The following is a 99,455-nucleotide window of genomic DNA, read 5'->3' as shown; positions in this document are numbered from 1 at the left end:
CTTTCAATGGCTTGTGGGGTTGGTGCCCCCTGTTCCCCGATCCTGCGTTGCGCCCCGAATCCATCAGAAACGGGCGGGTAGAACCACTACCCGCTACTCGACGCGCCTTGTCTCGGGAAACAGGGGGCACCAACGCGGACGTGCGATTCAATCAGCGTCTCCCTAGAAGCGATTGAGACTGGCAAGGGGGCCGACAGGATCGCGTACACGCATCCAGGAAGCGATGCTGGCGCGCCAGCGGCGAGTCGGGAGGACGGCGTGGGGTACGTCCTGGCTGAGGAACATCACCAGGGTGCCGGCGCAGGGCTGGATGCGCTGGATCTCGCGATCGTCCTGGTCGTAGATGGCCAGCTCCCCGCCATCGCGGGCGCGCCAGTGTCGGTTGAGATAGAGCACCAGCGACAGGCGACGGCAGTTGCTGGCCTGAAAGGCATCCACATGGCGGGCGTAATGAGCGCCCGGCGGATAGAGGGCAAAGTGGGACTCGGTCTCGAATAACCCCGGGATCAAGGTACGACTGACCTGCAGGCGCACCTGGTCCAGCGCCGCCACAAAGGCCTGCTGCGCCGGGCTCGCGCCATCCAGCCAGTGGATCCAGTCCCCGCGGGTGGCGAGATCCCGGCGGCGGCCGCTTGCGCGGCCAATCCTGGCGCGCTCGAGCCGACTACTATCGCGCAGGGCATAGAGCTCGTCGCGCAGGGCATCGACCAGCCCTTCCTCCAGGAACCCAGGCCAGACCACAGGCTCACTGGCAGCGAGCCGATCCAGCCAGTCAGGCACAGGAGCGGTGCCGAGCCCGCACTCTGCGGGCGTTACTGCAAGGGATACGCTACCGGGAGCCGCGATCGGCGGGGTGGGCACCACACCGACGGGCGCCGCTAATTGAGTTTTCAAACCCTTATAGCCTCGTTCAACGTTGCACGGGATGTGCGGTCAGTCAGGTCGGTCCCGGGCAGGCTCAGCACCCGCCAGAGCGGCCCAATCGGCCGACCGAAACGACCGATGCCCCGACAGACCCTCCACCCAGCACAACCATTGCTTATACACCAGAACGGACCGTGAGGCTGACAAACGTCGGCAGGGTTCGTTGTGGTTTCTCGAGGCCGATGCGAGGCCCAGCGGTTACTGTCCGTCAGATTTCAAGCCTTCGGAGTTTTCCAACCTCCTCGGCTTGGCGACCACCAGCGCGATACCACCCAGAACGGCTATGCCCGCGAGCACCAGGCGCAGCGTCAACGGTTCTGCCAGAAGACCGATTCCCGCGATCGCGGTGATCACGGGCACGCTTAGCTGGGCGACCGCGGCGGTAGAGGTCCGAATGAGCTTGAGCGCGGCGTACCAGACCGCGTATCCCAGTCCGGAGGCCAACGCGCCCGATGCAATGGCCAGCAGAACTCCCGGAAGGTCCAGAACGGCACCGGGAATGAATGCGAGCGCTACGACCAGGGCGGGTAAGCTCGCCAAGAGGAAATTCGCGGCCGTTACCCGGGTGGGGTCACCGCCTGCGCTCGCCCGCAGCGTGTAGACACCCCAAGCAACACCAGCCGCGATCATCAGTGCAGCAGGCATCGGCGGTGGCGCCGAGAGTCCGGGCGACAGCAACCAAATGAGCCCCGCGAGCGCCAGGGCAAACCCGGTCCACTGGCGTGACGTCAAACGTTCGCCGGTCGCCAGATACCAACTGACCATGGTCACCTGGACCGCGCCGAACAGCAGCAACGCCCCGGTCGCGGCCGTCAACGAGATATAGGCAAACGAAAACCCAATGGCGTATACGAATAGCGCCAGGGCCGAACCCCAATTGCCCCGTCCTTCGGGAAGGGCCGGCTGGGCGCGAACGATCAGCCATAGGATGATCGCACCGGAAACGAGCCGGATCGCGGTGAAGCTGACCGGATCGATGGAAGTCGACGTAAACGCGGCGCGCGTCAGAATGGAATTGGCAGCGAACGCAATGAGCGCCACTGACATCAATATGACAACGCGTACCGGCATCAGCGTCGGATTCCTTTTAAGTGAAGGGAGGATGCGATGCATCCACACCCAGCGGGATCGACAAAGGCCGAACAGCCCGGATGATAGCGTGACGAGCAAGGTATGGCGCCGAAAATGGCACCGCGAGTTCAGAGAGGCGTAGAACCCTGAATGGGTCCCTCGGCTTCACCGCTACGAATGCGACCCGCCAATCACGTATCAGGAACAAAAAAGCCATGACCGGACAGATCGGCCATGGCTTCCTAACACAAACGAGCGGGAAAACCCGCTAAGCAAAAAGATAAAACACTAGTAACGAAGGACGGCCAGCTCGACAGTGGAACCACCGTTCTCACTGGCATATTCCTCGGCGTCACCAGCCCGCATGAAGGCGACGTAGTCGTCGTCGGTTTCCACAAAAGAGGCGACATGGCCGAACAGCTTCAGGCCCGTACCGTGGTCGTACACATACGTCGCACGAACTTCATCGGAACCGGATTCCTCGACCTCTTCAACCGCGGCCAGCATCTCACCAATGGAGTCGTACTTGATGATGCCCTCTTCGGCAAACCAGACCTCGGCCGGCGGAAGCCCGCCTGCGCCCGGTTCGGAGCGGGTGATCTTGCCTAGTTGCTCCTCGTAGTCCTTACCCTGAGCCTCGTAAACCGCGCGGACAAAGCTGTCGTCCACCCAGCGATCAAAGTCTAGATCCGGGACCGAACGCTCCCGCTGCAACGTGGAGTGGTGATACTTGAGCGCATCGACCCACTCGGGCTTCAGGGTCGGATCGACCGAGGTAATGCCACCCTCGCTAAAGTACAGGTACAGGACCTCTTTCTCGATCGTGGTCCACTCTTCCAGCTTGGTCGCCGCCCGCTTGGGGTCTTCCATGATCCATTCCTGAGCCTCCATGGTCGCCGCGATGTACGCCTCGACCACACGCGGATGCTCTTCCGCGAAGTCATCCCGCACCACGGTCCCGTGGAAGGTCGGCTGGCCAACCTCGCTGCCATCGAAGACCTTGCGGCCAAAGCCGCGATACTCCATGACCTCGGACCAGGGCGTGAAATTCGCATGGGCATCGATGTTGCCAGTGCGGATATTCGCCACCCCGACCGGTGGCCCCTGATCCCGAAGTTGCACGTCATCCGCAATGCCGGCCTGGCTCAGGGCGTCCAGGGTCATACCCCAGGCGGCACTGCCGAACGGCGTCGAAAGCTGCTTGCCGGCAAGGTCTTCCAGCCGCTGCGCAGGGGAATCGACGGGGACGACGATACCGTTGCCCGTCCCACGGGCGTTGTAACCCGTCATAGCTACGAAAAGGGACTCGGCACGACCCGTGTTCTGGAAGGTCGCACCGTTCACGATGAGCGGGTAGTCACCCATGACCCCGAACTCGAGCTGCCCGGCGATCATTCGGTTGGTGATCGGCGGACCGGAGTCGAAATCCGCATACTGGACGACAAAATCGACGTCCTCGTACCGGCCATCCGTCGGCAAATGTTCCTCGAAAAGACGCAGGCGTTCGACGACGACCCCGCCCGATACCGTATTAGTGACCTGACTCTGGTGCCCGACCCGGATCTGGATCGTCTCGGCCACCGCGGCCCCGGAAAAGGCCGCGATTGCTACACCGGCAACAATTGGCTTCCAACGCATGGTTCTTCTCCCAAAAAAGTGTCCGCCAAAATGGCGCATCCAACGTTTGACCAGCCGACTGACCCCGGCGTGAGGACTTGCCTGTACTAACAGGCCATGACTGATCTACCGGATCCGCAGCAGGTTCCGTGCCGTAGCGAGCAATCGAGAGAAAAGAATCTTCAACTAATTGTTTTTACGAGTTTATATTTTTCGCCCCTTGGCGCATTGGAATCCGCCATCCGTCGCGATACCGCCCCAACCTGGGGAATCCCTGCGCCATTGAAGTGCCGTATCACCGGATTGAGCGTCGGCAAGCATGACAAGCAATACACCTTCCGCATGCAGCGCTCCCACCGTCGGCCTCACTACTCAGCCACTCCATCCGTTCCACTACCCATCTCACTCCTTCTATGACACGATATGATGAGTCGAACCGAGGAACGAGACCGCCCATGGAATCCAGCACTCCGGACCGCCAAACGCTTCAGGAATCTCCGCAACCGCTATATGTCCAGATCAAGGAAACGTTGCGTCAACGGATCCTCGACGGCACCTACCAGCCGCACCAGAAGCTTCCCTCCGAAAGCGAGCTCACCCGGCGATTCGGCGTCAGCCGCATTACCATTCGCCAGGCACTGCGTGACCTGCACAACGAAGGCCTGATTTTCAGCTCGCAGGGCAAGGGCAGTTTTGTCAGCAAGCCGAAGGCGGTGCAAAACGTACGACGCCTGGAAGGCTTCGGCGAGGCCATGGCGGCCCAGGGCTACGAAGCAACGGCACGGGTCGTTTCGATCGAGGAAATGGTCCCGCCCAAGAATGTGCGCGACGCACTCGACCTTGGGGGTGCAACAAGCGGCTCGGTGGTCGAAGTGAAGCGGGTGCGCTACCTGAACCGGGTGCCGGTTTCACTGGAGATCAGCTATTTCCCATTGGATGTGGGGCGCCCCTTGTTCAGTCAGGACCTCTCGGGCGATATCTTCCCGATCCTGGAGAACCTCTCGGGCATCCCGCTGGGTGCGGCCAACATCAGCATCGATGCCGGGCTGGCGAACAGCGAAGTACAGAAGGAATTGGGCCTGTCGGAAGCCGACCCGGTTCTACAGGTGGAACGTCTAACCCACGATCGCTCCGGACGGCCCATCGACTACGAGTTCCTGTTTTTCAGTGGCGACTCGTTCAAGTATCGATTCGAGATCGATCGATCCTGAATCGACTGGTCGCGGCAATATCCGGGCGTGCCCTTGCAACCACAGGGCCCCGGGTAGAAGAGGCCCGGTAACAACCATGGGCGCATGGCCTAGATGCTCACGCGGATCATGTTGAGCGCGACGAGCAGCAGGAAAAATCCGAAGACCTTCTTGAGTGGCCGGGGATCGAGTGCGTGAGCCAAACGCACTCCGATCGGCGCACTGAGATAGGCAATGCTGACGATGCAGGCAAACGCGATCAGGTTCACGGCGCCGATGGTCCCGGGTGGCTGGTGGGCCGGCTCGACGTTGACCAGCATAAAACCAAGCGCAGCCGGCCCCGCAATCAATATCCCCATACCTGAGGCCATCGCGACCGCACGGCGCATGGATGTCCCCAGGGCCGTCATCAGGGGAACCGAGAGCGTGCCACCCCCTATGCCCATGATCACGGACACCGATCCGATCACAGGGGGTGCCGTTCTAATAACGGCGCCTTCGGGAAGATGCGTGATGATCCGAAACCGCAGGTCGCCGACCAGCAGATGGATCGCAATCAACAGGGCCAGCACCCCGAAGATCACCTGCAGCACCTCGGACGACAGCTGCGCCGAGATCCAGACCCCGAGAATTGCCCCACCAATGATGCCGGGGCTCCAGCGCCGAAGGATGGCCCAGTCCACCGCCCCGCGCGCATGATGAAGAAAGGTGGATCGTGCCGAGGTGACCACGATGGTGGCCAACGACGTCCCCAGGCAGATCTGCATGAGCTGCTCGCTGGAATAACCCAGCAGCGAAAAGATATGAAACAGGCCGGGGACAAGGACGATTCCCCCGCCCACTCCCAGGAGCCCCGACAAGATGCCGGCGATGCCGGCCAGCACCACGAGCAACACCGCCATCCAGACGATCAGACCGGGATCAGGCACGGATCAGATTCCGGAACGACGGGGCACGTGGCCCCACCCGCTCAGGCATCCGACACAACCGCTCGGATTAATAGCCAAGGGCACACCCGTCCTTGCGGTGATCGGAGGCACCCACGAGCGTCCCGGCCGCATGATCAATCCAGATGGCCTGCGAACCGCCAATCGGACGTGGTGGGAATATCAACCGATGGCCACGATCCCTCAAACCCTCCAGCACTTCGGGACGGAAGGTGGACTCGATTTCGACCATCCCCTCTCCCAGAATCGGGAACAGACGTGGCAGGTCCATGGACTCCTGCAAATCGAGCCCGAAGCGCAGCAGGTTGGACAACATGTACGCGTGTCCAGCTGACTGGTAGTGCCCGCCCATCACTCCGAACGGCATCACCGGCCGGCCCTTTTGCGACACCATGCCCGGGATAATCGTGTTCAACGGACGCTTCCCGCCATCCAGTTGATTCGGGTGCCCCGCCTGCATGCTGAAGCCCTGGCCACGGTTGTTTAAAAGCACGCCATGCCGTGGCGTAAGGATGCCGCTACCAAAATTCAGGAACAGCGAGTTAATCAGGCTGACCGCATTGCCGTCACGGTCCACCACGGCGATACAAACCGTATTCCCCGCCACCGGAGACAAGGGCTGGACGGGCACGGAGGCGGCGGAATCGGGATCAAGGCTTTGACGCATCCGGTCCGTGTACGAGTGCGCGAGCAATTGCCCAAAACCGGCTTCCATGGCATCCGGTTCGGCGACCCACTCATCCCGCGCGGCATAGGCAATACGGGCAGCCTCGATAAAATAATGGAGGCGTTGAGGGTCCAGCGGATCACCGCAGCCTGCCTCCAGTGGCTCCAGCATCTGCAGCAACATGAGCGCGATAATGCCCTGCCCATTCGGCGGGCACTCGTGGACCTCGTATCCCTGGAATGTCGTGGAGATCGGGTCGACATACTCCCCGCGAGCGAGCGCGAAATCCTCGAGCGAATGGAACCCGCCCAGTTCGCTCAAGACCGCCACCATCTCCTCGGCCACGGGCCCGTCGTAAAAGCCGGATGGCCCCTGCTCCGCGATGCGCTCGAGGGTTCTGGCTAGTTCGGGTTGCCGATGAATGGCCCCCACTGCAGGAGGCTGGTCGTCGGTCAGGAAACGTGACCGGGTGGGTGCATGGGTGCGCAGCAACTCCTGATGGCGGCTCCAGTCCCAGTGAACGCGTGGCGAGACGGCGTACCCATCCCCCGCCAGACGGATCGCGGGGGCCAGGATTTCACGCATGGAAAGGCGCCCATGATCGGCCGTCAGCCGACACCAGGCCTCAACCGATCCCGGTATCGTCACGGCATGGGCAGAGGTCCGCTCGATGTCGGCCAGCCCCATGTGCGCAAGTCGCTCGAGACTCGCAGCCGCCGGCGCGCGCCCCGAGCCGTTATAGGCCACGGGACGTTCGGATCCCGCCGGCCAGATCATTGCAAAGCAGTCCCCGCCAATACCCGTTGACCCTGGCTCGACTACGCACTGCACAGCGCAGGCCGCCAGGGCCGCGTCCATCGCATTGCCGCCATCACGCAAAACCTGCAGCGCTTCGACACTGGCGAGCGAATGGGAGGTTGCCACCATGCCGCTGGTCGCATGCACCGTGGAGCGGCCGGGTTGCTCGAAGTTTCTCATCCTCTACCTCTTTACGATCTCAAGGAGTGAATGGCACTGGATTCGGTGCGGCCCCGAAGCACGCTACGCACACCCGCCACCACCGCCATGAGCAACAGCAAGACCGTCGCGGCCAGGAAAAACATGCTGATCCCACTGGAAACAAAGTATTCCGCCTCGCCACGGCCCAGCTGAATGGAACGGCGGAAGTACCGCTCCAGCATCGGCCCCAAAATGAAACCAATCAGCACAGGCGCCATCTCGAATCCATAGCTCCGCAGGAAGACGGCGATCACGCCCAGCATCAGCGCGAGTCCGACATCAAAGGGGCTGTTGTTGACGCTATAAACGCCAATGCAGAGCAACACGATGATCATGGGAAAGAGCATCTGATAGGGGATCTTGAGAATCCGCACCCACAGCCCGATCAAGGGGATGTTCAGAAGGATCAGCAGGAAACTGCCAATCCAGAAACTGGCGATCAGCGTCCAGAACATATCGCTGTTCTGGGTCACGAAATTCGGGCCCGGCGTAATGCCATGAATCATCAGGGCACCCAGCATTAGAGCCATGGTGGCACTGCCCGGTATGCCCATCGACAGCGTTGGAATGAAGGCGGTCAGCGCCGCGGCATTGTTGGCCGATTCCGGCGCACTAATGCCCTCGATCGCGCCCTTCCCAAAGCGTTCCCGGGTTCGTGAAACCCGTTTCTCCACCGCGTAAGCGACGAAGGACGCAATGGTCTGGCCGGCACCGGGGAGCGTCCCGAGGAACGAGCCAACGGCCGTGCCCCGAACCATGGGAAAACCCGAAGCCCGCAGATCCTCGCGTGTCGGGATCATCGACTTGAGACTAACCTTCGCGGTAGCGAGATGCCCGGAACGCATGACCATGGAACGCATAATCTCGGAGATCCCGAACAGACCCATCGCCAACACGATCAGGTCAATCCCGTCGAACAATTCGGGTATGCCAAACGTGAACCGGGCGACCGCCGAGTTCTGGTCCATCCCAATCAGTCCGAGCAGCACGCCAACGGCCACCATCGCCAGTGACTTCGCCGTACTGCCGTTAGTGATGGTCGATGTCGCCACCAGCCCGAACAGGATCACCGCAAAGTACTCGGCGGGCCCAAAATTCAGCACCAACCGCCCGAGCGCCGGAGCCGCAAAAGTCAGGAAGAAGATCGCAACCGAAGACCCCACCAGAGAAGCCACTGCCGTAATAAACAGGGCCACGCCCGCGCGCCCGGAGAGCGCCATCGGGTGCCCATCCAGGCAGGTCACCGCCGAGGAAGGCGTACCCGGGATGTTCAGCAGAATCGACGTGATGGAGCCACCATACTCGGCGCCGTAGTAGACACCAGCAAGAAGGATCAGGGCACTGGCCGGCGGCATGTAGAAGGTAATCGGCAGGAGCATGGCGATGGCCGCCATCGAACCGATACCGGGGAGTACGCCGATGAACGTCCCAAGCGTGACTCCGAGAAGAACATAGAGAAGATTCTGCAGCGTGAAGGCCGCTTCGAAACCACCGGCAAGGCCGATCAGAATATCCACGGCATGTTCCTGGGGAACGCGCGAAAGTGCAGATCAAGCAGGACGACGAACACGATCCAGACCGCCGCCGTATTGAAGGTGGCAAGCGCCACCGCCGACAGGGGACGGAAAGGTGGGCGCGCGATGGACGAGATCAGTGACGTCACGAAGGCCGCCATCACAAGACCCAGGCTCGGTAGCAAAGCCATGAAGGCCAGCACCCCACCCGATATCATCAAGATCCCGCGCAGCCCCTGCCAGTCCAGGTCTAACGCATCCAGCCGAGGCTTGATGCCGGGACCGAACATGCCCCATATCAACAGGCCGCCTGCAATAAGCAGTGCCACGGCCAGAACGAGGCCCGGGACCATTCCCGGACCTATCCGTTGCAACGTGCCAATCGGAAGCCTTTCCAGGCCGAGAATGAACGGTGCGCACACCAGCAGGAGCAAGAATCCGGAGCCGGTATGGGTATTGAACAACCAGCCCCAGCTCAGCCGGTTCCACAAACGCTCCGCCACGACGGCAACATCGATGTACGTACCCGCATAGGCCCGAGCCTGGAATTTCGGGCGCTCAGTAATCTCACTTCTCATGGCGTCATCGAACATGGCGTTTACCTGCGTGATCAATCAGGATCGATCTGTACAACCATTTCGGTCTCGATAGGGGCCTGGAAAGCCAGACCCGCCACCACCACGATGGCCCGGGCGTGCTGGCCGCGCTCCGGGCCCAGGACCTCGACCAGAAGATCGGAAGCCCCGTCCGCAACCCAGGGGCCTCGGTCAAATCCCTCGACCCCATTCACGTACCCATTGATCTTCACGATCCGCTGAATGCGGTCGAGATCACCGAGATATTCCTTGAGCCAGGCGAGGTGATTCAGGGCGCAGCGACGCGCCGATTGATAACCCTCTTCGTCACTGATCTCACGTCCCAGCTTTCCGGGGTTGGGGATCCTGTCGGCACCGCTTTCGTCCTTGACGGTGCCGAGCGTTCCAGAGACCCACACCAGGTCGCGTACCTGCACGCAGGGAATGAAGTTGGCGGGGACCGTTCGCGGTTCCGGCAGATCGATCCCCAATTCCTGCAAGCGCTTTTCGGTATGCATGGTGGTTTTTACCTGTGCTTTCCGTGTCACTGGGGAATGGGGCTACTGCGAACCTTTCAGTCCAGCGTCTTCGAGGACGATCGCCCACTTCGCGATTTCATCGGCAACATGGGTTTCAAACTCGCTCGCCGTCGAACCGATCGTTACAAAGCCCTGCGATTCAAGCGTCTCGACCACATCGTCGGACTTCATGGCCCACTGAAAAACCTCACTCAACCGCTCGACGATCGCATCCGGTGTATTGGCGGGCGCCTTGATTCCCCACCAGCCATAGGTCTCGAAATCGTCCAGACCCGATTCCATGGCGGTCGGCACGTCAGGCAACAGGGTGGAGCGCTCCTGGCTCGTGACCATGACGGCATGCAGGTCGCCACTTTCAACGAAGCCTTTACCCGAAGAGATGTTGTCGAACATGAAGTCGACGCGACCCGCAATCAGATCCTGCAGGGCCGGGGCGCTACTCTCGTAGGGGACGTGCTCCATCTCTACGCCCAGGGTGCTCGCGAAGAATTCAGCCGCCAGGTGCAGCGGACTGCCGATACCGGAGGAAGCGAAACGCAGGGTGTCGCCTTCAGCCGCTGCGATCAGGTCTTCGAGAGACTCGATACCGGAATCGGTGGGTACCAAAACCAGGTGAGCCTGGGAGGCCAGCAGGCTCACCGGCGCGAAGTCCTCGATCGGGTCGTAGGGCAGCGACGCAAACAGGGACGGCGTCACCGCGTGGGTGGCGAAGTTTGCAAACAGCAGGGTGTAGCCATCGGCCGATGCATTCGCCACGGTATTCGAAGCAACGGAACCACCCGCGCCCGGACGGTGTTCAATCGAAAAGCGCTGGCCAAGCTCTTCCGAGGCCTTATTGGTGGCGATTCGCGCCAGATTGTCAGTCGCTCCACCGGGACCCAGCGGAAGGTAGACAGAAATCGGGCTGTCGGGATAGTCGGCCGCCGCGGACGGAACTCCAGCCATGGCCCCAACCAATGCAAGGCTCAACACAACGCCTCGCAGGTTCAGTCGCGCAAACTCAGGGATCTTCATTGGTCAAGTCCTCTCATATGTAAAAACGGTCGCGATCGAAAATGCACGGCAGCAGAACCCTCAACCAACCGGAGGTGCGAGATGTCATGCGTTCTTGATGCGCAATAGAGTTATTGCAAGGGGTGTGCCATTCGAATTAAAACTTTCAAGTTACTGAATTTAATCAGTATTTAAATTATCTAATCGAAGCAAAGAATCCACAAAGGGGCATGCGGCGGGAAGATACAATTGCAACCCGGAGAGGGGTCGAAACAACAAACGTCAAGCACGGAATGGCAGCCGGACGAGTTTTGGTTGGGAAGAGACAAGCAAAAAGCTCTTTTGTCGAGTTCGGTCAAGTGAAGGCGTGCGTCCAATATGGTGCACAGCGCACCATTCGAGCGCAGCAACACAACCGGCCGAAGAAACAATCGGGGAACACTGAGCTTATGGCACTCAGGACTGGGAGGCAGATTACAGGCGGGCACCACCGCGGCGGTTCTTGATCCGCTTCAGGAGTGTCTGGCTCTCGACACTCGAGACATCCGGCTGCGTGGAAACCTGTGATTGAATCAGGCTGTAGAGATCGTCATAGGAATCCACGAGTACATGGACGTGCAGGCTGCGCATGTCGGTCATGATGTAGAGACTGACCACTTCGGGCTGCTCGGCCAGATGTCGGGCCACTTTCTCCAGACCCTGGGGGACTACCTTAATGTCCAGAAACGCGGAAACCGACTTGCCGAACTTTTCCGGGTCCACGATCGCGGCGAACTTCTCGATGACCCCTTCATCCTGAAGCTGCTGCACCCGGTGCTGCACATGCGCGCGACTCACACCCAGCTGGCGTGCGATCTCGGCGAATGACATGCGTCCATCCGCGACCAACAGGCGAACGATCTGTGCGTCCAGGGAATTCACGCTTGCCCCTCCGGCCATTCAGTCGACGTGGCCGACGACCTATTCATGAATGTACCTGATCTGGCGTCCAGTCGGGTCAGGGCACAGTCGGTTCGCGATCGCTTTGGGTCACGAGATACGCGAACGGCGTCGCCTGCAGGAAGGGCTTCGGTCAGAAGAGTCGCACCCAGCCGATGCGCCCGGCTGGCAGGCGTACAGGGACACCCACCCTCCGGGCTGGCCGGTACCGACATCAACCCTCGGCGAGTTCGGGCTTGGGCTCGCTTCGCAACTGCCGGATCTTCTCGTGAAACTCCGGCAGGATTTCGAACAGGTCGCCGACCAGGCCGTAGTCGGCCACGCCGAAGATCGGGGCATCCGGGTCCTTGTTGATGGCGACGATGACCTTGGACCCGGTCATGCCTGCGAGGTGCTGAATGGCGCCGGAGATACCCACCGCAATGTATAGCTCCGGTGCGACCACCTTGCCGGTCTGTCCCACCTGGCAGTCGTTGGGGGCATAACCGGCATCCACGGCTGCACGCGAGGCGCCCACGGCGGCGTTCAGATCCGCTGCCAGCTCCTCCAGCAGCCGGAATTTCTCCAGGCTGCCGAAGGCTCGCCCCCCGGATACGACGATCCCGGAGGATTCCAGTTGCGGCCGGTCCGACTGGTCGAGTTGGAGTTCGACCTCGCGGGACTGGGCCTGGGTCTCACCGACGTCAATGCGTTCAAGTTGGGCCTTACCGCCGCCCACCACCTCTTTGGCGAACGCAGTCGGGCGTATGGTCAGCAACTTGTGCGGCTCCAGCACCCGCAAGGTTTCGTTGGCATTGCCCGCGTAGATCGGGTGCACGAACGTCTCCGCGTCCTGGATCACGGTGACATCCGAAACCATCTGGATGTCGACCAGCGCCGCCACCCGGGGGAGCAGGTTTTTCCCGAACGTGGTGGCGGGCGCCAGCACATGACTGTAGTGCTCGACATGTCCGGCCACCAGCCCGGAAAGATCCTCAGCAAGGCCACCTGCCAGATGGGGCGCCTCGGCGACCAGCACACGGCGAACCCCGGCCATCGAGGCGAGGTTTTCGGCCGTCGCCGCGGGGCGTGCACCCGCTACCAGGACGTCGATGGGACCATCCAGTTCGCGGGCGGCCGTCAGGGTGGACAAGGTGCTGGCGGCCAGTGTCTCCCCTGCCGTCTCCGCTACAACCAGTATCGTGTTCGTCATCTCAGATCACCCCCGCTTCGTTGCGCAGCTTGTCCAGCAGTTCGTCCACGTCCGCGACCTTCACACCCGCCTCTCGGGGAACGGGCTCGGAAACCTTGACCCGCTCCACCCGCGGACGCATATCCACGCCCAGGGCCTCGGGCGTGCGCTCCTCGATGGGGCGTTTCTTGGCCTTCATCATCGCGGGCAGCTTCACGAACCGGGGCTCGTTAAGTCGCAGGTCCGCTGTCACCACGGCAGGCAGGTCCAGTTCAACGGTCTGCTGCCCGCCATCGATCTCGCGTGCTACCCGCGCCCGGCCCTCTGCGATGGTCAACTCGGACGCGAAGGTACCCTGGGGCCAGCCGAGCAATGCAGCGGTCATCTGCCCGGCCTGGTTGGCGTCATCGTCGATCGCCTGCTTGCCAAGAAGCACCAGGTCGACGGCTTCCTCGCGCGCGACCGCGGCCAGCAACGCGGCCACGTTCAGGGGCTGAGGCGATTCCGTCACATCGATCCGGATCGCGCGATCCGCGCCCATTGCCAGGGCGCTGCGCAGAACCTCCTGACTGGCCTCGTCACCCACCGTCACCGCCAGCAATTCGCTGCAGATGCCAGCCTCTTTCAGGCGTACGGCCTCCTCCAGCGCAATCTCGTCGAAGGGATTGGCGGACATCCGGACATTTTCCGTCTCGACACCGCTGCCATCCGACTTCACGCGGATGTTCACGTTGTAATCGATCACGCGTTTTACGCCGACCAGTACTTTCATCGCATTCACTCCCGTTGACTTTGCGGCCCGGCAATCGGCCTCGATGCGGCCTACATGCCCGAATAGATCGGGCCCTCGCCGCCTTGCGGTACCTGCCACTGGATATTCTGGGTGGGGTCCTTGATGTCACAGGTCTTGCAGTGCACGCAGTTGGCTGCGTTGATCTGCAGGCGCGGCCCCTGGTCGCCATCGACAATCTCGTACACCCCGGCTGGGCAGTAGCGTGTCTCCGGCGCCCCGAATTCGGCCAGGTTCACCTGGATCGGGACGTCGGGATCACGCAACCGAAGATGGCAGGGCTGATGCTCGTCATGGTTGGTGTTCGAAAGGTGCACCGACGACAACAACGGGAATGTAAGCTCCCCATCCGGCGCCGGATACTCGATGGGCGAGGCCTCCGACTGGCGCTGTAACTGCTCGTGATCCGCGTGCTGGGAGAACGTCCATGGCGCACGGCCACCGAACAAATAGGTGTCTGCGGCAGCATACGCCAGCCCGCCCCACAATCCCCAGCGGGCAAAGGCGGGGCGGATATTGCGCGCGCGCCTAAGCTCGGACCAGACCCAGGAATCCGCCAACGCCCGGTCCACGCCAGTAGCCGCCGCTGGCTCGGATGCGTTCGCCCAATGCTCGAACACCGCCTCCGCCGCCAGCATCCCGGACTTCATGGCGGTGTGGGTGCCCTTGATACGGGCTACGTTCAGCAGGCCCGCGGCATCCCCCACCAGCATCCCGCCCGGGAATTCCAGCTTGGGGCAGGACTGAACCCCACCCTCCACCAAGGCCCTCGCACCATAGGACAGGCGGCGACCGCCCTCGAGATGGCGGCGAATCTCCGGGTGGGTCTTGAACCGCTGCATCTCCTGGTAAGGCGAAAGGTTCGGGTTGGCGTAGTCGAGCCCGACCACGAATCCCACGGACACGCGGCGCTCGTCGAAGTGGTACAGGAAGCCGCCGCCGTAGGTTCGAGCGTCCAGGGGCCAGCCGACGGTATGCACCACGGTGCCCGGCCGGTGGACGGATTCATCCACTTCCCAGACCTCCTTGATGCCAATCCCGTAGGTCTGCGGATCGGCATCTTGATCCAGTTCGTAGGCGGCAATCACCTGCTGGCTCAACGATCCACGGCAGCCCTCGGCCAGCAGGGTTCGCCCGGCCACAATCTCCACACCCGGCTCGTGCTGCGGACCGGGCGTACCGTCCGGCTGCAAGCCGGTGTCCGCGGTCGCCACTCCACGCACGGCACCCTGTTCGTCATACAGCACCTCGGCCGCCGCGAAGCCCGGGTAAATGTCCACGCCCAGTGCCTCCGCCTGCTCGCCCAGCCAGCGGCACAGGTTGCCCAGCGAGCCCACATAGTGGCCCTCGTTGCGCAATGAAGCCGGGGTGGGCAGCCGCAGGCTTCCATGCTCGCGCAGCAACAGGAAGTGATCGTCGACGGCCGGCGTTTTCAATGGCGCCTTGAGATCGCGCCAGTCGGGGATCAGTTCGTCCAGCGAGCGCGGATCGATCACCGCACCGGAAAGGATATGCGCCCCGACCTCGGGCCCCTTTTCCAGTACACAGACCGAGAGGTCGTCCCGGCCCTGGTCCTGCGCCAACTGGCGCAGCCGGATCGCGGCCGCGAGACCCGCAGGCCCCGCACCGACGATGACCACATCCATCTCGATCTGCTCGCGTTCCATGGTGATCTCCCGCTCAGTCGGCGCCGCCGGACTACTGCTCGACAAAGGCCCGCTCGATCACGTACTCACCCGGTACACCCGTCTTGGGCGAGGCGGTGAAGCCCATCTGATCCAGCAGGTTCGACAGGTCCTCGAGCATCGCCGGGCTGCCACAGATCATGGCGCGGTCCTGTTCCGGGTCGAGCTGCGGCAGACCGAGGTCTTCGGCCATCTTGCCGTTCTCGATGAGGTCCGTGATGCGGCCCTGATGAACGAAGTCCTCGCGCGTGACCGTCGGGTAGTAGAGCAACTGCTCCTGCGCAAGCTCGCCGAGATATTCGTGGTTCGGGAGCTCCTCGGTCAGGTATTCCTGGTAGGCCAGCTCGCTCTTGAAGCGGACACCGTGGACCAGGATCACCTTCTCGAAGCGCTCGTAGGTCTCCGGGTCGCGAATGATGCTCATGTAGGGCGCAAGTCCGGTACCCGTACCGAACAGATACAGGTTCTTGCCCGGCAGCAGATCGTGGATCACCAACGTGCCAGTCGCCTTGCGGCTTACCAGGAGCTGGTCACCCTCGTTGATGTGCTGCAGGCGCGAGGTCAAGGGGCCGTCCGGAACCTTGATGCTCAGGAACTCGAGGTATTCCTCGTGGTTCGGGCTCACGATGCTGTAGGCCCGCAGCAAGGGCTTGCCCTCCACCTCGAGGCCGATCATTACGAAATGACCGTTCTCGAAGCGCAGGCCCGGATCGCGCGTGGTCTTGAAGCTGAACAACGTGTCATTCCAGTGGTGCACGCTCAGCACTTCTTGTGGGTCACAGGCTGCCATGGGGTCTACCTCCCAGATTCGAGTCGGGTTGTGCTTCCATCATTGATTGAATGGGCCGAGGCCCGGGCGCTGCTGATCTCCCACAGATAGCGCCACGGATAGATGCCCTGCTCGTGACCATCGGAGAACACGAAACGCACCCCGCTGACCCCGAACGGAACGATGTCGACCACGTCCACTTGAGTGGCATCCGTTACCGGCTCATCCCTGCGCCGCGCCACGGTGCAATGGGCACAGCGACAGGCCAGGCGCAATGCCTCGAAGCGTTTGCAGGTGACCTCGCCGGACGGCCAGCAAAACTGAACCTCGCCGGTCTGCCCCTGCAGACGGATCTCGTCGGGCGGTTGCATGCTCATTACGCGCTACCTCCGGCAGCCATCGGGCCGCCCTCCACAGGACAGGTTCGGGCGAGTTCCGCGAGCACGGTCTCCTCGATCACCAGGGTGGTGACCGGCGGCCACAACAGGGGGTTGTCCGGGTCGTCCACCGGACGCGCCCCGAGCAGGGTGGCCACGCCGGTCAGCCACGCCCCCAAAAAGGCGCCGCGCGTTACCCAGCTTGTAATGACAAGATGCAACATAATGACTCAGCGCTCCAGTTCGGCCAGCTTGCCCGTGCGCTCGATCCACTCTTCCGCGTCTGGTAGCGGGTCTTTCGCAGAAGTTATTACCGGCCAGATAGCCGCCAGCTCGGCATTCAAGTCGAGGAGGTGTTTTTGATCCTCGGTCAGCTCGCCTTCTGGCTGGATTGCCTCGGGCGGACATTCCGGCACACACAGGTCACAGTCGATGCACTCCACCGGGTCGATCACCAGCATGTTGGGACCCTCGTGGAAGCAGTCCGCCGGGCACACCTCGACACAATCGGTGTACTTGCACCGGATACAGTTTTCATTCACTACGTAGGTCACGGTCGTCTCCGTTCGGCTGCAGGGAACACTCGGGGAAACACGCGCGGCGAATCAGCTCGCCACGCGCAATTTCGACTGGGCCCACAGGGCGGTCTTGCGGACATCGGGGTCGGGGTCGTCCAGGGCGCTTTCCACATACGCGCTGGCCCGAGCGTCACCGATCTCGCCCAGCGCGCCGACCGCGGCCTTACGCAGATTCGACACCGGGTCATCGGTGCAAACACCCACCGCCTCGACCGCCTTCGGATCACCCAGGGTGCCCAGCGCCTCCACGGCCTTCTCGCGCACCTGCCAGAAGGCGTCGCGGGTCGCCTCGATCAGGCTCTGGAGTGCGGCTCGCATGCGCAGCTTGCCGATCATGGAGGCCGCCTCGGTTCGAACCTGCCAGTTGTCATCTCGCAGCCCCCCCAGCAACGCATCCACAACGGAGTCGGGATCGCCGTACGAAAGGGCACTCACCGCCACCCGCCGAACATCCGGGTCGGAATCCTCGCGGGCTCGCTCCATCAACACCGGAAGGTTGGCCGGCGACCGCAACCACCCGAGCACGGAGACCGCCTCACGGCGCACCCCAGCATCGGAATGTTGCAGCATGGCCAGGGCGGGTTCGCAGCTCTCGGCGAGCCGCATGGGCTTGAGTGCCCCGAGCACACCGATAATGACGAATGGGTCGTCACTGCCCTTCAGGGCATCCAGCAACGGCTGGGCCGCGTCGGTGTCTTTCAGGTCCGCCAGGGCGTGGGCGGCGGCATTACGTACCGCCTCATCGCTATCGCTGAGCGCCGCCAGCAGGGCATCGGCAATATCGGCCGACTCGAACTCGTCGACGACCTTGGCCGCCTCTCGGCGGACCGAGGGGTCGGGGTCTTTCAGGGCCTGGGTCAACAGGTCGGCCGCTTCGGGCTCTGCACTGTCCACCAGGGCCAGGACCCCGACGCGGCGCATCTCCACGTCGTCGGAGGCCAGCTTGTCGGCAATGTCCTGCAGTTCTGGATCGTCATATTCGCTCATCGGGTTCACCTTCAGCTCAGCAGATACGGAATGTTCACAGTGACTGCGTCGGTCGGGCAGTCCTTCTCGCAAGGCATGCAGTACCAGCACTCGTCGTAATGCATGTGGGCCTTGCCCGTGACCTCGTCGATCAGCAGGACATCCAGCGGGCAGACGTCGATGCAGACCCGGCACCCCTTGTCGGCGATGCACTTCTCTTCATCAACGACCACCGGGACGGTCGTCTTGTGGTTGGCTACAGGCATGTCACTTCCCCTTTATTCAGCCGGGACTTCATCGGTGTTTTCGATCCGCATGGACTGGTAGGCCGACAGCTCGTCGTCGTCCAGCGGGATGATGTAGGGGTCCACCGCACGCGTACCGGTGCACATAGATCCGTCCTCGCCCTTGTACAGGCGGCTGTGACAGAACCAGTTCTCGTCGTCGCGCTCGGGGTAGTCGATGGAGTAGTGGTACAGCCCCCAGCGGGATTCCTTGCGCGCCATCGAGGCACGCGCCGCCATCTCGGCGCAGTCGACAATCGCATGCACCTCGAGGGCACGCAGCAGTTCGTGGGGATCCCGGGCGTGGAGCTTGGCCAGGTCCTCGCGCACCTGCAGGATGCGGCTGAGCCCGATCTCCATCTTCTTGGTGACCTTGGGCGGCTGCAGGTAGTCGTTCACCAGACGGCGCACCTTGTATTCCATCTGCTCCGGAGGAATACCGTCCTCCGCATTCAGCGGTGCCATCACGCGTTCGAGTTCCGCCGCAATCAACGACTCGTCCAGTGGTGCGTCGGTCCAGTCGCTGACGTAACGCGTCGCGCTCTCGCCGCAGATCTGGCCGTACACGAATGCGCCCAGCATGTAACTGTGCGGCACCGAGCCCATGTCCCCGGCCGCATAAAGGCCCGGCACCGTGGTCTCGCCGTGTTCGTTGATCCACACCCCGGAAGCCGAGTGGCCGCTACAGAAACCAACCTCGGAGATGTGCATCTCCAGCATGTGCTCGCGATAGTTGGTACCGCGCCCGGCATGGAAGCGTTCTCGCGACGGGCGCTCGTTGGTATGCAGGACCGTCTCGATCTCCTGGATGGTCTCCTCGGCGAGGTGATCCACCTTCAGGTAAACCGGGCCCTTGCCCCCTTCCAGCTCGCGGTAGAACTCCAGCATCATCTGGCCCGACCAGTAGTCGCACTCGATGAAGCGCTCGCCCTGGGCATTCGCGGTGTAGCCGCCCAGCGGGCCGGTCACGTAGGCACAGGCCGGACCGTTGTAGTCCTTCAGCAACGGGTTGATCTGGTAACACTCCAGGTTCGCCAGGTCGGCGCCGGCGTGATAGGCCATCGCATGCCCCTCGCCCACATTGGTCGGGTTCTCGTAGGTGCCGTACAGATAACCGGAGGTCGGCAGGCCCAGGCGTCCCGCGGCGCCGGTCGCCATGATCACGGCCTTGGCGCGGATCAGCAGCGGCTCGGAGGTGCGAGTGTTCACCGCGAAGGCCCCGGCGATCTTGCCGTCGCGATCCTTCAACAGGCGGGTGGCCTGATAGCGATTTTCCACCTTGACCCGGTTACGGCGCAGGCGCCGATACAGGATCTTCTTGACGTTGTGGCCCTCGGGCATGGGCAGCACGTAGCTCCCCATGTGATGGACCTTCTTCACGTCGTAATCGCCAGTCTCGTCCTTCTGGAAGTGCACCCCCCAGGAGTCCAGCTTCTGGATCATGTCGTAGGAACGCTCGGCATAGGCCAGGACCGCCTTCTGATGGACGATGCCGTCATTCGCCGTGGTGATCTCCTTTACATACTGCTCGGGCGTGGCCCGGCCCGGGATGATGGCGTTGTTCAGGCCATCCATCCCCATGGAGATGGCGCCGGAGCGTTTCACGTTGGCCTTTTCCAGCAGCATCACGCTCAGGTCGGGGTTTTCCTCCTTGACCGTCACCGCCGCCAGCGGCCCGCCGGTCCCGCCGCCGATCACCAGGACATCCATCTCGACTGTTTTGATTTCGTTGACTTTCATAGGTACTCCTCATTGGGATCCGTACGGAACTTGCAGTTGAAGGTGTCTTCGCGGAACGACAGGCACTCCACGTCAAAGGCACGACCGCTGCGGTCGAGAAAGACACGGGTGAGTTTCAGGACAGGGGCCTCCACCGAAAGCGCCAGCGCTTTCTGGACCTCAGGCTCCGGGTGACAGGCCTCGATTTCGATACGGGCACTCCGCACCCCGAGACCCAGGCGATTCTTGAGAACGGACAAGGTGTCCACCGTCAGGTCCCGGCTAAATACCCGCCGACCGATGGCCAGGGGCAGAAAACTCTCGCTGACCATCACCGGCTGTGAGCGCAAATACTGCACCTGGCGAATGCGGGTAACCGAGTCGTTGGGCGCCAAGCCCAGCTCACGCGCCACCCGCGAAGGCGGGGTCATCTCCTGCATGGAAAGCAGGCGCACATCGGCCTCGCCGATCTGGCTGGTCACCGTCTCGCCGAAGGCCTCCATGCGCCGCAGCTCCTGGCTGACCCTCGGCCGGGCGACGAAGATTCCACGCCCCTGCGCCGTCACCACCAGGCCTTCGGCACACAACTCGCGAAGCGCTCGACGCACCGTGATTCGGCTGACCCCGAAGGCCTCAATCAACTCTTTTTCAGTGGCCAGGCGCTCGTTTGGCGCGCGCACACCCTGAAGGATCTCGCGGCGCAGGCTGTCGCGGACCCAGCCGTAGAGCGGTCTGGATCCGCCGGACCGGCTAACGGGACGCGGAGGTACCGTGCTTGCAAGCCCTATTTGGCGGTGTATATCCAGCATATGTACTATCCTATCATAACAAGTAATGAGGAGTAAACGGATCCGTGCCCATTTGGCTCTAGACCGACTGCCCCTGCTGTTCGAATGCCCGTGTCGTCTCGGCCCGAATCAGGTCCAGGCACTGTTTTTTCAGCTCGACGAATCGGGGCTCGGTCACCACCTCGTGGGTACGCGGGTGCGGGATGTCGACACGAATATCCTTGATTAACCGTCCCGGACTGGCGCTCATCACGATGATCCGGTCCGCCAGGAACACGGCCTCCTCGATGTCATGCGTAACGAACACGATGGTGGTGTGAAACTCCTGACGCAGATCCACCAGGTTTTGCTGCATCATCGCTCGGGTCTGGGCATCCAGCGCCCCAAACGGCTCATCCATCAGCAACACGTCGGGGTAGTTCGCCAGGGCGCGCGCGATGCCGACCCGCTGCTGCATACCCCCGGACAATTGCGCCGGAAAGTGGTTGCCATAGGCCGAAAGGCCCACCATCCCGAGAAAGGTGCGCGCGATACTGTCGGACTCGGTTCTGGAGTGCCCGGCCATCCGGGGGCCAAAGGCGACGTTCTTGCGGACACTTTTCCAAGGGAACAACGAGTGCTGCTGGAACACCATGCCGCGTTCCGGACCCGGTCCACGAACCCGTTTGCCATCGACTTCGACACGCCCTGCCGTCGGCGCGACGAATCCGGCCACCGCATTCATCAGGGTCGATTTGCCGCAACCCGAAGGTCCTAGGAGGCAGATGAATTCGCCCGGTTCGATCTCCAGGTTCGCGCCATCCACCGCTAGATTTCGGCGCCCATTGGTATTGAACTCGATGGACACATCGGAGATCTGGACTCGGCCCGCCTCGGGGCGACCCGCCAGCGTCCCACCGGGTGCAGATTTCTTGCGTGATGGCCCCTCACCGAAGGCCCAAAGGTTTCCAATTCTCATTGCGCGATCCCGTTGCTTACATGGTTCGAAATTGGGTCGACTTCCTAACGCTGCCAGCGCAGGAACGGCCGGGCGCCATAGCGCACCAACAGCGTGGACAGAGTTCCAAGGAGGCCGATCGTCACCATCCCGACAATGATCTGCGGGTACTGAACCAGTGAGTAGGAGCTCCAAGTGAAGTAGCCGATGCCGTACTGGCCACTGATGATCTCGCCCGCTAGAAGCGAGAACCATGCGATGCCCATGCCGATCGCCATACCCGCCACGATGCTGGGCAAGGCCGCCGGCAGGACGACATGGATCAAGATCGAGGTACTGGAGGCCCCCAAAGCACGGGCGGCCCGCACGAGATCCTTGGGCGTCTGATCCACCCCGTGCATGGTGTTCAGCACGATCGGAAAAAATGCCCCGAGAAAGGTGATAAAGATGATGCTGCTCTGTTCTGTGGGGAGCATCAGGATCGCCAGCGGAATCCAGGCCACCGCCGGAATGGGCCGGAAGATTTCTACATAAGGCGAGAACACATCCTCCACAAAACGGTTACGACCCATAAAAACGCCAAGCGCGATGCCGGAGATCGTAGCCAACCCGAAGGCGATCGCGACCCGCTCGACGCTGGCACCGACATGTCGATAGAAGATGTCGGAAGACAACAGATCCAGCAGCACCGCACCCACAACACCGGGTCTGGGGACATTCTCGAAGTTGAGGAGCAGACGGAAGTCGTTGACCGACGCCAGATGCCAAAGACCGATTAGCACCAGAACCGAGATCGCCCGGACGCTGTAGCGTGCCCACCAGGTACCGCCTAATACCTTGAGGCGCTCGCCGATAGACGAGTCACCCGCCCCGCCAAGCGAGGAACTGCCCGCTCGAGGGACTTCCTCCGACGCAGGCGCGGCATCCGTGGCCTGGGCCGTCGCAGTCGTATTGTCGGGCGCGGAAGGAGCGGTCTCCACCGGCTCGTCTGCTACTGGCACCGTCTTATTTGTCATTCGAAACCCCTTCCCTCGAGGCCATCAGGTCTTGCCCAATGGATTGGTCTGTCACGCCACCACTCAACTTGTTCTGACGTGTTCTTACGCCCTGAAGTGGCTGCAGCATCCATGCCAATGCCCAAGGGGCATCGAGAAAGGGGTTTAAGGTGCTGTTTCTAGGGGAACGTCGAGGTGCAGAAAAAAAGGGATCCACGAGCCGACGCGGGTCACGTGCATCACGCACGGGCGAACGCGCCCCAGGACGGGGCACGCTAACCCAAAACTGCGAGGCTTATAATGACAAGTGCAGCCAGAACCGGAGCCCGCGGCCGCTGAGACCTAGTGGGTCAAGAAGCCCGCTTCGATCAAGGACTGGCGTAGCCGCGCGTGGGCCTCGGTGACGCGGGCACGGGGGCCACGCACGCCCAATTCGACCCGCGGCGCGTTGCGGTCCATTCGGGGCAGACAGGAGATGCGTAGATCCGGGAACGCGGCCTCCATGGCCTCAAGCACCGGCACCAGCGAGCTCTCGGTGGTGTTCTGCAGGATCAGGCTCTCTTCCACCGAACCCGCTTCCGCGTTGCGCTGGGGGAAGCGCTGGTCCAGCACCCAGCGCACCATGGGCTCGGCCATGGAGGGGAATCCGGGCACGCAATGATGCCGCTCGCAGCTGAACCCTGGCACACCGTTGATCGGGTTGGGTATCAGGCTGGCACCTTCTGGCAGCTCGGCCATGCGGATGCGATGCGGATAGGCCTCGTCCCCGAAGCGGCGTTCCAGCAGATCAACAAATTCCGGATGGCGCTGGAGCGGTCGTTCCAGCGCTTCGGACAGGCAGGCACGGGTACGATCGTCCGGGGTCGCGCCGATACCGCCGAAGCTGAACACCTCGGCGCCGCTTGCCAGGGTCTCGCGGAAGGTCTGCGTCAGCAGGCGGGCGCTGTCACCCACGATCCGGATCCACGACAGCTCCAGGCCCTTCTCGGCAAGCGCCTCGGTCAGGTGCGCATGGTGCCGGTCGCGGCGCTTGCCGCTCAGGAGTTCGTCGCCAATGATCACGGCGCCGATCTCCACCGCATCGGCATCCCGTTCGACCATCACGGGTCCGTCCATCGCCCCGGCCTTCACCACGTTACTGTTTAGCGCCCAGCGCGAGCGCACGCTCGCGGGCGGCGGCGCGCGCCTCGGGGGCGTTGTCCGGATCGTTGAGCCACGGCGTCAGGTGCTGGCGCAGCAGCCCGGCCAGGAAATCGAGGTGATCCGCGCGGTCGTTCAGGGCCGGGATGTAGTGGAAGCGTTCGCCACCGGCCTCCTGGAAGATCTCGCGATTCTCGTCGCCGATCTCCTCGATGGTCTCGAGGCAGTCCGCGGAGAAACCGGGGCAGATCACGTCCACCGAGCGCACGCCCTGCCCCGGCAGCGCCTCCATGGTCTTGTCGGTATAGGGCTGCAGCCATTCCTCGCGACCGAAACGCGACTGGAAGGTCACCTGCCACTGGTCGTCGTTCAGCCCCAGCGCCTGCGCCAGCTTGTGCCCGGTGGCATGGCAAAGGCAATGGTAGGGATCGCCCTTGAGCAGGTAGCGCTTGGGGATACCGTGGAAGGACATCACCAGGCGATCGGCCTGCCCCTGTTCATTCCAGTGCTCGCGAACGCTGTTGGCCAGCGCCTCGATGTAACCGGGCTCGGCGTCGTAGGCGGCGATGAACTGCAGGTCCGGCACCCAGCGCCAGCCCTTCAGCACGTCGGCGACGGCATCGAAGGTGGAGCCATTGGTACTGCCCGAGTACTGCGGATAAAGCGGCAGGACCACCACTCGACGCACGCCCTGGCGCCGCAGCTCGTCGAGACCGGCGGCAATCGACGGGTTGCCGTAGCGCATACCCAGCGCGACCGGGACCTCACCAACCTGTTCGGCCAGGCGCTGGCGCACGCCTTCGGCCTGGCGTTTCGAGATCGCCAGCAGCGGCGAACCCTCATCCGTCCAGACGGTGGCGTACTTGGCCGCGGAACGCTTGGGACGGATATTCAGAATCACGCCGTTCAGGATCAGCCACCAGATGGGCCGTGGCACCTCGACCACACGCGGGTCCCAAAGGAACTCCTTCAGGTAGCGGCGCAGCGCAGGGGCAGTGGGTTCGTCCGGCGTGCCGAGATTAGTCAATAACACACCGACACCGCGCGCCTGGCCGTGGCGATAATCCGCTTCTCCGAAGTACTTCATGGGGCTCCTTGCAGACAATAGGGGGAGTCGACTCCGTTCGGAGTCTCACCGGACCGAATTGGTTCAGCCCGGAACGGGCTCAGGATAGCGCGCGATGACCAAGGGCACCTCTGCGCGAATCGCACGTCCGCGTTGGTGCCCCCAGTTTCGGGGGACAGGGCGCGGCGTTGTGGCTCCCTTGAGCAGGATGACTGCTCGGCAGTCAACGCGCCTTATTCGCACATAAAAGCGACTCGAGCGTAGACGCACGATCCGTGCAGAGGTGGCCTACACGTCCCCGCAGCGGGCTTGTGCGCGGGAAGTGGGCCTGCAGGAATTCCATCTGGTCGGCCAGTACGCGCTTGCCCTTGAGGAAGATGTACTCCGCATGGGTGGGCGTGAACGGGATCGCCAGCAACTGCATGCCCGCCTCCTCTGGCGTGAACCCGGCCTTGTGGTTGTTGCAGCGCTTGCAAGCCGTCACGACGTTGTTCCAGGTGTCCTCACCGTTCTGGCTGATCGGCGTGACATGGTCGCGGGACAGGTCACACTCGCGGAAGGAATTGCCACAGTAGAGACACAGGTGGGCGTCGCGGCGGAAGAGTGTGGTGTTGTTGAGCGGGGGGATGTAATCGTTGAAGCGGGACTGACGGGTGCCGTGCGTAGCGATGATCGAGTTGACTTCGACCCTTGATTGCAGCCCGGTGCGCGCGTTGATACCGCCGCGCATGCGATAAAGCGGACTCCCACAGGTGTAGGCCACCTGCTCGGTGTAATAGAGGCGCACGGCCTGCTCCAGGCCGATCCACTCCAGCGGCATACCCGCAGCATCCGTGCGCAGGACTTGATGCTCGGTCGGCAACATGACCTCGTCCCGTTTCAAGGAAACACGGATTTGCTCACGCGTCTCGCTCGGTGACCGGCGAGTGAACAAATCGATGCCTCCTTCGGTGCTCGTCTGACAATAAACAGCCCTGAAGAACAAAGCAATTACAACACCATGACCCGCGGTATCGAAGGTTCGCCGGGCCCGGCATAGCCCCCCGGGCGCTGTGGACACGGTTTAAGCGCCAGGCTGATTCCGCTACACTCGCGGGTCGTTTTTTGTGCGGCATGGCTCGGTTCGAGCGTGCAGCATCCGATTTCACCACCCGCGAGCGCGGCTGATCGTCCGGTAAGGAGTACGCGGACGTTTGGCCCGGGGAGAGAGCGCATGGCAATCAAATTATCCGTTCCCAAGGAGTCCGCCAGCGGCGAGCGCCGCGTGGCCCTGGATCCGTCGGTAGCGGCCAAGTTCAGCGATCTGGGCGTCACCGTGCAGCTGGAGAAGGGTGCCGGCTCCAATGCCCAGTTTCCGGATGCGGCCTACGAGAAGGCGACCGTGGTCGGTACCGAGACCGCTTACGGCCAGTCGGACCTGATGGTTCGCGTGGCACCGCCAACGGTTGAAGAAGTGAACCAGCTGCCGGAGGGCTCGACCGTGGTCAGCCTGTTCCACGCCCACCGCAACCCGGACGTGGTCAAGGCAATGCAGGAGCGCAAGATCCTGAGCTTCGCGATGGAGCTGATTCCGCGCATCTCGCGCGCCCAGAGCATGGACGTACTGTCCTCGCAGGCGGCCGTGGTCGGTTACAAGGGCGCGATCATGGGTTCGGATCTGTCCTGCCGCTTCTTCCCGATGCTGACCACCGCGGCCGGCACCATCCGCCCGGCCAAGGTCATCGTGATCGGCGCCGGCGTGGCCGGTCTGCAGGCGATCGCAACCGCCAAGCGCCTGGGTGCGATGGTCGAGGCCTATGACGTGCGCTCCGCCACCAAGGAGCAGGTCGAATCGCTGGGTGCGAAGTTCCTGGATCTCGGCGTCTCCGCCGAGGGCGAGGGGGGCTACGCCCGCGAACTCACCGAAGAAGAGAAAAAGCAGCAACAGGACGCCCTGGGCGAGTACATCGCCAAGGCGGACGTGCTGATCACCACCGCCGCGATCCCCGGTCGCGATGCGCCCAAGCTGATCCCCAAGGAAATGGTCGAGGGCATGAAGCCGGGCGCGGTCATCATCGACCTGGCGGCCGAGGGCGGCGGCAACTGTGAGCTGTCCAAGCCGGGCAAGACCAGCCGAACCAAGGGCGTGGTCATTCACGCACCGCTGAACGTGCCCTCGCAGGTCCCGCTGCACGCCTCCGAGATGTACGCCAAGAACCTGCTCAATTTCCTCACGCCGATGATCGCCGAAGGCGGTGAATTCAAGCCGGACTGGGATGACGAAGTCATCGCCAAGAGCGTGCTGACGCGCGACGGCGAGATCGTGCACGAGGCCACCCGCGAGGCCCTCAAGGGAGCGAAATCATGATCATCGAAGGCTTTATCGCGCTGTACATCTTCATGCTCGCGGCCTTCACCGGCTACGAGATCATCTCCAAGGTACCGGTCATCCTGCATACCCCGCTGATGTCCGGTTCCAACTTCGTCCACGGCATCGTGCTGGTCGGGACCATGGTCGCGCTGGGCCATGCCACGACCCCACTGGAACAGGCCATCGGCTTTGTCGCCGTAATCCTGGCCGCGGGTAATGCCGTGGGTGGCTACGTCGTCACCGAACGCATGCTGGAGATGTTCAAGACCAGCAAGAAGGACGACAAGAAGGGAGATAACGCATGAGCATGATCATCAACCTCGCCTACTTTGCGGCGGCGGTCCTGTTCATCGTCGGCCTCAAACAGATGTCTTCGCCGACCACCGCGCGGCCGGGCATCATCTGGGCCGGCGTGGGCATGGTGATCGCCACGCTCGTGACCTTCGTGCACCCGGAGATCTCCGGCGGCGTGAACTACACCCTGATCATCCTGGGCATCGTCATTGGTGGCGGCCTCGCCTGGTGGAGCGGCAAGAAGGTCGCGATGACCGACATGCCGCAGATGATCGCGCTGTACAACGGCATGGGCGGCGGTGCCGCAGCCGGTATCGGTGCGATCTACCTGCTGCAGGCAACCCCGGAAACGGTCAGCAACACCGGCCTGGCGATCGCCGTGACCGGCTCGCTGATCGGCTCGGTGGCCTTCTCCGGCTCGCTGGTGGCCTACGCCAAGCTGCAGGGTCTGATGAAGAAGACCTTCACCTTCGGCGGCCAGCAGGTGGTGAACATCGCGATCTTTGCGATCACCGTGATCCTCGGCTTCATGCTGGCAACCGGGGGCGGCGAGATCGGTTCGGCCACGCTGCTGCTGTTCTTCGTCCTGTCGCTGGCCTTTGGCGTGCTGATGACCCTGCCGATTGGCGGCGCTGACATGCCGGTAGTCATCTCGCTGTACAACGCCCTGACCGGCCTTGCAGTTGGTCTGAAGGGTATCGTCCTCGACAATCCGGCCCTGATGATTGCCGGTATCGTGGTCGGTGCGGCCGGTACGCTGCTGACCCAGCTGATGGCCAAGGCGATGAACCGCCCGATCAGCAACATCCTCTTCAGCCAGTTCGGTGGATCCAGCGGCGGCGCGGAAGAGACGATCGAAGGCACCATGAAGGAGATCCAGGCCAACGACGCCGGGATCATGATGGCCTACGCCGAGAAAGTGATCATTGTGCCGGGCTACGGCATGGCCGTGGCGCAGGCACAGCACAAAATCTGGGAGTTCACCCAGCTGCTGCAGAAGCGTGGCGTGGACGTGAAGTTCGCGATCCACCCGGTCGCGGGCCGCATGCCCGGGCACATGAATGTGCTGCTGGCCGAGGCCGGCGTGCCCTACGACATCATCTTCGACCTCGACGAGATCAACGAGGAGTTCAAGACTGCGGATGTCGCCATGGTGATCGGCGCGAACGACGTCGTGAATCCGGTGGCCCGGACCAACCCGGACTCCCCGATCTACGGCATGCCGATTCTGAACGCCGACCAGGCCCAGAACGTCATCTGCGTGAAGCGCGGCAAGGGTTCCGGTTTCTCGGGTATCGAGAACCACCTGTTCTATGCCGACAACAACCAGATGCTGTACGGCGACGGCCAGAAAGTGGCCGCCGAACTGGTGGCCTCGGTGAAGGCCCTCGGCTAGCCCGTCAGCCCCAGCAGCGAGCCCGGTTCCCGGGTCCGCAAATGAAACCCGGCCTACCGTTTAACGGTGCCGGGTTTTTTGTTGTCAGGGCCGGAGGAAAGGACCACGCCAGCGGTTTATCTGTACACACCCTGTACAGACTGCCCACAGGATGGGGGAAAAGATCCCGGTTAGCACACACAGCGTGCACACGGTTTCATGTTGTTCCATTAAATTACTGTTTTTAATAAACAAAAAGGTTCTGGTTGATTTTTGGCCAATCCAGCATCGCCCCAGCACGAACAAGCATTTAAGCCCCACCGAGCAGATTCACCCACAGACTTATCCACAGCTTTTGTGGATAACACACTGCGCCTCCCGGATACGGCCCTTGTCCCGCCATGGCACCCAACGCAGTAGACTGTGCGCATGCCTGCCGCGCCCCGAATCGCCCGCATTGCGCTGGATCGCCCGCTGGACCAGCTGTTCGACTACCGCATCCCCGAGGACCTATCGCTCGCGCCCGGACAAAGGGTGCGCGTCCCCTTCGGACGCGGCGCCACGATCGGGCTGGTGGTGGAACTAGCCACGACCAGCGACGTGCCGAAAAGTCGGCTACGCGCCATCCGCGATGTGCCGGAGGCGCATCCGCTTCTTGGACCCCATCTGCTCGAGCTCCTGTCATTCGGGGCCCGCTATTACCACCACCCGCTCGGGGAGGCCCTGCTCGGAGCCCTGCCACCGGCCGTACGCCACGGCGACCCCCTCCCCAGCCTGACCCCGGACACGCTTTGGCGACTCACACCCGGGGGCCGCAATGCGCTATCCAGCGGCGCAGCACGTGGACGTCGCCAACAATCGGTCCTCCGCAGCCTGGAGGCTGCCCCGGCGCTGGACCGCGCCACCCTGGCCGCGGCCACCGGCCTGCAGCTCACGCCCAAGGAACTGCGAGCGCTCGCCGAACGCAACTGGCTGGAAGGCATCACACCCGACCCGCAACACCCACCGCCACCGAACGCCAGCGACCACGCCCTGACGGCGGAACAACAAGCGGCCGTCGACGCCCTGAGTCTCGACGCCGCGACACCACTGCTACTGGAAGGCGTGACCGGCAGCGGCAAGACCGAGGTCTATCTCCGGATGGCCGAGCAGGTCCTCGCCACGGGGCGTCAGGTTCTGTTCCTGATCCCCGAGATCGCGCTGACGCCACAGCTGAGTGCACGCATCCAGCAGCGCTTTCCGGGTCAGGTGGCGCTGCTCCATTCGGGCCTGGCCGAAGGCGAACGCCTGCGCGCCTGGGAGGCCGCGCGCCAAGGCCAGCGGCGCATTGTGGTCGGCACCCGGTCCGCGCTGTTCACGCCCCTGCCCGACCTCGGCCTGATCATCGTCGACGAGGAGCATGACAGCGCCTTCAAACAACAGGACGGATTCCGCTACAACGCCCGCGATCTGGCCATCAAGCGCGGCCAGCTGGAACAGGCCCCGGTGGTCCTCGGCTCCGCCACTCCCACCCTGGAGACCCTGTACGCGGCCACCACCGGGCGCTACGCCCACGCCCGCTTGGCCAGCCGACCCGACGGCACCCGCCCGCCCATGGTCGAAAGCATCGACACCCGCGTGCACACCCCGGACGAAGGCCTGACCGCCCCTCTGCTGGACGCCATGACGCAGACCCTCGCGGCCGGCCACCAATGCTTCCTGCTACTCAACCGCCGCGGCTTCGCCCGGGTTCTGGCCTGCGACGCCTGCGGCTGGGTCGCCGAGTGCCCCGACTGCGATGCGCGCCTGACCGTCCATGCGCACAACCCACGCGCCGTCTGCCACCTCTGCGGCCACCAGGAGCCGCGCCCCCAGCGCTGCCCGGAATGCGGCGAAGCGCTGGCCCAGCGCGGCCTGGGCACCCAGCGTCTGGAACTGGCCCTGGCCCGCCATTTCCCGGAGACTCCACTGATCCGACTGGACCGGGACAGCATTCGCCACAAGGGGGCGCTGGAGGAGGCCCTGGATCGCATCCGCCAGCTCGACGCCGCCATCGTGGTCGGCACCCAGATGCTGGCCAAGGGCCACGACTTCCCGCAGGTGGGTCTGGTGGGCGTGATCGACGTCGACCAGGGCTTGTTCAGCGTCGATCTGCGAGCGACCGAAAACACCCTGCAGCTGATCGTCCAGGCCGCGGGGCGGGCGGGCCGCGGCTCCGGCGGCGGGCGCGTGCTACTGCAGACCGGACACCCCGATCACCCCTTGATCCGCGGCCTCGATGCCGAGGACTACCCGGCCATGGTCGCGCCCCTGCTGGAGGAGCGCGCCGCCGCCGAGATGCCCCCGCACGGCCACCTGGCCCTGGTACGGGTCGAGGCCGGCGATGCTGACACCTCCCGGCGCCATGCCGAGCGCATCGCCACACACCTGCGCGACGCGGCCACCGATGGCCTCCGCGTGCTGGGTCCTGCCCCCGCGCCGCGCCACCGCGTCAATCGCCGTTTCCGCGAACAGATCCTGCTGCAGTCCACCCGCCGCGGTCCGCTTCACGAGGGTCTGCACCAGGCACGCCATGCGTGGCAGGCCGACGACCTTCCGCGCAGTATCCGCATCGCGATCGACATCGACCCGGCCTCCCTCGCCTGAGTCTCGCGAGGGGCGGCACGCCCCGGACTTACGGGTTAGAATGCGGCCCTTTTTACACGACGGAACGAGCCCCTCTTGAAAGACACCCTCACCGAGGCCCTCGCGGCCGCCCTGGAGACCCTGGTAGCCGATGGCCGCGTGCCCGCCGATCATGGCGTCGAGGTTCAGGTCACCCGCGCGCGCGACCGCGAGCACGGCGATTTTGCCAGCAACCTGGCGATGCAGCTCGCGCGACCGGCGAAATCAAAGCCGCGGGATCTGGCCGAGGCCCTTAGCGCGGCGATGCCAACTGTGCCCGGCCTCGCCGCCACCGAGATCGCCGGGCCGGGGTTCATCAACTTCCGCCTGGCCGCGGATGCCCGTGCGCTGGTGCTCGGCCGCATCGCGACCCAGAGTGCCGACTTCGGGCGTTCCAGCGTGGGCGGTGGCCGACCCATCCAGGTCGAGTTTGTCTCCGCCAACCCCACCGGCCCGCTGCATGTCGGCCACGGCCGCGGCGCGGCCTTCGGGGCGACGGTCGCGGACCTGCTGGATTTCTGCGGCTTCGATGTCACCCGCGAGTACTACGTGAACGATGCCGGGCGGCAGATGAACATCCTCGCCGCCAGCGTCTGGCTGCGTTACCTGGAACGCCACGGCGTGGACGTGCCGTTCCCGGCCAACGGCTACCAGGGCGACTACATCTACCCGGTGGCCGACACCCTGACCGCACAGATCGGCGAGCAAGGCGTGCATCCGGCCGAGGCCATCACCCGCGACCTGCCAGCGGACGAGCCCGCCGGGGGTGACAAGGAAGTCTTCATCGACGCCGTGATCGCCCGCGCCCGCGAGGTGCTGGGAGAAGACCTCTACCGCAGCGTCTTCGACTGCGGCCTGAACGCGATCCTCGAAGACATCCGCGACGACCTGCGCGAGTTCGGGGTCGAATACCAGTGCTGGTTCTCCGAGCGCAGCCTGGCCGACTCCGGCGCGATCGACGCCGCGGTGGACGAGCTGCAAACCCGTGGCGCCCTGTACGAGCAGGACGGGGCGCTGTGGTTCCGCTCCACCGAATACGGCGACGACAAGGACCGCGTGGTACGCCGCGAGAACGGCGACTACACCTACTTCGCCTCCGACATCGCCTACCACCGCGAGAAGTTCCAGCGCGGCTTCGAACGCGTGATCAACATCTGGGGCGCCGACCACCACGGCTACGTCCCGCGCGTGCGCGCCGCCCTGCAGGCCCTGGGCCTGGAGGCCGACCGCCTCGACGTGCTGCTGGTGCAGTTCGCGATCCTCTATCGCGGGGGCGAACGCCTGCCGATGTCCACCCGCGCCGGGCAGTTCGTCACCCTGCGCGAGCTGCGCGACGAGGTCGGGTCGGATGCCGCGCGCTTCTTCTATGTGCAGCGCCGTTGCGACCAGCACCTGGACTTCGACCTGGATCTCGCCAAGTCGCAGTCCAATGACAACCCCATGTACTACATCCAGTACGCCCACGCGCGCATCGCGAGCGTGCTGCGCACTGCCGCCGAGCGCGGCCACGCCCCGGCAACCGCCGAGGCCGAAGGCCTCAGCACCCGCCTGGCCGAACCCCTAGAGGATGACCTGCTGGACCGCCTCGACCGCTTCCCTGAAGTGATCGCGGCAGCGGCCGAGGCCTGCGAGCCACATCAGATCGCCCAGTACCTGCGCGATCTGGCCGCCGGTTTCCACACCTATTACAACGCGGTACCGTTCCTGAATGCCGACGACCCCGAGGTCATCGCGGCCCGACTGGCATTGATCACCGGGATCAAGCAGGTCCTGGGCAACGGGCTGCGCCTGCTGGGCGTCACCGCCCCGGAACGGATGTAGAACCATGGCCCAGGCGCGCAAGACCCGTCGCAAACCCACTCCGCGGAAGACCTCCCGGCCGATACCCGGCTGGGTGTGGATGCTGATCGGCCTGGGTCTGGGGCTGGGGATTGCCGCCATCCTGTACCTGCAAGGGGCCGACCGTTCGCCCGACCTCGGCGCGTTGTTTGGCGACCCGGACGACACGCCCGCCGCAATGGCACCCGTCCCCGCCCCGGTGGAACGCGACACGGTGCCCTCGGACGACGAGCCCCGCTTCCGCTACTACGAGCTGCTGCCCGAGGACGAGATTCGCGTACCGGAGTCCGAACGCGACACCGCCGCTCCTGCCCTGCCACCCGCCGAATCGCCCAGCGAAGGCGACCCGGTGGTACTGCAGACGGGATCGTTCCGCCGATTCGAGCAGGCCGACGAGATGAAGGCTCGCCTGACCCTGATCGGCCTGGACCCGCAGGTGCACGAGGTCGAGATCCAGGGCGAGACCTGGTATCGCGTCTACCTCGGCCCGTTCAGTGACGAGGAGCGCGTACGCCAGGCACTGGAGCGGCTGCGCACGGAGAACATCGAGGCCCTGCGTCTGCGCTACCAGGGTTGATCGTGAACCCGGCCCCCGCCCCGGATCTGGACGCCCTCGCGGCCCGCATCGAGGCGCTGCCCGCCGGCCGCGAACGCAAGGATCTCGCAGACCTGCTGCGCCGAGCCCGCCAGCGCCAGAAGCGCGGGCAGCCGTGCGACCGCATGGCCCGCACCCTCACCGAACGCCTGGCCACCACCGAGGGAGCCAACCCCCAGGTAGGCAGCGACGAGCGCGCCCGTCTGCGCCCGCACCCCATCTACGCTGGCGACCTGCCGATCCACGCCGAGCGCGAACGGATCGTTGCGGCCATTCGCGAACATCGGGTGCTGGTGCTGTGCGGAGAGACCGGCTCCGGCAAGACCACCCAATTGCCAAAACTATGCCTGGAAGCCGGGCGCGGGGAGGCCGGACTGATCGGCCACACCCAGCCGCGCCGCATCGCCGCACGCTCCGTCGCCAGCCGCATCGCCGAGGAACTGGGCACCACGCTCGGGGGTGATGCGACCTCCACCGTCGGCTTCAAGGTGCGCTTTTCCGACCAGACCGGGCCGAACAACTGGGTCAAGCTGATGACCGACGGCATGCTGCTGGCGGAGCTGGCGCATGACCCGGAGCTGCGTGCCTACGACACCCTGATCGTCGACGAGGCCCACGAGCGCAGCCTGAACATCGACTTCCTGATGGGCGTGCTCAAGCGCCTGTCGAAGAAGCGCCCGGAGCTGCGCATCATCATCACCTCCGCCACGCTGGACCCGGAGCGGCTGTCCGCGTTCTTCGACGACGCCCCGATCCTGACCGTGGCCGGACGCACCTACCCGGTGGAGCTGCGCTACCGCCCGATCGAGCCGGAAGACGCGGCCGACGAGGAAGACGCCGGCCGCGGCGAACGCGACCTGTTCGACGGCATCCGCGACGCGGTGGCCGAATGTGAGCGCGCCGGGCCCGGCGACATCCTGGTGTTCCTGCCCGGCGAGCGCGAGATCCGCGACGCCCACAAGGCCCTGCGCGGGCAGGTGCGCGCGGATACCGAGGTCCTGGCGCTGTACGCACGCCTGTCCGCCCGCGAGCAGTCGCGGGTGTTCCAGTCGCACGCGGGCCGGCGCATCGTGCTGGCCACCAATGTCGCCGAGACCGCGCTGACCGTCCCCGGCATCCGCTTCGTGATCGACTCGGGGCTGGCCCGCGTCTCGCGCTACTCCTGGCGCTCGCGGGTCCAGCGCCTGAGCCTGGAGCCGATCTCGCAGGCCGCCTGCGACCAGCGCGCCGGGCGCTGCGGACGACTGGGCCCCGGCATCTGCATCCGCCTGTTCGCGGAGGACGACTACAACCTGCGCCCGCCGTTCACCGACCCGGAGATCCAGCGCTCCAACCTCGCCTCGGTGATCCTGCAGATGGCCGCGCTGAAACTGGGCCAGCCGCGCCAGTTCCCGTTCGTGGACCCACCCGACCCGCGTCTGGTCAAGGACGGCTACCGCCTGCTGGAGGAGCTGGGCGCGGTGGATGCCCGCGGCCGCATCACCCCGCGCGGCCGCCAGTTGGCGCGCATGCCCATCGACCCGCGCCACGGCGCGATGCTGCTGGCCGGGGCCGATCACGGCTGCGTAACCGAGACCGCGACCATCGCCGCCTTCCTGTCGCTGCAGGACCCGCGCGAACGCCCGGCCGAGGCCACGCAAGCGGCGGACCAGGCCCATCGGGAGTTTCAGGTCGAGGGCTCCGACTTCATGGGCATGCTGCGGCTGTGGGAGGCCTGGCACACCGCGCGCGAGGACCTCGGCTCGAATGCGCTGAAACGCTGGTGCCGCGAGCACTTCCTGAACTTCCTGCGCGTGCGCGAGTGGCAGGAGTTGCGCGTGCAGCTGCTGCGCCAGGCCCGCGAGATGGACCTGAAGCCGAACCACCAACCGGCCGACGCCGAGCCCGTGCACCGCGCACTGCTGACCGGGCTGATCAGCCAGATCGGGCAGAAGACCGAGCGCGGCGACTACCTCGGCGCGCGCAACCGCCGCTTCCAGATCCATCCCGGCTCGGTCCTGGCGAAAAAGAAACCGGCCTGGGTGATGAGCGCGGAGATCGCCGAGACCACCCGCGTCTACGCCCGCGACAATGCCCGCATCGAGCCCGACTGGATCCTGGCCGCGGCGGCGCACCTGCTCAAGCACCATATCTTCGAGCCGCACTTCCAGCGCCGCAGCGGACGCGTCGGGGCCTTCGACCGTATCACCCTGTACGGCCTGGTCGTCGCCCCGAAAAAGCCGGTGGACTTCGCAAGACACGACCCGGCCGAAGCGCGGCGCATCCTGATCCGCGAGGGCCTGGTCGGCGGCGAGCTGCGCACCCGCTCCAAGGGGGTGCAGGCCAACCGCGAAGCGGTGGCCGAGATCGCCGAGCAGGAGGCGCGCGGGCGCCGACGCGACCTGCTGGTGGAAGAGGATCGGCTGTTCGACTTCTATGACGCCCGCCTGCCGGCGGAGATCACTGACGGCACGAGCTTCGAGACCTGGGCGCGCAAGGCCGAGAAGCGGGACCCCGACGCCCTGCGGATCGACCGCGCGGAGCTGCTGAACGAGCCGGACACCGCACTCCCGCAAGGGGCCTACCCCGATCACCTGGAGCTCGAGGGCCTGCGCCTGCCGCTGGCCTACCGCTTCGAACCGGGCCAGCCGGACGACGGCGTGACCGTGACCATCCCGATCGCGGCGCTGAATGCGGTACCCGACTGGCTGGGCGACTGGCTGGTACCGGGGCTGCTGGAGGAGCGCGTGACCGGCCTATTGAAGAGCCTGCCCAAGGGCCTGCGCCGCCAGTTCGTGCCCGCGCCGGATTTCGCGCAGGCCGCGCTCGCGCGCATCGAACACCGCCAGGGCCCGCTGACCCCGGCGCTGGCCGAGGCCCTGCGCGCGATGACCGGCACCGAGATTCCGCTGGATGCCTGGCGCCCGGAGAACCTGGAGCCACACCTGGTGATGCGCTTCCGCATCCTCGACCCGGAAGGCAGCGAGCAGGCCAGCGGCCGCGACCTGGCCGCGCTGAAGCGCCGGCTGGGCGACAGCGCCGAGGCCCATTTCGACGCCAGCCGCCCGGACGAGATCACCCGCGAGGGGATCACCGAATGGGACTTCGGCGCGCTGCCGGAGAGCGTCGAATTCGATCACCAAGGGGCGCAGCTGCGCGCCTTCCCGATTCTGGTCGATCGCGGTGACGCCGTCTCGCTGGAGCTGGAACCGGACCCGGCGCGGGCCGCGCGCGCCCACCGCGCGGGGCTGCGCCGGCTGTTCCTGCTGGGCGCGCGCAAGACCGCCCGCGATCTGCGCCGCCAGCTCCCGGAGATCGAACGCGCCTGCCTGAACTACTCGACACTCGGCAGCTGCGAGGCCCTGCGCGACCAGATCCTGGAGGCCGCGGCCGACCGCGTGTTCCTGGCCGAGCCGTGGCCACGCGAGGCCGAGAACTTTCAAGAGCGCCTGGAGGCCAGCCTGCCCGAGTTGTCGCCGACGGTGATGGAACTCTCGCGCCTGGCCGCCGAGATCCTGCGCCACTGGCACGACCTGCGCACCCGGCTGCAGGGGGATCTGCCGCTGTCCTGGATCGAGGCCGCACGCGACATCCGCGAGCAGCTCGACGCCCTGGTCCCGGCCGATTTCCTGCTGCGCACCCCGCACGCCGTGCTGCCCGAGCTGCCGCGCTACCTGCAGGCGATCGACAAGCGTCTGGAACGCCTGACCCAGGCCCCGGACAAGGACCGCGCCCGACGTGTGGCAGTCGAGCCACTGTGGCAGCAGGCACAGGAACTGATCGCGCGCGCGCCGGACCACCCCGACGTGCTGGCCTTTCGCTACCGCATCGAGGAGTTTCGCGTCTCGCAGTTCGCCCAGGAGCTGGGCACCCGCGAGAAGGTGTCGCCCAAACGCCTGGAACGCGAATACGCGACACTGATCCAACGACTGGCCAGTGGCACATGAGCCACCACGATAAAAGGATCGAGGGATGCGCGTAGCGGTGATTGGCGCCGGGGTCATCGGCGTCACCACAGCCTGGTACCTGCAGGAGGCCGGAGCCGAGGTGGTATTGCTGGACGCCAGCGCGGAGCCGGCCAGCGGGGCCAGCTTTGCCAATGGCGGCATGCTACACGCCAGCCACGCCGAACCGTGGAATACTCCGGGCGTGGGTCTCGACCTGTTGCGCTACCTGGGCCGCGCCGACTCGCCGCTGCTGGTGCGACCGCGCGCGATGCCGGGCCTGGTCGGCTGGGGGCTGCGCTTTCTCTGGAACAGCCGCCGTAGCACCTTCGAGGAACACACCCGGCTGAATGCCCGCCTCGCGACCTTCTCCCTGCAGGAGATCGACCGCCTGCAGCGCGAGCTGGACCCCGAGGGGCTGAACTTCGGCTTTCGCCGCTGCGGCATTCTCAAACTGTTCCAGGACCCGGCCAGTCAGGCGCGCAACCGAGCCGCCAGCGAGGGCATGATGGACGTCGGCGTACGCTTCGAGGACTGGGACGTAGAACGCATCATCAGCGAAGAGCCGGCACTCGCACCCGTGCGCGACCGGCTGTGCGGCGGGCTGTATTTCCCGGATGACGCCATCGGTGATGCCGCCCGGTTCACCACCGGCCTACTGGCCATCACCCGGCGCCGGGGGCTGACCTATTACCCGGGCATCGGGGTACGACGCCTGCGAACCTTCCAGGGACGCCTTGATGCGCTGGAGACCTCGGCAGGGCCAATCGCTGCAGATGCCTGTGTAGTTGCCAACGGCTACCACGCGCCCGACCTGCTGCGCCCGCTGGGCATCCGGCTACCCGTAGCGCCGGTGAAAGGCTATTCGCTGACCCTGCCGATGGAGGCCGACTCGCGGCTCAACCTGCCGTTGATCGACGACGCCAACAAGGTCGTGATGACCCCGCTGGGCAATCGCCTGCGCCTGGCCGGCACCGCCGAATTTGCCGGGCGTGATCGCCACCTGAACCCGCAACGCGCCGCCAGCGTGCTGGACCACTGCCGGCGCACCCTGGTCGGCCTGCCCGAGCAGATGGATGCCGAGACCATGGCCCCATGGACCGGCCTGCGCCCGATGAGCGCCCGCGGCACCCCGATCCTCGGAGCCACCCAGGTACCAGGCCTTTACCTCAACACCGGTTCCGGCCACCTCGGTTGGACCTTCGCCTGCGGCGCCGCAGCGCTGGTACGCGCCAGCGTACTGGGCGAAGACCCGGCCCTGCCGCTGGACGGCCTTACGCTCTGATCTCGAACGGCTAAGCGTAAGGAATGCCCGGGTCGATGCATTTCGCTACGCTACGGCCGGCGTGAGCCCATGCCTTCCTCATGCTCATCCAGAACCTGCACGCGCTTCCCGTCTCCCTGTGACCAACCTCTTGATCGGCCTTTCTCCGTGACCTCCGTGTGCTCCGTGGTGAAGAGCCCTATCACCCGGTCGTCACGAAGCCGCGAACACCATCCGAATACGGGCGCCATGGAGTTCCGGGGCCTGCTCAATGAACAATGCCCCACCATGGTCTGTGACCAGGGTATGAATAATATTGAGACCCAGACCCTGGCCCTCGGTGGCACCCTCGTCCTGCCCACCGCGGGTGTCTGCCCTTGTACCCCGTTCCAGGACTCGTGCTCGATCGACTGGCGGGATACCAGGACCATCGTCGTCGATGATCAGCATCACCTCGCCGGGCTTGCAGCGGGTGGTGATCCGCACCCGAGTGGTGGCATGGCGAATGGCATTATCCAGGGTGTTACCCAGTAGCTCGAAGATCGCACCACTGTCCATACGCAGCGCACAACCGGGGGTCAGGTCGGTCTCGATCTCCACGCCTTCCTGATTCGCCAATCGGCCCAGCGCCTGGCCGGTGCGTTCGATAATGGGCGCCAGCGGCTCGGGAGCCTGGAACGGTGCCGGCCCCAGGCGCTGCGCATGATTGAGTTGGTGCTGGACAATCGCCTGCAGCCGATCCACCTGACGACACATGTCTTCGTTATCCGGGCGTGCGCCCTCCAGGTTCAAACGCAGTGCCGAGATCGGCGTCTTTAGACTGTGGGCCAGATCCGCCAGCGCGTTCTGCTGACGCGCCAGGCGCGCCCGCTCGAACTCCACCAGATCATTGATACTGCCCGTCAGTGCCCGAACTTCGGTGGGGTAATGCCCTTCCAGGCGCGCGTGGTCACCATGGCGCAACGCATCCAGGTCGCTGCGAACCTGTCGCAGTGGGCGCAGCCCCCAGAACCACAGCGCCAGGGAAAGTACGATGATCATGGAGATGGTCATGGTCATCAGCCCCTGCCAGAGACTGGTACGGTACTGCTCCACCTGCTCGCTGAAGGCTTCCCGATCCTCCAGCATCTGGAAGGTCAGGCCGACCTGGTCGCCTTCCAGCTCCCACTGCACCGGCAGGCTGAAACTGAAGTATTCGTCCTCCGACCAGTCCCGCAGCGAGACTCCAACAGCCGAAGGGGAGCGCCACAGCGTCTGGCCATCCTCACCCAGGATGCGTGCATAGAGACCGCTGACCGGCAATTGCAGCCGGCTCTCGGGGAGCATCTCGGGCACGCGCACATCGGCCGGGCCGATCACCTCGGCCAGCCCCATCAACAGCAGGACCTGGGCCTCCAGGCGGGTCTCGACCGCATCGGCCGCATTGTCGCGAAAGGCCGCCTCTAGCACCCAGGCCGTCAGCAGGGAGAAGATCAGAACGGTAACGACCGTGACCCCCGCGAGGCGCAGGACCAGACTGCCACGCAGCTTGCGCAGGGCCGCTGTCATGCGGACCGGGCGGCCTCGCGGCGGGTCATCGGGTGGTATCCGGCTCGTTTTCCGGGGCGGCGTCAGGCTCGCGGGCGAAGCGGTATCCACGTCCGCGCAGGGTTTCGATCAGGCCCAGGCTGCCATCGGCATCCAACTTACGGCGCAGGCGCCCGATCAGGACCTCGATCACGTTGCTCTCGCGATCTTCGTCGTGGTCATAGAGGTAGTCCGCCAGCGCATCCTTGCTGAGCACCCGGCCCGGCTGGCGTACCAGCGTCATCAACAACCGGTATTCAAAGGTCGTCAGGGTCACCGGCTCGCCGTTCAGCCAGACCTCGTCGCTCGCGGTATCGATCACCAGCGGGCCAAACTGCAAGCGCTCCTGACCGGACTGCAGGCTGCGCCGTGCCAGGGCCCGCAGACGCGCGAGAAGCTCCTGAATATGGAAGGGCTTGGCTAGATAGTCGTCACCCCCGGCCTCCAGACCCTCGACCTTGTCCTGCCAGCGATCGCGAGCGGTGAGAATCAGGATGGGCAGGCGCGGCTTCGACTCGCGTGCCTTGCGGATGACGTCCAACCCATCCATCCCTGGAAGGCCCAGGTCCACCACCGCGATATCGCAGTTGTATTCGGTGAGCAGGTAGAGCCCCGTCTCGCCGTCGGACGCGGTATCGACGCGGCAGCCGCTGCGATCCAGCTCATCGGCAATCTGGTTGCGCAGTGCGACATCGTCCTCGATCAATACCACGCGCAGATTCATTCCGGGAGCTCCACTTCGGTGCCTTCCTCGATCCGGAGGGTCCGCACCTGCTGGTCGTTGGTCAGAATCCGGATCACAAACAGGCGAGCGCCGTATTGGCCGACATCTTCGCGTGCTTGTAGAACCCGTCCTGGATAATGGGCTTCAATCTGGGCGACCGCCTCGTCGAGGTCCCAGACGGCGGCCTCGGGATCCTCGGTGTTGAACTGCCCTTGTGCCGGGAGCGCTACACACAGGAGCGTCGTCAGTACGAGCGCGCACCCCACGCGGGGCCGTGTCAGGCCTCGCCCGCGGTATCCGAGCTGCAGATCCGGCATCGGTCGCATATCGGTTAATTCTCCGGGCGTTCAGGGGCGGCAGATGTTGAAGAACCAAGGGTATCGGCCTAGCCTGAACAATATCTGAAACCGACTGGAACCGTCATGCAAGACGCCCCCGCCGAACAACCCGAGATCCCGATTGAAGAAGAGGCCGGCCCCCTGCCCTGGAAGGAATTGATGCCCCATTTCGCCCGCGGTGTGGTCATCCGCGTTGCGCCGGAGCTGGACCTAATCGAAGTCGCCCGCGCATTCCGCGACGATGCAACTCACCAGGTGAGTGAGTGGCTGGCCAAGGACCAGGTTGCACGCGCATCGGATGACGATGCCCGACGCTGGGCCGCCAACGACCCGATCTTCACCGCTATTGTCGCCGCCCCCTGGGTTCTCGCCCAGGAGCGGACTCCAGCTCACTAGACGGCCACCGTGGCAGTCTCACTGGGCATCACTGGCGAGACACTGGAGCGACTGATTCAGGCCGCACGGGAATTCCATGCCAAGGAGGATGTGGTGTTTCCCGACACCGGGCCCGAAGGCAGCGACGACGACTGGGCAATGCAGATTCTTGCCGACCACTCCAGCGACCTGACCTTGCAAGAACTGGAGGGCACGCTGCGCGACCTGGGGCCCGAACAACAGGCCGAGTTGCAGGCCCTCAGTTCGATCGGGCGCGGCGATTACAGCGTCACGGATTGGGATACCGCCCTACAGGACGCACAGGACGATTGGAGCGCGGACACCGTGCACTGGTTGCTGACAAACCCGCTGATCGCCGATGAGTGGGCCGCGGGTCTCGAACAGATCGAACGCGAAACCTGAGGAGGCGCCGATGTAAACGCGTTATCCCAGCTCTTCGGGATCAAAGCGCACGGCAATACCGCCGTCCATGACCCGCACCACCTGGGCCTTCACTCGTGGTGCCTCGCCACCATCTCCGAGCACGCCGAACACCTGCAGCATCAACTCGTCGTCCGAGGCCAGCTTCATCAAGTGGCCTACGCAGGTGTTTTCCGGGTCGTCCCATTCCAGAAACGCACCCCCACCTGAGATGTCGTTGGTGGTCAGGGTCACCTTGTCCCCGGTCTCGCACTCGGCCACCACCTCGACGGTCATCGGAATCCGTGGATGACGTCGTCGCTCTCCTGTCATGGTGCTCCTCCTGGTGACAGATACCTTTTCAATGTATCGAAAAGGCGCTTTCTCTGTGCTATACGAGATCCATGATCGTTGGTTTATGCGATCAGGCGCAACTATCGGGCTTGAACCCGTTGGCGCAAACACAACCCGGATCTCAACACCGGGCCAAAGGATGAAGGCAGTACTCCACAGCTGTCGGTCACAAAAAGCCACTTCTAACGGAGGAGTCCGTTGCAATGAAGAAATCGCATTTGTACCTGGTGGGGCTTGCCGCCTCTCTGGCGATGGCGGGTACTGCTACCCAGGCCTTCGCCGACGACGAAATCACCCGAGGTCAGTTGATGGCCGCCTCCTGTAAAGCCTGCCACAACGCGGCCGGCGCCGAGGAAGGCGTTCCTGATCTGGCCCGCATTCCCGCTGGTGTCATCGAAAGCCAGATGAAGGCATTCCGCGACGGAGACCGCGACGCGACGATCATGGATCGTCACGCCAAGGGCTATTCCGACGAGGAAATTGAAGCGATGGCCGGCTACTTCAGCCGCTTCTGATCAGGGGGATTCACATCATGCATGACTTTACACGACGCAATTTCCTGAAGGTCGCGGGCGTTACCAGCGCCGCCGCCTTTGCCGGTATCGGCTGCGCAGCCAACGGTACGCGCGGTGCCGATCGCGCCCACGTAGTGGTCGTCGGAGGTGGCTCCGGAGGGGCCACCACGGCGAAGTACCTCAAACAGTTCTCGCCCAACCTTCGGGTGACGCTGATCGAGCCGAATGCCACCTATTACACGTGTTACGGCAGTAACTGGGTGATCGGCGGTTTCGCCAACATGGACTTCATTGCCCAGAGCTACGACAACCTGCGCGACGACTACGACATCGAAATCGTCGAAGATCGCGTTACGGCGGTGGACGCCGATGCCCGCAGTGTGCGCCTATCCGGTGGCGACAGCATCAGCTACGACAAGCTCGTGATGTCCCCGGGTATCGACTTCAAGTACGACGACATGCCCGGAATCTCGGAGTCCGACGCCGAGCGAATCCCGCACGCCTGGAAGGCGGGCTCGCAGACCGAGCTGCTACGCTCGCAACTGCAGGACATGCCGAACGGCGGCGTGTTCGTCATGGTGGCTCCGCCGAACCCGTTCCGCTGCCCGCCAGGGCCGTACGAGCGCGTCTCGCTGGTCGCGCACTACTTCAAGCAAGAGAAGCCGCGCTCCAAGATCATCATCCTGGACCCGAAGGATGGCTTCTCCAAACAGGGCCTGTTCGAGGAAGGCTGGAACGAGCATTACGGCGACATGATCGAATGGCGGGCCGGTTCCGACGGCGGTCGTGCCGAGGAAATCGACGTCGACAACATGACCGTCAGGGCCGACAGTGGCTTCGAACGCGTGCGCGCCGATGTCCTCAACTTCATCCCCGCCCAGCGTGCTGGGCAGATCGCCCATGACGTGGGCCTCACCAACGATGAAGGCTGGGTCCCGGTCGATCAGCTGACCTTCAAGTCGGAGATGGACGACAACATCTATGTCCTGGGGGATGCCAGTGTGGCGGGCGCCATGCCGAAGTCCGGCCACTCGGCCAACAACCAGGGCAAGATCGTGGCCGCGGCCATCGTCCGCGAGTTGTCCGGGCAGGAGCCGATCAATCCGTCGTCCGCCAACACCTGCTACAGCCTGGTCACGCCGGACTACGCCATCAGCGTCGCCGCGGTCTACCAGTACAAGGACGGAGCACAGGCCGGGGTCGACGGATCCGGCGGGGTCAGCCCATCGGGTGCGAGCTCTAGCTTCCGGGAACGCGAGGCCAACTACACTCGCGCCTGGTATGCCGGCATCACCCGCGACATCTGGGGCTAATCTCCAACGCTCCAACACGGAGCCACACCAAACGGCGCCTCCGGGCGCCGTTTTTTTTGCTCACCACGGAGGACACAGAGCGCACGAAGAAAGACAAGGCTTGAGGCAGTGCAGGGCCAGTCGAGCGCGTGACGTCATGAGGAACGTACTGGAGCTGGAGGGGTATGGTATTTCGGTAACCGATGCGATTCGCGGCGAGAACGCGGTCTCGCCCTCATCTAACGCCATTCTTGGTTTTTCTCCGTGCCCTCTGTGGTGCGAACGAACGCACTTGACCTTCTTCGTGCCTTCGTGAGCTTCGTGGTGGATACCCCGGGTCAGGCATTGAGGTCGGGGATCAGGCGGCTGCGCAGGCGCTGAATGGAGTCCTTCAGCTGGAGCTTGCGCTTCTTCAGGCGCTGGATGGCGAACACATCCGGCGAGGGCTGCTCGTGCATCACGGCGATGGCAGAGTCCAGGGCCCGATGTTCGGCCTCCAGCTCGGCCAGGCGTGCGCGAATCTGACTCTCGGTTTCCAAGCCGGCCCCCAGTGGTTCCATGAAGTGGTGGCCGTGCTCCGGGAGACACCCCGCGTGGCCATTCGGATCGTCAAACCCGTATGATCGCAGACCGTCCCCGGCGGGACCATAGCCAGCCCTCATTCATCCGGAGCCCACCCAATGGCAATCCACAATACGCCACTGACCATACGAACCCCGCGGGGCATCCGCCTGGGTGGCGTGTTGGTCGCACCCGAGGGGGACGCGGTTCGCGGGCAGGCCTGTATCGCCCACTGTTTCGCCTGCTCCAAGGACTTCCCGGCTACTGTGCGTCTGGCGCGCGCCCTCGCCGAGGAAGGCATCGCCACCCTGCGGTTCGACTTCATGGGGCTGGGCGACTCGGAAGGGGAATTCCGCGATAGCACGTTGGAGACGTATTGCGAAGACCTCCACTCCGCAATCGAGGCCCTGGAGACCTACACGGGGCAGCACACCAACCTGCTGATTGGACACAGCTTCGGCGGCGCCATGGCGATCTATGTGGGAGCGCAACGCGAGACGCTGGACGGGATCGTCACCATCGCCGCCCCCAGCCGCCCCGGCCATGTGGCCCACCTGTTCGGCGATACCGCAGAGGAGATCCGCCGCGAGGGTTCCGCCCGCATCACGATCGGCGGGCGCCCGGTCGAGATTGGACGCGCCTTCATTGATTCGATTGAGGAGCCCACGCTGGATACCGCGCTAGAGACCCTCGAACAGCCACTCCTGCTACTGCATGCTCCAGGCGACACGGTGGTCAGCGTCGACCATGCCCGCAAGATCTTCCAGCAGGCCCAACACCCCAAGAGCTTCGTCGCCCTGCACCAGACCGACCACCTGCTCTCGCGCCCCGAACACACCCGCTACGTCGCCGGCCTGATCCACGCCTGGGCCACTAACCTGCTGGACTAGACCCGGCACGGAAGGAGCCCCGTGGGAGCCTGCTTGCAGGCTCCTGCATATTCCGGGGCCTACCAGTAGTTCTCGGTAGTGATGTGCCCCGGCTTGCGGCGGCGGTTCTTCTCCAACCCACGCTCGCGGAGCATGGCGGAGGTATCCTTCACCATGTCCGGGTTGCCACACAGCATGACCTGGGAGTGTTCCGGCGTAATCTTCAGCCCCGCATGGTGTTCCAGGCGCCCTTCAGCGATCGCACCCGGCACACGCCCCTCCAGCCCACCGGGAAACGGTTCGCGGCTGACGAACGGGATGTACTGGAACTGCTTGTCGTCGCGTTCCTGGAACTGCTGGATGGTGTCCTGGTAGGTGAGTTCTTCGACCTGACGCACGGCGTGGATCAAGCGGATGTTCTCGAAACGCTGCCAGGGGGCTTCAGTCTTCAGTATGGACAGGAAGGGCCCCAGAGCGGTCCCAGTGGACAGCAGCCACAGGTCACGGCTGTCGGGCAATTCATCCAGGGTGAAAAACCCGTTGGCGCGCGGCATCAGCTCGACCGTGTCCCCCGGTTCGAGTTGTACCAACCGGTTGGACAGCGGGCCATCCGGCACCGTGATCAGATAGAAATCCAGCGGGCTTTCACCCGGCGCGTTCACGTAAGAATACGGACGGGCCACGGGTTCGCCGTCAATCTCCAGGCGCAGGCGGTTGAACTGCCCCGCCTTGAACGGTTCGACCTCGGCATCCACGCGCAGCGAGAACAGCCGATCCGTCCACTGCTTACGCTCCTGTACGACACCGGTCACCCAGCCCATATTCCTTACTCCATTACTCGGGTATTATTGAAAAGCCTGCTGGCGCGGCCGGAAGGTTTCAAGCACCCCCGACCGAAGCCGTATAATTGTCGCAAATCCTTCAACTGGAGCAGTCATGGCCCGTACCCCCTCGCAGATGATCGAACTCGGCACCGAAGCGCCGAACTTCTCCCTGCCGGATGTCGTCTCCGGCGAGACCATCAGTCTCGACAGCTTCCCCGATGCGAAAGGCTACATGATCGCCTTCATCTGCAATCACTGCCCGTTCGTACAACTGATCCGTCATGAGTTCGCGCGCTATGGTCGTGAATACTCGAACAAAGGCATTGCGGTGATCGCGATCAACTCCAACGACATCCAGGCCGTGCCGGACGACGCCCCGGACAAGATGAAGGACGACGCCCGCCGCTTCGGCTACCACTTCCCCTATTGCCTGGACGAGGACCAGTCCGTCGCCAAGGCCTATCATGCGGCCTGCACCCCGGACCTGTACCTGTTTGACGCCGATCGCAAGCTCTTTTATCGCGGCCAGTTCGACGAGACCCGTCCCGGCTCCGACAAGCCCGTGACCGGCCGTGACCTGCGCGCCGCCAGCGACGCCCTGCTCGCTGGCCAAGCCGCTCCCGAGCCGCAGCACCCAAGCTTGGGCTGCAACATCAAGTGGCGCCCCGGCAACGAACCCGACTACTTCGGCTGAACAGGACGCCCCGCTTGAAACGAGGACGACCCAAGGGGCTGGACCGGTGGGCCCGCCCCTGTGGGAGCGGGCCTGCCCGCGAATGGCCCCGCCCTCATCAGCCAACAACCCAGGCGTTCGCTACCGCGCGCCACCTGCCGCACCGAACCCCCGGATGATGGTCGCCAGATGCCTCCCAGCAACGTAATCGACGGCCCCCGCGTCGCCACCTGGCGCTGCCCATCCTGCCAGGAGTCGGTGCCCCGCCTGTTGCCGAACGGCGAATCCAACCGCATCCCGATTCCATTGGAGCGCATGGCGCTGCCCGATACCACGGTCCGCCAGGCCTGCGAACGCGTGCAGGGGCTACGCGCGCCGGAAATCTGCTACGCCTGCGACCAGGCCTTTCAGGAATTACTCGGCACACTGGTACGACCGCCCGCCGAGATTGGCGATGCCCGGGGCGAACCCGGCCTGAACGACACCGGCATCATTGGCACCCTGCTGCCGATCGCCGACCAGGGCAGCCAGATCCTGATCTTTAACGTGATCAGCGAGGAACTGCGCTGCACCGAGATCGAACGCCTGGTCAGCTTCAACCCCGACCGCCTCACCTACCCCGGCTCGCGCGGCGCCATCGCCCCACGCATCTGGCGACTCTACGAAGATCACCTGGCCAAACTACACGCCCGCGCTCCGACGCCCTACACCCCCGACTAGGGGCCTGTGGGACCCGGGACGGATCGGCGTCCCACCCCGCGTACACACCAACAGGGAAACTGGGCTCGTCATCGCGTGACATGCCGCAGTGTGGACAGCCCCGACGCGGAGCCACGCAACCCTCAGCGGTTGCGTCCGGAGATGGCCGCGGCCCTGACGGGGCCTCGCCATGACGCGGACTGCGAGAAGCATCGTCATCGCGAGGCGCGCAGCGCCGTGGCGATCGGTCGGAACCAACCCGGGCGCGCCCCACGCATCTGGCGGCTCTACGAAGATCACCTGGCCAAACTACACGCCCGCGCGCCCACGCCCTACACGCCGGAATAGAGCACAGCGCCCGACACAGGCCCGCGTCGTCGCGAGGCACAGTGCGCCGTGGCGATCGCATCGGTGGCTGGCACCACGGGATCGAATCAGGTGGCCGATGAACACGACTGCCGCGGCCCCGAGGGACCTCGCAGTGACGGACTTTTTAATCCGTCATTGCGAGGCGCGCAGCGCCGCGGCGATCTCTCCGGCCAACCCCATCCGCTGTTAACGGGACTACGCGTCGACTACGCGCAAACCGTTACGCATCATCGGTCTCTTCATCGGCACGATCACCGGCCGCATCCACACGCGCAAGCATGCGCATCCCCCCCACCATGCAGCGCAGGGCCTCAAGGGTCTGCAGATCGAAGTCGGCCCCGGTCTCGGCAGGCAATCGCCAGTACTTCGGACGACAGGTCGCCGGACGCGCTGCAGGCATGCGGCGGGCCGCCGCCTCGTCGACGGCCACCAAGAGGTCGGCCCATGCCAGATCGTCCTCCGTCACCCCATCCATGGCACGTCCGGGACGCACCTCAATCCAATCCTCGAATTCATCCGCAGAGGCCAGCTCGGCGACGCGCGCGGCGCGAGTATCCGGACGCTCGGACGCCACCAAAAGGCGTGCGCGGCGCTTAAACATCTCCGACGCTCCACAAGCCCATTTGTCGCCGCGCCACCACAGGCCGCAGGCTGTAACGCATATCCCGATCTCGGAGAACGGACACCATGGCCCACCTCGACTGGTCGCAGTATCCCGCGAATGAACTCAAGCTCGTCTACAGCACGCTGCACGCGCAGCTCACCCTGGAGCCCGAGCTGATGGATTCCGAACTGATGGCCGACCTGCAAACCCACCTGCAACAGGCCGCGAAGGCCGACGGCGTGGACGTCTCCACCCACTCCCAATGGGCCGCCTGGCTCAACGACCGCTAACCTCTCAGGAGCCTCCACCCCACCGTAGGAGCCTGCTTGCAGGCGAAGCCCCTGCCCACGCCCGACTCCGGCAGGGCTTCGCCTGCAAGCAGGTCCTACGGGGACGTCGCTCAGGCGTCGCCTGCGGTCGCCTTGCGGTGTTCAGCCGCGAAGTCGAGCATGCGCTGCGTGGCCACCAGGGCCTTCTGGCGCGCGGCCTCGTCGACGAAGATCTCATTCTTCGCCGGCTCCCCGGTGTCTTCCAGCGTTTCGGCCAGGGCGACCAGATCGTTCATGGCCATCCACGGGCAATGCGCGCAGCTGGTACAGGTCGCGCTATGGCCACCGGTGGGGGCCTCAATCAATGTCTTGTCCGGAGCCGCCTGCTGCATCTTGTAAAAGATGCCCTTGTCAGTCGCAACGATGAATTCCTGCTCCGGTCGATCCTTCACCGCCGCGATCAACTGGCTGGTGGAACCCACCACATCGGCCAGATGGATCACCTCGCGTGGCGACTCCGGATGCACCAGCACGGCTGCGCCCGGATGGCGATCGCGCAATTCCTCCAGCGCCCAGGATCGAAATTCGTCGTGCACCACGCAGGAGCCGTCCCACAGCACCATGTCGGCGCCGGTAGTGCGGCGGATGTAGTCACCCAGGTGCTTGTCCGGCGCCCACAGGACCTTCTTGCCCTGGTCGCGCAGGTGCTCGACCAGCGGCACGGCGATGCTGGAGGTGACGACGTAGTCGGCCTGCGCCTTTACGTCCACCGAGGTGTTGGAATACACCACCACCGTGTGGTCCGGGTACTGGGCACGAAACTTCGCGAATTCCTCGGCCGGGCAGCCGAGATCCAGCGAGCACTCGGCCTCCAGCGTGGGCATCAGCACGCGCTTCTCCGGGCTCAGAATCTTGGCCGTCTCGCCCATGAAGCGCACCCCGGCGACCACAAGCGTCTCGGCCGGGTGCTCCTTGCCGAAGCGTGCCATTTCCAGAGAGTCCGCCACACAACCGCCGGTCTCGTCCGCCAGACGCTGCAAGGATTCATCCACGTAGTAATGGGCCACAAGCACTGCGTTGCGCTCGATCAACAGCCGCTTGATGCGGCGCACCAACTCATCGCGCTGAGCATCGGTCAAAGCGTGCAGCGACGCCGTTACGTGAGCCGTACTAGGCACTTGGAAGATCGGTTTTTCGGCCACCGGTGTGGTCATGGGTCCTCATCACCCCGGCATAGGGGCAAATTATCGTTAGCTAATAGTACGACAGGGCTCAGGGCGCTGTCGTTCCTACACATTTTGGGGGCGCCGCAACGTATCCCAACCGCCCCGCCTATAATGCATCCGCCATGACCGAACTGAAGCAACAATACAAGGCGATGACGTTCGAGGAGCGCATGGACCTGGCCCTCTCCGCGGACCTCGAGGACGGCTGGCGCCCCCTGCTGGTGCGCGACCAGCATGCGCAGGTAAAGGCCTACTTCTCCCGCCGCATGGACCTGACACAGGAGGAAGTCGCGCTGCTGCTGGCCGACCCCAACCAGACCGTGCGCCTGAACTGCGCCAAGCGCCCCGACCTGACACCGGAACAGGTCGAGGCCTGTGTGAACGACCGCGACCCCAACCTGCGCTACTTCGTCGCGCGCAACCCGCTGCTCACCGAGGCCCAGCGGGAACGCCTGATGGACGACGAAGACGAACTGGTACGCATCGCGGTGCGCAAGGGCCCGAAGAAACGCGGCACCCGTGCCCGCCCCGGACAAGCCGAGATGATCCGTTGACCGAGACCCCGCCCGAGAAACCGAAACGCCCGAAGCCCTCCGGACGCCGCCGCGCGCTGTCCTGGGGTATTCAGATCGGCCTGGCGCTGGTGATCTTCCTGGTCGTACGCGCCTGGATGGCGCGCGACATGGTCGAGGGCCCGGCCCCCGAGTTCGAGGCACAGCTACTGGATGGCACGCCGGTAACGCTCGCCGACTACGCGGACGAACCCATGCTGCTGCACTTCTGGGCCACCTGGTGCCCGATCTGCCGCCTGGAAGAAGGCGAGATCGTGCGCCTGTCGCAGAGCCACCCGGTACTCACGGTGGCCATGCAGTCCGGCACGCCCGAAGAGGTGCTGGACCACCTGAACGAACGCGAACGCGAGCTGGCCGTCGTCAACGACCCCCAGGGCGCCCTGGCCGCGCAGTACAACGTCCGCGGCGTACCCGCGACCTTCATCATCAACCCCGACGGCGAGATCGTCTTCCGCAAGCAGGGCTACGCCCCGCCGTTCGAACTCCGCCTGCGCCTCTGGCTCGCCCGCTGGCTGTAACAGCCTCCAGCAAACGGTGCAGTTCGCTGCGCTCAGTGCATCCTACGCGCCGCAATCCAACCGTAGGATGCAGTTGAACGGAGCGACACGCATTACCCCCCAACGTGCTCCCCCGGCTGGTACCGAGCAGCTCCCATAAGCGTCCATCAACGATGGTCCGTTCACTTGCTATGGCTCACGCCGAATCGTACATTATCCCGTACATGTACAGATCCGAGCCCAAGGGGTACTCCATGGACGCCATTAGCTACACCGCAGCGCGGAGCAATCTGGCCAAGACGATGGAACAGGTCTGCGAAGACCATTCCACGATTATCATCACCCGCAACAAAGCACCCTCCGTGGTCATGATGTCACTGGAAGACTTTGAGGCGCTACAGGAAACGGCCTACCTGCTTCGGGCACCAGAGAATGCTCGGCGCCTGCTTGCCTCGGTCGCCGAACTGGAGCAAGGGGGAGGCAAGGAACGGAGCCTGGAGGAGTGAGGCTACTCTTTGCTGAACTTGCCTGGGAGGACTATCTCTACTGGCAACGACACGACAAGAAAACCCTTCGCCGCGTAAACGAGCTCATCAAGGCCATCCAGCGCGATCCGTTTACGGGCATCGGGAAGCCCGAACCCCTCAAGCACAACCTTGCCGGCTACTGGTCCCGCCGGATCGATAGCGAACACCACATCGTATACAAGGTGGACGACGGAACCCTGCTGATCGCGCAGCTCCGCTACCACTACTGACCGGAAGCATCGGATGCGCCAACGTTCGCGACCAAGCGAACGGTGCAGTTCGCTCCGCTCAGTGCACCCTACGCTCAAGAAACCCCTCGTAGGATGCGGCTGAGCGCAGCGAAACACATCAAAATGATCGTGGCCGGCAACCCAGCTTCTTGACCACCAACGCACTTTAGTTACACTTCAAAGTGTAACCAACGGAGGCCGTCATGGAGGCTACCACCAAGGACATGCGCCTGCACAGCCGCGAGTTGCTTGCCGCCGTGGACCGAGGGGAGGAGATCGAGATCACCTACCGGGGCCAGCTGCGCGCCCGACTTGTCCCCTACCGGGCTCGCAGTGAAGCGACCCAGGCGCGCCCCGCACATAACCCGCTGTTCGGGCTCTGGCGCGACCAAACCGGCCCGGTCGACGAACACATCCGCCGGATCCGGCAGCCCAGGGAGTTTGATTGATGCTAGTGGACACGGATGTCCTGATCTGGAATCTGCGCGGGAATCAGCGAGCCAGCGAATGGCTCGACAGCTCGCCGGGATTCACAGTGTCCGCAGTAACCTACATGGAACTCGTCCAGGGGCTGCGCGACCAGACCGAATTCCGCGCGCTGCGCCAGGCCGTCCAGTACTGGGACGCCCGCATCCAGCCGTTAAGCGAAGCCATCTCGAACCGCGCAACCTTCCTTGTCGAGACCTACGCCCTCAGCCACAACATGCAGATGGCCGATGCGCTGATTGCGGCGACCGCCACACAGCTGGGTCTGCCACTCGTCACGGCCAATGATCGGCACTATCGGCACATCGAGGGCCTGGAGATCCACCTGTTCCGACCCGAATAGCGGCCCCTTCACTCCGACCGTAGGATGCCGTTGAGCGAAGCGAAACGCATCGCTCCCACGAAGACTCGGGAAGGGTGCCTAGCCTGTGATTATTCACCACAGAGGACACAGAGGGCACGGAGAAACCCTTCGACATTGCATTTCCCCGAAGATGGGGAGAGCGAAAGCAGGTGAGGTTCGAGGGGGACGGTCGCCACCTCCTGATCCTGATCCGTTTCGTGTGGCTAGACGTGCCCCCTTTGAAACCCGCCCTGCGATCTTCTCCGTGCCCTCCGTGCCCTCCGTGCCCTCTGTGGTTCATCCCGACACTGCAGACCGCCGGGAAGCCGTGCCTCAATCGTCCAGCTCGCGCAGGACGCGGAAGCCCAGGTTGGTATCCATCTCGTCGATGTTGCGGCGGCGCCGGGCGGCGCTGCGGGTATTCACGGCGGCATCGAACCAGGAACCGCCCTTGGTGACCACCCACTCGTTGTCCGGATCGCGACGGTAGACGCCATCGCGCGGCAGGCTGGCATGGCTGTCATGCCATGGCGTGGAGGTGAACTCCTGCACATTGCCGTGCATGTCGTACAGCCCCCACAGGTTGGGCTGAAAGCTGCCCACATCCAGCGGCCGCGACAGCGGAAAGCACGCCGGGATGTACCACTTCCGCCGCTGGCGCCGCTCCTCGTACGGGAACAGCGAATTGAAGTGCACGTCGCGACACCCCACCACTTCGCCAAAGGCAAACGGCGTGCGAGTGCCGGCACGACAGGCGTATTCCCACTCCGCCTCGGTCGGCAGGCGATAGCGCTTGCCCGTCTCCTCGCTCAGCCAGTCCAGGTACTGCCGGATGCTGTCCGGCTTGATATTGAAGATCGGCATGCGCGGCGTGCTCGGCCACACCAGCCAGTCCCAGGGCTCCCAGCCGGTTGCCGCCTGGAACGCCTCCCACTCCTCACGCGTAATCGCGTAGCGCCCCAGGGCGAAGGGTCGCTCCAGCGCCACAAAACGCCGCGGTGCCTCATGCGGCTGATGGCCGTACTCCGAGGCATCCGAACCCATCTCGAATTCTCCGGGCGGGATCACCTGCAGCTCCGGCGTCGGCGCCCCGGAACGGGCCTCGTCGCGAAACGTGACGCCCAGCCTTGCCGCGCGCGCCGCCTGCTGCTGCAGATCCAGCAGATCCGCCTGATCCATCCTCTGCACGTCCTTCACCATGGGCCTGCTGACCTCCTGATCTTTCTGCGCCCCGCACACACCAACAAAACCCGTCATTGCGAGCGAAGCGAAGCAATCGCCTGCCTGAACCCAAGCGCTTCTTCGCCACCCATCTCAACCGGCGGCTCGAACCACCCGGCAGTACAGCCAACACGATAGCGCGCCCTGCCAACGGCGCCGCCATCCTGTAGGCAAGCGCCAACGCCCGAGGTTCGCCCGCGCGCAGTGCCGCTTGCACCCGTCAAGCTGACATTTTACGCTCAAGCCCTTGTTTGGACTCAGGGAGGAGTCGAACATGTCCTGCTCGCGTGGCTTCACGTTGGTGGAGTTAATGGTCACCCTGCTGGTGGCCTCGATCCTGCTCGGCATCGGGGCACCCGCATTCGGCAACCTCGTCGAACAGACCCGGCTCACCACCACGACCAACCAGTTCCTGACCACCCTGCACATAACCCGCAGCGAGGCCATCCGCCGTGGCGGCCTGGTCACGCTGTGCACCTCAACCGACGGCGCCACCTGCACCGACACAAGCTGGGACGCTGGCTGGATCCTCTTCGCCAATCCGGGCCGCTCCAACCAGCCATCCGACCCTGACCGCATCTTGCGCGTGGGTAACGACTGGACCAACCCGAGCATCGCGGTCACGGGCAATCAGCCCGTCAGCCAGCACATCTCCTACAACCCCCTCGGCCAATCCGAACGCCTGTCGGGTGCGCTACTGATGGGCACCGTGTCGATCTGTGCCGACTCGAGCGAAGGCCGCGCCATCGTCATCAGCAGCGCCGGCCGCCCCCGCGTCGCAACCGCCGACTGCACCTGAGCCCGGGCTCCACCCCGCAGAATTCCCGTCGACTTTGGTGGCTCTGCCTCGCCCGCGGACACCGCTCGTGGCCGCGATTCGACCACTAACCCGGTCGGGCCTTGCAGTACCACCGCTGCGTGCTTATCACTAGAGTCACGGAAACCCGAACGGCTGACGCCCAATGACCCGACCCCACGGATTCACGCTCGTCGAACTGATGGTCACGATTGCCGTAGCGGCGATCCTGATCACGATCGCGGTGCCGGGATTTCAGGCTTTGGTGCAAAACAACCGCGCCACCGCTCTAGCCAATCAGTTGACTACGGCGATCAACCTGGCGCGCAGCGAGGCGATAAGGCGTGGTGAGGTCGCCTCGGTATGTACAAATGACTGGGAGGATGGCTGGTGGGTCGAGCCCAGCGCTGGCTGCAACGCAGCCGCCGCGGATCGCTTGCGTGTCTGGGACGCCCCACCGGCCCGGTCGGTCATTAACGCGGGCGGAGAGACTTCGGTGAGTTTTGGCCCCATGGGCACTAGGGCGGACCAGAATGCAATCACCTTGAACGTGCACGTCGAGAATTGCACAGGCGACCGGGCCCGCATCCTGCGTATTTCCCCAGGTGGTCGCGTAGGCGTAGAACGCACCGCCTGCCCCTGAAGCCAACGGGATTACGATCATGCCGAACACTCCATCAACATTGACCAGTGCTCAAGAGCCATTCTCGGGCAATCAACGGCGTCACTCCGGCGTGACCCTGATCGAGGTGATGGTCACAGTGCTGGTCTTGTCCATTGGGCTCATCGGCCTCGCGAGCCTTCAAGGGAACGCGCTGAAGGCCAATCACAGCGCCTACATGCGTGCCCAAGCCACCATTCTCTCGTATGACATGCTCGACGTGATGCGTGTCGACCGGCGCGCCGCACTGCAAGAAGACTACGACGGGACCTTTACCGCACCCCCCGCCGGTAATGACCTCCCATCTAGCGAACTAAACCGCTGGATCACCGATATCCAGAACACGCTTCCCGCTTCCCAGGCGGCGATAGCGACAGACAGCAGCAACAACATCGTCACAATTTCCGTGACCTGGGACGACACCCGGGGCGAAGAAACGCCCGAAACCTTCACTCTGCGGACGCGCCTGTAACCATGCCCGATAATCATTCCAGGACAACGAAGATGATCGGGGCGCCGGGTGTCAGAAAGGTGCGCGGTCTCACCCTTGTGGAGCTCATGATCGCCCTGACACTCGGCATACTGCTGATCGGTGCGGTTATCAGCGTCTTTATCGGAACCAGCCAGACCTACCGCACCCAGGAGGCAATGAGCAAGGTTCAGGAAACCGGACGTTTCGCGGTCGAGATCCTTGCTCGTGACATTCGGCAGGTCGGATTTCGTGGCGCTTGTATGCCCGGAGCCGAGGTCAATTCCCTTCTCGATCCGAATGGTACCGGCTATGACGACGAGCTCTTTGATTTCGAGACCGGTTCACTCGTGGGATGGCACCAACAGGCGGGGCCACATGCTGGGTCGATGAACGGTTATGTCGCCGGCACCGACACCCTTCTAATAAAAAAATCTTCGAGCATGGACGTAAACCCCTCTGGCAACACGCCCGAAAACGCGGCAACGGTCAACCTCAATAGCCCTAGCGGCATCGCACGCGAGCAGCTCGTCGTCATTAGCGATGCTGATTCCTGCGACATTTTTCAGAACACGGCTAATTCAAACGCCAATACTGTCACTCGGGGCGCCGCGAATATGGCTCCTGGAAATCTCAACCCTGGCCAGAACAACCTCTCCAAAAGTTTCGATGAGACTTCTCAGCTGTTCCGTTTCGAACCGCGCCTATACTACGTCGGCGCCAGCACCGCCGACCCGGAACAGAATTCGCTGCGCCGACTGGACTTTGGTCTGGGGTCCGCCAATGACCAAGAGCTGGTCACCGGTGTTGAGGACCTCCGAATCCGCTATGGGGAGGACACTAGCGGGGACGGGCGCATAAACAGCTTCCGCACCGCCGATGCAGTAGCCGACTGGGAAGCGGTGCGAGCGGTCCGGGTCATTCTGATCGTCAACAGCACCAACACCGAAAACGTCGTCGACACGCCTCAGCAATTGGCGATCGATGGCGGCACATGGACCGCACCGGATCGCCGACTTTACCAGGTCTTCACATCCACAATTGGCCTGCGCAATCGTCTGGACTAATCAACCATGAACCATCATTTCGGCTCACATTCCACTTGTTCGATTACTCGCCGGCAAAACGGCTCTGCGCTGATCGTCGGTCTGATTTTGTTGCTGGTCGTGACGATCCTGGCAATTGCCGGCATGCAGGACACGCTGCTTCAGGAACGCATGTCCGGCAACTGGCACGACCGCAACCTCGCCTTTCAGGCCAGCGAAGCCGCGTTGCGCGAAGGCGAGACCTGGCTTGATGCTTCCATCGCCAACCGCCAGGTGGCCGAGGGCCACGATCGTTTGCAGGCTCCGAGAGCCTGGGAAGGTGCAAATGCCCATGGCACTTTGGACTTGTCCAACTCCGAAGTTGCGCTGGCGGAGGCGGCCTCTTACTACGTCAATCCGCCGTCCTACAGTCGCGTCCCGGGCCAAATGGACATTGCGGAGCCCGAGTGCGACCGCCAGTTTCCCGTTTACAGCCACGGCGTAGGCGGAACCAGTAGCGCGCGTGTGACTCTTGAGGCTTCGGTCAGACCCCGAAACAGTGGCTTGATCCTATGTCCGCCGGACTGGGGAGGCTGAGTGATCATCTTTTACTCCATTTTGATTCTGCATGTTGCTTGATAGCCGAGGATACCTCATGACTTCCCTTAAACCATGCAGTCTTCCGCGATATCGGCAACCTCTCGCCGCCGCGACGCTGGTGACGTTTGCGGCACTTGCAGGTTACTCGCCTCAGGCCGCAGCCGAACTCGACGTGGCTCAGCAGCCCCTTTTCTCCTTGCAGAACGTCCCGGGCAGCCTGGTTCTCACACCTTCGGTCGAATGGCCGACTATCAACAGTGTTGCAAACCTGGGTGGCTATTCGGAGGCGTCGGAGTATGCAGGATATTTCGATCCCAACAAGTGCTATCAATACTCATACGATGTAGACGAATCCCAACGCCACTTCTTCCCGGTCAGCCAAACATCGAACCGCCGATGCACGTCATCTGGCGCACCCTGGAGTGGAAACTTCCTCAATTGGGCGGCCACACAAACCGTCGACCCATTCCGATCGGCTCTTACCGGGGGCTACCGAGTTCGTGATACTCCTACCGAAACGTGGCTTGAGAAGGCACGCCACACTGGACAGGGTGGCACGAATATTTACCCTAATCGGCGGCTTCCGGACAGCGGGACTGATGGCAATGTCCTGGCAGGAGCTACACCTTTCGGCGCATACGGATGGATGCGCATGCGCATTGAGGGGCTCGGCAACCAAATGCGGTTCCGCCTTCAAAACAATGGCGTGAATCACAATGTCACTGCTTACAATCCAACTGAAACCGTTACCGGTGACCATGCTTATGAGGTGAGCGTCAGGGTCCGTGTGTGCGTCTCGGGTTTGCTTGAAGGCAATTGTCAGCAATATGCGAACGGCTGGAAGCCTGAAGGCACCTTGCAAGAGTATTCAGACCGGATTCGTTACAGTCTGTTCGGGTATGTAAATGACCATTCCCGGCTGCGCGATGGCGGGGTGTTGCGAGCCAAGCAGAAGTACATCGGGCCAATGAAACCAGACGGCGATGGGGGCATGACAAACAACCCCAGGGCGGAATGGGATGAGAACACGGGAGTGTTGACCCGCAATCCTGATAGTGACTGGGCAAGCGAAACTGGTGCCTCGATACAGGATAGCGGAGTCATCAACTACCTGAACAAGTTCGGGCAGATGACCACCCGCCCCCACAAAAGTACGGATCCGGTGAGCGAACTTTACTACGCGGGACTGAGGTACCTTAAAAATCAGGGGAACGTGAGTTCCTACTCCTCGTTGACATCTCTGGAAGATCCTGGTTGGAGCGCCTATGAAGTCGCTGACGGCTTCCCTGTGATCACGGATTGGGATGATCCCGTTGAGCACTGGTGCCAGCCCAATACCATCTTGGGCATCGGCGACATCTACACTCACCGCGACAAGAACCTCCCAGGAAGCTCGTGCTCCAGAGACGAGCCAAGCACTCCGGCGGAAGTTAGTTCCGACAACACCGTGAACGTGGTGACGGAAACCAACCGGGTCGGCCAAATGGAGGGCATAGGGAACATCGGCAACACATGTAATTTTACGGGGCGCGAGAATTCGGCGTACATGGCCGGGCTGGCCTGGCATGCGAATGCGCACGACATCCGCCCAGACCTGGACGGCGGACGTACGAGCGCCTCTACTTACTGGGTGGATGTGCTTGAGGCTCAGTCCCTCGAGGGAATGTCACGTAACCAGTTTGCACTCGCTGCAAAGTACGGTGGCGCTCGCCTGCCACAGGACTTCGATGCGGACGACTGGGGCACTACACCCCTGCCTGACGACTGGTGGCACCGAAACGGCGAAACGCTGACGCCCTTTGGTCAGGGAGGCGGACAGGCCTCTTTTATGAGACCAGACAACTTCTTCACCGCTGGCGAGGCCAACTCGATGGTGGAGAGTCTGGAGCGGGCGTTCGAAGCCATCTCTCTCGAGCTTGCCGGCACCAGCACCGCGGCAGCTGCGAGCTCGGCGATTCTGCAATCCGATACCTTGCTATACACGGCGGGATTTCGATCGGAAGACTGGTCCGGCACTCTGACCGGCCGGCCGCTCGATCAAGACGGCAATGTCGCAGCGCCAGGTTGCCCCGAGTGCTGGGATGCAGAGACGGCTCTCGCCAGCCAGGCCGCGGGAGACAACCGCCGCATCTTCACCAGGAGCGCCGCAGTAGGGCAGATATCGGGTGCTGGCGGGGGAGTGGAGTTCCGCGCAAATAACCTCCATGCCGATCAGCGGGAGGCCCTCGATTACAGCTCGGATGGCGACAATGACAATCGCGGTGATGACCGGGTAGCGTGGCTACGCGGTCAGGAGCAGGATGGCCTACGCAGTCGCATAGGCTCTGGCGCACCGCGCCTGCTGGGCGACATTATCAACTCCGACCCGGTCTTCGTAGACGGCGTACTGTTTGTCGGGGCCAACGACGGGATGCTGCACGCCTTCGACGGTGATACGGGCGAAGAACTGTTCGCGTACATCCCGAGCAAGCTCTTGCTTCCTGAAGGGGGCGAGGATTTTGCACCTCTATCGCGACTTACGGCGCTGGATTACAACCGTCACCATCGGTATTTTGTTGACGGAAAGCTGGCCGTCCGCGAGGTCCATGATGGCACCAATCTAAGGACCGTTCTGGTTGGCTCACTCGGCGCCGGCGGACGGCAGGTTTTCGCGCTGGACGTATCCGATCCCGCGAACTTTTCGCCCAGTGACGACGTCCTCTGGGAATTCTCGCATGATGAGCTGGGCACCTCGATCGGAACCCCGCAGATCGCGCGCACGCGCCCGGATGGAGATTGGGCCGCATTCTTTGGCAACGGCTATAACAGCGCGTCTCAAGAATCCCGCCTATTCGCGGTCGACCTGTTCGACGGTAGTCTCACGGCGAGTGTCTCCACCGGTGAAGGGGACGTTGATGCTCCCAACGGTCTTGCCGCACCGTTTATCACGGACTGGCCGGGAGTGGACTTGCGCGCCAACCGTGCCTACGCAGGAGATCTGCTCGGCAATCTCTGGGTCTTTGACCTTACCAACATCAATAGCCCCTCGGTGCGCTTACTGGCCCGGGCGACCGCCCCGAACGGGACGGCCCAACCCATCACCACACGACCCATCGGCCAGATCCTGGATCAAGGTCGCGCCATGATCTCGTTCGGTACCGGTTCCTATATTTTCGAACCGGATGCCGATGATTCACAGATTCAGAGTCTTTATGGCGTAGTGGACTCGATATCACCCCCGAGCGAACCGGCTGACAGATCGGACCTGTTCAGGCAACGGATCGAATTTCAGGAGACCGTACAAACCGCGAGCGGCCCTCAAGAAGTCCGTGTGCTGTCCGATGACCCCGTGGACTTGACCGAGTACAGAGGCTGGATTATTGATCTCGATCGTGACAGTCGAGAACGCGTGATCTCCGGGCCGGTGACACTCGGGCGAGAAGAGCAGCGGGTTCGCTTTTCCACCTTGATCCCGGATGAAGATCCGTGCGGTAGTGGCCGGCGCGGTTTCTTCATGGACTTTGATCTGCGCACTGGCGGCCAACTGCAACAACCCGTGTTCGATCTAGACCGAGACGGCGTGTTCGGCGACTCCGATCGCGTACTCGTCAACGGCGAACTCCAGGCTCCTAGCGGAATTAGTGTGGGTACTGGCGAACGCATCATCACAATCCAACGCCCCGAAACCGCGAGCACCCCCTCCACAGATCGGACGCAATTGGCTTGCGACGGTGAAGGCAATTGCGAAATCGTGAGAGACGATGATCAGCAACTCGGCCGCATGAACTGGCAGCAACTGCGGTAGTCGGCGCGCTCACATGACCCGTGAGACCAACCTGATTGCTGTTGCTGCGCTTGATAACTTCCTTTTTCAACTCTTGCAAGGAACTGGGTAGTGCGAGTTACTAAATGGGCGAAAGTGGGGAGGGTCGGTTGTCGTACTCGTGCGGTGGATCGACCCAAGCCCGAGAGACAGGCTGCCGAGCATGACAAACTGTGATGAAAGGAACGGCGAAATGAACCAATCAAACATTCATCTCGCAGGGACCGGGATCAAAGAGCGCGGTCATCGGGTACAAGGCTTCACGCTCATCGAGCTCATGATCGTGATCGCCATCATCGCCATCATCGCGGCAATTGCCTTTCCAGCCTATGGCCGTTTTGTTGAACGCGCCCAAGTCTCCGACGGGAAGGCTGGCTTGACGCAGGCAGCGCAGCGCATGGAACGCTGCTTCACTTCAGAGATGACTTACGACAACTGCACGATCGCGAACGAATCTCCGGAAGGCTATTACTCGCTGACCATTACCTCTGCAGACAACAGCACCTTCTTGATTACCGCAAACGGTGAAGAAGGACGAGTCCAGACTGGCACCTGCAGCAGCATGACCGTCAATCACCAGGGCGCCCGCACACCAACAGACGATTGCTGGTAGGGCCTACAGATCGGGGAAACGGGGACAGATTTATTTTCGGACCGGGACAGACCAACGGGAAACGGGGACAGATTTATTTTCCGTCTCCATCCCTCCTGTTTTCCTCAGCCTTGCGCGGCTTTCCGATACGTTGCGTCTGGTAGCTGGCACTCAAGCCTTGTTCGGAGCCTTTCTACAGCCGCGCCTTCCGCGCGCGCGCCGATAGCCCATGGAGGTCCCGGATGATCGCTTCGCTGTTTCCAGGATGACGCCGTTTAGAATCGCGTGGCCCTGGGATCCGAGATCACGAACCCCAAATAACAAACTCCGCTCGCGCCCCAGACAACCGCGCCCACGCACCTAATCAGCTCGTTTCAAACAGCTCAAGGCCCGCCTCGGGCGTAACGACACGCCCCGGCGCAAATGGCCGTTGGACCAACAGCTTGTCGCCCGTCACCAGGATGCTGCGCGGGTGGCAAGCCAGCAGATCCCACAGGTGAGCATCTCCGGCATCCGGAGCCGAAATCGATGTGGGGCTCGGCTCACGCCAGATCGCATTGGCGACCAGTTCGGTCACCAAATCATCGATATGCGAGTCCGAAAGGCCATGCAGCCGAACCAGCGACGGCCGCAAGAGAACCCTGCGATATTCGGATATCAGGTCAGGCGAAGTCAGGAAAGGAAAATGTCCCGCCAGCATCCCGTCCAAGACACGGCACACGGGTGAGCGTGGCGCACTGGACAGAAGCCCCGCCACCACAACGTTGGTGTCAACCACCAGCGTCCACGGCTTCATCGGCCGCGCTCGGAACGGGTCTCCTCCAGCGCTCGAGCCATGGCATCTTCTTCGCTTAGCGCTGCGCGCTTCCGAGCCGAGGCCACTAAGTTCCGCGCTTCGCCACGGGTACGAATCCCGCGATAGACCAGGCTCTCCTCGATAATCGAGGCGATGGAACGGTGCTGCCGCGCCGCCGCCTCTTTCAGGGCCTGATGCAGCTGGTCGTCCAGGGTGATTGTTAATCGGCTCATCGAAGCACTCCTGACGGGCTTAATAGTAGACACCAAAACACCATAGCACCGGATGAGAGTGGGGGCTAGCCAGAGGACCGCCGCCCACCCAAGGAGACCTCCGGTGCACCCCGCCCGGAGCCTGCTCCGGAGCGCCCCCCCTCAGCGCGCAAGCTAGTGCCAAACACCATCGAGTAGCAGGGGCTGGGGGTCTACCTTTGGATTTCGCAGGGCCTCGGGAAACGGGGACAGATTTATTTTCCGTCTCCATCCCTCCTGTTTTCCTCGGCCTTGCGCGGCTTTCCGATACGTTGCGTCTGGTCGCTGGCGCTCAAGCCTTGTTCGGAGCCCTTCTACAGCCGCGCCTTCCGCGCACGCGCCGATAGCCCATGGAGGTCCCGGATAATCGCTTTGCGATTCCCAGGATGACGAAGATCGAGGCTCCAGCGGACCAGACACGAAAAAGCGCCCGGCGGATGATCCGACCGGGCGCTTCTTTTTGCCTTGCCCACTGGCGGGGCGTTGGCGTCGGCCTTACGCCGAGGCGGCGCGGGAGGCCTTCTTGCGTTCGTGCTCGAGCAGGAACTTCTTGCGGATGCGCAGGCTTTCTGGGGTGACCTCGACGAGTTCGTCTTCGTCGATGAACTCGATGGCCTGCTCCAGCGTCATGCGGATCGGCGGGGTGAGCTGGATATTCTCATCGGTCCCGGAGGCGCGCACGTTGGTAAGCTGCTTGGCCTTGAGCGCGTTCACGACCAAGTCGTTCTCTCGCGAATGCAGGCCGATAATCATGCCCTCGTAGACCTCTTCGCCGGGGCCGATGAACAACTTGCCGCGACTCTGCAGGTTGAACAGGGCGAAGCCCGGCGCCTGGCCGGCGGCGTTGGCGATCAGCACGCCGTTCTGGCGCGCGGCCACGGCACCCGGCTGATAGGGACCGTAGTGGTCAAAGATGTGGTGCAGGATGCCGGTGCCGGAGGTGGCGGTCATGAACTCGGTCTGGAAACCGATCAGTCCGCGTGACGGAACGATGAAATCCAGGCGCACACGGCCCTTGCCGTCCGGAACCATGTTGGTCATGTCGCCGCGGCGTTCGCCGAGCTTCTCCATGATCGTGCCCTGGTGCTGCTCTTCGACATCCACGGTAACCGCTTCGTACGGCTCCTGCTTCACACCGTCTACTTCCTTGATCACCACCTCGGGACGCGCGACGGCCAGCTCGTAGCCCTCGCGACGCATGTTCTCGATGAGGATACCCAGGTGCAGTTCGCCACGACCGGACACCTTGAACTTGTCTGGATCCTCAGCCGGCTCCACTCGCAGCGCGACATTGTGCTTGAGCTCTTCCTGCAGGCGGTCGCGCAGGACGCGCGAGGTGACGTACTTGCCCTCTCGTCCGGCGAATGGCGAGGTATTGACCTGGAAGGTCATGCTGACGGTCGGCTCGTCGACGGTCAGCGGCTCCATCGCCTCGACATGGTTCGGGTCACACAGCGTGTCGGAGATGAAAAGCTCGTCCATGCCGGTGAAGGTGATGATGTCGCCGGCGTTGGCCTCGGTGACTTCCACGCGCTCCAGGCCGTGGAAGCCCATGATCTGCAGCATACGGCCATTGCGTACGCCACCTTCGCGGTCCACTACCTTGACCGGGGTGTTCGGCTTGATGCGACCACGTTTCACACGGCCGATGCCGATCAGGCCCTGGTAGCTGTTGTAGTCCAGCGAGGAGACCTGCATCTGGAACGGACCGTCGGCGTCAACGTTCGGCGGCGAGACGTGCTTGACGATGGTCTCCAGCAGGCAGGTCATGTCGCCTTCGGTGACACTGGAATCCAGGCCGGCGAAGCCGTTCAGGGCGGAGGCAAACACGATGGGGAAATCCAACTGCTCGTCGGTCGCACCCAGGCGATCGAACAGGTCGAACACCTGATCCACTGCCCAATCGGGACGCGCGCCGGGGCGGTCAACCTTGTTCACCACCACGATCGGCTTGAAGCCCATCGCGAAGGCCTTCTGGGTGACAAAGCGGGTTTGCGGCATCGGGCCGTCCACCGCATCCACCAGCAGCAGCACGGAGTCGACCATCGACAGCACACGCTCGACCTCGCCACCGAAGTCGGCGTGTCCGGGCGTGTCGACGATGTTGATGCGGTAATCCTGCCACTCGATGGCCGTGTTCTTGGCCAGAATGGTGATCCCGCGTTCTTTTTCGATGGCGTTCGAATCCATGATCCGCTCGCCGTGGTCACCGCGGGCGTCGAGCGTGCCGGACTGGCGCAGGAGCTGGTCAACCAGCGTGGTCTTGCCATGATCGACGTGGGCGATGATGGCGATATTACGAAGCTTCTCGGTCATGGAATACGAACTCTAGATACTGGCAAAAGGGCCGACACTATACAGACTTATGCGTGTCCGCGCTGTGACTTCCACGTTTTATACGCAGCCTCCGCGCTCGCGCCTCCCCGCAACCCCCAGCCAAAGCGATTCCGCCCCGGAACTACCGGCCACCTGAGCCCTGTGGCCAAGCCACTACGGCACCCCTCGAACTGATCGCTGACAGCACACTGGCCTCCGTTGAATGCACGTAGTGTTCGTGCTACTCATTTTCACGTGAGCCGTGAGGATTCAGCATGAAACAGAACATTACCCTGTCCCTCGACAAGCAGGTACTGACCGAACTGAAGGTCATCGCGGCCCGTCGTTCGACTTCGGTCAGCCGGCTGCTGACGGAGGAACTGGAGCACATCGTGGAACGATCCGAACGGTATGAGCGTTCCAAGCGCGCGGCCCTGGCCGCCCTGGACAAGGGCTGCCACTTCGGCGGCGAACGCCCGGATCGGGACGCGCTGCATGAGCGATAAGGTCTTCGTCGATACCAACGTCCTGCTCTACGCGCACGACCCAGGGCAACACTGATCAATGTACGCACTCGCGTTGGCACCCCAGGTTTTCCGAGACAAGGCGCGGTGCGCAGCCGGTAGTGGTTCTACCGGCAAGGGCCGCAACGCAGGATCGGGGAACCTGGGGTGCCAACCCCGCAAGCCATTGAGAGCAGGGGCTCGGCCGCTTTTGCGCGAGAACGGCGTTGCGGTTCCTTTGTGCAGAATGACTGCACGGCAGTCACCGCGCCTTGTTCGCACGCAAAAGCGACTCGAGCGCGAGCGTGTACATGGATCAGTGTTGCCCTAATGCGGGCGACCGGCACCGACGCGCCGCACAAGCCATCCGCCAGCTTTGGGATACGGGTGGGGCGGTCATCAGCATCCAGGTGCTACAGGAGTTTTACGTCAACGTGACTCGCAAGATCGCGGCCCCTCTCCCGCTTACCGAGGCGCGCCGGTTGATCGAGGCCTACCGGGCCTGGCAAGTGGAGTGCCCGGATACAGAGGCCATTCTCCGGGCCTCCGAGATCCAGGAGCGGAACCGCCTCTCGTTCTGGGGCGCGATGATCGTGGCGACCGCTTTGCAGGGGGGCGCGACGATTCTCCTATCGGAAGACCTGAACCACTCCCAGGTCATCGAAAGCATCCGCGTCGAAAACCCGTTCCTGCATTAAATATGCTCCCCGGACGCGTCTCCGGCCTGAGCATCCACCCGGGTCATCGAGGGGGGCAGGGTAGCCCGGGTAAAGGTCGGATCCGGGGTTGCGGCGCCATGTTCGGGCGGCCGCGCGGAGGATCAGGGCCTGGGGTCTTCTTCCGGCGGCGGGAACTGGAGGTGGAAACCCTGTTCCTTCAGATTGGCGAGGACCTTGTTCGGGTCCTCCTGGGCCAGGGTACGCTCCGGAGTCAGATCGAACTCCAGGGCGAACTCGAGACGCCCCAGCGCCAGCACCACGCCTTCGGGCAGCTCGGAAAAGTCGTCCTTTTCGGGCAGATAGACGTACGTGTCGGCGCGCTTGGTGGCGCGGTAGACGTAACACTGCATGGGGTTCAATCCTCGAGGTAGGTGTAGCCGGTCAGGCCTTGTTCCAGTTCCGCCAGCAGCCGCCCGGCCGCCTCGCCGCGCAGGCCGATGGCATCAATCTTGGCACGGAAGGCGCGGCGCAGGTCGTCCGGGGCAAAGTGCACGTAGCTCAACAGTTCGTCCACGGTGTCGCCGCGCTCGGGGTTCAGCAGGCGGTAGCCGCCATCCGCGGTCAGTTCGACATTCACGGTGTCGGTATCGCCGAACAGGTTGTGCAGATCCCCCAGGATCTCCTGGTAGGCCCCCACCAGGAAGATGCCGAGATAGTACGGCTCTCGGGCATCCCACGGGTGCAGCGCCAACGTGGTATGTGTGCCCTCGCGCTCCACGTAATGTTCGATGTGTCCGTCGGAGTCGCAGGTCAGGTCCTGCAGCACGGCGCGGCGGGTCGGCGCTTCATCCAGGCGGTGCAACGGCATGATGGGAAAGATCTGATTGATCGCCCAGGTGTCCGGGATCGACTGAAACACGGAGAAGTTGCAGAAGACCTTGTCGGCCAGCTTGTCCGTCAATTCCGCATGGATCTCTGCCGGCAAGGCCTCCGGCTGGGCCAGCAGGCGCTGACAAAGCGCAAAGTAAATGGCCTCCGCGCGGGCACGGTCCGCCAACGACAACATCCCGCGGGCGAAACGCGCCTGCAGATCGGAAAGCCCGAACGCGGCATCGTGATAGATCTCCGAGGCCGGACGGTCATTGCCGTCCAGTAGCGCGCGCATGGCGGCGATCTCGGGCAGTTCATCCTCCGCCGCCGGCGGAACCTCGCCATCCCCAGGGGCCGGTTCGCAATCGATTACGTTGGTGATCAGCACCGCATGATGCGCAGTCAGGGCGCGCCCGGATTCGCTGAACACTTCGGGCATGGCCAGATCATGTTCTTCGCAGATGCGCTTGAGTGGGCGCAGGATATTGAGCGCGTACTCCTCTACCGAATAGTTGATGGAGCATTCGTTGCGCGAGCGCGAGCCTTCGTAGTCGATGCCCAGCCCGCCGCCCACATCCACCACCTTCAAGGCCGCACCGGCCCCGGTTAGCGCGGCGAAATAACTGGCCGCCTCGCCCATGCCGTTCTGGATGTCGCGGATGTTCGCGATCTGCGAGCCCATATGGAAGTGCAGCAGTTGCAGCCGATCCAGCCAGCCCAGCCCGCGCAGGCGCTCCAGAATCCCCAGCACATCGGCGGCGGAGAGGCCAAACTTGGCCTTCTCGCCGCCGGTGTTCTGCCACTTGCCCTTGCCGATGGAGGCCAGGCGTACGCGCAGCCCCAGTAGCGGCGCCACATCCATGCCCTCGGCCTGGCGAATCACCTCCTCCAGCTCGGAGGGCTTCTCAATCACGATGTAAACGCGGTGCCCGAGCTGACGCCCGATCAACGCCAGGCGCACGTATTCGCGGTCCTTGTAACCGTTGCAGATGATCGCCGAGCCCGGGCGCGATTGCGCAAGCACGGCGATCAGCTCCGGCTTGCTGCCGGCCTCCAGCCCCACCCGCGGCGTGAAGCCGTCCGCATCCGGCGAATCACCCGCCGCGAGGATCTGGTCCACCACACTGCGCTGCTGGTTGACCTTGATCGGATAGATCGCGGTGAAAAGCCCCTGGTAATCGAGTTCGCCCGCCGCGGCATCGAAGGCTTTCGCCAGACGCCGCACCCGTCCGTCGAGGACGTCCTGGAAGCGCACCAGCACGGGAGGGCCCACATGCTCCTCGCGCAACCGTCCTGCGAGCTCGAACAGATCCACGCCGGGATGATCCGGCCAGTCCGGGCGGCACATCGCCACGTGCCCGGCGTCATTCACCTGATAGAAACCGCCGTTCCAGTGGTCGATCCCATAAGTGGCGCGGGCTTCTTCCAGGTTCCAGGGCTTGGCAGACATGGCGAATCCGGGGTTTGGGTGAGCGCGGCACCCTCGTCATTGCGAGGCGTAAAGCGACGCGGCAATCTCCATCCAGGGCCCCAGGACCCCGACACGGGGCCCACTTTGGCAGATTGCTTCGTCGCCTACGGCTCCTCGCAATGACGAAGGACGCAGTTGCCCGCTGCGCGCGGGCCTTTATCATAGCGGCGCTATCATACCGCCCACCGAACGATTCCCACAGGGAGCCCGGCCCATGGCACTCGACAACACTTGGTTCAGCGAACCCCATATGGACATCGCGATGTCCCTGCAGATCACGCAGAAGCTGCACGAAGAACAGACGCCCTACCAGAAGATCGAGATCTACGAGACCAAGGCGTTCGGCAACCTGATGGTGATCGATGGCTGCGTAATGCTGACCGGCCGCGACAATTTCATCTACCACGAGATGATGTCGCACCCCGTGCTGTACTCGCACAGCGCCCCGAAAAACGTGGTGATTATCGGCGGTGGCGACTGCGGCACCCTGCGCGAAGTACTCAAGCACGACGAGGTCGAAAAGGCCGTCCAGGTGGACATCGACGAACGCGTCACGCGCCTGTCCGAGCAGTACTTCCCCGAGCTGTGCGATGCCAACGACGACCCGCGCGCCGAACTCTTGTTCGACGACGGCGTGCAATACCTGAAGGACGCCGCCCCCGGTTCCATCGACGTCATCATTGTCGACTCCACCGACCCGGTTGGCCCGGCCGAGGGCCTGTTCTCTACCGCTTTCTACAAGGATTGTGTGCGGGCCCTGGGTCCGGACGGCCTGCTGGTACAGCAAAGCGAATCGCCGCTGTTGCATACCGACCAGATCATCCGACCGATGCATGACAGCCTGCGCGCCGCCAACTTCATCGACGCCCTGACCATGCACTTCCCCCAGCCCACTTACCCCTCCGGCTGGTGGACCTGCACCATCGCCGCCAAGGATTGCCCGGTCAGCTTCCTGCGCGAAGAAGCGGCGGAGGAACTACCCTTCCTCACGCATTACTACAATGCCGCCATCCATCGCGCCGCCGGCGCAACCCCAGAGTTCTTCCGCCGCAAGCTCTTCGCCTGATCGCGCGCCAGCGCCGGGGCCATCCACGGAGATCGCCACGGCGCGGCGCGCCTCGCGATGACGGGCACCACAAACGCCGCAGGGTGCATTGAGCTCACGCAGAATGCACCCATCCGGGCGTTTGCTTGCTGGCAATTCGGACGCGCGCTACCATTGCTACATTTGTAGCAAAAGGAGCAGGCGATGAGTTTGCCCGTCCGCATTGATGAAACGCTCTACCAGCAGGCTCGCGCCCACGCGAAGGCCGAGCACCGAACCATCGCCGGCCAGATCGAGTTCTGGGCCGAGGTCGGGCGTACCGCCATGGACAACCCCGACCTGCCCATCGACTTCATCTGTGAACTCCTGATCGCGCGGGCCGAGGGCCGGGAGCTGGCCACGCCATTTACTCCCGAGGGCCAGCGCGACTGATGGCCCCCGAGAATTGAACGGCGTGGATGTCCTGCAAAGCACCCGATTCCGACGGGCTTACAAGCGCCTGCACCTCGCCCAGAAGGCCGACGTAGACGATGTGATCGCCGAGATCATCCGCGACCCCGAGCTGGGCACCAGCAAGAAAGGGGATCTGGCGGGGGTCATGGTTCACAGGTTCAAGTCACGCGGGCAACTGATGCTGCTCGCCTATGAGTACGATCCCCGCACGCGCCACCTGCTCCTGCTGGGCACACACGAGAATTTCTACCGGGATCTGAAACGCGATTCTTAACGCCCGCACGTGTGTCTGGCCGATGCAGTTCGCAGCGCTCAGCGCATCCTACGGGGCATGGGTGCCCGGCTACGTCTCCCTATGTCTGGCGGCCGGCCTTGAGGCGGTCGAGGCGCAGGCGTTCGCGGGTGTCGAACAGGCGGCGCGAGGCGAACCAGACGGCACCCAGGGTGCCAAAACCGGTCCCCGCGGCAATCAGGAACATGATCAGGATTTGGTACTTGACCGCCTCCACCGGCGGGGCGCCCGCAAGGATCTGACCGGTCATCATGCCGGGAAGACTGACGATGCCCGCAGCCGCCATCGCATTGATGGTCGGCATCAGACCGGAACGGGCGGCCTCGCGGCGCATGGTGGCCACGGCCTCGCTCCAGCCCGAGCCCAGCGCCAGGCGCGCCTCGATGGTTCGGCGCTCGCGCCAGACGGTTTGGGTCAGACGGTCCAGGCCGAGTGCGATACCCGTCATTGTGTTGCCTAGCAACATGCCCAGTAACGGGATCGCGTATTGCGGCTCCCACCAGGGTGTCGGCCCCACCATCGTCACCAGCGCCAGCACGGTTACGGCGAAGGCGGAGATGAACATGGTGACCGTGCCGATCCCGTATCCCCATAGCCCGACAAAACGCCGCTGCTGCCGGGCCATCACCTCGTAACCCGCTACCGCCAGCATCACCAGCGCCATCAGTGCCACCCAACCGAGCTGGGCATTATCAAACAGGGTCTGCAGGATCAGCCCAACCAGCAACAACTGAATGACTGTTCGCGCACCGGCGATCAGCAGGCTACGGCTGAGGCCCATACGGGCCCAGAACGTGAGCCCAGCCAGGGCGACCACGAGCAATGCCGCCAGCGAAAGATCCAGTGCAGAGAGCGAGATCAGGTCCATGCGGGGCTCTCCAGCTGACCCTCGTGGATGGTCAGGATGCGACCGCCCAAACGCTGACGCTGCAACGTGTCGTGGCTTACCCACAGCGCGGCGGCATCCTGTTCCGCCAGGTACCCGCGCACCGCCCGCTCGATGCGTTTTGTGTTTTCCAGGTCGAGGTTCGCGGTCGGTTCATCCAGCAGCAGCAAACGCGGTTGATTCAGAAGAGCCCGCACCAGGCCCAGGCGCTGCTTCTCGCCACTGGACAATCGCTCAACCTCCCAGCGCAGCGAGGCCTCCGGGAGCGCAACCTGGTCAAGCCAATGCAGGGCCTGCTCGCGCGAGAACTCAGCCGGGAGGTGCTCGTCGACGCACTCGCCCCACCAGGCAGTCTCGGCAGGGACATAGGCGACCCGTCGGCGCCACTGCACCGGCAGCATGTTGTCACGGGGCTCTCCCTGCAGACGAACCTCCCCTGCATTCGGATCAAGATCGGCCAGAGCCCGTAACAACAAGGACTTCCCGGAACCGGAGGCACCCGTCACCTGCGCGAGCTCGCCGGGTTGCAGCGCAAGGTCCAGGGGGCCCAAGTGTTCGGTCTTCAGGGCATGCACATCGAGCAGGCGATCCATGCGAAACGGTTCCGTTGCAGCGATAACAAGATCGTAACCGAAGCCGGGGCCACGGGATGAATGGCCGGACCGGCAGGCGCTGCTTGCTGAGAGACGAGCGGTCGATTGGGTCGGTTGCCTCTGCCGATGCCGATCGTACGATCCGGCGCGGGCTGGGGCTTCGCGGGCGAGCCCGCTCCCACGCGTACAGAAACAAAAAAAGGGCGCCGGGGAGGCGCCCTAAAGGCCAACATCCAAGTCCTGGGAGACTGTCTTGTCGGCGTCGGAGGAGACTTTGTCGGGATCGAGCCGGCATGCGGCCCGATCCCGGTTTAAGGTTAACGAAGGATTATTGCTTCCCGGTGAATTCCGGGTAGGCCTCGAGACCGCATTCCGCGATATCGGCACCCACATCCTCGTCTTCTTCGCTCAGGCGAATACCCATCACCGCCTTGAGGATGGCCCAGACAATCAGGCTGGCCACGAAGACGAAGACGAAGATGGCGAGCAGACCGGCAATCTGACCGAAGAAGGTCGCATCCGGGTTGGACAGCAGCACCGCCATCACACCCCAGATACCGGCTGTGCCGTGAGCGGAGATCGCACCCACCGGGTCATCGATCTTCAGCTTGTCGAGGGCCACGATCGAGAAGACCACGATCACGCCACCAACGGCGCCGATGATCATCGCCAGGACCGGGCTGGGCATCATCGGCTCGGCCGTGATGGAAACCAGACCCGCGACCGCGCCGTTCAGGGCCATGGTCAGGTCGGCCTTGCCGAAGATCAGACGCGTGGTGATCAGCGCGGCGACCACACCACCGGCCGCGGCCAGGTTGGTGTTGGCGAACACGGCGGCCACAGCGTTGGCGGACTCAATGTCCGAAACCTTCAGCTCGGAACCACCGTTGAAGCCAAACCAACCCAGCCACAGGATCAATACACCCAAGGTAGCCAGCGGCATGCTGGAGCCCGGGATCGCGTTGATCTGGCCGTCCTTGCCGTACTTGCCCTTACGAGCACCCAGCAGAAGGACACCCGCAAGTGCGGCAACCGCACCGGTGAAGTGGACGATGCCGGAACCGGCGTAGTCCAGGTAGCCGATCTGATCCAGGATACCGCCACCCCAGCTCCAGAAGCCCTGGATCGGGTAGATGAAGCCGGTCAGGATGACCGCGAAGGCCAGGAAAGCCCACAGCTTCATGCGTTCGGCCACGGCACCGGAGACGATGGACATCGCCGTTGCCACGAACACCACCTGGAAGAAGAAGTCGGCACGATCGGAGTAGTAGATGTCGCCACCGCTACCCAGCACGTCCGCGACCGCGTTATCACCCGAGATCAGGAACCCAAGGCCCGGGATAATAGAGCTCAGGCCATCGCTGTACATGATGTTATAGCCGATCAGCATGTACATGATGCTCGCGATCGAATACAGGGCAATATTCTTGGTTGCAATTTCGGCCACACTCTTGGTGCGAACCATACCGGCCTCGAGCATGGTAAAGCCCGCGGCCATCCACATCACCAGTGCGCCGGCCACCAAAAAGTAAAAGGTGTCCATTGCATAGGCGAGTTCGACAACTTGCTGTTCAATTTCCATGATTGAAATTCCTCATTCGCTGGAAGGCAAAGGTTTAAAGCGCTTCCGGTCCGGTCTCGCCCGTGCGAATGCGCACGACCTGCTCCACCGGCGTAATAAAGATCTTGCCGTCGCCGATCTTGCCCGTACTGGCAGACTTTGAAATCGCCTCGACCACCTGATCGACCAGGTCTTCGTCGACAGCCACTTCAAGCTTCACCTTGGGCAAGAAATCGACCACATATTCGGCACCGCGATACAACTCTGTATGACCGCGCTGGCGACCAAAACCCTTTACTTCGGTCATGGTCATTCCCTGTACGCCGATCTCCGAGATCGCCTCGCGAACATCATCAAGCTTGAACGGCTTGATCACGGCGGTAATCATCTTCATGTCAGACTCCTATGGGCAGGCCCGCCACCATGCGGGCCCGCCATTTCATTTAAGTAGTGGGTCCAGGGTTTAGAACGTCTTGGACCAGCCCACCCAGGCACCCAGGTCCTCGTCGGACTCATCGACGTATTCGAGGTTAAAGCTGAACTCGCCCCAGTCGCCCGCATCACGGGTAAGGCTCGCGGTGTAGTGGGTGTAGTTATCCAGGCTGGAATCGTCGAACTTGGTACGGCCCACCATGAACCCAGCGCTGTAGACATCCATGAACGGGATGTCCAGACCGGCGTAGAAGTACATATCGTCGTCTTCGAGAGCGGAATCATCACTGTCGTTGACGACATAAGCCATACCGCCGTAGAGGCCGACCACCCCGGTATCAAAGCTGACTTCGCCGTAGATCTCGCCGAAGTCGGCGCTCAGGGAGTCACCATCACGGGCGTCCGGGTAGGCGTAGTAAATGTAACCCACGTCGTAGCCAAAGCCACTGTCGAACTCATCAGCGAAACCGAGATAGAGATCCATCTCGTAACTGGTGTCATCACCAAAGTCGACATTGGAAACCCAGGTCCCGGCGTAGAAGCCAGAGGCATGCTCGTAATCGATACCGCCCTGAATTGCAGCGCCATCATCCGTTTCGGAAAAACCGCGGAAGTAATAGTTGGAGACCGCGCCAATATTTACGGACAGTTCCGCGGCGGCGGTGGAGGTAAACGCGACGCCGCCAGTGGAACCCACGGTCAGGACAGCAGCAGCCAGCGCGGAACGGGTGAACTTCTTCATTTTGGTCTTCTCCCAGATTGGTCAATCAAGTGTCGCGTAGTCGACACCCGGTCCTTGCATGGGCTGTGCCAAGTACCAAAAGGGAGCAAAATCGGCTTTTAACAACACCTGTTGTGGCCGAACCACGGGGGGTTGCCTTCAAATGGTGCGCACTCAAAGTGCACACGCACCAAAAGCGTGCGCTTCGGCCATGTTGTGAACCATGTCCGGTGCGAGAGAAGGTTCAGGCATGCCCAGGGAGGCCTAGGGAGACGCTGATTTAATTGCACGTCCGCGCTCGAGTCGCTTTTGCGTGCGAACAAGGCGCGGTGACTGCCGTGCAGTCATTCTGCACAAGGGAACCGCAACGCCGTTCCCGCGCAAAAGCGGCCGAGCCCCTGCTTCCAATGGCTTGTGGGGTTGGTGCCCCCTGTTCCCCGATCCTGCGTTGCGCCGCTTGCGGGTAGAACCACTACCCGCTGCACGACGCGCCTTGTCTCGGAAAACAGGGGGCGCCAACGCGGACGTGCAATTAAATCAGCGTCTCCCTAGGGCGGAAGGAAACCGAAGGGGAACGAATGTGGTATGGAACGCAGCCGGGCAATACTGCCCTGGGTGGCAGATCGCCACGTCGCTTCGCGGCTCGCGATGACCCAATACGCGGTGTTTTCCGGAGCCTCAGCAGCCCGGGAAGGACGGTATTACGAAGAAAGGCTTCCGCGTTCGATCTCGATGCCGACCTCGCGGACCCCGGGGACCGCGCCGGGCTTGCCCAGCACAATGCGCACCCAGGGGGAAGCGAACTGGGTCATCAACGCCTCGGCGATCTCCTCGGCAAGCGATTCCAGCAGCGCATGAGGTTCGCGGGTAACGATGGCACGCACCACATTGGCGACGGCCTCGTAGTCGACGGTGTCGCCGATCTCCCCGGAGTGCGCGGCAATTCGGGTATCCGCCGCGAGTTCGATATCGAAGCGCAAGGGGCGCTGCAGCCGTTGCTCCCAGTCGTAGACGCCGACAACGGCGTTGATTTGGAGATCGCACAGATAGATTCGGTCCATGGGGTCAGCCGGCTCCGGAAGGTCGGCGCTTATCCTACTTTCTGGGCCGCACGAGGTACACCAAGTCGCTATTATGGGCACACGAAATCACGGCCCGAGTCCCGCATGAGCGACCCCTTTCACGAACTCCCCTGGCCCACCAATCCGGACGGCGAAGCGCGACGGATCGGGGTGGAGCTCGAGATGGCCGGGGTCTCTCTGGAAACCATGGCCGAGACCGTCCAGGCCGAGTTCGGTGGACACATCGATTCGGACAGCGCCTTCGTCTGCCACGTGCGCGACACCGAAGTTGGGGATTTCCAGCTGGAACTGGACGCCCGCGTGTTGAAGGACCGTGCCTATCGTGATCACCTGGCACGTCTGGGCATTGAGCTGGACGACCCCGACGAGGCCGCGCTGGACCGCTGGCTGGCCGACGCCGCGGGCCGCCTGGTCCCCCACGAGATCGTCGCCCCGCCCATCGCGGCAGCCGACCTGCCCCGCCTGGACCGGGTACGAGCCGCCCTGCAACAGGCCGGCGCGCTGGGCACCGAACGTTCCCTGTTGTACGCCTTTGGCCTGCAGATCAATATCGAAATCCACCGCACTGACGCCGAGTGGCTGCTGGCGATCCTGCGCAGTTTCCTGCTGATGGTGGAGGTTCTCACCGCGGCCGGAGCCATCGACCTGGCCCGACGGTTGTCCCCCTACATTCGGGCGTTTCCCGGCCCTTTTGTACGCTACGTGCTGGACCCGGATTTCCGGCCCGACCAGGCCGGCCTGATTGATGCCTACCTGGCGCACAACCCGACGCGCAACCGTCCCCTGGATCTGCTCCCATTGTTCGCACATCTGGACGCGGACCGCATCGACGCAGCGCCGGTGGAACACGAGCTGATCAAGCCGCGCCCCGCCTTCCACTACCGTCTGCCCAACTGCGAGATCGACGACCCGGAATGGAGTCTGGCGCGCCCGTTCAATGGCTGGGTGGAGGTGGAGCGTCTGGCGGCCGATCCGGAACGCCTGGAGCGTTTGTCACGCGAATACCTGGAACGCCCGGGCCAGGCCCTTGGCCGCTGGGCCGACGAATGGAGCCAACGCCTCCGTGACTGGTTCTGAACGCGCGACCAATACGAACGACCCACTCGCCCCTCGCCCCCGCCGCCCGGTGATCGCGATCACCGGGCCCGACCAAGGCGGGGGCCCGGCCTGGCTATTTACAGCACTGGCGGTCTGGCGGGCGGGCGGCCGCCCGTTACGGCTGCGTCCCGGCAAGCCACGCAGCCACTGTCACTTCGACGGCCTGGTGGTCGGTGGCGGGGCGGATGTCGATCCCGAGCTCTATGGCGAGACGCTGCCGGAGGGCCCGGACGCCGCGTCCATTCGCAAGGCGGAGCGACGGCTTTCGCAGCGCCTGATCGGCTACCTCTTCTACCCGGCGCTGTGGCTGCTGCGGCGGCTGTTCCAGTCCCACGGCGGCGTACTGGACACGGATCGCGACCGCCTGGAAAAGGCCCTGATCCATCGCGCCCTGGACGAGCACCGCCCCATCCTGGGTATCTGCCGCGGCATGCAGCTGATCAACGTGGTCCGGGGCGGCACCCTGCAGCGCGATCTGGCCGAGTTCTACGTGGAAACCCCTCAGGCGCGCAGCCTGCTACCGGTCAAACCGGTCGCGCTGGAACCCCGCAGCCGCCTCGCCGATATCCTCGGCGACTACACGCTGCACGTGAACGCGCTGCACAATCAGGCAGTGGACGACCTGGGCCGCGGGCTCCAGGTCGCGGGCCGCGAGACCACCGGCGTGGTCCAGGCGATCGAAGCCCACCACGACTGGTGCATCGGCGTGCAATGGCACCCCGAATACCTCCCGCAGAAGCGCCGCCACCAGCGCCTGTTCCACGCCCTCGTCCAGGCCGCCACCCAAAGGGACTGAAAACCCTTGTTCACCACGAAGTCCACGAAGGCACGAAGAAAGGCGGTTTCACAGGAAGTTTTGAAGAATGGAAGAAGGCTGATGCCACGGCCGCAAGCGACACGTTGATAGGGTGACTTGAGAAACGGTCACGCACCCGCCCCTTCACCCGCAAACTTTCCCTTCTTCCAGACTTACTATGAGTCGCCCTTGCCCTTCTTCGTGCCTTCGTGGGCTTCGTGGTGAAATTCGTATTTTCGAAGCGAGCCTCAGGTGGGATAGGGGACGGACAGGCCGCCGAGGCCGCAGTAGCCGTTGGGGACTTTGGCCAGGTATTGCTGGTGGTAGTCCTCGGCGAAATAGTACGCCGGGCCTTCGGCGATCTCGGTGGTGATGGTCCCGCGACCGGCCGCATCCAGCGCGGCCTGGAACCGTTGGCGGCTGGCCTCGGCGGCGGCCGTCTGGTCGGCGTCATTGGTGAAGATCGCAGAGCGGTACTGGGTGCCGACGTCGTTGCCCTGACGCATTCCCTGGGTCGGGTCGTGGCCCTCCCAGAAGGTGCGGAACAAGGCCTCTTGCGACACCTTCTCGGGATCGAACACAACGCGTACCAGCTCGGTGTGCCCGGTCTGCCCGCTGCAGACCTCGCGGTAGGTCGGATTCGGGGTGTAGCCGCCGCCATAGCCAACGCTGGTCGAGCACACCCCGTCCATCTGCCAGAACAACCGTTCCGCCCCCCAGAAACAGCCCATACCGAAGTGGATCACCTGCATACCCGCAGGGTACGGTGGCGCCAACGGCGTCCCCAGCACCAGGTGGCGGTCGGGCACCGGCATGGGCTCGTCACGCCCGTTCAGGGCCTGCTCGGGCGCGGGCATGCGTGGTTCTGAAAACGCAAACATGGCAGGGTCCTTCAGTCCGTCGGGGTAAGCCGGATCAACTCGCCCGGATTGTGGTCGGTGAGCACGTAGATCGCACCATCGTGTACGCGAACGTCACGGATACGGCGGCCAAGATCGGGGAGCAGATCGACCTCCTCGACCAACTCGCGGTCCTCGAACGTCAGCTTGCGCAGAGTCTGACCACGCAACCCGCCGACCAGAAGATCGCCATCCCAGTCGGCAAAGGCCGGATCACGCAGGATCGCCATGCCGGACGGGGCAATGGCCGGTGTCCAATAATGCAACGCGGATTCCATGCCTTCCTTCTCCGACTCGCCACTCCCGATCGAGCCGCCGGAATAGGCCCCGCCGTGAGAAATCACCGGCCACCCATAGTTCAGACCGCGCTCGATGATGTTCACCTCGTCACCGCCCCGCGGGCCGTGCTCGTTTTGCCAGAAGATTCCGGTCTCAGGGTCAATCACCATCCCCTGTGGATTACGCACACCGGTAACCCATATCTCAGGGTGAGCACCCTGCTCACCCACAAAGGGGTTGTCGTCCGGCACCGAGCCATCGTCATACAGGCGCACGATACTGCCAGCGTGGTCGTCCTTCTTCTGCGCTCGGTCCTGGTCGCCACGGTCACCGACGCTGACATACACATAGCCGTCCGCATCGAACACAATGCGCGACCCGAGGTGACGTCCGCCTCGCGCGACCGGCTCGGCGCTGAACAGGATCTCGACCTCCTCAAGGACCCCGTCGGCAAACTGCCCGCGCGCCAGTCGCGTGGTCTGGCCACCTTCGGCCTGGGCGGCGTAGGTAAAGTACAACCAGCGGTTGTCCTCAAACTCCGGATGCAGCACCAGATCCAGCAGCCCCCCCTGGTTCTGCGCGACCAGATCGTCGGGCAGGCCGGACACCAGGTCGCCACGCCCCTCGAAGTTCTCCGCATCCGGGAAATAGCGCAGTTGCCCCGGCCGCTCGCTGATCAAGGCCCCGCCATCCGGCAGAAAGGCGATTGCCCAGGGATGATTCAGCCCCTGATGCAGCACCTCGCCACGCAGCTCGCCGCCACCTGTGGAGAATTCCTCGGCCGCAATCCCCGTCGAGCCCCCGCAAGCCACCAACAGGCCGCCCAGCAAAGGGACCGCCAGCACCCGACCCGACATTCTCTTGTCTATGTTCATCGCTTTGCCTCCGCTACGTCCGTCCCCTTTGGTGGGGCAGGATCGGCGCAGGGTTCCCCGTCTGACACGACGGGCACCAATAGGTCGAACGTCCATGCTCACCCAACAAAGCTCGCTGGATGGGGACGCCACACGTCCGGCAGGGCTGGTCGATGCGTCCGTAAACGTACAGGTACTCGTTCGTCTCGGCCCGTTCGCGCGTGATGCGGGGCCCCGGCTTGAGGTTGCGGCGCAACAAGTGCGCCGCCTCGTGATAAATCGCCAGCAGGGCGGTATCCGAAATCGCCCCCACGGCCGTCAGCGGGTGCCATCCATGTATGAACAACACCTCGGATTTGTAGATATTGCCGATGCCCGCAGCCAGCGATTGATCCAGTAACACGTCCAGGATCGGGCGCGCCGCGTCAGCCCTGGCGCGCACCCGAGCGACCACGGCCTCGAGGTCGACCGCCGGATCTAGCAGATCGGGCCCGACACGGGCATCCAGCTGCGGCACATCCGCGGCCCCGGACACGTGCGGACGCCACTGCAACTCGCGGGGGTGAAAGCAGACCAGCACCCGATCCGCCAGGGTCAGGACAGCCCAGGCGCTGGGGTCCGGCTTGTGCCAGGCGGCGCCCAGGGCGTACTGGTGCCAGGTTCCGTACATACCGAGGTGAGTGCGCAGTTGCCAAAGCCGGCCATCCGCAGCCTGCAAATCCAGTAGCAGATGCTTGCCCCGGGCCTGCACGGCTCCGGCTTCCATCGCGCCGTGTTCGAGCAGTGGGTCCCCACGTCGGGCGCGGGTCGCGACCGCGCTCAGCGTCGCACCCTCCAGCATCGGGCGCAACGCGGCTGCCAGCTTGTGGATGGTATCGCCCTCGGGCATGGCGGCCGGGATCAGCCCTTGCGGTCAGGGTACAGGCGGGGCTCGCCTTCGGGGCGGGTGCGGAACAGCCGCATGGACCACAGGTACTGCGCCGGGGCCTGGCGCACGCCCTGCTCCACGGCCTCGTTCATGCGCCGGGCGTCGAGCTCGTCGTCGCCAGTCGGGTACCCCTCAATCGGAGGCCACAGGCGCATTACGTACTGATCCGCTGCCGCGTCATACCAGGCGAAGCTGGGCAGCACCACCGCCTTCGACATCCGCGCCAGGCGACCCAAGGCCGTCAGAGTGGCCTTCTGCACGCCGAAGAAATCGACGAATACCGCACCGTCCGCGCCCAGGTCTTCGTCCGGCAGGTAGTAGAAGAAACGACCGCGCTTGAGTTGGCGAATCGCCGGGCGCAACCCCTGGTCGCGGGCAAAGATATCGCCGGAATAGCGGGTGCGACTGCGATGGTTGATCCACTCCAGCACCGGGTTCTTCATCGGCTTGGCGAAGGAGACGCCATCGTACATCTGGCTCATGCGCACGCCACCGTAGTCCAGCGCCAGCGAATGCGGCGCCAGGATGATCACCGGCGCCCCCGTGGCCTGCAGACGCTCGTAGTGCTCCAGGCCTTCGATGCGGATGCGCGCCGCGTGCTGGCCCGGCTTGCCGAACCACAACAGGCCGTAGTCCAGCACCGTCTGCGCCTGATAACGGTAATAGGCTTCCAGCCGTTGCGCGCGTTCAGGGGCAGTCATCTCCGGAAAGCACAATTCCAGGTTGCGCTCGGCCACCGCGCGGCTACGTCCGGCAAAGCGCCGGATTAGCCGCGCCAGTCCGCGGGACAGGCCACGCACGGCCGGACGCGGGAGTTCCTGCAGCACCCAGGCCAGGCCCAGCATCAACCAGCTCCCCCAGTACCGGGGGGCGAAGTGCCGCGCGGTCAGGGGCGCCTGATAGGCCCCGGCATCCTCGCGGCGCGACGGTTCGGCTTCCGATGGGTTCATGCGCCCCCGGATCCCTGGTCGGGTCCACCCGCCGCCTGCTGCTTGCGCGCGCGCTTGGCGTAGACCTCCATCTCCTTCGCGGCCTGCAGGTCGCCCTTCTCGGTGGCCACGCGGATGCCGCGCTCGCAAGTGGAAAGCGCCGCGTCGGGACGCTCCAGCTCCACCAGCGTCTTGGCCAGCAGCTTCCAGGCCGCAGAATACCCACCGTCCAGCTCGAGGGCCCGTTCCAGGTGGGGCACGGCCGCCTCCAGCTGACCGTCCGTCGCCAGGGCGTTACCCAGCGAAAAGCGCAGCATGGCGGAGTCCTGTCCGCCATCAAGCATATTCTGGAAGCGTTCGATCATGTCGCTCATGGGGCACCTCCCGCGCCGCGTGCAAATCCGAGCATTCAGGCTAACGCCGCCAGAAGGCGGGCGACAGAAGCACCAGCACAGTAAAGATTTCCAGACGCCCCATCAGCATCGCGAACACCAGCACCCACTTGCTGAAATCATTGATTGAGGCGTAGTTCGCACCCACCTCGCCAAGGCCGGGGCCGAGGTTGTTCAGGGTGGCCGCGACCGCCGAGAACGAGGTGACCTGATCCAGACCGGTCACCATCAACAGCAGCATCATCACCACGAACACCATCACGTAGGCCGCGAGAAAGCCCCACACCGCCTGGACGACACGGTCCGGGGCCTCCTTGCCGTTCACCTTGACCGTGATGCGCGCGTGCGGGTGGATCAGGCGCTTGATCTCGCGCAGACCCTGTTTCGCCAGCAGCAAGACGCGCACCACCTTCATCCCGCCGCCAGTGGAGCCGGTACAGGCACCAATGAATGACAGGAAAATGAGCAGCACCGGCAGGAATCCGGGCCACAGGTAGAAACTGTCCGTCGAATATCCAGTGGTAGTCGCGATCGACACCACATGGAACAGACCCTTGCGCAGTGCCTCAGCCGTGTCACCGGCAAAGCCCGTCCAGAGCATGAAGGTCACCACGATCACACTGGCCCCGGCGAGCAACAGCAGGTAGGTGCGCAGTTCCTCGTCACGGCGATAGGGTGCGACCGTGTGACGGTGGATTACTAGAAAATGCAGGGCGAAGTTCATCCCCGCGATGATCATGAAGACGATCGCCACGGCCTCGATCATGGCGCTATCGAAATGACCAATACTGGCGTCGTAAGTCGAGAAACCGCCAATTGCCACAGTGGAGAAGGCGTGTGCAACGGCGTCGAAGGCGTCCATGCCCGCGGCCCAGTACGCCATGGCACAGGCCACCGTAAGCCCCAGGTAGATATACCAGAGATTGCGCGCGGTCTCGGCAATGCGCGGGGTCAGCTTGTTGTCGCGGATCGGCCCCGGGGTCTCGGCCTTGAACAGCTGCATGCCGCCCACGCCCAGCAGCGGGAGGATGGCCACCGCCAGCACGATGATTCCCATGCCCCCCATCCACTGCAGCTGCTGGCGATACCACAGTAGCGCCCGTGGCAGATCATCCAGTCCGGACAGCACTGTGGCCCCGGTCGTGGTCAGCCCGGACATCGACTCGAAGGTGGCATCGGTAAAGGAGATCTGCAGGCTGGGGTCGAGGAACAACGGGGTCGCCCCGGCAATCCCCAGTCCCAACCAGAACAGCACGACCAGGATGAACCCGTCGCGCGCCTGCAGTTCCTGGCGCATTCGGTATAGCGGCGCCCACAGCAACCCACCCATCAGGAGCAGAAGGGCAAACGCCTGCAGGAAGACAAACGCCGTGGACTCGCCGTAGAGGAAGCCAATCGCCGCCGGCGGCAGCATCGCCAGGCTGAACAGCGTCAGCAGGACACCCAGCAACCGGGCGGTGGAGGCAAGATGCAGCATTGCGCGCGGGCTAGAAGAACAGCGCCGTGGGCTGGAACAGGCGCTGGACCTGCTTCACCTTGCGCCGATCGGTTACGAACAGGATCACGTGATCCCCCGCATGGATCACCGTATCGTGGTGCGGAATGATCACCTCCTCCCCGCGCACGACCGCCCCCACGCTGGTCCCCTCGGGGAAGTCGATCTCGTCGATCGTGCGATCCACCACCTGCGAGGTGCGGGCATCGCCGTTAACCACCGTCTCGATCGCCTCGGCCGCCCCACGACGCAGGGCATGCACGGTGGCCGTGCCACCCTCGCGCACCCGCGCCAGCAGGGCGCTGATGGTGGCCTGCTGCGGAGAGATCGCGACGTCGATGGTTCCGCTTTGCAGCAGGTCCACGTAGCTCGGCCGATTGATCAGGGACATCACCTTGCGCACCCCCCAGCGCTTGGCCAGCATCCCGGCAAAGATATTCGCCTGATCGTCGTTGGTTACGGCACAGAACACGTCGCTGTGTTCGACGTTGATCGACTCCAGAAAGCGATCGTCGGCACTGTCGCCATGCAGCACCAGGACATTGCTTGGCAGGCTTCTCGCCAGATGATCGGCACGGTCGGAATCGCGCTCGATTACCTTGACGCGGTAGCGCTTGCTGAGGGTCTCGGCGAGGCGCTCGCCGATGTTGCCACCACCGGCGATCAGGATTCGCTTGTAGGGCTTCTCCAGCTTGCGCAGCTCCGAGGTGACCGCCCGGATATTTTTCTTCGCCGCGACAAAGAACACCTCGTCATCCGCCTCGATCACCGTATTGCCATCGGGTTGAATCGATCGGTCCTTGCGGAAGATCGCAGCCACCCGGGTGTGAATGCCCGGCATGTCGCTTTGCAGGTTCTTCAACTCGTGGCCGACCAGCGGGCCACCGTAATAGGCCCGCACCCCAACCAGGGAGACCCGGCCCTCGGCAAACTCCAACACCTGCAGCGAGCCGGGATGCTCGATCAGACGCTGGATATGACTGGTCACGATCGCCTCGGGCGAGATCAGCATATCCACCGGCATCGCGTCCTGGGCGAACAGCTCCGGGGTCTCGTGGTAATCGCGAGCCCGCACGCGGGCGATCTTGGTCTCGATATTGAACAGCGTGGAGGCCACCTGGCAGGCCACCATGTTGGTCTCGTCGGAGTTGGTCACCGCGATCAGCATCGACGCATCCTGTGCACCCGCCGCCCGCAGCACCCCCGGATGGGCCGCGAAGCCATGGACCGTCTTGATATCGAAACGGTCCTCCAGCTCGGCCAGCATCTCGGCCCGGTAATCGACCATGGTGATGTCGATCCCGTCGGCACTCAACGCCTCGGCCAGCGACTGGCCGACCTGCCCGGCCCCGAGAATGATGATGTGCTTCATGCGTCTCCCGTCCCGGAGCGGATTCAGCTATCGGATTTCACGCGCTTGGGATCGATCCCCAGCGCCTTGAACTTGCGGTACAGGTGGGTGCGCTCCAGCCCCACCCGTTCCGCCAGGCGCGTCATGTTGCCTTCGGAACGCTCCAGCTGCTGCTGCAGGTACTCGCGTTCGAACTGCTCGCGGGCCTCGCGCAGCGGCAGATCGGGGATTGCAACCACCCCTTCTCCGGCCTCCTCCGCGCGCTGTGGCTGGCCGGACAGGGTGCGTTCCACCTCGTCACGGGTAATCTCGTCACCCGAGCCCAGGATCATCAGGCGCTGTACCAGGTTGCGCAGCTCGCGCACGTTGCCCGGCCAGTGATACTGCTGCAACCGCTCCAGCGCCGAGCGCTGAAAGGCGCGCACCGGAAGCCCCTCCTGCTGGTGCAGGTGGCGCATGTGGCACTCCAGCAGCTCCGGGATGTCCTCGGGATGTTCGCGCAACGGCGGGACCGCCAGCGGGAGGACGTTCAGGCGATAGTACAAGTCCTCGCGGAAATGCCCTTGTTCCACCGCCTCGGCCAGGTCGTACTGGCTGGCCGCGATCACGCGCACATTCACACTGATCGGCTGATTCCCGCCGATACGGGTAATGCGCTGGGTGTCCAGGGCATGCAGCAGACGACCCTGGGTTTGCAGATCCATCTCGGCGACTTCGTCCAGGAATAGCACGCCCCCGGCCGCCTGTTCCAGCAGGCCGTAGCGCACATGCTCGCCCTGCTCGCTGCCAAACAATTCGGCGATCGCCTCGTCGCCTGACATGGACCCGACCGAGACCACGATGAACGGATTGTCGCGGCGCGCACTGCGCGCGTGCAGCAAGCGCGCGAAGGTCTGCTTGCCCACCCCCGGCTCGCCAGTGATCAGCACCCAGGTGTCGTGCTGCGCCATGCGCTGGACCTGGTCGCGCAGATTCACCATGGCCGCACTGTCGCCGACCGGATCGTGGACCGTACCGGCATGGCGCTTGAGACCCACGTTCTCGCGCTGCAGGCGCGCGGCCTCCAGGGCGTTGTTCAGGGTAATCAGCAGCTTGTTGATGGACAGCGGCTTCTCGATGAAATCGTAGGCCCCCAGGCGCGTGGCATCGACCGCAGTCTCAACGTTGCCATGACCGGAGATCATCACCACTGGGCAGGGCAGGCCTTCGTCGTCGCTCCACTCCTTCAAGAGCGAAATGCCATCACCATCCGGCATCCAGACATCCAGCAGGATCAGGTCTGGACGTCGACTGCGGCGCTGTGCCTTGGCCTCGGCCACGGAGCCGGCGAGCGCCACCTGATAGCCCTCGTCCTCCAGCACATCCTGCAGCAGCATGCGGATGTCCGGCTCGTCGTCGACCACGAGTATGTAGGCTTCGCTCATTCGGGCTCCTCATGAACCACCGGACCATGCTCGACCGGGATACGGATGCGGAACACCGCACCTCCTTGCCCCGATTCGGCATTATGGCACTCAATCATGCCGCCATGCTCTTCCACAATCTTCTGCGCCACGGCCAAACCGAGACCGGTTCCACGCGGCTTGTCGGTGGTGTAGGGCTCGAAGATGCGCCCCAGGAACTCCGGCTTGATGCCGGGGCCGGTGTCGGTCACCCGCATCTCGATATGCGGCCCGGCAGGATCGTCGAGGAACACCGTGGCGACGTGCACTTCCATGTCCTCGTGACCCTTGCCCGCCTCCAGGGCGTTCTTGATCAGATTGTGCAGCAACTGTCGCAAACGCCCGGCATCGCCGTGGATGCGCGGAAGCGAGGCATCCAGCGCGACATCCACACGCGAGTGACCATCCTGATCCAGGTAGAGCTCGCAGACATCGCGAATCAACTGATTCATATCCACAGAGGCACGCTCCAGCTGCGGCGCCTGGGCATAGTCGCGGAAGGCGTTGACCAGGGTCTTCATCGCCTCCACCTGCTGCACGATGGTGCCGGTGGCCCGGTCCAGCACTTCACGGTCCGCGCCCTCCAGCACCTTGCCCAGACGGCGCGAAAGGCGCTCGGCGGACAACTGGATCGGGGTCAGCGGGTTTTTGATCTCGTGCGCCAAACGCCGCGCGACCTCACCCCAGGCGGCATCACGCTGGGCCTTCAGGAATTCCGTCATGTCGTCGAACACGATCGCGTGCAGGCCGCGGCTGGAGCCCGAGGTTGGCAGCCACACCGCACGCGTCATCAACACCTTGCGCCCACTACGAGTGAACACCACCACCTGGCGCGACCACTCCGCTTCCTGGCGCACCAGGGCATCGCTGATCGCCTCGAAGAACTGCGCCACCAGCGGACACTCCTCGCCCAGCTCGGACATCACTCGGGTACGCGCCCCCTGGAGGTCGCACTCCAGGATCTCGCTGGCCGCGGCGTTCGCGGTACGCAAACGCAGGCTGCCATCCAATGCCAGCACGCCGGAGCGCAGGTGCTGCAGCACACTCTCCAGGTAGGCGCGTTCGGCATCCAGCAGGCGACGGTTGCGCTCGGCCTCGTCGCGGGCCTCGTTCAGCGTGCGGGTCATGGTGTTGAAGGACTGCACCAGAAAGCCCAGCTCGTCTGCGCGCTGCACCGCCAATCGGGTGCTGTAATCCCCTTGCGCGACCATGCGCGTGCCCTGCACCAGATCCGAGATCGGACGCACCATACGCCGCGCCACCAGCAGCCCGGCCCACAGGGCAGCCATCAAGGAAATCGCCAGCGCCAACGACAGGGTAAAGACGAAGCCCTGGATCATCGGACCGCGCAGATAGGCGAACTCGCGATAGTCGGCAAAGGCGTCTTGCACCCGCAGCGACAGCGCACTCATGCGCGGATCCACCGGGTAGATCCCCTGCAGGATGCGATTCTCGGAACCGGGACGGCGGCTACTGGTGGTCGCCACCACGCGAATAATCAGTGAGCCATCGGACTGCGGCTCCAACCGCGAATACGGTTGTTCCGGGCGCACCCGCATCAGGATGTCCGAGCCGGGCGGGCTCGGCAGCCGACGGATGGGGCTGTCGGTACTGGAGGCGATGATGCGATTGTTGGATCCGACCAGCGTCAGTTCCTGCGCCCCGACCTGGCGGCGATAGTCGTTCAACGCCAGTGGCACCAGGCCCTCGGAAAGCCCCTCGAGATCGCTCATCAATTCCTGGGTCTCGTTGGCCAGCTGGCGCACCCGCAGGTCCAGCGAGGAGCGCGACAGCTCGAGGGCATCCTCCAGGGCCGATTCCACCCGGACGTCGAACCAGGAATCGACACCCTCGTTCAGGAACTTGAAGGAGAAGTAGTAAACGACCGAGACCGGCAGCACCGCCACCAGCATGAACACCGCCACCAAGCGCAGCGTCAGTCGGCTACCTGGGACCCCGCGCCGATACTGGATCGCCATGCGCACGAGCTGGTAGACGATCAGCCCACTCAGCACCAGAAGCACCGCCACGTGGAAGACCAGAAGCCACAGGAACAACTGCTCGAAACGCGCCTGGTTCTGGGCCGCATCCCCCATCACCACCAGCGAAGTCAGCAGCAGCGCGAACAGGAGCCCGATGCCGAGGAGCCCCCATGGGAAGCCTCTCAGTCCAGCGGCCATCGCCACCACTCCTGTCGGGTTGTGAGGTCACCGCGCAGGCCGGCATCCAGTTGCAAAGGAAGCGGCAAGGCCGAATACACGAGCGTCAGATGGGCTGCTAGACCCAACTCCCCGGGGTTGTCCCGAGCAGATTCCGGGACGCCATCGAGGCGCAACCGCCCTAATCTGCGGGCCACCTGGTCCAGCGCATCGCCCAGCGTCGGTTGCAGATCCATGCGTTCGTCGGTCACCGCGGTTACCAGGTAATGCCGATTGAGGGCAAAGTATTGCAGCTTCACCCGTCGGGCCTCGGTTTTCAGGGTATCGCGACCCATACGACCACTGCGCTCCAGCCGCGCCTGAGTCTCGAATTCCAGCGTAACCCCATTGGCCAGGGCATCCTCCAGAACGGCCGGCAGGCGCATATCGATATCCAGACGCACCAGCACCGTGGTGTCGTCCAGCCACATGTGATTCGCGGTGCGGATCTCCACCGCCTGCGCCAACCCGGGCATGGCCAGCACCCCGAGCAGGCCAAACAGCACCGCGGCGGGCCACCGTCGAAAGGCAGCGCGTCCCGACATCAGAGGGCCTGCTTCTCCAGCAAGGCATAGTAGAAACCATCCCCACCCTCGAGCCCGAGCGGCAGCGACAGGCCAACCTCGCGAGGCCGCGCACCGGGGATGCCCGCGCCACGGTTCAGCGGCTGCGCGCATGCGTCCGGGGTCGCAGCGACGAACGGGGCTACCACCGCCTCGTTCTCCGCCGACAGCAAGGAACAGGTGGCATAGAGCAGCCGACCACCTGGCCGCAGCAGGCGCCAGGCACCCGCCAGCAGTCGGGCCTGTTCAGCGGCCAGGCGCGGAATATCGTCCGCGCGGCGCAGGGTCTTGATGTCGGGATGGCGCCGGATGACGCCGGTCGCCGAACAGGGCACGTCCAGTAGGATGGCGTCGAAGCCCTGACCATCCCACCAGGCGTCGGTCGCCTCCAGATCCGCCGCCACCAGATGGGCATTCAATCCCAGCCGTTCGAGGTTCTCACGCACCTGCTCCAGACGGGCAGGGTCGTTATCCAGTGCGGTCAGATCCAGGTCACCACCTGCGTGCTCCAGCAAATGCCCGGTCTTGCCGCCGGGGGCCGCACAGGCATCCAGCACGCGTTCGCCGGACTGCGGATCCAGCAAGACCCCCGCCCACTGCGCCGAGGCGTCCTGCACCGACATTCGCCCGTCGAAGAATCCGGGCAAGCCCCCGACATCGACCGGGTTCTCCAGGGTCAGCGCACTGGCAAGCGCCGGATGCGGTCGAGCCGGGGCCCCTGCAGCGGCCAGGGCCTCCAGGGCCGCTTCTCGGCTGCCCCGATGCAGGTTCACGCGCAGGGTCATCGGGGCCGGCTGGGTCGAGGCCTCCAGTAGCGCCTCCCAGTCCTCGGGCCAGGCCTCCCGGATCGCCTCCAGCAGCCATTCGGGAACGGCGTAGCGCAGCCCCGGTTCCGCGGCAATGCGGGTGGCCAATGCGTCCTGCTCGCGCAGCGCGCGGCGCAGTACGGCGTTGATCAGCCCTACTGCGCCCGGGCGATGGATCTCCCGCGCCAGCTCGGCCGTCTCGCGCACCGCGGCATGATCCCGGGTGCCAAAATGCAGCACCTCGGCCAGGCCCTGCGCCAGCAGCACCCCGATCACTGCATCCTTGCGCCGCAGGGGCCGATCAAGAAAACCCACAACCAGGCCTTCCAGCTGCGGGTACCAGCGCAGGGTCGTGTAGGCCAGGGCCTGCACCCAGGCGGCATCGCGTGCCTCCAGGCCGTCGGTCGCCAAGTCGACGGCCTGGGTCAGCGACTGTCCCTGCAAGACCACGCGCTCGACCGCTTCCAGCGCTCGCTGGCGCGGAGAACGCGAATCCACCCGCGAGGGCACCACACGCTTTGGCTTGCCCGCCATCACTGCACCCCCGTCAGGATCTGCCCCGAGAGTTCCGCATTGCGGGCCCAGTCCGCCGCGGATACTGGGCGGCGCCCTGGCAGTTGGACCGTCTGCAGCCGCAATACGCCCTCTCCGGTGGCCACATCGACCCCGTCGGGTCCGGCCGAGAGCACGGTTCCCGGGGCGGCATCGGCCGCACCGGCCAGCGGGGTCGCAGCATGCACACGCACGACCTGCCCGTCCCACTCGGTCTGAGCGATGGGCCAGGGATTGAACGCGCGCACCTGACAGTCCAGGGCCGTGGCCGGCTGCGACCAGTCGAGCCAGGCCTCCCGCTTTTCCAGTTTGTGCGCGTAGGTGGCCTGCGCACCCTCCTGCGGCCAGGCGGCGGACTCGCCCATGGCAATCATCGGGAGCTGCTCAACCAGCAGTTCCGCCCCTTCGCGGGCGAGGACGTCGTGCAGGCTTCCGGTGGTAGTCTCGGGCGTAATCGGGACCGAGCGACAGGCGTGTACGGGACCGGTGTCCAGCCCAGGGGCCATCTGCATCAGGCACACCCCGGTCTCGGAATCGCCCGCGAGAATGGCGCGATGGATCGGCGCCGCACCACGCCAGCGCGGCAGCATCGACGCATGGATATTCAGGCCGCCCAAGGGCGGGATCGCGAGCACGGCGCGCGGCAGGATCAGCCCATAAGCGGCCACGATCAGGATGTCCGGCCGCCAGGCGGCGAGCTCGGCCTGCGCCTCGGCGGACTTGAGGCTCTCCGGCTGCACGACCGGCAACCCTGCGGCCTCGGCGACCTGCTTGACCGGACTCGGGCGCAGCTTGCGCCCGCGCCCGGCCGGGCGGTCTGGCTGGGTATACACCGCAACCGGGGCCTGGCCCTTCGCAATCAGGGCCTCCAGCGCCGGGACCGCAAATTCGGGCGTCCCGGCATAAACGATGCGCAGGGACTCGACGTCCGTGTCCGCCACCCCCATCAGACCGCGGGGGCCGCGGCCTTGTCACCGGACCCCGTGCGGGCGCCCTGCTTCTCCAGCTTCTTGCGGATACGGTTGCGCTTCAGACTGGACAAGTAATCGACGAACAGCTTGCCGTCCAGGTGATCGATCTCGTGCTGGATACACACCGCCAGCAGACCGTCGATCTCCATCTCGAAGGGCTCTCCATCTCGCCCCAGCGCACGCACGCGGATTCGGTCGGCGCGCTGCACCTTCTCGTAGAACCCGGGTACCGACAGGCAGCCCTCGTCCATCTCCTCCTCGCCGGAGGTGTCCAGGATTTCCGGGTTGATCAAGGCATGCGGCTCGCTCTGATCCTCGGAGACATCTGCCACCAAAACACGCTTCTGCACGTTGATCTGGGTGGCCGCCAGGCCAATGCCTGGCGCCGCGTACATGGTCTCCAACATGTCGTCTACCAGAGTGCGGATTTCGTCATCCACCTCGGCAACGGGCTCCGCCTTCAGGCGCAGCCGGGGATCGGGGAAGTGCAGGATTTCACGCTTGGCCATGAAAAAACCTCAAACTTTGTACTGTACAGACGCCGCGATTCTGCTAACGTTGGACCGCAATATCCGCGGAATTGCGTCATCCGATTGGGGGCCGGGCCACAGGAAGGCTCGGGGAGCGCGCGGACCTGACAGGGGACACCACAATGTACAAGACCAGGGCCACCACGACCTTCGTACTGCCGGGCATTTTGTTCAGTGTAACGCTGTTGCTGAGCGCCTGCGCGGCCACGCCGGATAACGGCGGCGCCGAATCGGACGCTACCGACGCGGGCGAAACCCGCTCTGAGCCGCGCGAATCGCGCAACGCGATGGACGCGCCCGATACCTCGGAAGCGGAACCCGAAATCCGTGAGTCCGCACCCGAACGCTACGTGGTCAAGGAAGGCGACACGCTGTGGGACATCTCCGCGATGTTCCTGCAGGATCCCTGGTACTGGCCGGAAATCTGGATGGTGAATCCAGAGATCGAGAACCCCCACCTGATCTATCCGGGCGACGTACTCAGCATCTACTACGTGGACGGCCAGCCCCGCATCACAGTCGACGGCGGGCCGCGCGTGCGCCCGACCCAGCGCCTGTCACCAGAGGCGCGCGTCGTGGAACGCGACGAAGACGTCTCACCCATCTCCACCCTGCAGTCGTTTATGTTCCGCCCGCAGGTGCTGGACGAGGAGACCCTCGAGAACGCCCCGTACATCCTCGCCTCGCAGGACGAACGCGTGATCTTTGGCCCGGGTGACCGCGTCTACGTGCGCAATGCCGAGGACACCGAACGCTACGATCTCTACCACATCGTTCGCCACGACGGCGCCCTGACGGACCCGGATACCGGCGAAGACTTGGGGGTTGCCACCCTGCCGGTGGGCGAGGCCGAGATTGTCGAACCCGGCAACGTGGCCCGCGCCGACATCCGCAAGGGCGAGCGCGAGGCGATCCGTGGCGACCGTCTGGTGCCCTTCGCCGAAGAGCAGGACATGCTGTTCGACATTGGCCGCCCGCCCGCCGGGACCGAGGGCACGATCATCTCGCTGTTCGACGCCATCAGCCAGATCGGGCAGCTGCAGGCCGCCATCATCAACCGCGGCGAACGTGACGGCATCGAGAACGGTCAGGTCTTCACGGCCTTCACCGCGGGCCGCGAGGTGCGTGACCCAATCAGCAGCCGCGCCAACGAGGTGGTCACCCTTCCGGAAGAGGAAGTTGGCACGGTGATGGTGTTCCAGACCTTCGAGAAGGTTTCCTACGTCCTGGTCACCGAGGCTGAACGCACCCTGCGCGAGGGCGACAAGGTTCGCACTCCCTGATCGGACGCCTGGCCCGACTGCATGCGTGACGCTGGCAGGGAAGCCGCGCCACACCAGGATTGGCTGCGCCTGATCAACACCCCCGGCCTCGGCCCACGCCGCATGCTGCAACTGGTCGAGGCCTTTGGTTCCCCCGGCCTGGCCCTGGACACCCCTGCCGCCGAGTGGCAACGGGCAGGTGTCGAACTCAAGCTGGATGACGCCGCGCGCCAGACCCGCGATGCCGGGGCCGCGGCCGACCAGGCCTGGCTGGATGCCGACCCCCGGCACCACCTCCTGTGTCTGGACGATCCTACCTACCCGCCCCTGCTGGCAGAACTCCCCGACCCACCACCGGTGCTGTACCTCAACGGTGACCCTGGGCTGTTGCGAACACCACAGGTCGGGATTGTCGGCAGCCGCGACGCGACGCCCCAAGGGGAACGCCTGGCCACCGAGTTCGCGCGCGAACTCGCCGGCGCCGGGCTGACCATCACCAGTGGCCTCGCGCGCGGCATCGACGGCGCCGCCCATGACGGCGCCCTGGCCGCCGCGGGCGGACGTACGATCGCCGTCGTCGCCACCGGGCCGGACCGCATCTACCCCGCCCAGCACCGGCGTCTGGCCCATCGCATCGCGGATCACGGTCTGGTGGTATCGCTGTGGCCCTGCGGCACCCGACCCCTGGCGCGGAACTTCCCGCAGCGCAACCGAGTGATCAGTGGCCTGTCACTCGCCACGCTCGTGGTGGAGGCCGCGCTCAAGAGCGGATCGCTGATCACCGCGCGCCTGGCCGCAGAACAGGGGCGGCAGGTCTATGCGGTCCCCGGCTCGGTACTCAGCCCAACCAGCCGCGGCTGCCACCGACTGATTCGTGACGGCGCCCAGCTGGTGGAGTCGGCCGACGAGATCCTCGACGACCTTGCGGACTGGCTGGGCGTGGCCCCCAATGCGCCCGCGGTCCAGATCGAACCCGCCCGCGAACCACTGGACCCGGAGCAGGAACGCCTGCTGAACGCGATGGGCTTCGACCCGGTACCGCTGGAAACCCTGCGCGAACGAACCAAATTGACCATCGAACAGCTTTCATCCATGCTGGTTTTGCTTGAACTTCATGGCCGCGTGGCCGCCCTCGACCACGGACGCTACCAGCGCCTCGACGCAGGATCCCCCGAATCATGAACGAGAACGTGCTGGATGTGCTCATGTATCTCTTTGAGCACACCATCGACGAGGAATCCGACGAGGAGCCAGACCGCTCGGAATTGGAACGTCATCTGGTGGAGGCCGGATTTGCCCGGCGCGAAATCGATCGTGCCCTGGGCTGGCTGGACCGCCTGATGAGCGAGGCCCCGCTGGCTGGGCGCGGTGGCGATGGTGCCGCCCAGCGGATTTACGCCCCCGAAGAGCGCAAACGCCTGGACACCGAGGCCCACGGCTTCCTGCTGCACCTGGAACAGAACGGACTGCTGACCGCCGGCACCCGCGAACTGGTGCTGGACCGGGTGATGGAACTGGATGCCGAGGAGATCGACCTCGACCAGCTGCGCTGGGTGGTCCTGATGGTACTGTTCAACCAGCCCGACGACGCGATCGCCTATTCCCGCCTGGAAGAGGTCATGCGCGACGACTCGGGCCCCACGGCCGTGGATTATCTGCACTGATTTCTCCGTCTTGCGAAAGGCGCGCGGTAGCCAACGGGCATTTCCTCCTCTAGTCTTTAGCGCCCGTGAACCCGGTTGCACCCGTGCAACCGCCACCGCCCTGACACGGAACCCGCTGCCACGGAGACGGTCCCGAGCGACATGAGCAAGCACCTCGTCATTGTAGAGTCCCCCGCCAAGGGCAAGACCATCGAGAAGTACCTGGGTCCCGATTACCAGGTCCTTGCCTCGTACGGCCATGTACGCGACCTCGTCCCCAAGGAGGGCGCGGTGGACCCGGAAGACGGGTTCCGCATGAAGTACGACATCATCGAGCGCAGCGAGAAGCAAATCGACGCGATCGCCAAGGCGCTGAAGAAGGCCGACGACCTGATCCTCGCGACTGACCCCGACCGCGAAGGGGAGGCGATCTCCTGGCACCTCTACGAGGTCCTGCGCGAGCGCGGCCTGCTGGACGATCGCGGTGTGCACCGTGTCGTGTTCCACGAGATCACCAAGAAGGCGATCCAGGAGGCGATCGAGGAACCGCGCGAGCTCGCCACCCCTCTGATCGACGCCCAGCAAGCGCGCCGCGCCCTGGACTACCTGGTCGGCTTCAACCTCTCGCCACTGCTGTGGCGCAAGATCAAGCGCGGGCTATCGGCCGGACGTGTGCAAAGCCCGGCGCTGCGCATGATCTGCGAGCGCGAGAACGAGATCGAGGCCTTCGTCCCGCGCGAATACTGGACCCTGGATGCCCTGACCGAACGCCAGGGCCAGGCATTTACTGCACGCCTGAGTCATCTGGACGGCAACAAGCTGGACCAGTTCGACCTGAACAGTGCCGAACTGGCGCACGACGCGCAGAAGCGCCTGAGCGAGGCCGCGAACGGTGAGTTGCGCGTCGCGAAGGTCGAGAAGAAACAGCGCCGCCGCAACCCGGCCGCACCGTTCACCACCTCAACCCTGCAGCAGGAGGCCTCGCGCAAGCTGGGCTTCACCGCGTCGCGCACCATGCGTACCGCACAGCAGCTCTATGAAGGGATCGATCTCGGCTCCGGCGCGGTCGGTCTGATCACCTACATGCGTACCGACTCGGTGGCCCTGGCCGGCGAGGCGATCGGCGAGATCCGCGGCCTGATCGAGGAACGCTATGGCGCGAACAACGTCCCCGACAGCCCGCGCCAGTACAAGACCAAGTCGAAGAATGCCCAGGAGGCCCACGAGGCCATCCGCCCAACCTCCGTGCGTCACGTACCGAACGAGGTACGCGACCGCATGACGAGCGACCAGGCGCGGCTGTACGACCTGATCTGGAAGCGCACGGTCGCCTGCCAGATGATCCACGCGACCTTCGACACCGTCGCCGCCGACCTGGTCCCGGGCGAGACCCAGCACCGCTTCCGCGCCACCGGCTCCACACTGGTCGACCCCGGCTTCATCGCCGTCTATCAGGAAGGCCGCGACGACGCGGCCGAGGACGACGAAGACAAACGTCTGCCCGAGATGGCCGAAGGCGACACCGTGAAGCTGAACGAGGTCACCGCCGACCAGCACTTCACCGAACCACCGCCGCGCTACACCGAGGCCAGCCTGGTGAAGACGCTGGAGGAATACGGCATCGGCCGCCCGTCGACCTACGCCAGCATCATCTCCACGCTGCAGTCGCGCGAGTACGTGGAAATGGACGGCAAGCGGTTCATCCCGACCGACACCGGGCGGATCGTGAACAGCTTCCTGACCCAGCACTTCGACCGCTACGTCGACTACGACTTCACCGCGAAGCTCGAGGACGAGCTGGACGCCATCTCGCGTGGCGAAAAGGACTGGGTGCCCGTCCTCGAGGCGTTTTGGGGCGACTTCCGTGACCGGGTGAAAGAGAAGGAAGAGAACGTCACCCGCGCCGAGGCCGTGCAGTCGCGCGAACTGGGCACCGACCCCAAGAGCGGGCGCCCGGTCTCGGTACGGCTCGGTCGCTTTGGCCCGATCGTGCAGATCGGCACCAAGGACGACGAGGAAAAGCCACTGTTCGCCGGGCTTCTGCCCGGGCAGAAGATGGACAAGGTCACCCTCGACGAGGCGCTGGAACTGTTCAAGCTGCCGCGCGACCTGGGCGAGACCCCCGAGGGCGAACCGGTGATGGTGAACATCGGGCGCTTCGGCCCATACGTGAAGTACGGCTCGAAGTATGCCTCCCTGACCCCGGACGATGACGTCTGGACCATCGAGCTGCCGCGTGCCCTGGAGATCGTCGCCGAGAAAAAGCAAAAGGACGCCGAACGCTTCATCATGAGCTTCGAGGCGGAAGGCATTCAGGTCCTGAACGGGCGCTACGGTCCCTACGTGACCGACGGCAACAAGAACGCCAAGATTCCGAAGGAGACCGATCCCAAGTCTCTGACATTGGAACAGTGCCAGGAGCTGATTGCGGCCGCCCCGGAACGCAAGGGCCGCGGGCGCAAGGGCGCGGCCAAGTCAACCGCGAAGACCTCGGGCAAGGCGGCGACCAAGACTGCCAGCAAGACAACGGCCAAGTCCAAGTCGACGACGACCAAGAAGGCGGCTCCGAAGAAGAAGGCCTCCAGCACCAAGAAAACGGGCACGAGCACGAAGAAGCCAGCGACCAAGAAGTCCACGGCAAAGAAGTCGAGCGCCGCGAAGTCCGGTGACGGAACCGGCGACAGCCGTTTGAGCGCCCAGCCCTCCGGCGACCGTGGATCGGACTGACCCGCTACTCACTCCCGAGACCGAGCCCGTCGCGCGCTGTGTACGCGACGGCGGGGTCATCGCCTACCCCACCGAGGCGGTCTTCGGCATCGGTTGCCGCCCGGACGTCGCAGCGGCGGTCGACCGCATCCTGAGCCTGAAAGGCCGACCGGCCGCCAAGGGGCTGATCGTGGTCAGTGACCGGCTGGACCGCCTCGCATCCTGGCTGGCCCCTTTACCCGCCGAACGCCAGGCCGAGATCGACGCCAGCTGGCCTGGACCCACCACCTGGCTGCTGCCGGTCACCCCGGATTGCCCGTCCCTGCTGCGCGGCGAGCACGACACGCTCGCGGTCCGCATAACCGCCCATCCGGCCACCCGCGCGCTGTGCGCGGCAGCTGACAGCGCGTTGGTTTCCACCAGCGCGAACCGCGCCGGCGAAGAGCCGTGCCGGACCTGGGATTGCGTTGCCTCACAACTCGGGACGGGCATCGATGCGATCCTGCAGGCAGAATGTGGCGGTCGCGACACGCCGAGCGCGATCCGCGACGCCCGCTCCGGGGCCTGGCTTCGGGGCGGACCGGACACCGAAACCCACGCTTGACCCACCAGGACGCAGCATGAGCCAGGACCCCGTCTCCATCGATCGCGTAATCGACTATCTGCAGGGCCTGCAGGACCGCATCTGCGAAGGGCTCGAGGGCCTGGATGGCCAAGCGCAGTTCGAGGAAGACGCCTGGGACCGGCCGGCCGGGGGTGGCGGGCGTACCCGGGTTCTACGCGAGGGGCGGATCTTCGAACAAGCAGG

103 protein-coding genes (1 of these 103 cut by a window edge) are annotated in these 99,455 nt (G+C 64.0%); 44 read left to right on the top strand and 59 right to left on the bottom strand.

The window, feature by feature from the left end:
• Window positions 1–162 precede the first annotated feature (162 nt).
• The 3 genes from D002_RS0108680 to D002_RS0108670 form a co-directional block, all read right to left on the bottom strand.
• Window positions 163–864: a 2OG-Fe(II) oxygenase gene (locus tag D002_RS0108680; protein ID WP_081610841.1), complete on the bottom strand. Its 702-nt coding sequence runs from the start codon at window positions 862–864 to the stop codon at window positions 163–165.
• A gap of 258 nt (window positions 865–1,122) precedes the next feature.
• Window positions 1,123–1,995, bottom strand: coding sequence for a DMT family transporter (locus tag D002_RS13125; RefSeq protein ID WP_018141528.1), 873 nt, complete (start codon window positions 1,993–1,995; stop codon window positions 1,123–1,125).
• A 288-nt stretch (window positions 1,996–2,283) separates the two neighbouring features.
• Window positions 2,284–3,633: an ABC transporter substrate-binding protein gene (locus D002_RS0108670; RefSeq protein WP_018141527.1), complete on the bottom strand. Its 1,350-nt coding sequence runs from the start codon at window positions 3,631–3,633 to the stop codon at window positions 2,284–2,286.
• A gap of 434 nt (window positions 3,634–4,067) precedes the next feature.
• Here D002_RS0108670 and D002_RS0108665 point away from each other — a divergent pair, with 434 nt between their 5' ends.
• Window positions 4,068–4,823, top strand: a complete 756-nt coding sequence (locus D002_RS0108665) for a GntR family transcriptional regulator (protein ID WP_018141526.1) — start codon at window positions 4,068–4,070, stop codon at window positions 4,821–4,823.
• A gap of 89 nt (window positions 4,824–4,912) precedes the next feature.
• On the opposite strand, the gene D002_RS0108660 is transcribed toward D002_RS0108665, so the two are convergent.
• The 23 genes from D002_RS0108660 to D002_RS0108550 form a co-directional block, all read right to left on the bottom strand.
• Entirely contained in the window at window positions 4,913–5,704 is a 792-nt protein-coding gene (locus D002_RS0108660; RefSeq protein WP_231362936.1) for a sulfite exporter TauE/SafE family protein, read from the bottom strand.
• A 94-nt stretch (window positions 5,705–5,798) separates the two neighbouring features.
• On the bottom strand, window positions 5,799–7,394 hold the full coding sequence (locus D002_RS0108655) for a gamma-glutamyltransferase family protein (protein WP_018141524.1): 1,596 nt from the start codon (window positions 7,392–7,394) through the stop codon (window positions 5,799–5,801).
• Between the two features lie 11 nt (window positions 7,395–7,405).
• On the bottom strand, window positions 7,406–8,932 hold the full coding sequence (locus tag D002_RS0108650) for a tripartite tricarboxylate transporter permease (protein WP_018141523.1): 1,527 nt from the start codon (window positions 8,930–8,932) through the stop codon (window positions 7,406–7,408).
• A complete protein-coding gene (locus D002_RS0108645) occupies window positions 8,920–9,522 on the bottom strand; it encodes a tripartite tricarboxylate transporter TctB family protein (protein WP_231362929.1) in 603 nt (200 codons plus the stop codon). Before D002_RS0108645 ends, D002_RS0108650 begins: the two co-directional genes overlap by 13 nt.
• 17 nt (window positions 9,523–9,539) lie before the next feature.
• Window positions 9,540–10,022, bottom strand: coding sequence for a RidA family protein (locus D002_RS0108640; RefSeq protein ID WP_018141521.1), 483 nt, complete (start codon window positions 10,020–10,022; stop codon window positions 9,540–9,542).
• A gap of 42 nt (window positions 10,023–10,064) precedes the next feature.
• On the bottom strand, window positions 10,065–11,057 hold the full coding sequence (locus D002_RS0108635; protein WP_018141520.1) for a tripartite tricarboxylate transporter substrate binding protein: 993 nt from the start codon (window positions 11,055–11,057) through the stop codon (window positions 10,065–10,067).
• A gap of 453 nt (window positions 11,058–11,510) precedes the next feature.
• Window positions 11,511–11,957, bottom strand: a complete 447-nt coding sequence (locus D002_RS0108630; protein ID WP_018141519.1) for an Lrp/AsnC family transcriptional regulator — start codon at window positions 11,955–11,957, stop codon at window positions 11,511–11,513.
• 232 nt (window positions 11,958–12,189) lie between these two features.
• Complete coding sequence (locus D002_RS0108625; RefSeq protein WP_018141518.1) at window positions 12,190–13,167, bottom strand: electron transfer flavoprotein subunit alpha/FixB family protein; 978 nt, start codon at window positions 13,165–13,167, stop codon at window positions 12,190–12,192.
• Between the two features lies 1 nt (window position 13,168).
• Complete coding sequence (locus tag D002_RS0108620) at window positions 13,169–13,918, bottom strand: electron transfer flavoprotein subunit beta/FixA family protein (RefSeq protein ID WP_018141517.1); 750 nt, start codon at window positions 13,916–13,918, stop codon at window positions 13,169–13,171.
• Between the two features lie 50 nt (window positions 13,919–13,968).
• The gene (locus D002_RS0108615) at window positions 13,969–15,603 is read right to left on the bottom strand and encodes an electron transfer flavoprotein-ubiquinone oxidoreductase (RefSeq protein WP_018141516.1); all 1,635 of its coding nucleotides are present in this window, start codon (window positions 15,601–15,603) and stop codon (window positions 13,969–13,971) included.
• Between the two features lie 31 nt (window positions 15,604–15,634).
• The gene (locus tag D002_RS0108610; protein ID WP_018141515.1) at window positions 15,635–16,411 is read right to left on the bottom strand and encodes a ferredoxin--NADP reductase; all 777 of its coding nucleotides are present in this window, start codon (window positions 16,409–16,411) and stop codon (window positions 15,635–15,637) included.
• Between the two features lie 5 nt (window positions 16,412–16,416).
• Window positions 16,417–16,767 (bottom strand): gamma-butyrobetaine hydroxylase-like domain-containing protein, encoded by a 351-nt coding sequence (locus tag D002_RS0108605; RefSeq protein ID WP_018141514.1) that lies wholly within the window; start codon window positions 16,765–16,767, stop codon window positions 16,417–16,419.
• Window positions 16,767–16,991, bottom strand: coding sequence for a hypothetical protein (locus D002_RS0108600; RefSeq protein ID WP_018141513.1), 225 nt, complete (start codon window positions 16,989–16,991; stop codon window positions 16,767–16,769). The genes D002_RS0108605 and D002_RS0108600 overlap by 1 nt, the downstream gene beginning before the upstream one ends.
• A 6-nt stretch (window positions 16,992–16,997) precedes the next feature.
• A complete protein-coding gene (fdxA, locus tag D002_RS0108595; protein ID WP_018141512.1) occupies window positions 16,998–17,321 on the bottom strand; it encodes a ferredoxin FdxA in 324 nt (107 codons plus the stop codon).
• 51 nt (window positions 17,322–17,372) lie between these two features.
• Window positions 17,373–18,332: a HEAT repeat domain-containing protein gene (locus tag D002_RS0108590; RefSeq protein WP_018141511.1), complete on the bottom strand. Its 960-nt coding sequence runs from the start codon at window positions 18,330–18,332 to the stop codon at window positions 17,373–17,375.
• Between the two features lie 11 nt (window positions 18,333–18,343).
• Window positions 18,344–18,577 (bottom strand): ferredoxin family protein, encoded by a 234-nt coding sequence (locus tag D002_RS0108585; protein WP_017942684.1) that lies wholly within the window; start codon window positions 18,575–18,577, stop codon window positions 18,344–18,346.
• A gap of 12 nt (window positions 18,578–18,589) precedes the next feature.
• A complete protein-coding gene (locus D002_RS0108580) occupies window positions 18,590–20,335 on the bottom strand; it encodes a fumarate reductase/succinate dehydrogenase flavoprotein subunit (RefSeq protein WP_018141510.1) in 1,746 nt (581 codons plus the stop codon).
• Window positions 20,332–21,123 (bottom strand): GntR family transcriptional regulator, encoded by a 792-nt coding sequence (locus D002_RS0108575; protein WP_081610840.1) that lies wholly within the window; start codon window positions 21,121–21,123, stop codon window positions 20,332–20,334. Before D002_RS0108575 ends, D002_RS0108580 begins: the two co-directional genes overlap by 4 nt.
• Window positions 21,124–21,181: 58 nt before the next feature.
• Window positions 21,182–22,060: an ABC transporter ATP-binding protein gene (locus D002_RS0108570; protein ID WP_018141508.1), complete on the bottom strand. Its 879-nt coding sequence runs from the start codon at window positions 22,058–22,060 to the stop codon at window positions 21,182–21,184.
• Window positions 22,061–22,104: 44 nt separating this feature from the next.
• Entirely contained in the window at window positions 22,105–23,055 is a 951-nt protein-coding gene (locus D002_RS0108565; protein ID WP_018141507.1) for an ABC transporter permease, read from the bottom strand.
• A 321-nt stretch (window positions 23,056–23,376) separates the two neighbouring features.
• Window positions 23,377–24,150 carry a competence/damage-inducible protein A gene (locus D002_RS0108560; protein WP_369772029.1) on the bottom strand — a complete coding sequence of 258 codons (774 nt, stop codon included), beginning with the start codon at window positions 24,148–24,150 and terminating at the stop codon, window positions 23,377–23,379.
• A 19-nt stretch (window positions 24,151–24,169) separates the two neighbouring features.
• The gene (gene hemH, locus D002_RS0108555) at window positions 24,170–25,261 is read right to left on the bottom strand and encodes a ferrochelatase (RefSeq protein ID WP_018141505.1); all 1,092 of its coding nucleotides are present in this window, start codon (window positions 25,259–25,261) and stop codon (window positions 24,170–24,172) included.
• Window positions 25,262–25,463: 202 nt separating this feature from the next.
• Window positions 25,464–26,105: an HNH endonuclease gene (locus tag D002_RS0108550; RefSeq protein ID WP_018141504.1), complete on the bottom strand. Its 642-nt coding sequence runs from the start codon at window positions 26,103–26,105 to the stop codon at window positions 25,464–25,466.
• Between the two features lie 348 nt (window positions 26,106–26,453).
• Between D002_RS0108550 and D002_RS0108545 the strand changes: the two genes are divergently transcribed.
• The 8 genes from D002_RS0108545 (at window position 26,454) to D002_RS0108510 (ending at window position 39,544) form a co-directional block, all read left to right on the top strand.
• On the top strand, window positions 26,454–27,587 hold the full coding sequence (locus D002_RS0108545; RefSeq protein ID WP_018141503.1) for an NAD(P) transhydrogenase subunit alpha: 1,134 nt from the start codon (window positions 26,454–26,456) through the stop codon (window positions 27,585–27,587).
• Window positions 27,584–27,895: an NAD(P) transhydrogenase subunit alpha gene (locus D002_RS0108540; protein ID WP_017942675.1), complete on the top strand. Its 312-nt coding sequence runs from the start codon at window positions 27,584–27,586 to the stop codon at window positions 27,893–27,895. Before D002_RS0108545 ends, D002_RS0108540 begins: the two co-directional genes overlap by 4 nt.
• Complete coding sequence (locus tag D002_RS0108535; protein ID WP_018141502.1) at window positions 27,892–29,280, top strand: NAD(P)(+) transhydrogenase (Re/Si-specific) subunit beta; 1,389 nt, start codon at window positions 27,892–27,894, stop codon at window positions 29,278–29,280. The genes D002_RS0108540 and D002_RS0108535 overlap by 4 nt, the downstream gene beginning before the upstream one ends.
• 408 nt (window positions 29,281–29,688) lie before the next feature.
• On the top strand, window positions 29,689–31,884 hold the full coding sequence (locus D002_RS0108530) for a primosomal protein N' (RefSeq protein ID WP_018141501.1): 2,196 nt from the start codon (window positions 29,689–29,691) through the stop codon (window positions 31,882–31,884).
• A gap of 75 nt (window positions 31,885–31,959) precedes the next feature.
• Complete coding sequence (gene argS, locus D002_RS0108525) at window positions 31,960–33,723, top strand: arginine--tRNA ligase (RefSeq protein WP_018141500.1); 1,764 nt, start codon at window positions 31,960–31,962, stop codon at window positions 33,721–33,723.
• A gap of 4 nt (window positions 33,724–33,727) precedes the next feature.
• Window positions 33,728–34,318, top strand: a complete 591-nt coding sequence (locus D002_RS0108520; RefSeq protein ID WP_018141499.1) for an SPOR domain-containing protein — start codon at window positions 33,728–33,730, stop codon at window positions 34,316–34,318.
• A 2-nt stretch (window positions 34,319–34,320) separates the two neighbouring features.
• Complete coding sequence (hrpA, locus tag D002_RS0108515; RefSeq protein ID WP_026181617.1) at window positions 34,321–38,262, top strand: ATP-dependent RNA helicase HrpA; 3,942 nt, start codon at window positions 34,321–34,323, stop codon at window positions 38,260–38,262.
• A gap of 25 nt (window positions 38,263–38,287) precedes the next feature.
• Window positions 38,288–39,544 (top strand): FAD-dependent oxidoreductase, encoded by a 1,257-nt coding sequence (locus D002_RS0108510; RefSeq protein WP_018141497.1) that lies wholly within the window; start codon window positions 38,288–38,290, stop codon window positions 39,542–39,544.
• A 192-nt stretch (window positions 39,545–39,736) separates the two neighbouring features.
• On the opposite strand, the gene D002_RS0108505 is transcribed toward D002_RS0108510, so the two are convergent.
• From D002_RS0108505 to D002_RS0108495, 3 genes are read right to left on the bottom strand one after another with little or no spacing between them, the layout of a single operon-like run.
• Window positions 39,737–41,071 (bottom strand): ATP-binding protein, encoded by a 1,335-nt coding sequence (locus tag D002_RS0108505; protein ID WP_018141496.1) that lies wholly within the window; start codon window positions 41,069–41,071, stop codon window positions 39,737–39,739.
• Between the two features lie 25 nt (window positions 41,072–41,096).
• Window positions 41,097–41,813, bottom strand: a complete 717-nt coding sequence (locus D002_RS0108500) for a response regulator transcription factor (protein ID WP_018141495.1) — start codon at window positions 41,811–41,813, stop codon at window positions 41,097–41,099.
• Entirely contained in the window at window positions 41,810–42,139 is a 330-nt protein-coding gene (locus D002_RS0108495) for a PepSY domain-containing protein (protein ID WP_018141494.1), read from the bottom strand. The genes D002_RS0108500 and D002_RS0108495 overlap by 4 nt, the downstream gene beginning before the upstream one ends.
• A gap of 96 nt (window positions 42,140–42,235) precedes the next feature.
• Here D002_RS0108495 and D002_RS0108490 point away from each other — a divergent pair, with 96 nt between their 5' ends.
• A complete protein-coding gene (locus D002_RS0108490; RefSeq protein ID WP_018141493.1) occupies window positions 42,236–42,547 on the top strand; it encodes a DUF2288 family protein in 312 nt (103 codons plus the stop codon).
• A gap of 9 nt (window positions 42,548–42,556) precedes the next feature.
• Window positions 42,557–42,949 (top strand): DUF3775 domain-containing protein, encoded by a 393-nt coding sequence (locus tag D002_RS0108485; protein WP_018141492.1) that lies wholly within the window; start codon window positions 42,557–42,559, stop codon window positions 42,947–42,949.
• A 21-nt stretch (window positions 42,950–42,970) separates the two neighbouring features.
• Here D002_RS0108485 and D002_RS0108480 read toward each other — a convergent pair whose 3' ends face one another.
• On the bottom strand, window positions 42,971–43,279 hold the full coding sequence (locus D002_RS0108480) for a PilZ domain-containing protein (RefSeq protein WP_081610839.1): 309 nt from the start codon (window positions 43,277–43,279) through the stop codon (window positions 42,971–42,973).
• Window positions 43,280–43,503: 224 nt separating this feature from the next.
• On the opposite strand from D002_RS0108480, the gene D002_RS0108475 reads away from it, so the two are divergent.
• Both D002_RS0108475 and D002_RS0108470 read left to right on the top strand, forming a co-directional pair.
• Entirely contained in the window at window positions 43,504–43,815 is a 312-nt protein-coding gene (locus tag D002_RS0108475) for a c-type cytochrome (protein ID WP_018141490.1), read from the top strand.
• A 17-nt stretch (window positions 43,816–43,832) separates the two neighbouring features.
• Entirely contained in the window at window positions 43,833–45,128 is a 1,296-nt protein-coding gene (locus D002_RS0108470; protein ID WP_018141489.1) for an FCSD flavin-binding domain-containing protein, read from the top strand.
• A gap of 317 nt (window positions 45,129–45,445) precedes the next feature.
• Here the strand turns inward: D002_RS0108470 and D002_RS0108465 are convergent, their stop codons facing one another.
• On the bottom strand, window positions 45,446–45,646 hold the full coding sequence (locus D002_RS0108465) for a YdcH family protein (RefSeq protein ID WP_026181616.1): 201 nt from the start codon (window positions 45,644–45,646) through the stop codon (window positions 45,446–45,448).
• 141 nt (window positions 45,647–45,787) lie between these two features.
• Here D002_RS0108465 and D002_RS0108460 point away from each other — a divergent pair, with 141 nt between their 5' ends.
• On the top strand, window positions 45,788–46,558 hold the full coding sequence (locus tag D002_RS0108460) for a S9 family peptidase (RefSeq protein WP_018141487.1): 771 nt from the start codon (window positions 45,788–45,790) through the stop codon (window positions 46,556–46,558).
• Window positions 46,559–46,617: 59 nt separating this feature from the next.
• On the opposite strand, the gene D002_RS0108455 is transcribed toward D002_RS0108460, so the two are convergent.
• On the bottom strand, window positions 46,618–47,358 hold the full coding sequence (locus tag D002_RS0108455) for a ferredoxin--NADP reductase (RefSeq protein WP_018141486.1): 741 nt from the start codon (window positions 47,356–47,358) through the stop codon (window positions 46,618–46,620).
• A 115-nt stretch (window positions 47,359–47,473) separates the two neighbouring features.
• Here D002_RS0108455 and D002_RS0108450 point away from each other — a divergent pair, with 115 nt between their 5' ends.
• The 3 genes from D002_RS0108450 to D002_RS0108440 all read left to right on the top strand — a co-directional run bounded on the left by D002_RS0108450 (window position 47,474) and on the right by D002_RS0108440 (window position 49,081).
• A complete protein-coding gene (locus D002_RS0108450) occupies window positions 47,474–48,055 on the top strand; it encodes a thioredoxin family protein (RefSeq protein WP_018141485.1) in 582 nt (193 codons plus the stop codon).
• Window positions 48,056–48,223: 168 nt separating this feature from the next.
• Window positions 48,224–48,754, top strand: a complete 531-nt coding sequence (locus D002_RS0108445; RefSeq protein WP_018141484.1) for a hypothetical protein — start codon at window positions 48,224–48,226, stop codon at window positions 48,752–48,754.
• Between the two features lie 75 nt (window positions 48,755–48,829).
• Window positions 48,830–49,081, top strand: coding sequence for a hypothetical protein (locus D002_RS0108440; RefSeq protein ID WP_231362938.1), 252 nt, complete (start codon window positions 48,830–48,832; stop codon window positions 49,079–49,081).
• 241 nt (window positions 49,082–49,322) lie between these two features.
• Here the strand turns inward: D002_RS0108440 and D002_RS0108435 are convergent, their stop codons facing one another.
• Window positions 49,323–49,703 (bottom strand): hypothetical protein, encoded by a 381-nt coding sequence (locus D002_RS0108435; protein ID WP_018141482.1) that lies wholly within the window; start codon window positions 49,701–49,703, stop codon window positions 49,323–49,325.
• Between the two features lie 86 nt (window positions 49,704–49,789).
• Here D002_RS0108435 and D002_RS0108430 point away from each other — a divergent pair, with 86 nt between their 5' ends.
• A complete protein-coding gene (locus D002_RS0108430; RefSeq protein WP_018141481.1) occupies window positions 49,790–49,996 on the top strand; it encodes a hypothetical protein in 207 nt (68 codons plus the stop codon).
• 110 nt (window positions 49,997–50,106) lie between these two features.
• Here the strand turns inward: D002_RS0108430 and nadA are convergent, their stop codons facing one another.
• Entirely contained in the window at window positions 50,107–51,189 is a 1,083-nt protein-coding gene (gene nadA / locus D002_RS0108425) for a quinolinate synthase NadA (protein ID WP_018141480.1), read from the bottom strand.
• Between the two features lie 134 nt (window positions 51,190–51,323).
• On the opposite strand from nadA, the gene D002_RS0108420 reads away from it, so the two are divergent.
• From D002_RS0108420 to D002_RS0108395, 6 genes are all read left to right on the top strand, one after another.
• Window positions 51,324–51,755 carry a hypothetical protein gene (locus tag D002_RS0108420; protein ID WP_018141479.1) on the top strand — a complete coding sequence of 144 codons (432 nt, stop codon included), beginning with the start codon at window positions 51,324–51,326 and terminating at the stop codon, window positions 51,753–51,755.
• Window positions 51,752–52,291: a protein disulfide oxidoreductase gene (locus tag D002_RS0108415; protein WP_018141478.1), complete on the top strand. Its 540-nt coding sequence runs from the start codon at window positions 51,752–51,754 to the stop codon at window positions 52,289–52,291. Before D002_RS0108420 ends, D002_RS0108415 begins: the two co-directional genes overlap by 4 nt.
• Before the next feature lie 233 nt (window positions 52,292–52,524).
• Window positions 52,525–52,776 (top strand): type II toxin-antitoxin system Phd/YefM family antitoxin, encoded by a 252-nt coding sequence (locus D002_RS0108410; RefSeq protein ID WP_018141477.1) that lies wholly within the window; start codon window positions 52,525–52,527, stop codon window positions 52,774–52,776.
• Entirely contained in the window at window positions 52,773–53,027 is a 255-nt protein-coding gene (locus D002_RS0108405) for a Txe/YoeB family addiction module toxin (RefSeq protein WP_018141476.1), read from the top strand. The genes D002_RS0108410 and D002_RS0108405 overlap by 4 nt, the downstream gene beginning before the upstream one ends.
• A gap of 203 nt (window positions 53,028–53,230) precedes the next feature.
• Window positions 53,231–53,476, top strand: coding sequence for a type II toxin-antitoxin system Phd/YefM family antitoxin (locus D002_RS0108400; protein WP_018141475.1), 246 nt, complete (start codon window positions 53,231–53,233; stop codon window positions 53,474–53,476).
• Window positions 53,476–53,856: a type II toxin-antitoxin system VapC family toxin gene (locus D002_RS0108395; RefSeq protein WP_018141474.1), complete on the top strand. Its 381-nt coding sequence runs from the start codon at window positions 53,476–53,478 to the stop codon at window positions 53,854–53,856. The genes D002_RS0108400 and D002_RS0108395 overlap by 1 nt, the downstream gene beginning before the upstream one ends.
• 333 nt (window positions 53,857–54,189) lie before the next feature.
• On the opposite strand, the gene D002_RS0108390 is transcribed toward D002_RS0108395, so the two are convergent.
• On the bottom strand, window positions 54,190–55,056 hold the full coding sequence (locus D002_RS0108390) for an SUMF1/EgtB/PvdO family nonheme iron enzyme (protein WP_018141473.1): 867 nt from the start codon (window positions 55,054–55,056) through the stop codon (window positions 54,190–54,192).
• A 295-nt stretch (window positions 55,057–55,351) separates the two neighbouring features.
• On the opposite strand from D002_RS0108390, the gene D002_RS0108385 reads away from it, so the two are divergent.
• The 7 genes from D002_RS0108385 to D002_RS0108355 all read left to right on the top strand — a co-directional run bounded on the left by D002_RS0108385 (window position 55,352) and on the right by D002_RS0108355 (window position 63,043).
• On the top strand, window positions 55,352–55,876 hold the full coding sequence (locus D002_RS0108385; RefSeq protein ID WP_018141472.1) for a GspH/FimT family pseudopilin: 525 nt from the start codon (window positions 55,352–55,354) through the stop codon (window positions 55,874–55,876).
• Window positions 55,877–56,039: 163 nt separating this feature from the next.
• The gene (locus D002_RS0108380) at window positions 56,040–56,516 is read left to right on the top strand and encodes a GspH/FimT family pseudopilin (protein ID WP_018141471.1); all 477 of its coding nucleotides are present in this window, start codon (window positions 56,040–56,042) and stop codon (window positions 56,514–56,516) included.
• Between the two features lie 19 nt (window positions 56,517–56,535).
• Window positions 56,536–57,006, top strand: a complete 471-nt coding sequence (pilV, locus tag D002_RS0108375; protein WP_196800111.1) for a type IV pilus modification protein PilV — start codon at window positions 56,536–56,538, stop codon at window positions 57,004–57,006.
• A 2-nt stretch (window positions 57,007–57,008) separates the two neighbouring features.
• Complete coding sequence (locus D002_RS0108370) at window positions 57,009–58,070, top strand: PilW family protein (RefSeq protein ID WP_231362928.1); 1,062 nt, start codon at window positions 57,009–57,011, stop codon at window positions 58,068–58,070.
• 6 nt (window positions 58,071–58,076) lie between these two features.
• Window positions 58,077–58,625 (top strand): PilX N-terminal domain-containing pilus assembly protein, encoded by a 549-nt coding sequence (locus D002_RS0108365; RefSeq protein ID WP_018141468.1) that lies wholly within the window; start codon window positions 58,077–58,079, stop codon window positions 58,623–58,625.
• A 58-nt stretch (window positions 58,626–58,683) separates the two neighbouring features.
• Complete coding sequence (locus D002_RS13855; protein ID WP_231362927.1) at window positions 58,684–62,412, top strand: pilus assembly protein; 3,729 nt, start codon at window positions 58,684–58,686, stop codon at window positions 62,410–62,412.
• Between the two features lie 211 nt (window positions 62,413–62,623).
• Window positions 62,624–63,043: a type IV pilin protein gene (locus D002_RS0108355; protein ID WP_018141466.1), complete on the top strand. Its 420-nt coding sequence runs from the start codon at window positions 62,624–62,626 to the stop codon at window positions 63,041–63,043.
• Window positions 63,044–63,386: 343 nt separating this feature from the next.
• Here the strand turns inward: D002_RS0108355 and D002_RS0108350 are convergent, their stop codons facing one another.
• From D002_RS0108350 to typA, 3 genes are all read right to left on the bottom strand, one after another.
• The gene (locus tag D002_RS0108350) at window positions 63,387–63,818 is read right to left on the bottom strand and encodes a putative toxin-antitoxin system toxin component, PIN family (RefSeq protein ID WP_018141465.1); all 432 of its coding nucleotides are present in this window, start codon (window positions 63,816–63,818) and stop codon (window positions 63,387–63,389) included.
• The gene (locus D002_RS0108345; RefSeq protein ID WP_018141464.1) at window positions 63,815–64,051 is read right to left on the bottom strand and encodes a ribbon-helix-helix protein, CopG family; all 237 of its coding nucleotides are present in this window, start codon (window positions 64,049–64,051) and stop codon (window positions 63,815–63,817) included. The genes D002_RS0108350 and D002_RS0108345 overlap by 4 nt, the downstream gene beginning before the upstream one ends.
• Before the next feature lie 513 nt (window positions 64,052–64,564).
• Complete coding sequence (gene typA, locus D002_RS0108340; protein ID WP_018141463.1) at window positions 64,565–66,385, bottom strand: translational GTPase TypA; 1,821 nt, start codon at window positions 66,383–66,385, stop codon at window positions 64,565–64,567.
• Window positions 66,386–66,660: 275 nt separating this feature from the next.
• Between typA and D002_RS0108335 the strand changes: the two genes are divergently transcribed.
• Both D002_RS0108335 and D002_RS0108330 read left to right on the top strand, forming a co-directional pair.
• Window positions 66,661–66,891, top strand: a complete 231-nt coding sequence (locus D002_RS0108335) for a hypothetical protein (RefSeq protein WP_018141462.1) — start codon at window positions 66,661–66,663, stop codon at window positions 66,889–66,891.
• A gap of 308 nt (window positions 66,892–67,199) precedes the next feature.
• On the top strand, window positions 67,200–67,586 hold the full coding sequence (locus tag D002_RS0108330) for a PIN domain-containing protein (protein ID WP_018141461.1): 387 nt from the start codon (window positions 67,200–67,202) through the stop codon (window positions 67,584–67,586).
• 122 nt (window positions 67,587–67,708) lie between these two features.
• On the opposite strand, the gene D002_RS0108325 is transcribed toward D002_RS0108330, so the two are convergent.
• Window positions 67,709–67,957: a YcgL domain-containing protein gene (locus D002_RS0108325; protein WP_018141460.1), complete on the bottom strand. Its 249-nt coding sequence runs from the start codon at window positions 67,955–67,957 to the stop codon at window positions 67,709–67,711.
• Between the two features lie 5 nt (window positions 67,958–67,962).
• Window positions 67,963–69,867, bottom strand: coding sequence for a biosynthetic arginine decarboxylase (speA, locus tag D002_RS0108320; protein WP_018141459.1), 1,905 nt, complete (start codon window positions 69,865–69,867; stop codon window positions 67,963–67,965).
• 235 nt (window positions 69,868–70,102) lie between these two features.
• On the opposite strand from speA, the gene speE reads away from it, so the two are divergent.
• From speE to D002_RS0108305, 3 genes are all read left to right on the top strand, one after another.
• Complete coding sequence (gene speE, locus D002_RS0108315; protein WP_018141458.1) at window positions 70,103–70,954, top strand: polyamine aminopropyltransferase; 852 nt, start codon at window positions 70,103–70,105, stop codon at window positions 70,952–70,954.
• A 183-nt stretch (window positions 70,955–71,137) separates the two neighbouring features.
• Window positions 71,138–71,365 (top strand): ParD-like family protein, encoded by a 228-nt coding sequence (locus D002_RS0108310; protein ID WP_012981615.1) that lies wholly within the window; start codon window positions 71,138–71,140, stop codon window positions 71,363–71,365.
• Window positions 71,366–71,387: 22 nt separating this feature from the next.
• Window positions 71,388–71,660: a type II toxin-antitoxin system RelE/ParE family toxin gene (locus tag D002_RS0108305; RefSeq protein ID WP_018141457.1), complete on the top strand. Its 273-nt coding sequence runs from the start codon at window positions 71,388–71,390 to the stop codon at window positions 71,658–71,660.
• Between the two features lie 79 nt (window positions 71,661–71,739).
• Here the strand turns inward: D002_RS0108305 and D002_RS0108300 are convergent, their stop codons facing one another.
• The 6 genes from D002_RS0108300 to folB form a co-directional block, all read right to left on the bottom strand.
• Window positions 71,740–72,546, bottom strand: a complete 807-nt coding sequence (locus D002_RS0108300; protein WP_018141456.1) for an ABC transporter permease — start codon at window positions 72,544–72,546, stop codon at window positions 71,740–71,742.
• A complete protein-coding gene (locus tag D002_RS0108295; RefSeq protein WP_018141455.1) occupies window positions 72,537–73,157 on the bottom strand; it encodes an ATP-binding cassette domain-containing protein in 621 nt (206 codons plus the stop codon). The genes D002_RS0108300 and D002_RS0108295 overlap by 10 nt, the downstream gene beginning before the upstream one ends.
• A gap of 328 nt (window positions 73,158–73,485) precedes the next feature.
• The gene (locus D002_RS0108290; protein WP_018141454.1) at window positions 73,486–74,739 is read right to left on the bottom strand and encodes an ammonium transporter; all 1,254 of its coding nucleotides are present in this window, start codon (window positions 74,737–74,739) and stop codon (window positions 73,486–73,488) included.
• A 34-nt stretch (window positions 74,740–74,773) separates the two neighbouring features.
• Entirely contained in the window at window positions 74,774–75,112 is a 339-nt protein-coding gene (gene glnK, locus D002_RS0108285) for a P-II family nitrogen regulator (RefSeq protein WP_018141453.1), read from the bottom strand.
• A 69-nt stretch (window positions 75,113–75,181) separates the two neighbouring features.
• Window positions 75,182–75,892: a TorF family putative porin gene (locus D002_RS0108280; protein WP_018141452.1), complete on the bottom strand. Its 711-nt coding sequence runs from the start codon at window positions 75,890–75,892 to the stop codon at window positions 75,182–75,184.
• Window positions 75,893–76,572: 680 nt separating this feature from the next.
• A complete protein-coding gene (folB, locus tag D002_RS0108275) occupies window positions 76,573–76,932 on the bottom strand; it encodes a dihydroneopterin aldolase (RefSeq protein WP_018141451.1) in 360 nt (119 codons plus the stop codon).
• Window positions 76,933–77,037: 105 nt separating this feature from the next.
• On the opposite strand from folB, the gene D002_RS0108270 reads away from it, so the two are divergent.
• On the top strand, window positions 77,038–78,030 hold the full coding sequence (locus D002_RS0108270) for an amidoligase family protein (RefSeq protein ID WP_018141450.1): 993 nt from the start codon (window positions 77,038–77,040) through the stop codon (window positions 78,028–78,030).
• A 49-nt stretch (window positions 78,031–78,079) separates the two neighbouring features.
• Window positions 78,080–78,847 carry a gamma-glutamyl-gamma-aminobutyrate hydrolase family protein gene (locus D002_RS0108265; RefSeq protein ID WP_026181613.1) on the top strand — a complete coding sequence of 256 codons (768 nt, stop codon included), beginning with the start codon at window positions 78,080–78,082 and terminating at the stop codon, window positions 78,845–78,847.
• A 248-nt stretch (window positions 78,848–79,095) separates the two neighbouring features.
• On the opposite strand, the gene msrA is transcribed toward D002_RS0108265, so the two are convergent.
• The 13 genes from msrA to def are packed head-to-tail and all read right to left on the bottom strand — an operon-like array spanning window position 79,096 to window position 93,015.
• Complete coding sequence (gene msrA / locus D002_RS0108260; RefSeq protein WP_018141448.1) at window positions 79,096–79,728, bottom strand: peptide-methionine (S)-S-oxide reductase MsrA; 633 nt, start codon at window positions 79,726–79,728, stop codon at window positions 79,096–79,098.
• 11 nt (window positions 79,729–79,739) lie between these two features.
• Window positions 79,740–80,894, bottom strand: coding sequence for a PQQ-dependent sugar dehydrogenase (locus D002_RS0108255; protein ID WP_026181612.1), 1,155 nt, complete (start codon window positions 80,892–80,894; stop codon window positions 79,740–79,742).
• Window positions 80,895–80,913: 19 nt separating this feature from the next.
• Window positions 80,914–81,768 carry a DNA-formamidopyrimidine glycosylase family protein gene (locus tag D002_RS0108250; RefSeq protein ID WP_018141446.1) on the bottom strand — a complete coding sequence of 285 codons (855 nt, stop codon included), beginning with the start codon at window positions 81,766–81,768 and terminating at the stop codon, window positions 80,914–80,916.
• Between the two features lie 11 nt (window positions 81,769–81,779).
• The gene (locus D002_RS0108245) at window positions 81,780–82,757 is read right to left on the bottom strand and encodes a lipid A biosynthesis acyltransferase (RefSeq protein ID WP_018141445.1); all 978 of its coding nucleotides are present in this window, start codon (window positions 82,755–82,757) and stop codon (window positions 81,780–81,782) included.
• Complete coding sequence (locus D002_RS0108240) at window positions 82,754–83,110, bottom strand: tetratricopeptide repeat protein (RefSeq protein WP_018141444.1); 357 nt, start codon at window positions 83,108–83,110, stop codon at window positions 82,754–82,756. Before D002_RS0108240 ends, D002_RS0108245 begins: the two co-directional genes overlap by 4 nt.
• Before the next feature lie 40 nt (window positions 83,111–83,150).
• On the bottom strand, window positions 83,151–84,605 hold the full coding sequence (locus D002_RS0108235) for a TrkH family potassium uptake protein (protein WP_018141443.1): 1,455 nt from the start codon (window positions 84,603–84,605) through the stop codon (window positions 83,151–83,153).
• 10 nt (window positions 84,606–84,615) lie between these two features.
• On the bottom strand, window positions 84,616–85,995 hold the full coding sequence (gene trkA / locus D002_RS0108230; RefSeq protein ID WP_018141442.1) for a Trk system potassium transporter TrkA: 1,380 nt from the start codon (window positions 85,993–85,995) through the stop codon (window positions 84,616–84,618).
• Between the two features lie 23 nt (window positions 85,996–86,018).
• Complete coding sequence (locus D002_RS0108225) at window positions 86,019–87,398, bottom strand: sigma-54 dependent transcriptional regulator (protein ID WP_018141441.1); 1,380 nt, start codon at window positions 87,396–87,398, stop codon at window positions 86,019–86,021.
• A complete protein-coding gene (locus D002_RS0108220) occupies window positions 87,395–89,596 on the bottom strand; it encodes an ATP-binding protein (protein ID WP_018141440.1) in 2,202 nt (733 codons plus the stop codon). Before D002_RS0108220 ends, D002_RS0108225 begins: the two co-directional genes overlap by 4 nt.
• Entirely contained in the window at window positions 89,581–90,159 is a 579-nt protein-coding gene (locus D002_RS0108215; protein ID WP_018141439.1) for a DUF4390 domain-containing protein, read from the bottom strand. Before D002_RS0108215 ends, D002_RS0108220 begins: the two co-directional genes overlap by 16 nt.
• Window positions 90,159–91,517 carry a 16S rRNA (cytosine(967)-C(5))-methyltransferase RsmB gene (gene rsmB, locus D002_RS0108210; RefSeq protein WP_018141438.1) on the bottom strand — a complete coding sequence of 453 codons (1,359 nt, stop codon included), beginning with the start codon at window positions 91,515–91,517 and terminating at the stop codon, window positions 90,159–90,161. The genes D002_RS0108215 and rsmB overlap by 1 nt, the downstream gene beginning before the upstream one ends.
• A complete protein-coding gene (gene fmt / locus D002_RS0108205) occupies window positions 91,517–92,482 on the bottom strand; it encodes a methionyl-tRNA formyltransferase (protein WP_018141437.1) in 966 nt (321 codons plus the stop codon). The genes rsmB and fmt overlap by 1 nt, the downstream gene beginning before the upstream one ends.
• Window positions 92,482–93,015 carry a peptide deformylase gene (gene def / locus D002_RS0108200; RefSeq protein WP_018141436.1) on the bottom strand — a complete coding sequence of 178 codons (534 nt, stop codon included), beginning with the start codon at window positions 93,013–93,015 and terminating at the stop codon, window positions 92,482–92,484. Before def ends, fmt begins: the two co-directional genes overlap by 1 nt.
• 143 nt (window positions 93,016–93,158) lie before the next feature.
• Between def and D002_RS0108195 the strand changes: the two genes are divergently transcribed.
• The 6 genes from D002_RS0108195 to hemF form a co-directional block, all read left to right on the top strand.
• Window positions 93,159–94,319 carry a LysM peptidoglycan-binding domain-containing protein gene (locus D002_RS0108195; protein WP_018141435.1) on the top strand — a complete coding sequence of 387 codons (1,161 nt, stop codon included), beginning with the start codon at window positions 93,159–93,161 and terminating at the stop codon, window positions 94,317–94,319.
• A 21-nt stretch (window positions 94,320–94,340) separates the two neighbouring features.
• Window positions 94,341–95,480, top strand: coding sequence for a DNA-processing protein DprA (gene dprA / locus D002_RS0108190; RefSeq protein WP_018141434.1), 1,140 nt, complete (start codon window positions 94,341–94,343; stop codon window positions 95,478–95,480).
• Window positions 95,477–95,962: a DUF494 family protein gene (locus D002_RS0108185; RefSeq protein WP_018141433.1), complete on the top strand. Its 486-nt coding sequence runs from the start codon at window positions 95,477–95,479 to the stop codon at window positions 95,960–95,962. Before dprA ends, D002_RS0108185 begins: the two co-directional genes overlap by 4 nt.
• Before the next feature lie 141 nt (window positions 95,963–96,103).
• A complete protein-coding gene (locus D002_RS0108180; RefSeq protein WP_018141432.1) occupies window positions 96,104–98,668 on the top strand; it encodes a DNA topoisomerase I in 2,565 nt (854 codons plus the stop codon).
• Window positions 98,655–99,251 (top strand): L-threonylcarbamoyladenylate synthase, encoded by a 597-nt coding sequence (locus D002_RS0108175; RefSeq protein ID WP_018141431.1) that lies wholly within the window; start codon window positions 98,655–98,657, stop codon window positions 99,249–99,251. The genes D002_RS0108180 and D002_RS0108175 overlap by 14 nt, the downstream gene beginning before the upstream one ends.
• A gap of 16 nt (window positions 99,252–99,267) precedes the next feature.
• On the top strand, window positions 99,268–99,455 hold the 5' portion of the coding sequence (hemF, locus tag D002_RS0108170; RefSeq protein WP_018141430.1) for an oxygen-dependent coproporphyrinogen oxidase. The gene runs 742 nt beyond the window's last position; only the first 188 of its 930 coding nucleotides appear in the window; its start codon is at window positions 99,268–99,270; its stop codon lies off the right edge, out of view.

The sequence above is a fragment of the Thioalkalivibrio sp. ALJ7 genome (assembly GCF_000376865.1).
Taxonomy (GTDB): Bacteria; Pseudomonadota; Gammaproteobacteria; order Ectothiorhodospirales; family Ectothiorhodospiraceae; genus Thioalkalivibrio.
This window is presented reverse-complemented; position numbering and strand designations above follow the sequence as displayed.

Coding starts and splice junctions, on each gene's coding strand:
- D002_RS13125 (WP_018141528.1), bottom strand. CDS start 1,995: ATGCCGGTACGCGTTGTCATATTGATGTCAGTGGCGCTCATTGCGTTC.
- D002_RS0108670 (WP_018141527.1), bottom strand. CDS start 3,633: ATGCGTTGGAAGCCAATTGTTGCCGGTGTAGCAATCGCGGCCTTTTCC.
- D002_RS0108665 (WP_018141526.1), top strand. CDS start 4,068: ATGGAATCCAGCACTCCGGACCGCCAAACGCTTCAGGAATCTCCGCAA.
- D002_RS0108660 (WP_231362936.1), bottom strand. CDS start 5,704: ATGGCGGTGTTGCTCGTGGTGCTGGCCGGCATCGCCGGCATCTTGTCG.
- D002_RS0108655 (WP_018141524.1), bottom strand. CDS start 7,394: ATGAGAAACTTCGAGCAACCCGGCCGCTCCACGGTGCATGCGACCAGC.
- D002_RS0108645 (WP_231362929.1), bottom strand. CDS start 9,522: ATGTTCGATGACGCCATGAGAAGTGAGATTACTGAGCGCCCGAAATTC.
- D002_RS0108640 (WP_018141521.1), bottom strand. CDS start 10,022: ATGCATACCGAAAAGCGCTTGCAGGAATTGGGGATCGATCTGCCGGAA.
- D002_RS0108635 (WP_018141520.1), bottom strand. CDS start 11,057: ATGAAGATCCCTGAGTTTGCGCGACTGAACCTGCGAGGCGTTGTGTTG.
- D002_RS0108625 (WP_018141518.1), bottom strand. CDS start 13,167: ATGACGAACACGATACTGGTTGTAGCGGAGACGGCAGGGGAGACACTG.
- D002_RS0108620 (WP_018141517.1), bottom strand. CDS start 13,918: ATGAAAGTACTGGTCGGCGTAAAACGCGTGATCGATTACAACGTGAAC.
- D002_RS0108615 (WP_018141516.1), bottom strand. CDS start 15,603: ATGGAACGCGAGCAGATCGAGATGGATGTGGTCATCGTCGGTGCGGGG.
- D002_RS0108610 (WP_018141515.1), bottom strand. CDS start 16,411: ATGGCAGCCTGTGACCCACAAGAAGTGCTGAGCGTGCACCACTGGAAT.
- D002_RS0108605 (WP_018141514.1), bottom strand. CDS start 16,767: ATGAGCATGCAACCGCCCGACGAGATCCGTCTGCAGGGGCAGACCGGC.
- D002_RS0108600 (WP_018141513.1), bottom strand. CDS start 16,991: ATGTTGCATCTTGTCATTACAAGCTGGGTAACGCGCGGCGCCTTTTTG.
- D002_RS0108590 (WP_018141511.1), bottom strand. CDS start 18,332: ATGAGCGAATATGACGATCCAGAACTGCAGGACATTGCCGACAAGCTG.
- D002_RS0108585 (WP_017942684.1), bottom strand. CDS start 18,577: ATGCCTGTAGCCAACCACAAGACGACCGTCCCGGTGGTCGTTGATGAA.
- D002_RS0108580 (WP_018141510.1), bottom strand. CDS start 20,335: ATGAAAGTCAACGAAATCAAAACAGTCGAGATGGATGTCCTGGTGATC.
- D002_RS0108575 (WP_081610840.1), bottom strand. CDS start 21,123: ATGCTGGATATACACCGCCAAATAGGGCTTGCAAGCACGGTACCTCCG.
- D002_RS0108570 (WP_018141508.1), bottom strand. CDS start 22,060: ATGAGAATTGGAAACCTTTGGGCCTTCGGTGAGGGGCCATCACGCAAG.
- D002_RS0108565 (WP_018141507.1), bottom strand. CDS start 23,055: ATGACAAATAAGACGGTGCCAGTAGCAGACGAGCCGGTGGAGACCGCT.
- D002_RS0108560 (WP_369772029.1), bottom strand. CDS start 24,150: ATGGACGGACCCGTGATGGTCGAACGGGATGCCGATGCGGTGGAGATC.
- hemH (WP_018141505.1), bottom strand. CDS start 25,261: ATGAAGTACTTCGGAGAAGCGGATTATCGCCACGGCCAGGCGCGCGGT.
- D002_RS0108550 (WP_018141504.1), bottom strand. CDS start 26,105: ATGTTGCCGACCGAGCATCAAGTCCTGCGCACGGATGCTGCGGGTATG.
- D002_RS0108545 (WP_018141503.1), top strand. CDS start 26,454: ATGGCAATCAAATTATCCGTTCCCAAGGAGTCCGCCAGCGGCGAGCGC.
- D002_RS0108540 (WP_017942675.1), top strand. CDS start 27,584: ATGATCATCGAAGGCTTTATCGCGCTGTACATCTTCATGCTCGCGGCC.
- D002_RS0108535 (WP_018141502.1), top strand. CDS start 27,892: ATGAGCATGATCATCAACCTCGCCTACTTTGCGGCGGCGGTCCTGTTC.
- D002_RS0108530 (WP_018141501.1), top strand. CDS start 29,689: ATGCCTGCCGCGCCCCGAATCGCCCGCATTGCGCTGGATCGCCCGCTG.
- D002_RS0108520 (WP_018141499.1), top strand. CDS start 33,728: ATGGCCCAGGCGCGCAAGACCCGTCGCAAACCCACTCCGCGGAAGACC.
- D002_RS0108510 (WP_018141497.1), top strand. CDS start 38,288: ATGCGCGTAGCGGTGATTGGCGCCGGGGTCATCGGCGTCACCACAGCC.
- D002_RS0108505 (WP_018141496.1), bottom strand. CDS start 41,071: ATGACAGCGGCCCTGCGCAAGCTGCGTGGCAGTCTGGTCCTGCGCCTC.
- D002_RS0108500 (WP_018141495.1), bottom strand. CDS start 41,813: ATGAATCTGCGCGTGGTATTGATCGAGGACGATGTCGCACTGCGCAAC.
- D002_RS0108495 (WP_018141494.1), bottom strand. CDS start 42,139: ATGCGACCGATGCCGGATCTGCAGCTCGGATACCGCGGGCGAGGCCTG.
- D002_RS0108490 (WP_018141493.1), top strand. CDS start 42,236: ATGCAAGACGCCCCCGCCGAACAACCCGAGATCCCGATTGAAGAAGAG.
- D002_RS0108480 (WP_081610839.1), bottom strand. CDS start 43,279: ATGACAGGAGAGCGACGACGTCATCCACGGATTCCGATGACCGTCGAG.
- D002_RS0108475 (WP_018141490.1), top strand. CDS start 43,504: ATGAAGAAATCGCATTTGTACCTGGTGGGGCTTGCCGCCTCTCTGGCG.
- D002_RS0108470 (WP_018141489.1), top strand. CDS start 43,833: ATGCATGACTTTACACGACGCAATTTCCTGAAGGTCGCGGGCGTTACC.
- D002_RS0108460 (WP_018141487.1), top strand. CDS start 45,788: ATGGCAATCCACAATACGCCACTGACCATACGAACCCCGCGGGGCATC.
- D002_RS0108455 (WP_018141486.1), bottom strand. CDS start 47,358: ATGGGCTGGGTGACCGGTGTCGTACAGGAGCGTAAGCAGTGGACGGAT.
- D002_RS0108450 (WP_018141485.1), top strand. CDS start 47,474: ATGGCCCGTACCCCCTCGCAGATGATCGAACTCGGCACCGAAGCGCCG.
- D002_RS0108445 (WP_018141484.1), top strand. CDS start 48,224: ATGCCTCCCAGCAACGTAATCGACGGCCCCCGCGTCGCCACCTGGCGC.
- D002_RS0108435 (WP_018141482.1), bottom strand. CDS start 49,703: ATGTTTAAGCGCCGCGCACGCCTTTTGGTGGCGTCCGAGCGTCCGGAT.
- D002_RS0108430 (WP_018141481.1), top strand. CDS start 49,790: ATGGCCCACCTCGACTGGTCGCAGTATCCCGCGAATGAACTCAAGCTC.
- nadA (WP_018141480.1), bottom strand. CDS start 51,189: ATGACCACACCGGTGGCCGAAAAACCGATCTTCCAAGTGCCTAGTACG.
- D002_RS0108420 (WP_018141479.1), top strand. CDS start 51,324: ATGACCGAACTGAAGCAACAATACAAGGCGATGACGTTCGAGGAGCGC.
- D002_RS0108410 (WP_018141477.1), top strand. CDS start 52,525: ATGGACGCCATTAGCTACACCGCAGCGCGGAGCAATCTGGCCAAGACG.
- D002_RS0108400 (WP_018141475.1), top strand. CDS start 53,231: ATGGAGGCTACCACCAAGGACATGCGCCTGCACAGCCGCGAGTTGCTT.
- D002_RS0108395 (WP_018141474.1), top strand. CDS start 53,476: ATGCTAGTGGACACGGATGTCCTGATCTGGAATCTGCGCGGGAATCAG.
- D002_RS0108390 (WP_018141473.1), bottom strand. CDS start 55,056: ATGGTGAAGGACGTGCAGAGGATGGATCAGGCGGATCTGCTGGATCTG.
- D002_RS0108385 (WP_018141472.1), top strand. CDS start 55,352: ATGTCCTGCTCGCGTGGCTTCACGTTGGTGGAGTTAATGGTCACCCTG.
- D002_RS0108380 (WP_018141471.1), top strand. CDS start 56,040: ATGACCCGACCCCACGGATTCACGCTCGTCGAACTGATGGTCACGATT.
- pilV (WP_196800111.1), top strand. CDS start 56,536: ATGCCGAACACTCCATCAACATTGACCAGTGCTCAAGAGCCATTCTCG.
- D002_RS0108370 (WP_231362928.1), top strand. CDS start 57,009: ATGCCCGATAATCATTCCAGGACAACGAAGATGATCGGGGCGCCGGGT.
- D002_RS0108365 (WP_018141468.1), top strand. CDS start 58,077: ATGAACCATCATTTCGGCTCACATTCCACTTGTTCGATTACTCGCCGG.
- D002_RS13855 (WP_231362927.1), top strand. CDS start 58,684: ATGACTTCCCTTAAACCATGCAGTCTTCCGCGATATCGGCAACCTCTC.
- D002_RS0108355 (WP_018141466.1), top strand. CDS start 62,624: ATGAACCAATCAAACATTCATCTCGCAGGGACCGGGATCAAAGAGCGC.
- D002_RS0108350 (WP_018141465.1), bottom strand. CDS start 63,818: ATGAAGCCGTGGACGCTGGTGGTTGACACCAACGTTGTGGTGGCGGGG.
- D002_RS0108345 (WP_018141464.1), bottom strand. CDS start 64,051: ATGAGCCGATTAACAATCACCCTGGACGACCAGCTGCATCAGGCCCTG.
- typA (WP_018141463.1), bottom strand. CDS start 66,385: ATGACCGAGAAGCTTCGTAATATCGCCATCATCGCCCACGTCGATCAT.
- D002_RS0108335 (WP_018141462.1), top strand. CDS start 66,661: ATGAAACAGAACATTACCCTGTCCCTCGACAAGCAGGTACTGACCGAA.
- D002_RS0108330 (WP_018141461.1), top strand. CDS start 67,200: ATGGATCAGTGTTGCCCTAATGCGGGCGACCGGCACCGACGCGCCGCA.
- D002_RS0108325 (WP_018141460.1), bottom strand. CDS start 67,957: ATGCAGTGTTACGTCTACCGCGCCACCAAGCGCGCCGACACGTACGTC.
- speA (WP_018141459.1), bottom strand. CDS start 69,867: ATGTCTGCCAAGCCCTGGAACCTGGAAGAAGCCCGCGCCACTTATGGG.
- speE (WP_018141458.1), top strand. CDS start 70,103: ATGGCACTCGACAACACTTGGTTCAGCGAACCCCATATGGACATCGCG.
- D002_RS0108310 (WP_012981615.1), top strand. CDS start 71,138: ATGAGTTTGCCCGTCCGCATTGATGAAACGCTCTACCAGCAGGCTCGC.
- D002_RS0108300 (WP_018141456.1), bottom strand. CDS start 72,546: ATGGACCTGATCTCGCTCTCTGCACTGGATCTTTCGCTGGCGGCATTG.
- D002_RS0108295 (WP_018141455.1), bottom strand. CDS start 73,157: ATGGATCGCCTGCTCGATGTGCATGCCCTGAAGACCGAACACTTGGGC.
- D002_RS0108290 (WP_018141454.1), bottom strand. CDS start 74,739: ATGGAAATTGAACAGCAAGTTGTCGAACTCGCCTATGCAATGGACACC.
- glnK (WP_018141453.1), bottom strand. CDS start 75,112: ATGAAGATGATTACCGCCGTGATCAAGCCGTTCAAGCTTGATGATGTT.
- D002_RS0108280 (WP_018141452.1), bottom strand. CDS start 75,892: ATGAAGAAGTTCACCCGTTCCGCGCTGGCTGCTGCTGTCCTGACCGTG.
- folB (WP_018141451.1), bottom strand. CDS start 76,932: ATGGACCGAATCTATCTGTGCGATCTCCAAATCAACGCCGTTGTCGGC.
- D002_RS0108270 (WP_018141450.1), top strand. CDS start 77,038: ATGAGCGACCCCTTTCACGAACTCCCCTGGCCCACCAATCCGGACGGC.
- msrA (WP_018141448.1), bottom strand. CDS start 79,728: ATGTTTGCGTTTTCAGAACCACGCATGCCCGCGCCCGAGCAGGCCCTG.
- D002_RS0108250 (WP_018141446.1), bottom strand. CDS start 81,768: ATGCCCGAGGGCGATACCATCCACAAGCTGGCAGCCGCGTTGCGCCCG.
- D002_RS0108245 (WP_018141445.1), bottom strand. CDS start 82,757: ATGAACCCATCGGAAGCCGAACCGTCGCGCCGCGAGGATGCCGGGGCC.
- D002_RS0108240 (WP_018141444.1), bottom strand. CDS start 83,110: ATGAGCGACATGATCGAACGCTTCCAGAATATGCTTGATGGCGGACAG.
- D002_RS0108235 (WP_018141443.1), bottom strand. CDS start 84,605: ATGCTGCATCTTGCCTCCACCGCCCGGTTGCTGGGTGTCCTGCTGACG.
- trkA (WP_018141442.1), bottom strand. CDS start 85,995: ATGAAGCACATCATCATTCTCGGGGCCGGGCAGGTCGGCCAGTCGCTG.
- D002_RS0108225 (WP_018141441.1), bottom strand. CDS start 87,398: ATGAGCGAAGCCTACATACTCGTGGTCGACGACGAGCCGGACATCCGC.
- D002_RS0108220 (WP_018141440.1), bottom strand. CDS start 89,596: ATGGCCGCTGGACTGAGAGGCTTCCCATGGGGGCTCCTCGGCATCGGG.
- D002_RS0108215 (WP_018141439.1), bottom strand. CDS start 90,159: ATGTCGGGACGCGCTGCCTTTCGACGGTGGCCCGCCGCGGTGCTGTTT.
- rsmB (WP_018141438.1), bottom strand. CDS start 91,517: ATGGCGGGCAAGCCAAAGCGTGTGGTGCCCTCGCGGGTGGATTCGCGT.
- fmt (WP_018141437.1), bottom strand. CDS start 92,482: ATGGGGGTGGCGGACACGGACGTCGAGTCCCTGCGCATCGTTTATGCC.
- def (WP_018141436.1), bottom strand. CDS start 93,015: ATGGCCAAGCGTGAAATCCTGCACTTCCCCGATCCCCGGCTGCGCCTG.
- D002_RS0108195 (WP_018141435.1), top strand. CDS start 93,159: ATGTACAAGACCAGGGCCACCACGACCTTCGTACTGCCGGGCATTTTG.
- dprA (WP_018141434.1), top strand. CDS start 94,341: ATGCGTGACGCTGGCAGGGAAGCCGCGCCACACCAGGATTGGCTGCGC.
- D002_RS0108185 (WP_018141433.1), top strand. CDS start 95,477: ATGAACGAGAACGTGCTGGATGTGCTCATGTATCTCTTTGAGCACACC.
- D002_RS0108180 (WP_018141432.1), top strand. CDS start 96,104: ATGAGCAAGCACCTCGTCATTGTAGAGTCCCCCGCCAAGGGCAAGACC.